This window comes from Methanobrevibacter sp. (assembly GCF_045646205.1).
Taxonomy (GTDB): Archaea; Methanobacteriota; Methanobacteria; order Methanobacteriales; family Methanobacteriaceae; genus Methanocatella.
In genome coordinates, this window is record NZ_JAZRKF010000019.1 from 57,672 (window position 1) to 151,698 (window position 94,027).

At 31.9% G+C, this 94,027-nt stretch carries 86 protein-coding genes (1 of these 86 running past the window's edge); 53 read left to right on the forward strand and 33 right to left on the reverse strand.

Translation table 11 applies throughout. From position 1 onward, the window contains the following. Window positions 1–176: the end of a toxic anion resistance protein gene (locus tag ACKI44_RS03900; protein ID WP_407421731.1), read on the forward strand. Its footprint begins 967 nt before the window's first position; the window shows 176 of its 1,143 coding nt (coding positions 968–1,143); the start codon falls outside the window, past its left edge; it ends in the stop codon at window positions 174–176. 2 nt (window positions 177–178) lie between these two features. Further along, window positions 179–583, forward strand: coding sequence for a hypothetical protein (locus tag ACKI44_RS03905; protein ID WP_407421733.1), 405 nt, complete (start codon window positions 179–181; stop codon window positions 581–583). Here ACKI44_RS03905 and ACKI44_RS03910 read toward each other — a convergent pair. After that, a complete protein-coding gene (locus ACKI44_RS03910; RefSeq protein ID WP_407421735.1) occupies window positions 580–1,050 on the reverse strand; it encodes a pyridoxamine 5'-phosphate oxidase family protein in 471 nt (156 codons plus the stop codon). The two genes, ACKI44_RS03905 and ACKI44_RS03910, sit on opposite strands and share 4 nt — an antisense overlap. A 4-nt stretch (window positions 1,051–1,054) precedes the next feature. Further along, window positions 1,055–1,624 (reverse strand): hypothetical protein, encoded by a 570-nt coding sequence (locus ACKI44_RS03915; RefSeq protein ID WP_407421737.1) that lies wholly within the window; start codon window positions 1,622–1,624, stop codon window positions 1,055–1,057. Between the two features lie 191 nt (window positions 1,625–1,815). Between ACKI44_RS03915 and ACKI44_RS03920 the strand changes: the two genes are divergently transcribed. Genes ACKI44_RS03920 through ACKI44_RS03935 form a run of 4 tightly spaced genes read left to right on the forward strand, consistent with a single transcriptional unit; the run spans window position 1,816 to window position 6,872 of the window. Further along, on the forward strand, window positions 1,816–2,616 hold the full coding sequence (locus ACKI44_RS03920; RefSeq protein ID WP_407421739.1) for a DUF169 domain-containing protein: 801 nt from the start codon (window positions 1,816–1,818) through the stop codon (window positions 2,614–2,616). A 46-nt stretch (window positions 2,617–2,662) separates the two neighbouring features. Then, window positions 2,663–3,595 (forward strand): glycosyltransferase family 2 protein, encoded by a 933-nt coding sequence (locus ACKI44_RS03925; RefSeq protein ID WP_407421741.1) that lies wholly within the window; start codon window positions 2,663–2,665, stop codon window positions 3,593–3,595. Between the two features lie 21 nt (window positions 3,596–3,616). Further along, window positions 3,617–5,212, forward strand: coding sequence for a DUF2142 domain-containing protein (locus ACKI44_RS03930; protein ID WP_407421743.1), 1,596 nt, complete (start codon window positions 3,617–3,619; stop codon window positions 5,210–5,212). A gap of 37 nt (window positions 5,213–5,249) precedes the next feature. Beyond that, complete coding sequence (locus tag ACKI44_RS03935) at window positions 5,250–6,872, forward strand: DUF2142 domain-containing protein (RefSeq protein WP_407421745.1); 1,623 nt, start codon at window positions 5,250–5,252, stop codon at window positions 6,870–6,872. Here the strand turns inward: ACKI44_RS03935 and ACKI44_RS03940 are convergent. Then, window positions 6,869–8,158: a TIGR02710 family CRISPR-associated CARF protein gene (locus tag ACKI44_RS03940; protein WP_407421747.1), complete on the reverse strand. Its 1,290-nt coding sequence runs from the start codon at window positions 8,156–8,158 to the stop codon at window positions 6,869–6,871. The two genes, ACKI44_RS03935 and ACKI44_RS03940, sit on opposite strands and share 4 nt — an antisense overlap. A gap of 321 nt (window positions 8,159–8,479) precedes the next feature. On the opposite strand from ACKI44_RS03940, the gene ACKI44_RS03945 reads away from it, so the two are divergent. Both ACKI44_RS03945 and ACKI44_RS03950 read left to right on the forward strand, forming a co-directional pair. Beyond that, window positions 8,480–9,472 (forward strand): UDP-N-acetylglucosamine 4,6-dehydratase family protein, encoded by a 993-nt coding sequence (locus ACKI44_RS03945; protein WP_407421749.1) that lies wholly within the window; start codon window positions 8,480–8,482, stop codon window positions 9,470–9,472. Then, window positions 9,473–10,669: a DegT/DnrJ/EryC1/StrS family aminotransferase gene (locus tag ACKI44_RS03950; RefSeq protein WP_407421751.1), complete on the forward strand. Its 1,197-nt coding sequence runs from the start codon at window positions 9,473–9,475 to the stop codon at window positions 10,667–10,669. It begins immediately after the preceding gene. Window positions 10,670–10,816: 147 nt separating this feature from the next. Here the strand turns inward: ACKI44_RS03950 and ACKI44_RS03955 are convergent, their stop codons facing one another. Next, on the reverse strand, window positions 10,817–11,134 hold the full coding sequence (locus tag ACKI44_RS03955) for a hypothetical protein (RefSeq protein WP_407421753.1): 318 nt from the start codon (window positions 11,132–11,134) through the stop codon (window positions 10,817–10,819). A gap of 126 nt (window positions 11,135–11,260) precedes the next feature. Between ACKI44_RS03955 and ACKI44_RS03960 the strand changes: the two genes are divergently transcribed. Next, window positions 11,261–11,902 carry a DUF11 domain-containing protein gene (locus tag ACKI44_RS03960; RefSeq protein ID WP_407421755.1) on the forward strand — a complete coding sequence of 214 codons (642 nt, stop codon included), beginning with the start codon at window positions 11,261–11,263 and terminating at the stop codon, window positions 11,900–11,902. On the opposite strand, the gene ACKI44_RS03965 is transcribed toward ACKI44_RS03960, so the two are convergent. Further along, window positions 11,897–12,721 (reverse strand): hypothetical protein, encoded by an 825-nt coding sequence (locus tag ACKI44_RS03965; RefSeq protein WP_407421757.1) that lies wholly within the window; start codon window positions 12,719–12,721, stop codon window positions 11,897–11,899. The genes ACKI44_RS03960 and ACKI44_RS03965 overlap by 6 nt on opposite strands. A 72-nt stretch (window positions 12,722–12,793) precedes the next feature. Here ACKI44_RS03965 and ACKI44_RS03970 point away from each other — a divergent pair, with 72 nt between their 5' ends. Genes ACKI44_RS03970 through ACKI44_RS03995 form a run of 6 tightly spaced genes read left to right on the forward strand, consistent with a single transcriptional unit; the run spans window position 12,794 to window position 18,636 of the window. Next, window positions 12,794–14,248, forward strand: a complete 1,455-nt coding sequence (locus ACKI44_RS03970) for a dihydrolipoyl dehydrogenase family protein (protein ID WP_407421759.1) — start codon at window positions 12,794–12,796, stop codon at window positions 14,246–14,248. A gap of 8 nt (window positions 14,249–14,256) precedes the next feature. Next, the gene (locus tag ACKI44_RS03975) at window positions 14,257–14,532 is read left to right on the forward strand and encodes a zinc ribbon domain-containing protein (RefSeq protein ID WP_407421761.1); all 276 of its coding nucleotides are present in this window, start codon (window positions 14,257–14,259) and stop codon (window positions 14,530–14,532) included. Window positions 14,533–14,537: 5 nt separating this feature from the next. Next, window positions 14,538–15,047 carry a GNAT family N-acetyltransferase gene (locus ACKI44_RS03980; protein WP_407421763.1) on the forward strand — a complete coding sequence of 170 codons (510 nt, stop codon included), beginning with the start codon at window positions 14,538–14,540 and terminating at the stop codon, window positions 15,045–15,047. 49 nt (window positions 15,048–15,096) lie between these two features. Next, the gene (locus ACKI44_RS03985) at window positions 15,097–16,791 is read left to right on the forward strand and encodes an ATP-grasp domain-containing protein (RefSeq protein WP_407421766.1); all 1,695 of its coding nucleotides are present in this window, start codon (window positions 15,097–15,099) and stop codon (window positions 16,789–16,791) included. Between the two features lie 43 nt (window positions 16,792–16,834). Beyond that, the gene (locus tag ACKI44_RS03990; RefSeq protein ID WP_407421768.1) at window positions 16,835–17,173 is read left to right on the forward strand and encodes a hypothetical protein; all 339 of its coding nucleotides are present in this window, start codon (window positions 16,835–16,837) and stop codon (window positions 17,171–17,173) included. Window positions 17,174–17,217: 44 nt separating this feature from the next. Next, window positions 17,218–18,636, forward strand: a complete 1,419-nt coding sequence (locus tag ACKI44_RS03995; RefSeq protein ID WP_407421770.1) for an MFS transporter — start codon at window positions 17,218–17,220, stop codon at window positions 18,634–18,636. A 351-nt stretch (window positions 18,637–18,987) separates the two neighbouring features. On the opposite strand, the gene hmdC is transcribed toward ACKI44_RS03995, so the two are convergent. Next, entirely contained in the window at window positions 18,988–20,487 is a 1,500-nt protein-coding gene (gene hmdC, locus ACKI44_RS04000) for a 5,10-methenyltetrahydromethanopterin hydrogenase cofactor biosynthesis protein HmdC (protein WP_407421772.1), read from the reverse strand. 439 nt (window positions 20,488–20,926) lie between these two features. On the opposite strand from hmdC, the gene hmd reads away from it, so the two are divergent. The 11 genes from hmd (at window position 20,927) to ACKI44_RS04055 (ending at window position 29,807) form a co-directional block, all read left to right on the forward strand. Continuing rightward, entirely contained in the window at window positions 20,927–21,940 is a 1,014-nt protein-coding gene (gene hmd / locus ACKI44_RS04005) for a 5,10-methenyltetrahydromethanopterin hydrogenase (RefSeq protein WP_407421774.1), read from the forward strand. Between the two features lie 121 nt (window positions 21,941–22,061). Next, window positions 22,062–23,060 (forward strand): 5,10-methenyltetrahydromethanopterin hydrogenase cofactor biosynthesis protein HmdB, encoded by a 999-nt coding sequence (gene hmdB, locus ACKI44_RS04010; protein WP_407421776.1) that lies wholly within the window; start codon window positions 22,062–22,064, stop codon window positions 23,058–23,060. A gap of 24 nt (window positions 23,061–23,084) precedes the next feature. Next, window positions 23,085–23,564 (forward strand): DUF3236 domain-containing protein, encoded by a 480-nt coding sequence (locus ACKI44_RS04015; RefSeq protein WP_407421778.1) that lies wholly within the window; start codon window positions 23,085–23,087, stop codon window positions 23,562–23,564. Next, window positions 23,565–24,350, forward strand: coding sequence for an SAM-dependent methyltransferase HcgC family protein (locus ACKI44_RS04020; RefSeq protein WP_407421780.1), 786 nt, complete (start codon window positions 23,565–23,567; stop codon window positions 24,348–24,350). After that, window positions 24,351–25,052: a Nif3-like dinuclear metal center hexameric protein gene (locus ACKI44_RS04025; protein WP_407421782.1), complete on the forward strand. Its 702-nt coding sequence runs from the start codon at window positions 24,351–24,353 to the stop codon at window positions 25,050–25,052. Further along, window positions 25,049–25,702, forward strand: a complete 654-nt coding sequence (locus tag ACKI44_RS04030) for a hypothetical protein (protein ID WP_407421784.1) — start codon at window positions 25,049–25,051, stop codon at window positions 25,700–25,702. Before ACKI44_RS04025 ends, ACKI44_RS04030 begins: the two co-directional genes overlap by 4 nt. Next, window positions 25,695–26,255: a UPF0254 family protein gene (locus ACKI44_RS04035; protein ID WP_407421786.1), complete on the forward strand. Its 561-nt coding sequence runs from the start codon at window positions 25,695–25,697 to the stop codon at window positions 26,253–26,255. The genes ACKI44_RS04030 and ACKI44_RS04035 overlap by 8 nt, the downstream gene beginning before the upstream one ends. Before the next feature lie 564 nt (window positions 26,256–26,819). Beyond that, a complete protein-coding gene (locus ACKI44_RS04040) occupies window positions 26,820–27,179 on the forward strand; it encodes a hypothetical protein (RefSeq protein WP_407421788.1) in 360 nt (119 codons plus the stop codon). A gap of 17 nt (window positions 27,180–27,196) precedes the next feature. Next, window positions 27,197–28,240 carry a molybdopterin-dependent oxidoreductase gene (locus tag ACKI44_RS04045; RefSeq protein ID WP_407421790.1) on the forward strand — a complete coding sequence of 348 codons (1,044 nt, stop codon included), beginning with the start codon at window positions 27,197–27,199 and terminating at the stop codon, window positions 28,238–28,240. Between the two features lie 3 nt (window positions 28,241–28,243). Then, window positions 28,244–29,389: a Coenzyme F420 hydrogenase/dehydrogenase, beta subunit C-terminal domain gene (locus ACKI44_RS04050; RefSeq protein WP_407421792.1), complete on the forward strand. Its 1,146-nt coding sequence runs from the start codon at window positions 28,244–28,246 to the stop codon at window positions 29,387–29,389. Between the two features lie 13 nt (window positions 29,390–29,402). After that, a complete protein-coding gene (locus tag ACKI44_RS04055) occupies window positions 29,403–29,807 on the forward strand; it encodes a hydrogenase iron-sulfur subunit (RefSeq protein WP_407421794.1) in 405 nt (134 codons plus the stop codon). 476 nt (window positions 29,808–30,283) lie between these two features. Here the strand turns inward: ACKI44_RS04055 and ACKI44_RS04060 are convergent, their stop codons facing one another. Then, window positions 30,284–31,246, reverse strand: coding sequence for a PLP-dependent cysteine synthase family protein (locus ACKI44_RS04060; RefSeq protein WP_407421796.1), 963 nt, complete (start codon window positions 31,244–31,246; stop codon window positions 30,284–30,286). A 106-nt stretch (window positions 31,247–31,352) separates the two neighbouring features. Between ACKI44_RS04060 and ACKI44_RS04065 the strand changes: the two genes are divergently transcribed. From ACKI44_RS04065 to surE, 7 genes are all read left to right on the forward strand, one after another. Further along, on the forward strand, window positions 31,353–32,096 hold the full coding sequence (locus tag ACKI44_RS04065; protein WP_407421798.1) for a hypothetical protein: 744 nt from the start codon (window positions 31,353–31,355) through the stop codon (window positions 32,094–32,096). Between the two features lie 13 nt (window positions 32,097–32,109). Continuing rightward, complete coding sequence (locus ACKI44_RS04070; RefSeq protein ID WP_407421800.1) at window positions 32,110–33,795, forward strand: ATP-grasp domain-containing protein; 1,686 nt, start codon at window positions 32,110–32,112, stop codon at window positions 33,793–33,795. Window positions 33,796–33,807: 12 nt separating this feature from the next. Next, on the forward strand, window positions 33,808–35,487 hold the full coding sequence (locus ACKI44_RS04075; RefSeq protein ID WP_407421802.1) for an MATE family efflux transporter: 1,680 nt from the start codon (window positions 33,808–33,810) through the stop codon (window positions 35,485–35,487). 124 nt (window positions 35,488–35,611) lie between these two features. Further along, on the forward strand, window positions 35,612–36,457 hold the full coding sequence (locus ACKI44_RS04080) for a pyridoxamine kinase (RefSeq protein ID WP_407421804.1): 846 nt from the start codon (window positions 35,612–35,614) through the stop codon (window positions 36,455–36,457). Window positions 36,458–36,543: 86 nt separating this feature from the next. Next, on the forward strand, window positions 36,544–37,671 hold the full coding sequence (locus ACKI44_RS04085; protein WP_407421806.1) for an MFS transporter: 1,128 nt from the start codon (window positions 36,544–36,546) through the stop codon (window positions 37,669–37,671). 39 nt (window positions 37,672–37,710) lie between these two features. Further along, window positions 37,711–38,694: an SAP domain-containing protein gene (locus ACKI44_RS04090; RefSeq protein WP_407421808.1), complete on the forward strand. Its 984-nt coding sequence runs from the start codon at window positions 37,711–37,713 to the stop codon at window positions 38,692–38,694. Window positions 38,695–38,706: 12 nt separating this feature from the next. After that, a complete protein-coding gene (gene surE / locus ACKI44_RS04095) occupies window positions 38,707–39,522 on the forward strand; it encodes a 5'/3'-nucleotidase SurE (RefSeq protein WP_407421810.1) in 816 nt (271 codons plus the stop codon). 13 nt (window positions 39,523–39,535) lie between these two features. On the opposite strand, the gene ACKI44_RS04100 is transcribed toward surE, so the two are convergent. Further along, window positions 39,536–40,573, reverse strand: coding sequence for an acyltransferase (locus ACKI44_RS04100; RefSeq protein WP_407421812.1), 1,038 nt, complete (start codon window positions 40,571–40,573; stop codon window positions 39,536–39,538). Window positions 40,574–40,879: 306 nt separating this feature from the next. On the opposite strand from ACKI44_RS04100, the gene ACKI44_RS04105 reads away from it, so the two are divergent. Both ACKI44_RS04105 and ACKI44_RS04110 read left to right on the forward strand, forming a co-directional pair. Then, the gene (locus tag ACKI44_RS04105) at window positions 40,880–44,062 is read left to right on the forward strand and encodes a right-handed parallel beta-helix repeat-containing protein (protein ID WP_407421814.1); all 3,183 of its coding nucleotides are present in this window, start codon (window positions 40,880–40,882) and stop codon (window positions 44,060–44,062) included. 230 nt (window positions 44,063–44,292) lie between these two features. Continuing rightward, window positions 44,293–46,161, forward strand: coding sequence for a histidine kinase dimerization/phosphoacceptor domain -containing protein (locus tag ACKI44_RS04110; protein WP_407421816.1), 1,869 nt, complete (start codon window positions 44,293–44,295; stop codon window positions 46,159–46,161). On the opposite strand, the gene ACKI44_RS04115 is transcribed toward ACKI44_RS04110, so the two are convergent. From ACKI44_RS04115 to ACKI44_RS04125, 3 genes are all read right to left on the reverse strand, one after another. Beyond that, complete coding sequence (locus tag ACKI44_RS04115) at window positions 46,162–46,521, reverse strand: flagellar protein, FliL (RefSeq protein WP_407421818.1); 360 nt, start codon at window positions 46,519–46,521, stop codon at window positions 46,162–46,164. 254 nt (window positions 46,522–46,775) lie between these two features. Continuing rightward, entirely contained in the window at window positions 46,776–47,006 is a 231-nt protein-coding gene (locus ACKI44_RS04120; protein ID WP_407421820.1) for a hypothetical protein, read from the reverse strand. Between the two features lie 354 nt (window positions 47,007–47,360). After that, a complete protein-coding gene (locus tag ACKI44_RS04125; RefSeq protein ID WP_407421822.1) occupies window positions 47,361–48,164 on the reverse strand; it encodes a DUF4013 domain-containing protein in 804 nt (267 codons plus the stop codon). Between the two features lie 268 nt (window positions 48,165–48,432). On the opposite strand from ACKI44_RS04125, the gene ACKI44_RS04130 reads away from it, so the two are divergent. The 4 genes from ACKI44_RS04130 to ACKI44_RS04145 are packed head-to-tail and all read left to right on the forward strand — an operon-like array spanning window position 48,433 to window position 55,607. Continuing rightward, window positions 48,433–50,817, forward strand: a complete 2,385-nt coding sequence (locus ACKI44_RS04130) for a RyR domain-containing protein (RefSeq protein ID WP_407421824.1) — start codon at window positions 48,433–48,435, stop codon at window positions 50,815–50,817. Between the two features lie 22 nt (window positions 50,818–50,839). Next, window positions 50,840–52,717 carry a DUF4062 domain-containing protein gene (locus tag ACKI44_RS04135; protein ID WP_407421826.1) on the forward strand — a complete coding sequence of 626 codons (1,878 nt, stop codon included), beginning with the start codon at window positions 50,840–50,842 and terminating at the stop codon, window positions 52,715–52,717. A 39-nt stretch (window positions 52,718–52,756) separates the two neighbouring features. After that, window positions 52,757–53,527 carry a hypothetical protein gene (locus ACKI44_RS04140; RefSeq protein WP_407421828.1) on the forward strand — a complete coding sequence of 257 codons (771 nt, stop codon included), beginning with the start codon at window positions 52,757–52,759 and terminating at the stop codon, window positions 53,525–53,527. A 25-nt stretch (window positions 53,528–53,552) separates the two neighbouring features. After that, window positions 53,553–55,607: a P-loop NTPase fold protein gene (locus ACKI44_RS04145; RefSeq protein WP_407421830.1), complete on the forward strand. Its 2,055-nt coding sequence runs from the start codon at window positions 53,553–53,555 to the stop codon at window positions 55,605–55,607. Here ACKI44_RS04145 and ACKI44_RS04150 read toward each other — a convergent pair. Continuing rightward, complete coding sequence (locus tag ACKI44_RS04150) at window positions 55,601–56,320, reverse strand: hypothetical protein (protein ID WP_407421832.1); 720 nt, start codon at window positions 56,318–56,320, stop codon at window positions 55,601–55,603. The genes ACKI44_RS04145 and ACKI44_RS04150 overlap by 7 nt on opposite strands. Before the next feature lie 685 nt (window positions 56,321–57,005). On the opposite strand from ACKI44_RS04150, the gene ACKI44_RS04155 reads away from it, so the two are divergent. The 13 genes from ACKI44_RS04155 to ACKI44_RS04215 all read left to right on the forward strand — a co-directional run bounded on the left by ACKI44_RS04155 (window position 57,006) and on the right by ACKI44_RS04215 (window position 72,079). Beyond that, window positions 57,006–58,505 carry a DUF2828 family protein gene (locus ACKI44_RS04155; RefSeq protein ID WP_407421834.1) on the forward strand — a complete coding sequence of 500 codons (1,500 nt, stop codon included), beginning with the start codon at window positions 57,006–57,008 and terminating at the stop codon, window positions 58,503–58,505. Between the two features lie 48 nt (window positions 58,506–58,553). Further along, on the forward strand, window positions 58,554–59,522 hold the full coding sequence (locus ACKI44_RS04160) for a hypothetical protein (protein WP_407421836.1): 969 nt from the start codon (window positions 58,554–58,556) through the stop codon (window positions 59,520–59,522). Window positions 59,523–59,530: 8 nt separating this feature from the next. Continuing rightward, window positions 59,531–59,731 (forward strand): hypothetical protein, encoded by a 201-nt coding sequence (locus ACKI44_RS04165; RefSeq protein WP_407421838.1) that lies wholly within the window; start codon window positions 59,531–59,533, stop codon window positions 59,729–59,731. A gap of 26 nt (window positions 59,732–59,757) precedes the next feature. Continuing rightward, window positions 59,758–60,240, forward strand: a complete 483-nt coding sequence (locus ACKI44_RS04170; RefSeq protein ID WP_407421840.1) for an HNH endonuclease signature motif containing protein — start codon at window positions 59,758–59,760, stop codon at window positions 60,238–60,240. Next, window positions 60,241–60,447 carry a hypothetical protein gene (locus ACKI44_RS04175; RefSeq protein ID WP_407421842.1) on the forward strand — a complete coding sequence of 69 codons (207 nt, stop codon included), beginning with the start codon at window positions 60,241–60,243 and terminating at the stop codon, window positions 60,445–60,447. A 283-nt stretch (window positions 60,448–60,730) separates the two neighbouring features. Next, on the forward strand, window positions 60,731–61,048 hold the full coding sequence (locus ACKI44_RS04180; protein WP_407421844.1) for a hypothetical protein: 318 nt from the start codon (window positions 60,731–60,733) through the stop codon (window positions 61,046–61,048). Then, the gene (locus tag ACKI44_RS04185; RefSeq protein ID WP_407421846.1) at window positions 61,048–61,239 is read left to right on the forward strand and encodes a hypothetical protein; all 192 of its coding nucleotides are present in this window, start codon (window positions 61,048–61,050) and stop codon (window positions 61,237–61,239) included. Before ACKI44_RS04180 ends, ACKI44_RS04185 begins: the two co-directional genes overlap by 1 nt. 92 nt (window positions 61,240–61,331) lie before the next feature. After that, window positions 61,332–61,691, forward strand: coding sequence for a hypothetical protein (locus tag ACKI44_RS04190; RefSeq protein ID WP_407421848.1), 360 nt, complete (start codon window positions 61,332–61,334; stop codon window positions 61,689–61,691). A 156-nt stretch (window positions 61,692–61,847) separates the two neighbouring features. Next, a complete protein-coding gene (locus ACKI44_RS04195) occupies window positions 61,848–63,053 on the forward strand; it encodes an ATP-binding protein (protein WP_407421850.1) in 1,206 nt (401 codons plus the stop codon). A gap of 462 nt (window positions 63,054–63,515) precedes the next feature. Then, window positions 63,516–64,862, forward strand: coding sequence for a hypothetical protein (locus ACKI44_RS04200; protein ID WP_407421852.1), 1,347 nt, complete (start codon window positions 63,516–63,518; stop codon window positions 64,860–64,862). A gap of 364 nt (window positions 64,863–65,226) precedes the next feature. After that, window positions 65,227–66,309: a tyrosine-type recombinase/integrase gene (locus tag ACKI44_RS04205; protein WP_407421854.1), complete on the forward strand. Its 1,083-nt coding sequence runs from the start codon at window positions 65,227–65,229 to the stop codon at window positions 66,307–66,309. A gap of 662 nt (window positions 66,310–66,971) precedes the next feature. Further along, window positions 66,972–70,460 carry a hypothetical protein gene (locus ACKI44_RS04210; RefSeq protein ID WP_407421856.1) on the forward strand — a complete coding sequence of 1,163 codons (3,489 nt, stop codon included), beginning with the start codon at window positions 66,972–66,974 and terminating at the stop codon, window positions 70,458–70,460. Between the two features lie 554 nt (window positions 70,461–71,014). Beyond that, complete coding sequence (locus ACKI44_RS04215) at window positions 71,015–72,079, forward strand: hypothetical protein (RefSeq protein WP_407421858.1); 1,065 nt, start codon at window positions 71,015–71,017, stop codon at window positions 72,077–72,079. A 48-nt stretch (window positions 72,080–72,127) separates the two neighbouring features. Here ACKI44_RS04215 and ACKI44_RS04220 read toward each other — a convergent pair whose 3' ends face one another. Together ACKI44_RS04220 and ACKI44_RS04225 are read right to left on the reverse strand one after the other, a co-directional pair. Further along, the gene (locus tag ACKI44_RS04220) at window positions 72,128–72,352 is read right to left on the reverse strand and encodes a hypothetical protein (protein ID WP_407421860.1); all 225 of its coding nucleotides are present in this window, start codon (window positions 72,350–72,352) and stop codon (window positions 72,128–72,130) included. Between the two features lie 351 nt (window positions 72,353–72,703). Next, window positions 72,704–73,690 (reverse strand): HisA/HisF-related TIM barrel protein, encoded by a 987-nt coding sequence (locus ACKI44_RS04225; protein WP_407421862.1) that lies wholly within the window; start codon window positions 73,688–73,690, stop codon window positions 72,704–72,706. 90 nt (window positions 73,691–73,780) lie between these two features. Between ACKI44_RS04225 and ACKI44_RS04230 the strand changes: the two genes are divergently transcribed. Then, complete coding sequence (locus tag ACKI44_RS04230) at window positions 73,781–74,182, forward strand: hypothetical protein (protein WP_407421864.1); 402 nt, start codon at window positions 73,781–73,783, stop codon at window positions 74,180–74,182. A 65-nt stretch (window positions 74,183–74,247) separates the two neighbouring features. On the opposite strand, the gene ACKI44_RS04235 is transcribed toward ACKI44_RS04230, so the two are convergent. The 19 genes from ACKI44_RS04235 to ACKI44_RS04325 form a co-directional block, all read right to left on the reverse strand. Then, window positions 74,248–74,940, reverse strand: a complete 693-nt coding sequence (locus ACKI44_RS04235; protein ID WP_407421866.1) for a class I SAM-dependent methyltransferase — start codon at window positions 74,938–74,940, stop codon at window positions 74,248–74,250. A 157-nt stretch (window positions 74,941–75,097) separates the two neighbouring features. Continuing rightward, window positions 75,098–75,652: a hypothetical protein gene (locus tag ACKI44_RS04240; RefSeq protein ID WP_407421868.1), complete on the reverse strand. Its 555-nt coding sequence runs from the start codon at window positions 75,650–75,652 to the stop codon at window positions 75,098–75,100. Window positions 75,653–75,832: 180 nt separating this feature from the next. After that, window positions 75,833–76,327 (reverse strand): hypothetical protein, encoded by a 495-nt coding sequence (locus ACKI44_RS04245; protein ID WP_407421870.1) that lies wholly within the window; start codon window positions 76,325–76,327, stop codon window positions 75,833–75,835. Window positions 76,328–76,515: 188 nt separating this feature from the next. Then, complete coding sequence (locus ACKI44_RS04250) at window positions 76,516–77,016, reverse strand: hypothetical protein (RefSeq protein ID WP_407421872.1); 501 nt, start codon at window positions 77,014–77,016, stop codon at window positions 76,516–76,518. A 485-nt stretch (window positions 77,017–77,501) separates the two neighbouring features. After that, window positions 77,502–78,965, reverse strand: coding sequence for an ATP-binding protein (locus tag ACKI44_RS04255; RefSeq protein ID WP_407421874.1), 1,464 nt, complete (start codon window positions 78,963–78,965; stop codon window positions 77,502–77,504). A 385-nt stretch (window positions 78,966–79,350) separates the two neighbouring features. After that, on the reverse strand, window positions 79,351–79,836 hold the full coding sequence (locus ACKI44_RS04260) for a hypothetical protein (protein WP_407421876.1): 486 nt from the start codon (window positions 79,834–79,836) through the stop codon (window positions 79,351–79,353). Window positions 79,837–79,952: 116 nt separating this feature from the next. Beyond that, window positions 79,953–80,333 (reverse strand): hypothetical protein, encoded by a 381-nt coding sequence (locus ACKI44_RS04265; protein ID WP_407421878.1) that lies wholly within the window; start codon window positions 80,331–80,333, stop codon window positions 79,953–79,955. A 733-nt stretch (window positions 80,334–81,066) separates the two neighbouring features. Further along, on the reverse strand, window positions 81,067–81,567 hold the full coding sequence (locus ACKI44_RS04270) for a hypothetical protein (RefSeq protein ID WP_407421880.1): 501 nt from the start codon (window positions 81,565–81,567) through the stop codon (window positions 81,067–81,069). A gap of 142 nt (window positions 81,568–81,709) precedes the next feature. Next, the gene (locus ACKI44_RS04275) at window positions 81,710–82,300 is read right to left on the reverse strand and encodes a hypothetical protein (protein ID WP_407421882.1); all 591 of its coding nucleotides are present in this window, start codon (window positions 82,298–82,300) and stop codon (window positions 81,710–81,712) included. A gap of 352 nt (window positions 82,301–82,652) precedes the next feature. Beyond that, window positions 82,653–83,060, reverse strand: coding sequence for a hypothetical protein (locus tag ACKI44_RS04280; protein ID WP_407421884.1), 408 nt, complete (start codon window positions 83,058–83,060; stop codon window positions 82,653–82,655). A 156-nt stretch (window positions 83,061–83,216) separates the two neighbouring features. Beyond that, on the reverse strand, window positions 83,217–83,774 hold the full coding sequence (locus ACKI44_RS04285) for a hypothetical protein (RefSeq protein ID WP_407421886.1): 558 nt from the start codon (window positions 83,772–83,774) through the stop codon (window positions 83,217–83,219). A gap of 27 nt (window positions 83,775–83,801) precedes the next feature. Next, window positions 83,802–84,422 (reverse strand): hypothetical protein, encoded by a 621-nt coding sequence (locus ACKI44_RS04290; RefSeq protein ID WP_407421888.1) that lies wholly within the window; start codon window positions 84,420–84,422, stop codon window positions 83,802–83,804. A gap of 80 nt (window positions 84,423–84,502) precedes the next feature. Then, entirely contained in the window at window positions 84,503–85,249 is a 747-nt protein-coding gene (locus ACKI44_RS04295) for a hypothetical protein (protein ID WP_407421890.1), read from the reverse strand. Window positions 85,250–85,396: 147 nt separating this feature from the next. Next, complete coding sequence (locus tag ACKI44_RS04300) at window positions 85,397–86,050, reverse strand: hypothetical protein (protein WP_407421892.1); 654 nt, start codon at window positions 86,048–86,050, stop codon at window positions 85,397–85,399. Window positions 86,051–86,063: 13 nt separating this feature from the next. Then, window positions 86,064–86,522: a zinc-ribbon domain-containing protein gene (locus ACKI44_RS04305; RefSeq protein WP_407421894.1), complete on the reverse strand. Its 459-nt coding sequence runs from the start codon at window positions 86,520–86,522 to the stop codon at window positions 86,064–86,066. A gap of 47 nt (window positions 86,523–86,569) precedes the next feature. Continuing rightward, on the reverse strand, window positions 86,570–88,057 hold the full coding sequence (locus tag ACKI44_RS04310) for an MrcB family domain-containing protein (protein WP_407421896.1): 1,488 nt from the start codon (window positions 88,055–88,057) through the stop codon (window positions 86,570–86,572). A 251-nt stretch (window positions 88,058–88,308) separates the two neighbouring features. After that, on the reverse strand, window positions 88,309–90,282 hold the full coding sequence (locus tag ACKI44_RS04315; RefSeq protein WP_407421898.1) for a carboxypeptidase-like regulatory domain-containing protein: 1,974 nt from the start codon (window positions 90,280–90,282) through the stop codon (window positions 88,309–88,311). 133 nt (window positions 90,283–90,415) lie between these two features. Further along, on the reverse strand, window positions 90,416–91,351 hold the full coding sequence (locus ACKI44_RS04320) for a hypothetical protein (protein ID WP_407421900.1): 936 nt from the start codon (window positions 91,349–91,351) through the stop codon (window positions 90,416–90,418). A 263-nt stretch (window positions 91,352–91,614) separates the two neighbouring features. Further along, on the reverse strand, window positions 91,615–94,027 hold a 2,413-nt coding region (locus ACKI44_RS04325), incomplete at its 5' end, for an Ig-like domain repeat protein (protein ID WP_407421902.1).

The following is a 94,027-nucleotide window of genomic DNA, read 5'->3' on the forward strand; positions in this document are numbered from 1 at the left end:
AAATTCTTCAAAATTCATTCAATGAAGCTATTCAGGCAATTGAAGAAGTAAGTACCTATAAACAGGAATCACTCCCTAGAATGAAAGAAACTATCATGATGTTCAGCAATATGGCTGATGAAGGTGAAAAGGTAGTCAAAAAACTCGAAACCGGAAATAAAGATTTGATTGAATAGACATGAAATGCTATAGCTGCGGCTTTGAAAACGATGATGATACATCATACTGCCATCAATGCGGTGTCAATCTAAAAGATGATGATGTTAAAACTTTCAAGAGGAATGCCGATATTTTAAATGATGAGTTTAAGGTTGGTAAACCTACACCTCCGGCGAATTCCCTACAGACAAAGCTGCTTTATAAAGAGGACAAATATACCGGCCAGTTAAGAATAGCTAAAACGAAATGCGCTACGATAGTGGTGTTTTCGGCCTTTTTCTTTTTTGCACTGGCGGTATCGTTGTTTGCAGGTAATATTTTTCTCTCAATTGTAGTGTCCCTTGCGTTCGGTTTGGTGTTTGCAATTCCTGTTGCAATAATCGGTACGGTTATTGGATATGCCATAGATAGGATTACTCATTAGCGTTCAACTACAGTTTTGCCGCTCATATGTTCTATGGTCAGTTCAAAGACTTCTGTTTTATCCAATAATCTTTTAATTTCTTTTTCAGTATCTTCTTCTGTTGGGAAGAACTTATTTCCCAAATACCTTAATTTTTCTATTTTTTCATCGTTTTCTGTTATTATCCTGATTTTTCCAAAAACGATGACGCTTTTAAATGTATACCACCATTCACCATCATTTTTAACTCCTTTGTCCATCACGCAGTATGAGGCTTTTGGATGTTTTTCAACGGCATCCTTTTTGTGGCCTGTTTTTGCTCCGTGAAAATAGATTTTACCATCAGCATAGACATGGCTCATCGGAAGTGAATAGGGATAGTCGTCATCTCCAAGAAGTGCCAGCACTCCTCTAGGCTCATTAATCAATATGTTTATGCATTCTTCAGCTGATAACTCCTGCTTATGGCGTCTCATTTTTCTAAACATCTTTTCACCTTATTATTCTATATTTGATTTTGCTGTTTTCTCTTTTTCTTGAATCCATATCCACCAGATCATATACAAGTCTGTTTTTTAAAAGAAATCGCCATACCTTATATGTTTCGTTAATGAATTCCTCATTTAATGGAATATTTTCTTTAATTAAGGGACATTCATAAGGGTACTCGCTTTCATCAAAGATTAAGTAAAAATGATTATTCCTGTCGATATGGGGTATTAATGGAAATGTTCGGCATTGAATCGGCCTTATTTCACGTTCACACTTAGGCGGATTTAAGCATTTCACCGTATAAACGCCTTCCTTCCATGAATGGGGATAGTTTATCTCTTTTAAGTCAAAATGCTTCACTTCAAAGCTTTTGCTTGATTCAAACATTTTTTCCTCACCCGGAAGAAGATAAATTATCAAATCATCATTTGAATAGTCTTCATCGTCGTATGTGCAGCAGGTCTCGTTGCATAGCTTTCCGCAGTCATAGTCAACTGGGGAGACCCGATTCAGTATTCCATATATTTTTTCAATTGTTTCTTTTTCCATAGCTGGTGATATTTTTGTCATTCAAACAATTAAAAATTATTGCTCAAAAATAGCTGCCATTATATTGAAAACATAATTAATTAAATTGAAATATTCTACTTGATACAAAAAATTTTCATAGCTCTTTTCAATTAAATGAATTTTACTTGGATATCAGATAATTTTTTAATGTCTCATCTACATATCTTTAATCAATTAGGGGGTTTTTTTAAATGGAAAGTTATATTTCTAATGAATTGGGATTAAGGTTTCCGCCAATAGTCCTTTTAAAGTCAGATGAAAAACCTGATGATGCAAAAGGACCAAAAGCGGGAAAAGGTGGATGTGTAATGAGTTTTGTGGCACAGACTATAGCAAAAAGGGTTACAACATGCTTTGGACGTGAAAACATTTCCTGCGGAGGCATTTCTTCAGGTTTCGGCTGGGGATCAGGCCTTCCCACAGAAGAAGACATTGATTTTCAGGCCACTTTTCTGTCATGCGGATTGGAATCCGCTCCGGATAAGGAAGCATATCAAAAAAGGCTTGATAAAATGCCAAGAGTCAGAGAAATGTTTCGTGAAGGTGAGAGAATATTTGCAGACTTTGAAACCGCAAAGGCAAATATCAAAAATAGACCAATATATGATGAGGGAAATTATGTAATCTTTAAGGCTTTGGAAAACCTGGAAGAGGGAGAAATTCCAAAGTCAGTTATATTTACCTTAAATCCTCTGGAATTGACTGTTCTAATCCAGTTAAACACTTCATTCAGAACGGATAATGTCTGTCTTTTGACTCCGCAGGCATCATCATGCCAGTCAATAGGATGCTTTGTATTCAATCAGGATGAAAAAGATGACCCTGTTCCTGTTTTAGGACCAATCGATTTGGCAGGAAGGTCAAAAACAAAACACTTCATACCAAATGATTACCTGACATTGTCAATGCCATGGAAACTGTATCTGAAACTGGAGGAAGTCAGTAAGAAAAGCGTTCTTCAAACGGAATTATTGGAAAACTATTTAAAATAATATCTATAAATTTAAATAGTAATAATAAAAACTTTTTTGTGTAAATATGAAAACTGCAATATTAATACCTTGTTATAATGAGTCTGCAACAATTAAAAAAGTTGTATGTGATTTTAAAGAAGCAATGCCTCATGCGGATATATATGTCTATGACAACAATTCCACAGATGGTACAGACGTAATAGCTCGTGACAACGGTGCTATTGTAAGATATGAATATAAACAAGGTAAAGGAAATGTTGTTCGCTCAATGTTTAGGGATATTGACGCTGATTGTTATATCATGGTAGATGGTGATGACACATACCCTGCCGAATCCGCATTGGAATTTGAAAAGCTTGTTCTTGAAAAAAATGTGGATATGGTCATCGGTGACAGATTGTCATCAACCTATTTTGAAGAAAATGACCGTCCGTTCCACAATACAGGAAACAAAATGGTCAGATGGCTAATTAATCTCTTCTTTTCCAGTGATTTACAGGATATCATGACCGGAATGAGAGCGTTCAGTTTTGATTTTGTAAAATCATTTCCAATTATATCTAAAGAGTTTGAAATAGAAACAGAAATGAGTGTTTTTGCATTGATGAATAATTTTACCATAGAAGAAATTCCTATCGAATACCGTGACCGTGTTGAAGGAAGCGAATCCAAACTCAATACATATAGGGACGGATATAAGGTAATCAGAATGATTTATACGTTGGTGCGTGATAAAAGACCTTTCTTTTTCTTTACTACAGTATCCTTGATTTTACTGATTATTGCAGGAATTCACTTTTTCCCGATTTTATTCAGGTTTTTCAGTTCAGGTTATGTTTTAAAAATACCTTCATTAATTGTTATTTCAACAGTTGTCATTGTGGCTACAATAACCTTTTTCACCGGTGTAGTTTTACATGTTATTAAAAAACAGAATAACGCACAGCTTGAAAACCATTTGACATTAATCAGACTGATGAAAAAAGATGATGATTAGATTTCATTTTGGGTTTTTTAAATGAATAATATTAACTTTCAAGACATTAAGGAAGCTTTTTTAAAGTCAAAAAAGTATTGGCTTATCTATCTGCTTTTAATTACTATAATGGGTTTGTCAACAATTTCTAAAAGAAATTTTACAGATCCGAGCTTTGAAATATTGATTTTTGTTATTGTAGCTATTTTCGGAATTCTATCAATAACATTCTATTTTTCAAATAACAATAAAAATGAGCTCCATAAGGTGGCCTTTGTCATAATCATAATATTCGGGATAACTGCAGCATTAATTGTACCTATCTGTGATGTCAGTGATGAATGGGAACATTTAACAAGAGCCGAAATCACGTCTCAGGGTGTTTTAATACCTCACTGGACAGGAGATGAAGTTGGAATAGACAGAATGTATAACGAGAGTAATGAAGGTAAATACAGTTCTCTTTTAAATCCTAATGTCGGATTTGAAACAATTCAAAGCCTTACATTTTTCACTCAGAATCGAGAAAAGACTGTTTTTGATATAGATGGAGATACGGATAAGATTGATCACACCAAATTTGTTGACGGCTCAGCATTTGAGCAGAATCCATTTTTCGGATACCTTCCCCAGGCTATAGGCATATTCATAGCCAAATTATTGGATTTGAATGTAATATGGATATTATGGCTTGGAAGAATCGGTAATCTCATATGTTACGCTACATTAATTTCGCTTGCCGTTAGAAAAACTCCTGTCTTAAAGATGCCTCTTCTGGCGGTGGCATGCATTCCAATCACGATTTATCAGGCTGCATCGGTAAGTATTGATTCCATGATTATCGGTTTGGGCATATTGGCCATAGCCTACTTTATTTACATGATTAAGGCAGATGAAAAGTCGATAGAACTTAAAGATGTTGCAGTTTTTACTGTAATATGTCTTTTATTGGGTCTTTGCAAGCTGACATATCTGGCATTCATATTCATGCTTCTCATTGTACCTAGAAATAATTTTGCCTTTGAAAAGGCCCTGCCTGTCTCTTTAGGCTCAATTTCAATAGTAGCCATAATAGGAATTTTATGGAGCAGATATTCAACCCCTACGTTAATGCATTCATGGAGATCAAAGCTAAACTGGGTCAGCTCATCTGATCAACTTTCATATCTTGTTCACAATCCCATGTTTGCATGGAAATTCATAACGCAGATATTCACCACGGACTTGGCCTGGATGATTTATGGAGTATTCAATTTCTTCAGTGCAGGAAGTAAATATCACTATGCAAATACCTATTATTTGATTACGGGAATGTTGCTGCTATTTTTATTGGTAATTCTAGTATTATATCCTGAAAATAACAGATTCAGCAAAAAGACAAGACTGGGTTCCTTACTTGTTTTACTGATTGTTTATGTTGGAACATGCTTTGTCCAGTTATTGACATGGTCCAGTGTCGGATATCTTCAGTTAGGTATCAATACTCGATATTTTGTCCCATTAATTGCACTGATTCCGATTATTGCAGCTTTCAAATATTTTGATTGGGACAAGTCCAGATTTGACAATTATTCAATAGTTTTCATCCTTGCATTCATGGCAGCATTAATATTGGCCTTTACAACCAAATACTATTAAATATTTAAAGAGATAAATCATAAATTGAGGGAATTATATGGGAATTTTGGCAGATTTTGATTTTAAGTCTACTTTATGTGAGTATAAGGATATGTTTTTTCAATCGAAAAAATATTGGTTAATCTATCTTGTTTTAATTTTGGTGCTTGGTCTATCAACGGCTACGCAAAAAAACATCTCAAATCCAAACTTTGAGATATTGACATTTGCTGTGGTTGCCGTTTTAGGCATATTTGCTATTGTTTTTTATTTTCTTCATGACAGTGATGAAGAACTTTATAAAGTTGCTTTTGTAATAATTCTTATTTTTGGAATAACTACTGCACTGATACTTCCAATATGTGATGTCAGTGATGAAATAGAGCATCTTACAAGAGCTGAATTAACGTCACAGGGTGTAATCATTCCTCACTGGACAGGTGAGGATATGGGCGTTGAAGGATTGTATAATCATACTGAAGGGGAAAAAATCAGCAGTGTGCGTAATTACGGTGCTGGATATAATTCAATCAGGGCAATGAACTTTTTTTCAGGAAGTTTGGGTGAAACGGTTTTTCACACGGACCATGATACTGATAAGATTAACACTTCAACTTTAATTGTAGATTCTGCCTTTGAGCAAAACCCATTTTTCGGATATCTTCCTCAGGCTATCGGTATTTTTCTTGCAAAGATTTTGGATTTGAATGTAATATGGATATTGTGGCTTGCAAGAATCTGTAATCTCCTGGTTTATGCGACTGTGGTTTCAATAGCTATTCGAAAAACTCCTGTTTTAAAGATACCTTTGCTTGCCGTTGCTTGTATTCCAATTACCCTTTATCAGGCGTCATCTGCAAGTATTGATTCAATGATTATGGGATTGAGTATTCTTTCGGTGGCATATTTCATTTATATGTGCAGGGCAGAGGAGAATTCACTGACGACGAAAAATATCGTGATTTTTTCTGCAATCTGTCTTTTACTGGGTCTTTGTAAGCTGCCTTATTTGGCATTCAGCATATTAATGTTATTTGTTCCATCCAAAAACTTTGAAAATGACAAAAAGAAGAATTTAGTGATTATGTTTGCCGGTATTTTAATCGTTGCCGGAATCGGTCTTTTGTGGAGTCGGTATTCGGCCCCTACATTAATGCATTCATGGAGATCTTCTCATAATTTAATAAATTCGACTGCACAGCTCAATTATCAGATAAAGCATCCGAGAAGCATTACAAAATTTTTATACAATATATTTGTCTTTGATTTGAAGGATATGATAACCGGAGTATTCAGTTTCTTTGGTGCAAAACAGTATCATCACTATATTGATAATTATTATTTGGTTACTGGAGCTTTACTGGTTTATCTGGCAGCTACCTTACTCGCCTATCCGAGAAATGTGGTATTTAGACTAAAAACAAGATTGGGTTCAGCTTTTATTATATTGATGATATATATCGGAACCTGCTTTATTCAGCTGTTGACATGGGCAAGTGTCGGATATTATAATTTGGGTATCAGTACAAGGTACTTTGTTCCGTTAATGGCGCTTCTTCCGGTAGCTATATGGATAAAACGGATTCCTTTCAATAAAGATAAATTTGATAAATATGCGATGATATGTATGATTGCTTTTATGGCTACATTAATAGTCTCATTTGCAACCAAATATTATTAAAACGCATTTATCTTTAATTTTATTTCAAATTTGGCGAATTTTGTTTCTTTAATGAATTTGTTCATGTCCTTATCAAGTTTGCGGGCCAATGTAAGAACAATTTCCAGGAACTGGTCAAAGTCTTCTTTGGTCTGGGACTCAAGGCCGTGTGCCAAAATTGAATTATTTCTTTTCTGTGTCATGTTTTTAATAGGGCTTTCGTTTTCAATGTAATATTTTCCCAGGTCATTTTCAAGTTCATTTAAAAGCTGGAAGTCCTTTGAAAGGCCTATTCTTATTTTTCCATCTTCTATTGTTTTTTCCAACTCTTCAATGAATTCATCAGATACATTATTTTCTTTAAGTACTGAAACGTCGATGTCTGAGCTTTTGATGTTATATTTGGTGAGTTCTATTTGTGCAATAAGTTCAAATGATCTGTAGAGTCTGGCGATTGCATCGTCATACTTGTACTCTTCGGCTTTTCTCATTGAATTGTTGATTAAACTTGCAAGAATATAGCAGTTTTGGAGATTGACTGATTTTGATTTGACGATATTTCCCAAAGCGTTTAAGTTTTTCTTAATGTCTGATCTGATTTCTGTGAATTCAATTTGTTTGGTGTCCACCTTAATCAGGTGTTCGTATGCCTTTTCAAAATCCATATTGTCCCAGGAATAATATGCTTTACAAAGGTTCAAAAGAGAATCCTTGTGAATGCTTAAATCCACGATGTGATTTAGAATGTCGATACATGGCATGAAACGGTTTGAATTGAAATTGTTTCTGATTCTCATCAGGGCGAATTTGTCATAGATTTTGTAGAGGTTCTGGTAGTTAATGATTTCTGTTCCCGCTGAAACTTCTCCTGTTGAGCGGTCTCCTCCTATGGATATCAAATCCTTGCTGTAAAACATTCCGCAGCAGGCCATTGCGGCAGACATGGTTTTTGTCCCGGAGGTATAGTCCATTATGATTTCATAATTTTTCTCTGCAAAGTAATCCAATTCCCATATTTTAGATTCGAAAGCTTCAAAGCATGAATTGAAATCATCTATTGCTTCAATTGAAATGATTTCGTAATCTTCATTGATTATAAATTCATCATTGTCTTTTTTAAATAGCTCTTCTATATAGTTGATGGTGTGTTTTGACCTTTGTGATGCAAAAAATACCACATAATTCGGATATATTTTATTTATTGTTGAATATAATTTCTGTGCAAGTAATTTAAAGCCTTCTTCTTTGGTATTTGCATTAATGCCTGTACCTACAGTCATGAACAATACAATTTCTTTTCGTTTCATAGTATCACTATTTTTTAATTTTGTTTAAATTCTAATTAAATATTTTCTCAATTTGTTTCAATATTATAAGTTATAACATATAATCATAAAATTATTACATTTTCAATACATAGGTATTATGGTTATACAAAATTATATTTTTATTAAAATTTATTATAAATTAATATAAATATCATATATAAATTTAAATGGTTTTAATAAAAAATTTTAAATTTTTTCAATAAATTTATATATTGTTAATTCAAAAATATATTATAATAATTTTTTTAGATAATTTGTTGGCTATTTGTTATAATGTTGTTAAGTTATTGGGAGATGAATATGTTCAGTGAGTATTATAAGGGCAAAAAAATTCTTGTAACCGGTGGAGCCGGATCGATCGGCAGAAAAATTGTAAAAGAACTAATTAAATATGATGTAGATGTTATAAGGGTTTTCGATAACAATGAAACTGAACTTTTTGATTTGGAAAACGATTTAAAATCCTCAAAAGTAAAGATTTTTGTTGGAGACATTAAGGACATTCAAAGATTGAAATATGTATTCAAAGACATAGACATTATCTTCCATGCTGCAGCTTACAAACATGTTCCATTATGTGAATACAATCCTCTCGATGCAGTAAAAACCAATATCTTAGGAACTCAAAATATAATTGACATGTCTCTTTACTGTGATGTTGATAAAGTAGTTCTCATAAGTACCGACAAGGCCGTAAACCCTGCAAACGTTATGGGTGCCACCAAATTCCTAGCGGAAAAATTAATGATGGCTGCAAGTGCAAACGGCGATGAGGATTCCACCAAATTCTCATGTGTAAGATTTGGTAATGTATTGAATTCCAGAGGTTCTGTCATACCTTTATTTAAAAAGCAACTGAAACATGGCGGACCGATTACACTAACCGATGAGGACATGACACGATTTATAATGAATATATATCAGGCTGCTGAACTTATATTGGAAGCCGGAAGCATATCACAGGGCGGAGAAATATTCATATTAAAAATGCCGGCATTCAAGGTATCAGACCTTGCTGATGCAATGATTGAACATTATGCTCCTCAGTATGGATATGAAAAGGATGAAATTGAAGTTCAAATCATCGGCAAAAGGGCTGGAGAAAAGTTATATGAAGAATTGATGACTCCAGATGAAATGTTAACTTCCTGCGATAACGGCAACCTGTTCATTATTCGTGATGAAATCAATAAAAACCATAAAGATTTTGTTTATAATTCTAATGAAATTGTACACTTATCCAAAGAAGAAATTATAGATATATTGGAAAGAATGGATAATTTGGGGTATTAGATGAATATACCTTTTTCACCGCCGGATATCAGTGAAAGTGAAATTGATGAAGTAATTGATACACTAAAATCCGGATGGATTACAACAGGACCTAAAACCAAAGCCTTTGAAAATGAAATTACTGCTTATTGCGGCAGTGCCAAAACGGTCTGTTTAAGTGCGGCAACTACTTCTTTAGAAATGACTTTACGTATTTTAGGTATCGGAAAAGGAGATGAAGTCATCCTTCCTGCTTATACTTATACTGCAACATGCAGTGTCGTTTGCCATGTGGGAGCAACTCCTGTTCTTATTGACAGTCAAAAGGACAGTGTGGAAATGGACTATGAACTTATGGCCGATGCCATTAACGAAAAGACCAAAGCCATAATCCCTGTTGATCTTGCAGGTATTTTATGCGATTATGAAAAGATTTATGAAATAATCGATGATAAAAAAGATTTATTCAATCCTGAATCAGATTTGCAGGAGATATTTGACAGAATCATTGTTGTTGCAGACTGCGCCCACGGTTTCGGAGCTGTAAAAAATAATAAAAAGGCCGGAACATTGGCTGATTTTACATGCTTTTCATTTCATGCAGTTAAAAACCTGACGACTGCTGAAGGCGGTGCTGTAACATGGAAACATCATGAAGGGCTTGACGATGAAAGTTTATATAAGCAATATCAGATTTACTCACTTCACGGACAAACCAAAGATGCCCTTGCAAAAACTACAGGATCATGGGAATATGACATATTAATTCCGGGATATAAATGTAACATGACAGATATCCAGGCAAGTATAGGTCTTGTACAGTTAAAAAGATATGATAACCTTTTAAAAAGAAGACATGAAATAATTGCCCGATATAATGAGGCATTTGACAGTCATCCGTTCATTACCCCGCCCCACAAAACTGAGAATTCCACATCTTCCGGTCATCTCTATCTCTTGAGAATTGATGGAATTGGTCCGGATGAAAGAAATGACATTATAACTAAAATGGGTGAGCGTGGAGTAAGCACCAATGTTCACTACAAGCCTCTGCCGTTACTTACCGCTTATAAGAACTTGGGATTCGACATTGCAGATTATCCTAATGCATATAATTTATTCGAAAATGAAATTTCACTTCCTCTTTATTCAACATTGACAGACGATGAAGTGGACTATATTATAGAAAATCTTTTGGATTTATTATCTTTAAAATAGCTAGGATAATTTTTCACTTTGATAAAATATGTGTATTTTAATAAGTCTGTTTTTCAATTAAATTGATTGATATAAATTGATTTCAAAATAAGATAAGGTTTATGCAGATAAAAAAATAAAAAAAGTTAAAGAAAATTAATTCTTTAATTAAAATTGGATTCTGTCTCCAGTCCAGTCTTCATCACTGAAAGAGTCGAACTCATCTTTTTCTTCACTTTTGGAAGTTTTGGATAAGACGATGCTGGATATTTTATCATAATTCAAATAAAATATTTCTCCTTCATCATCAGTTTCTTTCAGGTAAGTTTCTTTAAATTCGACTGTACTTTCAGTTTCATTGTAAAAACTGTGAATTTCATTTTCACAGGATAATTGGAAGTATGTAAACTCATTTTTAGATAATTCATCAATGAAGTCTTCAATCATACTTGGATATTTGATTCTTTTATTTTGTTTGATGCGCATTTTTACTTCCTCATTAATTTCTAACAATTTCGAATTTAAAATTCTTAATGTTAATATTAATTATACTTTCATTCTTTAAATAATATTTGGAAAAGTATTTATTTAAATTGATTCCAATTTATATATATGAGAAAAGTTTTTATATTATTGATTTGTATTGTTCTATTTTCTTCTGTCTCTTTTGTCAGTGCAGAAGACATTAACGCAACACTTGATACAAATCCTGCACCTGCCGATTCTGTGCCCGGAAGTGTTGCAGAAGATACAAACATTTCAAAATCCGCTTATCTTGTGTTGGATAATGATGCGGATAAGGAAAACATCCATATCGGAGATTATGTCACATGGATAGTCACGGTTCAGAATTTAGGTCCTGACATGTCTCAAAACACACAGGTTCGTGATGAACTTCCTGACGGATTAAAATATTGCTACCACACCTTAACGAAAGGATCATTCAATCCTCAAACAGGAATATGGAATATCGGTGATTTGAAAGTTGGGGATGGTGAAGTTGCATTATATATAACGTGCATTGCATTAACGGCAGGTGAAAAAATCAATAAGGCATGGGTAACGTCAGATACATTCAATCCAAACAACGAAACATTCGAAGAAGAGGAAATTGACGTATTTGACCATGATGATGATAAGGATGTAAAAAAAGAAATCAGTAATGTCCATAAAACAGGAAATCCGATATTTTTAATATTAATATCTCTCTTTGGATTTGCAGGATTCCCTTTCCTATTCAAAAAGCAGTTATAATACTTTTGCGATAATGTATTGGTCCAGATAAACAAAGAGTATTTTTGCCTGTGCATTATCATTCAAGCTATTTTTAATCTTTGAAGCGCTTTTAACTTCATCAATAAGGGTATAATCGCTGTTTGCAACATAACCTATTTTTTCATTCTTATAATAAACTGCAATGGCGTCAGGGTCATGTTCATTGTCATCTTCCTTAACCAGATCCACAATCATGCTGTCGCTTGGAGTGAAATTATAAAAATAGCTGCCTGAAATGCTTATCAGAGTATCTTCTGTTGTATTTAAGTATTCGACCTGATTTTCAAATTCCTCAAGCTTATCAAATTCCTTGTATGCAATGAGATATGCTTTTCTGGCTTCAACAGGTTCTCTTAAAGCTTCAAGAATCTCACCTTTTAGGAAGTAAAATTCAGAGGGGTCTTCACTTTCAGGAAGAATCTCCAAAGCATTTTCAACAAATTCCAAAGCCTTTTCATATTCAAGTTCAGGAAAATAACTTACCTTCGCCCATTTATATAATGTATTGGCCTTACTGGTCTTGATTTCATCGGATTCATCAATGTTTAATGCATGATTAATGGAATCTATTGACTTTTCATACTCATTTTGCCTGTCATATATTTCTGATTTTAAAAGCCAGTAATTGACATCATCCTTTTTAAGTGTTTTTTCAATCTCTGATAAGGCTTCAGAGTAGTTTTCTTCACCAATCAGATAATCTATCTTATTGGTTTTTGGAATCACAAACCTTGACTGGCGGGTTTTATCAACCTTATCCTCAGAAGAATCAATGTAGAGATAATTTTTATTTTCCATTCAAATCAACTGTCATAGCTTTTTCAAGTTTATATATGATTTTAAATATATATTAAGTTTAGAGGTTAAAACATGGATTATGATATAATTTATATTGGAAGCGGAAATGCTTCATGGCAAGGTGCCCGATTTTTAAGAAAGGAAGGCTTAAAAATACTAATTGTTGAAGAAAGTTTATATGGTGGAGTATGTGCAAACAGAGGCTGTAACTCAAAGGCACTCCTGGATGCGCCATATGAAATAAAGGCATTGGCCGATAATTTTGAAGGGGTTGGAAAATCAGGCAACTTTGAAGTTGACTGGCCGGCACTGATGAAATTCAAGCAAAAGCGCATTGCAAACATGTCCCTATTTTTGGACGGCAAGTTTGATGAGTATGATTTGGATGTTGCCCACGGAAAGGGAATCATTCTTGATGAACACACAGTACAGGTCGGGGATGATAAATTCACAACAGAAAAAATAGTCATCGCAACAGGCCTGAAGCCAATGATTCCGGACATTAAGGGTAAGGAATATCTCCATGACAGCACTGACTTTCTGGACATTTCAGAGCTTCCAAAACACACTATCATCATGGGCGCAGGATTTGTGGGTATGGAATTCGCGTCAATACTTGCAGAAGCAGGTCTTGAGGCTGAAGTTATTGTAAGGGGAGACATGGCACTGAAATATTTCCACCAGCCATATGTGCAAAGAGTCATTGAAATTTTAAAAGAGAATAATATACGCTTCCATTTTAACCAGACTGTAAAAGAAATCATTAAAAGTGATGATGTAGTTATCGATAATCCTGAAGCGAAAGTTTCAAATGTTACCGAAGGCCTGAATGTTGACATTGATTTGAGAGATCCTGATGCTAAACTTGACAACAGGGCATATGAAAACGGGTTTACGGTCAACTGTGAAAGCGGATTGAGCCTAACGGGAGACTATGTAATATCAGCTATTGGAAGAACTGCCAATGTTGACGGAATCGGCCTTGAAAATGTGGGACTTACAAGCACCAAAAATGGAATAAAGGTCAACGGACACCTCCAGACTGAAGTGCCTAATATCTACGCCTCAGGAGATGTTGCAGATACAGGAATTGCAAAGCTTGTAACCGTTGCTATACATCACTCCAAATATCTTATTAATGAATTGCTTGGCCAGGCCGATGAAATAACCTATCCTGTTGTTCCTGCAGTTGCATATACCATTCCAAGAATAGCTACTGTCGGTGTTCCTGCATATATTGCTGAAGAATCTGATGAATATGATGTTCATACCATTAGATACGGCAATTCATATTCACTTGAGCTTAAAAACGACACCACAGCTGAGGCAAAGGTTATTGTAGATAAGGACCTGCAGATTGTAGGTGCAGAGATATATGCTGCAGATGCTGAAAACGTTGCCAACATGTTCGCATTTATCATAAACAAGAAAATAACCTTGGAAGAGCTTGATTACATGATTTATGCATTCCCGTCAAGCAGTTCAGTATGTTTATATAAACTTCACAACATTCATTATGATTTATAGGTGATATTATGGAAAACTATGAAAACCAGAAATTCTGCCAGTCCTGTGCAATGCCTATGGGGAGCAGCGAAATATATGGGACAAATGCCGATGGAAGCAAAAATGACGAATATTGCATATATTGCTTCAAGGATGGAGAATTCACTTCGGACATTTCAATGGAGGAAATGATGAACTTCTGCATTGAAAAGATGGTTGAAGTTCACCCTGAGATGGATAATGCTGAGGCCGCATCCATGATGAATGAGGTATTTCCAAAATTGAAAAGATGGGCCAACGATTAATTAAAATGATTTTTAAAACTCCCAATCTGATTTTAAGGCCCTGGAAAGAATCCGATGCAGAATGCCTTTATCACTTTGCAAAAAATCCCAATGTCGGACCTATTGCAGGATGGCCACCTCATAAAAGTGTTGAAGACAGTTTAAATATTATCAGGACTGTTTTTTCCAAAAGGGAAACTTATGCCGTTGTAAAGGATGACATTCCTATTGGATGTACTGGACTGCTCTTTCATCCGGACACCAATCACTGGTGGGGTGAAAACTCAGCCGAACTGGGATACTGGATAGCCCAGGAGTACTGGGGAAAGGGATTTGCCGTTGAGGCATCTGAAGTTATAGTCAAAAGGGCATTTGATGATTTGGGAGTTGAACGTATTTTCGCATCGTTTAAAAATGAAAACACCAGGTCAATGAGGGTTTTGGAAAAATTGGGCTTCAAATACTATTCTCAATTAAACAATATGGACTATGAGAATAATGTTTTTCGTGAAATTGCGATGATTTGTGAAAAATAAGTATATATTGTATTATAAATAAATTCTTAAATAATATAAGGTGAAATTTATGAAGGATATTATTATTGTTGATTGTATATCATCTGGTGTAAATTTTATAAGGGATATTCTTAATATGGGTTACAATCCGGTAATTTTGGAGTTAAAACCTGATTCTGATGACGTTAAGGCATATAAACAAAAAATGGAATTGGAATATGATGAAATTGACTGTTTATATGAATTGATTTATGAAAGGGAAACATATGAAGAAACCCTTGAATTCGTAAAAAAAATGGATCCGTTACTTGTTATTCCAGGCAGTGAACGTGGGGTAGTACTTGCAAACAAACTTGCCTATGATTTGGATTTGGTAGGAAATCCTGTTGCCAATCTTGATGCAATGACATTGAAACATAAAATGCAGAAAAAAATTGCAAAGGCAGGCCTTAGAAATATCAGGGGAAAACGCATTTCATCAGCTGAAGACGGTGTTGAATATTTTGAAAACAAACCCTTTGAGAAAGTTGTTTTAAAGCCTGTACATGATTCTGAACCTGCAAATGTCCGTATATGTTCCACTGAAGAGGAAATAATCGAAAATGTCAATGATTTATTCACCAGAAAGGACATATTCGGCAAAGACATTGAAGACCTTATAATTCAGGAATTCATTGACGGTGAGGAATATATTATAAATACAGCTTCAAACAACGGTATTCATCGCATAACCACCATCTGGAAGTATAAAAAGGTAAAAACATCTGACGGCAGTTATGTTTATGATGCTCTTGAATCCGTTAATGACTTAAGTCTCGGTGAAGCTGAAATGATTGAATATGCATATGACGTTAATGATGCTATCGGAATCAAATACGGTGCTGTCAGCGGTGAATATATCATCGATGAAAAGGGACCTGTTCTTGTTGAGGTAAACTGTCACCCTATGGGCGGTCATTTGCCTGTTGAGTTTTTAGATAAGGTTTCAGGACAGCATGAAACAGATTCCATATTGGATTCATACCTTAAGCCGGAACGCTTTTTAGAAAAAAGAAAGGAAAAATACAATATGAAGGCTTACGGCGCATTAAAAATGTTCATAGCTCCAAAGGACCTGATGGCAAGATCCGCTCCAATCATCAATATTGCTCCACAGTTAAGAAGTCATTATGGTACTGTTTTCGAGGATTTAATTGCTAACGAAAGGTTCTTTTCAAAAACCGAAGACATTAATAACAGCTGCGGTCTGATATTTTTGGCCCATGAGGATGCAAGCGTAGTTAGTGAGGACGTCAAATTCTTAAGAAGCGTTGAGAAAAACGCATTTAATTTGGTTTTAAGTGAAGAAAGTGATGAAATACAAACCATAAATAAAAACGTGATCATTGAAAAGCTTAAACTTGTAATTGACATTACTGAAAAGTACGGAACCGGATTATTAATTACAGACCAGCATGTATATGACGTCGGCATACTGCAGGTAGGCCTTAGTGATATGGATGATGTAAAGGGCACATTTGATTTTGTTTTACTCAATTTGAATGAAAGCTTTATTAGAAGAAGTGATGAGATTACTGTAGACATAATATTTGATATATTTTCATATATTAAAGTCGGAGGAGTGATTTTCATTCCGGATACAACTTATAAATATGTTCCTGGCGGAAGAAAAGGTGTTGAGGCTCTTGTTAAATCACTGAACCTCAAGATTGAAGTTCCACCATACGGCATGAAAAATGCAGTGATTGCATCCAGAATTAAATAATAAGATAATTTAACAATTATCTTTCTTTTTTTTCAAAGATAGTATGAGCGAAGAAAAAATTACATATGCTGACGTTGAGGAATACCAAAGCCTATTCACTCTGGCCCCATCATTTCTGCTTGAGACATTTGCCAGAAGAAATACCAATCTTGTTTTGAAGTTTAAATCTATTATAGGGTCATATATGGACAGTCTTACAGATATTCAAAAAGAAAAGCTTTACATTATTCTTTCAACAGACATTGATGAACTTCAGGGCCTAATGAATGAGGCATATCAGAGAACCCAAATTAAACAGTATGAAGTTTTGTCCAATCCCAATTATAAACAGTTCATTAATGATAATCTGGACGAAATAAGGTCATTACTAAAATATAAATAGTTTTATAAAACATAATAATATTCATTATGGGGATTTCTTTTACTTTGGAAGATAAAAAAATAGTAATTGTTGCGGCATTAACCCAGCTTATCGAACAGTTAATATGTAATATGACTGTTGTTGCACTTCCACAGATAGCTATAGATTTAAATTTCAATATAGATATGATGATGTGGGTTAATATGATATATCTATGTTCTTTAGTTGCTTTCTGTATTCCCGGTGCTAAAATCATTTCCCAGTATGGGGTTAAAAAATCTACCCTTTATTGCTTTATCCTATTGTTCATTTCAGTTTTGATTTCCATATTTGCCGTTAATCCATACCTCTTCCTTCTTTCAAGAGGAATTCAGGGTTTATCATGTGCATTGTTATCCGTTAGTATTTACATGCTGATTGTAAATGATTTGGATGAAGAGGAAGTAGGTCCCGCTTTGGGTATTGTAGGATCTGCCGGATATATCGGAATGCTGATTGCCCCTTCATTTATGGGATTTACTATGTTTTTTACCAGCTGGAGAATTGCATTTTTAATATTCATTCCAATTATTCTGATTTTATTCGTGCTCTTAAGGGGAGTTAAGAAAGAATGGACTACGGAAAAACAAAAAATTGATAATTTAGGGTCTTTGATTTATGTTGTCACTATGGCTCTATTGGCTTATGGAATCACCATTCTTGATGAGTGGGGAATAGTTCTTGTTGTAGCCAGTTTAATTCTATTAATTCTTTTTGTCAAGGTTGAAAAACGTGTTGAAAATCCAATTTACAATCTGAAGCTCTTAAAAGATGCAAGGTATGTAATTGGCAATTATGCTGCAATGGCCGCTTATTTCACTACAACAATTGCATTTAGTGCAATTACATTCTATCTGCTTTACATTCACCAATATAGCGAATTCTTTATAGGTTTGATATTGCTTATTGCACCGATTATCATGGTCGGTTTATCTGGTTTTTCCGGAAGACTTACAAAAAGAATCGATCCAAGAATCATTTCCGGAGTTGCAATGGCATTCATTTTCGCTTCAATGCTATTATATTCATTCATGCATCACTTTACATTGGATTATGTGATTTTTGCATCTGTTTTGCAGGGAATAGGTGCCGGTTTATTCTCAGCTCCAAATAATAAGTATGTATTGACATTGGTTGATGTTGAAGACTTGCCTGATGCAAGTTCACTATTATCCACAAGTAAGGAATTCGGTAAGATTTTAAGCGGAGGAATATATACATTAATTTTCTCCATTTTCATAGTGGGCGGACAATTGGGTGATTCTTCTGTTAATCACTTGCTGATGTTATCTACACATATCATGATGATGCTTAATGCAGTTGTTGCTTTTTCTGCTATGGCACTGCTCTTTTACAGTTATACGAAATACGAATTGGAATATAATCTGAGAACTGTTGCCTATATCAAAAGAGTATTTTCAACATGGGTTAAGGACATGTTCTAATCAATTATTTTTTTTCAAAATATTAAAGTTTAGGCATACCTAAAAATTTATATACTCATTAGAATAAAATAATATTAAATAGTAACACGGGAGGTATACTATGATAATAGGTATTGAAAACCTAAAAGAAAAGCAAAAAGAAAAAGAAGAATCTGAATAATGGCTTACATTATTCTTTTTCTAAACTATTTTTTTACAATATTTTCAACATGAAATCCTTTTAAGCATATTGGATAGAGCTTTCATTATTCTTAATGCATGCTTAAAAGATAGCAAATTTCAAATCATTTCTTCAATATTTCAAAGCTATTAGAAAAAAAATTTTAATATTGGTGATGGCATACATAACATTTAGACAATAGTCAATGCATTTGGAACTTTCTTTAAGATATTGTTTTTTATAGATATCATGGTTGATGATGCAATAGAAAAGTCTGCTTCTTTTGATGCAGAAACATCATCTTCAGCAGGAATGATTGTAGCATTCAATTCTTCCTGTAAATTGTTTACACTAATATTTTGTACCCAAGGGTCAATATCTGATATAATTATTTCATCAACCTTCTTATCCAGTTCCTTAGCTATTACCCAGGATATGAACCTTCCTCCGTGCAATGCTATTGTATTTCCTTCAGACAGATTTACAATTTCATCCAATGTATGTTTGAGTTCAATCTTTTTATACATGTTGGAACTTACTAATGTGGCCCAGTGTGCATCACCAATGGCATATGACCCGATTTTTCCTGGATAAATGTAATCCGGTCCGGCAATTTTTACTGCAGTAGTTAATGCAAGAAGGTCATGTTTTTGGACAGGCAAGCCTCTATTAGGAAATTCTTCATTAATAATTTGAATAACTCTTGGAAGACCGAATTTATTTCTTCTTGCTGTTCCTGGCTCAAATCCGCACATGTATCCATGATGATTTTTTGGAAATCCTGTAATTACCATATTAAGACCGCTTCTCAATCCTGCGCGAACTTCATTTTCATAGGCACCGTTAGTTGCAACTACTTTTCCGGGAGCCAATATTCTGGCGGCTGCAATGGTTTTGGCAAATGCTTCTGTTGTATTTTCGCATCTGTTAAATGGTCCTCCTTCGACTACTAAAACATCTGCGCCAAGTTCAATTGATTTTTCAAAACCTGTTATTGCTTCATCATATCCGTCACCAACAAACATGATTGACTCTAAACCTCTGCCATATTTTTTTGCCAAATCGGCAATATCTTTAGCCTCTTTTAAAGGGGCGGCATGTCCGTCACTGGTCTGTTCTGATGTAACATTAACGGCAACGGAAGATGATAGTTTTACCCACTCTTCCTTATCGGATTTTTGTTCCAGTTCCTTGTCAATCAATCTCTCATGAATTCTGCCTCTAGGACATTCGGTATATGCAGGGCCTTTGGTATAGCATTCCCCGCCGCATCCACTAATGTTTTTTGGAAATCTCATTGCCCCGTTTTCTCCAAAATGATCCAAATCAAGAGGTACGTCAACGATGTCATGAACCATCTGCATCACTTCAACCCCTCTCATTCCGAATTTTTCTGCGATGTCTGAAAATGCATATGCGCAGATGTGAATAGGAGCACCAATCATATTGGATAATCTGCAGTTTCCAAGCAGGTCCATTAATTCCAAATCAGACGCACAGGTTCCGGCTACAACTTCTGTTAAATCACATCCTAGTGGGAATCTTTTGAATTGCATACCTAATTTCATAGTTTCATCTATAGACAATTGGGAAATTGCATCAACAACTGCAACTACATCTTTATTTTCCATTTTTGATATTTCAATTGCCGCTTCATCATCAGTAACTGCCTTTTTTATTAAATCATACATGGGTTAAACTCCTTAATATTTTTTTGATAATAATTATTATTACGTAAAATATTAAATAAAAACCTTTCGTTTTTTGGAATACCTAAAATAAATTATTAATGAATTATAGTAATTTTTAAAAGTAATACTTTTTTTAGTTTTTAAATAAAATAAGTAATACTGGTATTACTAAAAAACAAATATTTTAAAATAAGTAATAACAATTTAAAGGTCAATATAAAGATTTAAATAGTAGTACTAATTTAATAATAAATATTACTACATGTTTAACTACCTATCTAAATATGTCCAGAAGATTATATATCTAATAGCATTGTAGTAAGATCCTTTCAAATTAAATTTGTTGAAAGAATAAAAAAATTCTAATGGAGAAAAGAACATGGTTCTTTCCAAGTTAAAACAAAAATTAGAAGGAAAAAAAGATAAAGGAGATAAAAAAATGAAAGTAGCAATTTTAGGTGCAGGATGTTACAGAACTCATGCTGCAAGTGGAATTACCAACTTCTCAAGAGCTTGTGAAGTTGCAGAAGCAACCGGTAAAGAAAATATTGCAATGACTCACTCAACCATTGAAATGGGTGCAGAATTATTAGAATTAGCTGGTGTAGATGAAGTAGTTGTATCCGACCCAATTTTTGACGGAGACTTTACCGTAGTAGATGACTTCGACTATGCAGAAGTAATCGCAGCTCACAAAGCAGGTAACCCTGAAGAAGTAATGCCTGCAATCAGAGAAAAAGTAGGTAAATTAGCTGAAACCGTACCAAAACCATCTAAAGGTGCTATTCACTTTACTCACCCTGAAGACTTAGGTATGAAATGTATGAATGATGATTCTGAAGCTGTAGCTGACGCTGACTGGGTAATGACCTGGTTACCTGAAGGAGGTATGCAACCTGACATCATCAAAAACTTCGCTGATGATATCAAAGACGGTGCAATCGTAACTCACGCATGTACTATCCCAACTCCTGGATTAAACAAAATCTTTGAAGACTTAGGTAAAAACGTAAATGTAGCTTCTTACCACCCAGGTGCTGTACCTGAAATGAAAGGTCAAGTTTACATTGCAGAAGGATTTGCTGACCAAGCAGCTATCGACACTTTAATGGACTTAGGTACAAAAGCAAGAGGATCCGCATTCACATTACCAGCAAACATGGTTGGTCCTGTATGTGATATGTGTTCAGCTGTAACCGCAATTACCTATGCAGGTATTTTAGCTTACAGAGACACCGTAACTCAAATCTTAGGTGCTCCTGCAGGATTTGCACAAAGTATGGCTTACGAAGCATTATCCAACGTAACTGCTTTAATGCAAGATGAAGGTATCGACAAAATGGACGATGCTTTAAACCCAGCAGCATTATTAGGTACTGCTGACTCAATGAACTTCGGTTCATTAGCTGAAATTGTTCCTACTGTATTAGATTACTTAGGTAAAGATGAATAAACACATAAGTTAATTGTTGGTTTTACCAACAATTTTTAACTTATTTTTTAATCGTTGGGTCAGCTAGCTATTAAAAAATAAGTTACTCATTTTAACAAGTATCATTGTGAGATGGATATTAATGATTGATGAAATTTTAAATAAAGCAAAACAAGGAAAAGAATTAACGGACGGGGAATTTTTAGAATTGTTGAATATTGATGATGATGAAAATTTAGAAAAATTATTCAAAATAGCTTGTGATATAAGAGATCATCAGTCTAAAGTAATCAAATTGACATCCACTGTACATCTAACAAATAAATGTCAGATTCAACCTAGATGTGAATATTGTGGATTTGCTGAAGAAACTTCTGAAAAGGGATATTTCAATGCATTTTATAAATCTAACGATGAAATATTAACTGCAGTCAAATCTATTCAGGAAGCACACATCCCTCGTGTAAGCTGTTCTGGAGGATATGGCTATAAAGGCAAACAGGCAGTAAATGCCTGTAAGATTGTAAAGGAAAACTCAAATTTAGAAATTCTAGTAAATGTTGGAGGAGATCTGACAGAAAAATCAGTAAAAGAATTGGCAGATTTAGGTGCCGATACAATTTGCTGTAACTTAGAAACCATTAACGAAGATGTTTTTTATCAAAGAAAACCTGGAGATTCATTGGACCAAAGAATTTTGACCTGCAAACGGGTGAGTGATGCCGGAGTTGGCCTCTCTTCAGGTCTGCTTTTAGGTCTTGGCGAAAGCAAGGAAGACAGAATAAAACACTTGCGTTATTTATCAAACTTCAAAACTTTAGAAGAAATTCCAATAATGGGTTTCAATCCTTATGAAGGTACTCCAATGGCAGATTATCCTCCATTCCCATTAATAGAACAGTTAAAAATGGTTGCTGTAACAAGGATAATGTATCCGGAAATTACAATCACAATGCCAACCCCAACTGTTGGACCTGAAAACGTGGAATTTTCACTTAAAGCAGGTGCAAACAATTTGGCAACAGTAATAGCCAGCAATTATCCTCATGAGGTTAAAGGGGTGGGCTCTCCGGAATATGGTAATTATTCAGAAGTTGTGAATGTCATTGAAAAATTAGATTTGATACCTCAAACTATTTAATCTCTATTTTTTAGATATGATATTATGGCATTTGAAAAGATGATTAGGAATGCATTTGAAGAATCCAGAAATAACTGCAGATTCGGAGATACGATTGAAGAAATAACTGAGATTCAAAATTACATTAAAAATGCAGAAAGGATATGTATTCCTAACAAGAATGGAATTAAAGTTGAAGTTTTAAATCAGGTTTTAAGTGAATATGGATTGCCTCAAGCAGACATTTTACAGATTAATACAAATACTGCAGATACAAGCAGAATTCCTGCTCTTGCAAAAGCGTATATGGCACTTGACCAAAGTGATGCAGATTTGATAATAGCCAGAGGCCGTCTGGGAATACCTGGCTCAGGTTCATTGCTGATTTTCATTGACAATAAAGGAAGAATATTGACCTGCGGAACATCACCTTCCCATTTGATTCACCAAAAATCTATTGAAGAAGCAGTTTACAGTGAAGCATGTGAAGCTCTTGAAAAAATCGGTTTTGAAAAAGTGATTTAAATGGATATTGATACAGGAATTACCTCAGAAGTCTTAACGATAAAATCCGAAATTAAATTAATGGATATTTTCAATAAGATAATTGAAAAGAAATCTCAGGCCTGCTTTGATTACATTGAGAGTTTAAACCTTGAACAGGATAGCAAAATCATCGTTATCGGTACATATTTTACAGGTGTGGGAATTGTTAAAAAATTAAGTGAAAAATATACAAACATCATGTTAATTGATATTTATCCCCATCTTGAAGAATTGTTATACACTCCTCTCGGAGGCGAGATGATAATTCCTGTTGAATTTTCATCAGACCTTGATTTGATTTATGACGGGGATGTTGTCATTGATACAACAGGTTTCGGTGGAATAAATGTGGAACAATCATCAAAATTCAATGTTGAGGCATTTATAATAGAAGATCCCGTAGCCGAAGATAATGATAAATTATTAAAAAATAAGAATAATATTCATGAGAGATTAAAAGCCGTAAACTCTCCAAACAAATCAATTTTAAAAACAAAAGGAATTGATACAAAAACATCAGGAACGATGACATTAACTATCGGTGTTTTAACTAATGTAATGAATATGATTTCAAAAAAAGAGGGTTTGCTTTACAGTGCATGTGAAATGGGCTTTTTTGAAGAAGTCATCTTTAAAGAAAAGAATGTTGACAAATTCATTGAACTAACCGATAGAAAAGCTTTTAAAATTTCCACCATCAATCCCTTTGAAATTGATGAAATTATTCTTGATGAATTGGATAAAATAGAGTCAAAAATGATTTAAATGAAGCTTAATGATATAATTGAATTTTTAAATAAAAAAATACCCCAAAATTTGGCTTTGGATGGTGACAATGTTGGGTTGATGGGAGATTATGACCTGACGCTGGATATAAATAAGATTAAAATTCTGATGGATTTATATCCCGAAGATGATGTATTTGATGAAAACACTTTAATCGTTACGCATCATCCTCCATTGTTCAGTCCGAAAAGTCCCACATTCACTATACATTCAAACTGGGACATTATTGAAGGCGGAGCAAATGATGCTCTTGCAGACAGTCTTAATTTAAAAGTTATTGAAAATTTTGATAAAACAACAAATATTGGAAGGATATGTAAATCCAATATAACCTTTAAAGAATTGGAGAATTTAATTTTAACTGAATTCGACTATTTCAATGTTGTAAATAAGCCTGATGATGATATGATGATAAATGATATAGGCATTATTTCAGGTTTCGGTTTGAAAAATCCCGAATACATTAAACTGGCAAAAGAATATGGGTTGGATATGTTGATATCCGGAGATTTAACTCAGGAAACCTCCATCCTTGCCATTAACCTGGAATTGACGTTGATTGATCTGGGCCATCATAACAGTGAAGTGCCTGGTCTTTATTATTTAAAAGATATCATTGATGATTTGAATATAGATTGTGAAGTGATAAATAGAATTCCTATGGAGAGTAAAAGAAAATGACAGCTGATGAGATACAGTTAATGGAAGATAAACAGGTTCCGAAAGGAAAAATAGATTTGATTGGTGTTGGAAGATTGGGCTTGAGAATAGGCATTAACTTAATGCAGGTACACCGGGGAGGACCTAAAGTAATCGGTGCCTTTGACGGACAGGAAATATCTGGAGGGGATGTCATATTCACGCTTCTTGGAGCAGAAATCGGAGAGGCAAAACCTGATTTTTTAAAAAGATTATGCACACATGATGAAGACTTCAGAAAAATAGAAAGCAACTGCCAATACATAACTGACGATAATATTGATTTGATAGATGGTGATGTTGTAATTATTGTCATTGCCGGTGGAAATACGATATCCACAGCTTCAAAAATCATTAAACATGCACATGAAAGAGGTGCTAAGACAATCGGAACTGCAGGAATATTTGGTTTTGGCAATGAAGATATTGAAATTAAGGACATTTCAGAATATGATGATTCCAATCCTGCCATTGAGGAGTTAAGAGCACAGGGTATCACAGAAAATCATCTTATTTTAACGACTCATAAATTAATCAGGGACAATGAACCTGTAACTCCATATACTCTGGATGAGGTTGCAAATATCATAACCATGAATGCATTAAAGCTTTTAAGGGATCAAAATGATTAGGATAGCTACAGCAGAATGTTTTACTCATGGAAAAATTGGCCTGGAACTTCATGCCCTTGCACAAAATTATGAAGGCAATTTTGGAAGCAAATATATTGAAAATTTAAGTGACTATGGCGATTTTGATTATAGTGAGTTAGGCGTTTTATGCAGTTTATTTATTCCAACCATTGACTCTTTAAAAGATATTTTGAATGTTGAAAACCCTCCAGAGCCAGATTATCTTATTAAAAGAATTAAGGTTTATGATGAGGAAGGAGACAAAAAGGCCAGTAAGGTCATGGCCGAAGCCGTTATGAAACTCACATCTTGTGACATAGCTATTGGAACGACAGCCGGAATTGGCCATGGTGCCATTACAATCATCACTCCTGATTATGAAATAACTGCAATGAGTGATGTTTACACAGATTTACGCAAAAACAATAGTGAAGAGCTATATCAAAGACAGTTAAGCGGTATAAAAAAATCCATTAAAATTCTTTTACTTTTCTTAAACAATAAAATCGATGAAATATGTTCTTTGGATAATGTTTGGGTTATGAAAAAATAGCATTATTTTTTTCTGATTCAAATCTTTGAATCCATTTTTTCAATTGAAAAAATACTGATTTTCTATTTCTTTTTTTTATTGAAAATTGTGAATTTAGTAATACTTTTTTTAATTTTATTATGTTTTCAAGTAGTAATAATTTATATTAAAGTATTACTTTTCTATTTTAATTTAAAATGAGTTATTTTACAAAATACTTGTAATATTAAGGTAAAATTTGAAATTAAAATTTATATAAAAATATTTCACTGAATAAAAAGTTAACTAATAATAATATTAATTTTAAAAAACATATGTCTATTTTTAAAATTTTTAAAGAAGTATTACTTTTTTAAATCAAAGGAATCTCAATTTAAAGCATTTAATTTAAAAAATTCAGATTTTTTCTTTTCAATAAAAAACTAATATAAATGCTTTATTTTTTAATTCAAGCATAAAAATCAATTGGAATAATTTAATAAATTATATATGGTTATTACTACTAAGTATAATTAGATTATTTAATTAAATTTTTTAATTAAGTAATTTTAATGAAAGTTATTAATTAGTAGTTAGGGAGTAAGTATGAAAATATATATGCAAAGAATTGGAATGATTAGACGAGAAATAAACTCAAAAAATTCAACTCTAAATTTGGATATTGATTGGTCTGTTGAATATGTTCATAAAGATCAAAAAAATATGGATTTCAATATTATACTTAAATCAATGCAGGATTTCAGTGTGAAAATTGATGGATATTTGAAATTAAATTCTGATGAAGATTTTAATCAAGAAGAAATTTCCAAGCTAATATTTCAAAAGGCATGTGGCGTTTTCATGGATATGATTTCTATAACTCGTGAATCAACACATAATTTATCTAATTGCGAGGATTCATATGGTTTTGACAGTGCCCATATTCAAAGTACTCTTATCAACTAAATATTTGGAGATGTATTATGTTAGAAATTAAGCACACGTTATGCCCTTCATGTAGTGTTGGTTGTGGTATAAATGTGGTTTTAAAAGAAGGTGAAGTTGTCGGGTCTTTTCCGTATAAAAGACACCCTGTCAACGAAGGAAAAAATTGTTTAAATGGAAGAAACTCCATTGAAGAATATAAAAATAAACTAAAAAAAGCCACTATTTCTAATTCAGAAACTGATATTAATAAGGCTATTGATGAAATAAAAAAAGAATTGTCTTCAGCAGATGCTTCAACTGTTACAGTAATCTGTTCCGGAAACAATAGTGTTGAAGAAATTGAAGCGATAAAAGATTTTGCCGAATCCAATGATTATACTGTCGGATTTTATGCAGACAATTTAAAAAACATAGAAAACATTGCTTCTTATGAGGATATTGAAAATGCCAAAAAAATTGCTGTAATTGGAGATATATTGTATGAAAATCCATTAATTGGAAGAAGAATTGTTCATGCAAAACAAAATGGTGCAGCAATCTGTGCTTTCGGAGCAGAAAAATCTGTTACTAAAAATATTGCAGATGATTATGCAACTGATTCAATTCAGGAATTTTTAGATGCAAATAAAGATAATCTTGATGAGACTGCTTTAATAATATTCAATGAAATTGACACTCAGGAAAACCTGGATAAAATAAATTCAATTGTTGAAGAGTCAAATTGTAAAGTTTTACCTGTTTACAGTAAATCCAATACAAAAGGAACATTCAATTTCTTGGATTCAAAATCAGCTGAAGAAATGATTGAAATTTTGGACAATACTAAAATCTTACTTGTTTTTAATGATGATATTGTTGATGAAATAGACTATGACTATTCAAGAATATCCAAGATAATTAGTTTTGCATGTTGTGAAAATGATACAACTGAAATCTCAGATATTGTCGTACCTATTAAAGCATGGCTTGAAAAAGACGGATCATTCATAAATGCCATGGGGGAAACTCAAAACTTTAAAGCCGTTGTCGAATCTGATGTTTTAAGTGAAATCGAGATAATTGAAAAATTAAAAGAATAGGTGATGATAATGAGTTACGTTTTAGCAAAATCACAAAATGATGAAATACTTAAAGCCGGAGAATGTGGTGGAGCAGTAACAAGTATTTTTAAATATTTGCTTGATGAAGGTATTGTTGACGGGGTTTTAGCCCTAAAACCTGTTGATGATGTATATGATGGAATACCAACTTTTATCACAAAATCCGAAGATTTAATTGAAACTGCAGGGTCCTATCACTGTGCACCAACAATGGTCGGTGACCTGATTCAGAAATACCTCTTTGATAAAAAAGTTGCGGTTGCAGTAAAGCCATGTGATATCAGATCAATTCAGGAACTGATTAAAAGACATAAAATAAATGAAGACAATATTATCACAATAGGTTTAAACTGTGGAGGAACTGTTTCACCCGTATCTGGTAGAAAAATGATTGATTTGTTTTATGAAGCAAATCCTGACGATGTTGTTTCAGAAGAAATAGATAAAGGTCAATTTATTATAGAACTTGCAGACGGAACAGAAGAAGCCGTAAAAATCCATGATTTGGAAGAAAAAGGATATGGTCGCCGTGACAACTGTCAAAGATGTGATGTAAAAATTCCTAGAAAAGCAAATATCGCATGTGGAAACTGGGGAGCCGAAGACGGATGGACCTTCATTGAAATCAATGACGAAAAAGGACAGGAATTAATTGACGGTGCTAAAAAAGCAGGAATTCTGGATACTAAAAATCCTTCTGAAGCAGCTATTGAAGGAAGGTCAAAAGTTGAAGGAATCATGAAGAAAATGGCTAAAAAAGCACAGGATGCAATGTATCCTAAAGTAAGTGAAATGGATGAATGGAAGCGTTGCATAAGCTGCTATGCTTGCCGTGATGTCTGCCCAATATGCTGGTGCTTTACCAACTGTGAATTGAATAAACCGTACTTCAAGGATGAAGCGAATATTCCACCAAGTCCGATAGCATTTCAGGGTGTAAGATTATCCCACATGAGTTTTAGTTGCATAGATTGCGGACAATGTGACGATGTATGTCCAATGGATATACCTGTTTCACTGATTTTTGACAAATTGCAGAAAAAATATTATGATAGAACTGGCTATGTAGCAGGAGTTTCAGATGATATTAAACCTCCATTATACAGTCCAGATAAAGTAGAATTATAAGAGGTGTTTATTTATGTCTGATGATTTAAAAATTGTGGGCCTATTATGTAACTGGTGTTGTTACGGGGGTGCAGATACTGCAGGAACAGCACGTATGCAATACCCACCAAACGTAAGAATTATTCGTGTAATGTGTTCAGGAAGAATCAATCCTTCAATGATATTTAAAGCATTCGAAGAAGGAGCAGATGGAGTATTTGTAGGAGGTTGCCATATTGGTGACTGCCACTATGATGCAGGTAACTACAAATGGTCTAGAAGATCAAAAATTGTTGAAGATATTCTCGAAGAGTTTGGAATAGAAAAAGAAAGATTCCGTCATGAATGGATTTCTGCATCTGAAGGAGAAAAATTCCAAACCACAATGGAAGAGTTCCATAAAACATTAACAAAACTCGGACCATTGGAGTTAGAATAAATGATTACAGCCATGTTGTAAATAGTTATTAATTTAATAACTATTTACTCCCCCTCTTAATTGCCTTTCTAAGATTAGTGATGAGTTACTAATGTTAGAAAGATAATTAAATAGAGAATATTTAATTTGTCTTTCAAATAATTATCTATTTATTGATAAATTCATCATCGGCCTGTAATAATGGTCTGAGCATAACCAGACTATTGTTATAATTTTTTTCCATCAATATTTGGATAATTATAAAAAAAGATAATACATTTCAAAGGTTATCTTTCACTGTCTAGAATAGCTATTGAAGCAATCTCACACTTACTTTAATAGCTATACTATTTTCAAAAAAATTCTTTTTAATAATCCTATATTTTTGCTTATTTTAAAATGATAGTTATGCAATTATCATGCCATATAATTCAACATTACTTTCAGATTAATGATGCTTAATTAAAAAATTAATGTGGGGAAGTGATTCATACACACTAAATTACTTCAAAATCGATTAGTCTGATTTTATTGGAAATCAATTTTGAATTGTTTTTGTCTATTTCTTCGGAAAGTTTTGTGGTGATGTATTTTTTATTGTCGTCTGCAAAAACGGTAGCAATGTTATATTCATCACAATCCATCAAAACGCTTGCCAAAAAGTTTGCACCGCTTGAAATACCAATGCCCAGACCGAATTCCTTAGCTATTCTTTTTGACATGTTTATAGCATCGCAGTCTTCAATCAAAACAATATCATCAATTAACTCCTGTTGAACAATTCCAGGAATAAAGTCATCACCGATTCCTTCAATCATATGGCTTCCTTCCTCCATTCCCATTTTAAGAATGGATAATGTGGACGGTTCAAGAGCAAATATCTTGGAATCTGGATTGTTTTCCTTTAATCTTTTTCCTATTCCCATTAATGTTCCGCCGGTACCGATACCGGATACAAATGCATTGACGTCTGGAAATGAATCAATTATTTCCTGACCGGTAGTATTGTATTGAGCTTCAACATTCAGTATATTATCGAATTGGAGTGGTCTGAAAGCATTATTTTCTTGGGCAAAATCTTTAGCAAGTTCCAAAGCCTTTTTAAATCCGCCTTCCTCTTTAGATACAAGGTGAACGTGGGCCCCATACATTTCAATAAGATTTCTTCTTTCAATGGATACCCAGTCAGGCATGAAAATATGAACCTCATGGCCGAAGAGCGCACCGATGGCACTGAAGGAAATTCCAGTGTTTCCGCTTGTAACTTCAACAATGGCCTGCCCTTCTTTCAAGGTGCCGTTTTTTCTTTCTTTTTTGATAATATAATATGCAATTCTGTCTTTAAGGCTTCCGGTATAATTGTAGTATTCGAGTTTAGCATAAATACTGCTTTGTTTTCCTTCGTATTCATAATTGATTTTTATCATCGGCGTATTGCCTATTAACTTTTCGATATTCATAATTTCAGTCCAATTCAATAATGTAATGTTATAATTTTTGTGTTTCAATTATAAAATACTTTTTTGTAGACAAATATATTAGTTTTGGAATTCAAATATCTGATTAATGATAAGGAAAAATACTTTAAGAAATCTGATATTTTTAATAGTCATTCTGATTTTTTTAATTGTGATTGTAAGTCAGATTATGCCTGGCAGTGATAATAACGGACTAAATAATTCATTTGGAATAACCCGGGAGGTTATTGCCAACAATACTGCTCAGGATGGCGGGTCTGTTGAAGTAATCAGAAATATGGGAAACCATGATGCCAAAAAGATTGCTTGTGTTGTAGGAGTTCATCCTCTTGAAAACGATACTCACAAGACATTTCTAAAGATTCTTCCGACGCTGAAGGATTTGAACTACTGCTATGACGTTTACATTATCAATGTGACGGAAGACTTTTCAGCTTACGGGGAGCTTCACCCTGATGATGAGCCCGGAAGAGCGACAGGTCAGGATCTGGCCCTGAAATATGTATATCCGCAAATCGTTAACGGAAGCTATGAAATGGCAGTTGACGTACATGCCCACGGCGGGGCATACGGAGAACACAATACATTCGTTTTCAGTCCCGTAGACGGTTCAGTTGGTGAAAGTTATGGAAGAAATGTTTCTGCAGGCACTCAAAACATTTCATATTATAATCCCCAACACACTACAAGCGGTCCTTACCTTACTGTTCCTTTAAATCAGAATGGTGTTCCTGCATTTTACTTTGAAGAAAACAGCTTCATTTCACAAAACATCAAGGACGCCCACATGCTGGAACTTATAAGAGCTATTGACAATCTGAAATTCAATTAAAGGAGGTACTTTCATGAGAAACATTATAATTGTTCAGTGCATGTCCACAGGTAAAAATTATGTTCAGGACATTACTAATCGAAAATGCAATCCTATTGTATTGGAGTTAAAGGCTAAGAATGATTCAAAAGAAGCGATGGAATATCAAAAGCAAATAAGGGAAGGCTATGAATCAATGGGAGATTTTGATTTAATCTATGAACAGGATACTTATGAAGAGACTCTTGAAATGGTTAAACAATATGATCCCTTATTAATAATTCCCGGCACTGAAGAGGGGGTTATACTGGCCACCAAATTATCCAATGATTTAAATTTGCCAGGTAATCCTATTGAAAACCTCGATGCTATGACTTTGAAAAATGAAATGCAAAAGAGATTGGCTGAAAATAATCTCAGATACATTAAAGGCAAGACCGTAAGCACGATTGATGAGGCAATAGATTTCTATGAGCGTGAAGGCTTAAATGAGGTTGTAATAAAACCTGTATACAGTGCAGCATCAGTCGGTGTACGAATCTGTTTAAATAAGGATGAAATGATTAAAGCCGTTGAAGAGGTATTGAAGCAAAGGGGATGCTATGGGAATGAATTTGATGAAGTTTTGATTCAGGAACGCATTGACGGTATGGAATATGTGGTAAATACTGTGTCATGCGATGGAGTTCATAGGATAACTACAATATGGAAATATCATAAGGCTAAAACTGAAGAGGGTGGTGTCATCTACGATTATGATGAAATAATTGCTGATTTAGGGCTTGGTGAATCACAGCTTGTTGAATATGCTTTTGATGTTGCAGATGCCATTGGCATTAAATACGGACCTGTACATGGGGAGTATATGGTGGATGAAAACGGACCTGTTTTAATTGAAGTAAACTGCCGACCTATGGGAGGTTCTTTTGACTCTGAATTTTTAGACAGGATTTCTGCCCAGCACGAAACGGACAGTTCCCTTGATTCTTATTTAAATCCCGAAAAGTTTCACAAAAAACTTAATGAAGGTTATAAATTATTTTCATATGGTGTAATCAAATCATTAATTGTTCCTAAAGACCTGATTGCCGAATCTTCACCTATAAAATATATCAGCAGCAAATTAAAAAGCTTTTATAAGATATCACTACATGATTATGGGGATTATCAGCCATTTTTAAAAACGCAGGACCTTGAAAGCAGTGCAGGGGATATCTATCTTGTCCATGAAGACCCAAACCAGGTGAAAAAAGACGTTGACTACATACGCACCCTCGAAAAACAGGCTTTCCAGCTGGTTTTAAGTGAAGGATTAAATAAAAATAAGCTAATCCGCAATGATAATGATGATTTAAGATTATTGCTGGAAAATATTAAAAGTTATGAATCTATCCTTTTAGTTACAGATGAGGAAATTGATGAATTAGACATATTGCAGGTCGCTCCAGATAAGTTGGATGAAATTAAAGGCCAGTTTGACTATATTATAATCAATATCAATAAAAGCATAATTAATAAAAAGGATGATTATGTTGCGGAGTTGTTTTTAAACATATTCAATAAAATAAGAACTGGGGGATATACATTCATATTAAAAAATACCTATGATTATCTTCCTAATGGCAGATTGGGTGCAGAAGCTCTTGTAAAAATTTTTGACCTGAAAATACAAATACCAAAACATAATCTTAAAAAAATAGTGATAGCATCAAATGTCTAAAATGAGGCCAACATGACTTATGAAAGGAATTATAATTTATTGAATAATAAATTTAAGGAATTATTCGTCCCAACGTTGCTTGCTTCAATAGCGGGTAATTTTGCAGTTCTGGTTGATGCATTATTAATCAGTATGTTTATGGGTCCTTTAAATTTGTTTGTTATTCAAAGTGTCCAGCCCTTAATTGCATTTGTTAATGTAATTTACTGGTTAATAGGTTTTGGAGGTTCCATCCTTTGTACTCATGCCCGGGCGGAATTTGATAGTGAAAAAGGCAATTACTTATTCACGGTTTCATTGATTAGTGTAATTTTAATTGGATTGGCGATAAGCCTTTTGGGATTTTTATTCCCTGATTTTTTCATGCAGTTATTGTGTGCATCAGATCAACTGAAGCCTCTTGTTAGCCAATATTTTAATTTGTATCTTATTGGAATACCATTCCTTTGTTATTTTGTTGTTTTGGCCTATTTCATAAAGACTGATGACTTTATTAAACTGCAGTTTAGAGCATTTCTTTTATGCAATGCCATGAATGTGATTTTGGATGTTGTCTTTTTAAAATTCCTTAATTTTGGCATTGCCGGAGCGGGTTTGGCTACTACAATCGGCAATATTATTGCAGCAATTTATATTACTACTTATTTTTTTAATTCAAAAGCAACTTTAAAATTAGTAAAAGTCAGATTTTTTAAATCAATGAGATACCTGGTTGATATTTCCAAAGTGGGATTTTCCAGTGCATCAATTCCATTGTATGAATCACTTAAACTCCTGTTTATTAATATTCTGATTGGTGGAATCCTGGGGGAAGTTGGATTGGCAGCATTTAACATGTGTTTCAATGCTTTATATGTCGTTGGGATTTTCATATTGGGTACGGCACAGTCAATATTGCCTATTGTGGCCGTTTATTATGCCGAAGGAGATTTTCAGGGCATAGACTACGTTACAAAAATCTCATTAAAGATAGTCCTTCTATTCGGGATTTTCTTCACGCTTCTTTTTGTAATTTTCCCGCAATCAATATTGTTCATATTTTCAGTTACAAATCCTTTACAGATACCTATTGTATTGAATGCGGTTAGAATATTTTCTTTATGCTTTTTAGCTTATTCAATAAGCTTTTTATACATGTTTTACGCTCCGTCAGTTGAATATTATAAACTGGCCAATATTATCACAATCCTTGAGGGTTTGATTCTTCCAATTATTTTTGCATATCTCTTCGGATATTTATGGGGTGTTGACGGAATTTGGATTTCATTTACAATAACTGAAATTGTCACTGTTTTATTCATTTATATATATTCAAAATATGTTTCTAAAAAAACTGATGGCCTATACTCAGGATTTTTTATTAATAAACGGGCTAGTGATGAAAGAAGAATGGAATATAGTGTTAAAGGAAATAAGGATGATGTGCTCATTCTTTCAAAAGAAATTAAGAGCTACTTTGATGATTCAAATCTCTCTCGCGTAATGGAGCAAATGCTTTTGTATATCATTGATATTAATGATGAATTGGATTGGATTGATATTATTGTTCGTGAAAAAGATGATTCATTTTTAATTTCAATTAAGGATAATGGAGTTAATTTTAATCCGGAAAATATCAATATCTCTGCTGACAATATTGATTATTCTCAAATAATGGGTTTTAACAATACTCTTTTAACTGTTCAAAAATGATTATCTCTTTTGAAAAAAGATTTAATATATTAAAAACTTATTTATATTAACAAAATTAAATATAAAATAGTGATTAAATAACTATTGTTATATTTTCATATTAATAAAAAATTTGGTTGAAAAAATGAATGATACGACAAAGATTTTAACTATTCAGGACATTTCCTGTTTTGGTCAGTGCTCAATAACAGTGGCATTGCCTGTTGTTTCTGCTTTTGGAATAGAAACTGCAATTCTTCCTTCTGCAGTATTGTCAACACATACTTCAGGATTTACAGGTTATACCGTTAGAGATTTAACAGAAGACCTTCCACTAATCCAAAAACATTGGGAAAGTGAAGGAATAGATTTTGATGCAATATACACAGGTTTCATTGCATCAATTGAACAGCTGGACTATATTAAAGACATAATTGATTCCAGACTTAAATCCGAAGGCCTTACATTTGTAGACCCTGCAATGGCAGACCATGGTGAATTTTACAACGGCTTTGATCAGGAATTTGCAGATGAAATGGGTAAACTATGTAAATTAGGAGATTATATCCTTCCAAATACCACAGAAGCCTGCTTCATACTGCACAGAGAGTGGAAAGAACATTTCACAAAAGAAGAAATGATTGAAATGGCAAAAGAGCTATCCGAATTCACTAAAAGATACGTTATCCTCAAGGGATATGAAAACGAAAACAATGAAATGGGAATGATAGTTCTGGATAAAAAAGAAGATACTATAGAAATCGTTTACAATGATAAAATAGACTATGTATCCCACGGAACCGGAGACGTTTTCGCTTCATCATTTGTCGGATCAACCATGGTGGGCAAATCACCTACTTCCGCTGCAAAAATAGCAGGAGAATTTACTAAAAAAGCTATTGAAAAGACAATCGGTGATGAAAATCATAAATATGGAGTCAAGTTTGAACAGGCGATTCCGGAATTGTATGATTTGTTGGATACATTATAATCAGGTGCAACTGCACCTCTTTTTTTTAATTTTTTGTATGGTTTAAAAGTAAGATATATATTTAATTCATAACTAAAATTATATTGATGGTAAAAAAAACTGTATGGTCACTATCAGTGGTATGTTTTGCAATGTCAACATTGCTGAGTTTAGTGGGCTTAATTTCTGTAATTCAACTTTATTTCAATGTTTCTATATATTATGCAAGTTTATATGCCAGTGTATTTGCAGGAGCATTGGGATTTTCCAGCTTAATTACGCCGGCTCTTTTTTCAAGGTTTGAAAAAAAGAAGATGATAATGGCTATTTTGATAGTGACGGCCTTATGTAATTTCATTCAGTTTTTTATTTCTCAATATTATATAGCGCTGATTTTCAGGATAATACCTGCAATACTCTATCCGATAATTGTAAGTGCCGCATTAACAATTGTAGGCAAAATCAGTCCAAATGACACGAACAAGGTAGTTTTAGGTATTTCAGCAGGAAGTATCGTCGGTCTGTCAGTAACTTCCTTTTTGGGATTGAGCTACGGATATCAAGCGGCAATGCTTTGGTACTGTCTTATTGATGTCATTGCATTTGTGCTTACTTTCATGTTTATCCCTAACTTTGAAGGAAATAAGGAACCTGTAGTTTTACAGTTAAGTCATGCTAAGTCCAAATTGTTTTTAATATCTCTATTGTATGTTTTCTGTATGGTTGTGGGAATAAGTATTACATACAACTATATTCCAACATATCTTGACCAGGTAACCCGTATGGATGCTCAAATGCTCTTTTTCACATTGCTGCTGATGGGATTAATATCAATGGTGGGAACTACACTTTTCGGATATCTGATTAGAAAGAACGGTAATTGGACCATTCTTTTTTATCCGATAGGTTTTGTTATGGTAATGTTTGCAGTAGGAAGCTTAGTACATCTTCCATTTTATCAATTTTGCATTTTGATGGTATTTGCAATATTTGACGGATCCGCATATACGGTTTCACAGTATTGCGTTACATCAGCCGTCCGTGGTGCTCCTGAATTTGCAAACGGTATTTTCCTGTTGATGTCCAATTTAGGCATATTCATCGGAACTATGCTGGGTGGAGTAATAATTGATGTCATCGACATTTTATACATTTTCTACGGCTCAATGATATTTATGCTTTTGGCAATTCCATTCGTTTTAATCCGAATCAAATATTATCCGAAAGCCCATTAACTATAAAACTTATAATCTATAAAATTACTATTAATTATGATGGCCTATAATAATGATTTGGAAAAGTTTTCTTTAAAATATGGGGATAGAATACCTAGGGATTATGATTTGTCCGAAATACAGTTTACTTTTGATTGCATATATCTGGTTTTAAAGAGTAATGCCGAAATAGATGATGCCGTTAAAGAGGTTTCCTATAATTATGGTATTTCCGATGTTTATTTAAAGGATTATCTGATTGAAAACAAATATATCATTAACAGAACAAATAAAAACGAGTTTTCAAAGCAGCTTAAAAAGTACAATACCAAATCATTGAAAAAGATGCTTAAAAAACAGGGTCTTAAAACTTCAGGAAAAAGAGAAAAAATAGAAAAAAGAATATTTGAACACAATATATTAAAAAACAGCTATTATTTATCTTCAAATTCCAAAACATTCTATAAAAACAAGAAAAGAAGAATAAAGATTTTCAATGATTACCTTTCAGATAAGTATTATTTTGATGAATTCAATGAGTTCTATATGGATAACTACAGGAAAAAGCTCGATAAGATACCTGTGGCATTCATTAATCTGCATATAAATAAGGCTTCAGAAGATGAAAGTCATGAGAGATTCATTTTAAACAATCAGATAATGGCCAATCACTTCAATAAAAAAGAGAAATATAAGAAAATGCTTGAATATGAACTAAGGCTTTTCTGCATGAACCTGAATCCTATATGGAAAACAGATGATTTATCGAATCATATGGGAGTCAATAAAGATTCATATAAGAATTTGAATTTCATTAAAAGTAAATTAAGTAAAAATATTGTAATATCTGCATTTTACGTGATTTGGGATTCATTTGATTTCAATACAATCATTGTATCTAAATATGATGCATACAGATGTTTAAAAGATATTCTAAATAATAAGAATTTAAATAAAATTAACTCAAAATTAGATGAGAAGTTCTATTCAAACGAGGATTTAAAGATTAAAAAGATTACTCAAAAGACATTGTTCGATTTTTAAGGTTCTGATAAGATGAAAATTTTAATATCCAATGATGACGGTGTTTTTGCACCGGGAATACTGGCTGCAAAGCAGGCTGTTGAAGATTTGGGTGAAGTTTATGTTGTAGCGCCTGACGTGAATAACAGCAGTGTAGGCCGCCGTTTAACATTGTTTAAGCATCTGGAACTTAATTCATGTAAACTCGACGATGGAAGTCAGGCATACTCCGTATCCGGAAGTCCTGCAGATTCAGTTGTTGTCGGAGCTGATTATGTAATGGATGGTGAGCCTGATTTGGTTATAACAGGCATTAATCAGGGCGTTAATATAAGCTGTGACATTACCTCTTCAGGAACCGTTTGCGCTGCTTTAGAAGCGGTCAGCTTAGGAATTCCTGCAATTGCAGTTTCTTTATTCGTTGATCCAAGAACCGCATACAAACAGGATGAAAACGGAGAATGGTATGTGGACTATGATTTTTCTCTGGCTAAAAAGGTTTTACATGACTTGGTACTTAAAATAAAGAATAAAGGATTTCCCGAAGGCGTTGATTTATTCAATCTCAACGTTCCGTCAAACTATGAAAACGAGGAAGTAAAAATTACCCATCTTTCACATAAAATGCTTTTAAAAAAGGTTATTGACAATACTGATGAGGAAAGACGTGAGATATTTGACTATTCGTTGGAGGAAAATCAGGAAAGCGACAACCTAATCATGATTGTGTCTGACTTGGTTAAGGATTATGATGAGGAAAGTGACGGATATGCATTGATGGTTGAGAAAAGACCAAGCCTAACACCATTAAATGCAAACATGACTTTTAGGGAATTGAAAGACTGGTGAATCCTCACAATTTTCAAGGTACGAGCTTTTGTACATAAGGTATTTTTTTCAAAATCATTATTACAAGTATTGTCAAAGGAATAACGGCAATAGGCATTCCAACCGTGAATAACATGGACTGTTTGTTTAATTTAAGATAATGGAATATGATTTCAATCAGATAAAAGTGAACCAGATATATACCAAAGGTATATGGTTTTACAAAGCTCACAATCTTATTGATGGAGTTAAATGAATATTTGCTGTATAACTGTTTTACTAAAATCCAGATAGCTATTGCATAAAGCGCTGTTGTTGGAAAGATATATGATTTGTACATTTGGCTGAACTGGCCTGTGGTGTCATAAACTGACTGTGTAGGTAAAAACATTCCCAATAAGCCTAAAATACCCAGTACATAAAATATATACCTGTATTTTTTGTCCAGATCAACTTCATTCAGCACATAACCTAAGAGAGGATACATTAAAAATCCGCTGAATAGATAAAACTCCGGACGGATAACCAGATTGATTGTAAAGACTTGAATTAAAAACGGCACTACAGAGGAAAATATGAATATTAATGCGATTAAATAGCTGAATAATTTGATTCTATTTTCCTTAGGAATATTTGAAAAGAGTGGCATTATAAGGTAAATTCCGAATAAGGGTATGAAAAACCAGTAAATGCTGTCATTTATGCAGTGATTATAAAGATATAGTAAAATGTTTTCAGTCGGTCCCTCATGCATAAAGTAAGTGTTGAATACAGCATAAAAGATCACCCAAAAGATAAATGGAAGTAAAACTTTATTCAAACGTTTCTTAAAGAAAACTTTCGTATCATATCTATTTTTATAATCTATCAGATTGGCTCCTGAAATCATATAAAAAATAGGGACTGCCGGAAAGAAAACGCACATTATCAGATTTGATATAAACCAGTATTTTGAAGGGTTTGCAGCTGAATAACGAAAGATAGCGCAATGTAGGATTACAACAGCAAAGGCTGACAGGATTGACAGAAGTGATATATATTTAATTTCTTTGTTATTTGAATTTAAATTCATTAATACACTAACCTTTATATTTATTTTTAATTAATAATAGATTATTCAACATTATATTTAAATATTATTATGATTTTCTTTTTATTTTCAATTATATTGAATATAATAAACATTTAAAATATTATAAATAAACACTCTCCAATATCGTAATTAATAACTAATATTTATTATTTTTAAATATAACTCCAATTTATATTTTATTTTTAGATTTTAAGATGAAAGTAAGCACTTGCATTCGAAAATCTTTATATATGGTCTTTTTTAAATTATAATATAAGTTTAATAAAAATTATGGGGGATAAAAACTTGAAAATTAAACTAATTCTATTTACATGTTTTATAATTTTAACAGCCAGTATCGGCTGTGTTTGTGCATCTAGTGATATGAACGCTACAAGTAATGACGTATCTTTAATTCATGTTGAAGATACCAATCATACGAATATTCAAAGCAATGCAAATGCTGTTGCAAATCTCGCTAATTCTCAAAATTCAGTAGAGTTACCTGATGATGATTATGAAGGCGATATACTCTATGATTCCACTTTCACCGGATTGAATGGAATAATAAAATTGCATGAGTATCTTACCGATGAAATTGTATTAGATCATGATTATTCTTTCACCGGTTCTACTTCTGATTTAAAATATAAAAACGGTATTGAAATCACCAAGGATAATTTTGTAATTGATGGAAACGGCCACATCATAGACGCAAAAAATGTCGCAAGATTGTTCAATATTAAAGCGAACAATGTTGTTATAAAAAATCTTAATTTTATTAACGCAAACGGACTTAAAAATGTTGATTTGGATAACGGTATCATTCACTTCTTCAATCCTGGAACTGTAGTGGGCTGTACATTCAAAAATTGTATTTTAAGACAGCACGGAACTGTATACTTTGAAAAAGGCGGAAAAATAAGTAATTCTAATTTTATTGAATGCAGATGCGGAGATTATGGCGGAGCATTATATATTAATGGCGGAACAATTGAAAACTGTACTTTCATCAAAAATAAACTTGGTAACTGTTATGGTGCTGCAGTATATGCAAAAGGTGATGTTTTAATAAACAATTCAGAATTCACTCAAAACTTCGGCGGTTTGGATAGTGCAATACACTATGATGGCCATTTAACCTTAGAAAACTGTAATTTCACTGATAATAAATGTGTTTATTCATATAAAGGAGACAAATTTAATTTTGTCGGATCTGAAAACTCAACCGTTACAACCAAAAACATCAGACCTTTATTCATTTTCACTGATGATTTCGCTGATTTAATCAATGAAATTAAAAATTCAAAAAATTACTTGAAATTAGATAAAGATTATGTTTTAAACCCTCAAAAGGGTGAATCTACCATTAAAATAGATAAAGATAATTTTGTAATTGACGGAGCAAATCATGCAATATCCGGATCAAATATAAATAGAATATTTGATATTACAGGTAAAAATGTTACAATTAAAAATTTAGTTTTAGTTAATGGAAAAACCCCATTCAATGGTGGAGCTATTTATTTCCATGAATTCGGAAGTTTGATTAACTGTATCCTTGAAAAAAATCAGGCTGTTCACGGTGGTGCGGTCTATTTTGAAAAAGACGGTTATTTAGAAAACTGTATCATTAAAAACAATATAATTAGTTATAACGCTTCAGTTTATTTCAATAAATTTGGAAAAGTTGTTAACTGTAACTTTGACCATAATTCTGCACAGGGTCCTGTTTCACTTTACTTCAACATGGATGCAGTAATTGAAAACAGTACATTTTCCAATGAGGATACAATTGATTTCGGATCTGTTTTTGTCAAAAATAACGGAAAAGTTATTGGATGTAATTTCACAAACAATTATTGTCGCAGCAATGCTGCAGGACTATACATCAATACAGGAACTGTTGAAAATTCAAACTTCGTTAATAATCATTTAAAAAATGGTAATGGAGGAGCATTATACATCAATAACGGTAATGTAAACAACTGTAATTTTACAGGCAACATTGCAAATAAAGGTGGAGCATTATACATTAAGGCAGGTAACGTAAACGGCTGTAATTTTATAGGAAATAGTGCAAATAATGGTGGAGCAATAAACTTTGTCAATAAAGGAATCATAACCAACAGCAATTTCAAAAACAATAAAGCTAGTGAAACTGGCGGAGCTGTTCTTTTCAATGATGACTGTGAAATACTTTCATCCACATTTACAGATAACTCTGCAAGCCAGGACGGAAACTCAATAAAAATCAACGGCATGACATATGTTGAAGATACCCAATTCGAAAACAAAAATCCACAAGAAAACGTTTCAGACATTGCTTTTGGAAAAGCTTCCAGACTCATATCAAATAATGTAACATCCAATTCATTATTGTCTGCAAATTTAAATGATTATTACACTTTATATTATTTGATTAAAAACTGTAAAGACAACATTTTCAAATTGGAAAGCGATTATGTTTTCAACCCTGAATTGAATTCAGCATTGAAAAACGGAGTAAACGTCAATAAAAATAATTTTGTAATAGATGGAAACGGTCACAGCATCAACGCTTTGAATGCAGCAAGAATATTCAATATCTTAGGAAATAATGTAACCTTAAGAAATATCAATTTATTAAACGGTTTTGCTGCAGGTAACGGTGGAGCTGCATTATTCAATAAAGACGGATCAATTGAAAACTGTAATTTCATAAACAATACTGCAAAATCAACCGGTGGAGCAGCTTACATCAACGGAAAAGGATCAATTGTTAACTCAACATTTACAAACACCAGCGCCAGAAGCTCCGGTGTAGCTTATATCGCAGATGATGGAAACGTTGAAAATTCCACCTTTGAAAACAGCACTTCATTCAGTCACACAGCTACAATAGAATTCCATAAAAACGGAATAATCAGAAATTCAGTATTCAAAAACAATCATGCAGGATTAAACGGAGTAGTATATGCTAATATGAATGTTGTTGTAGAAGGATCAATTTTTGACAACAACACTGCAGATGCTGACGGAATAATATTTGCAAACGGTAATGTCAGTGCAGTTAACTCCAAATTCTCAAACAACCATGCAAAATATGGTGCTGGAATATACTCCAAATATGCAAACTTAGACAACTGTGTATTCTTCAACAATACTGCAGAAAATGGTGGTGGAGCAGTATACACTGACATGGCTTCAATCAACAATTCACAATTTGATTCCAACTCAGCATTATACGGTGGAGCAGTCTTCATAGCATCAGGCAAAACTATGAACACTGTTAACAACAGCACTTTCACCAACAATGCTGCAACTGAAGGTGGAGCAATTACCTCCAATGGTAAATTAACTGTAGACAATTCAAATTTTGAAAACAACACTGCAAAATACGGTGGAGCAATGCAAGTTCACAATGCTGGAAAAAGCACTAACTGTAATTTCTCCAACAACACTGCAAAAAACGGTGTTGAAGTATTCTTTGAAAAAGATTTGGAGTAAATAACTCCAGATTTTCTCTTTTTTTAGATTCATCGACAAATTGTCGACAATTGAAAAAATGTTGCACTTAAAAAGCAATATTTAAATATTAATGCATTTTTTTCAAAGAAAATGTATTAATTGATATATAATCATTATATTCAGGGCTTTAATATCATTATTTAAACAAATTTAAATATTATATAATTAATATATATTATTATATTTTCTTTTTATTTTCTGGTGTTATTATGAGGGTAGAAAAACAGTATATGCAATTGGAGGGCATTAGTGAAATCCGTATTTATGATGCCGGTAAAAATGACTTTTTTAAACCAACACCCAAGGAGTTTGACATTAAGGATCTCCCTTTTAAGGGACTTATAGACAGTATTCCTGTTGAAATTCATTGTCTGATCCCTTATGAGCACGGCAAGGATTTCATTATCCAAAGTATGGGTAAGTTTATTCTAGATATTTTTAACTTCAACCCTGATGATGTAAACGGCAGATTATTCAGTAAACTGTCCCCATTATTCTTTAAAGTCCTTTATGATGAGTTACTTGATGTATATAAAAACCATGAGACAAAGGAAGTCAGATTTGTCTATTACCATGAGAACAAAGTGTCAAAACTCAGCAATGTCAAAATACTTTTTGATATGGGGAGGCTTTTTATAACTAGCCATAATGTTGACGCTAAAACAAAAACACGTATTGACTTGGAATATAGGGATTTTGATGAAGACAAAAATGATATACTGGAAAATTTTTCACAGACAGGTAGCTATTATCTTGTAAATGGAAAATATATGTGGTCACAGGGTATATATAACATCATAAATCGTGCAAAGGAAGAATCGGATGATTATTTCAATATAGTATATGATTTGGTGATTCCGAAAGACAAGCATATTGTCGATAAGATTTTTGACTCTACAAATGAGGATACTATCAGTTGTAATGAGATTATTCGTATCAAAACCAAAGATGGTGTATTAAAAACTGTAGAAGTTAACGTTAACTCATATTTGGATGAAAATGGTGTTGTCATTCGTCAGGGAATGATAAGTGATATAACACAATATTCCGGTGATGAACTAACAAAACCTGTTGATTTTCTTTTGGACGGTTTTAAAGACAGTACCAAACTGGCTTTGTTAATTGAACCTTTGAATAAAAAACAATTTAAATTCTCCAAAGGATTTTATTATCTTATAGAAAAGGATTATGAAGAATATAATCATTCCCGAGAAATTTTTGACAATATTGTTGAAGAGGATGTGCGTCACCGCTTGAATAAGTTAGTCGACGGCGAAATAGACAAGATTGATGAAACATTCAATTATTATGTTGATGGAAATCCCGAAAAGAAAAAGGTCGTTGATTTGTATATTGAACGCTTTGAATATGGAAACGCCACCCACAGTCTCGGTTTTCTAACAGACATTACGGAAGAAAGGCTAAAGCAGGAAGAACTGATTAATTCCAATGAAAACAGACTTATTTTAATTAAAGAAATTCATCACAGGGTTAAAAATAACCTGCAGGTTTTAAGCAGTTTTTTAAACCTTGAAAAAAGAGCTTATAAGGATAATCCTGATTTAATCATTGAACATATGCAGACACGTCTCAATTCCCTGGCGCTGCTTCATGAAAAGACTTATCAGTCAAAGGACTTTAAAAATATCAACTTAAAAAATTATATGCTTGACCATGATGAACAGACTATGGCTGTAGTTGATTTTCCAAATAATATCAAGTTTGAAACCCATGTCGATGAGGATATAGAGTTAACCTTGGAGGTCATCACTCCTCTGCTTTTAATAATTGATGAAATAACCATGAACGCCATTAAACATGCATTTCCAGACAAGACATCTAAAGACAATAAGATTATTAAAAGGATTAGCAATCTTGGAAACAATACTGCCGAGCTTATAATTAAGGATAATGGTGTTGGTTTTGATGATTTTGAAAGCGTCACTAAAAATCTGGGATGTGAAATAATCAAAAGCCTGACCAAACAGCTTAGAGGCCATATCAGTCTTCTTAACGAAGAAAAAGGTACCGGATATAAACTTGTTTTCCCGACTGAAATTGAACATACTTCTGATTAGCTATTCCATACTTGGCAGTTTGGAGCTGTCGGATTTGTATGATGAACCTATTAATTTTCCGGTTTCCAAATCAAACTGTCTGAATCCGCCATCCTTATAGGTTACTTCCCTGTAATAACCTCCGCCTGCCTGATAATTATATTTGACTTTTTCTGAAACAATACCGTCATCATTATTATCATTAGCTGGTGCGGGATCGCTTGATAATCTGTCTGCAGTTACATCATTGGATGTATTTGAAATGTTTGCCGGATTTTCTTTAACGTCTTTATTTGCATTCATTACTGCCATAGCGCACCCTATTATTAAGGCAACAACAATTAGAGTTAAACAGATTATTATAATTTCTTTCGTATCCATATTATTCTCCTAATCTCTTATATTCGATGTGTATAATATGGGTGTAAATAATATTTATATGTTCTTTTTTGATTGGTGGTAATGATTCTTTAACATTACAATGTATACTTACTGTAAAAAATCTACTAACTGAATTATGATGTCTCAAAATATTAAAGTTATGCCAATTTAAATGACCACAGATTTGAACATCAGTTATTTAGATGAGTCATTATTTAAAGTAAAATTAATTGAATGTAAAGGCAATCCATTAGCTATATAACATTCAACATTTTCCTTAATTGAACACAGTCGATATCTTCAACAGATTTGTATTTTCCCACCATATTCTCTAAATCAACATTTTTAATAAATTCCAATTCAACAGTTCCTCTATTATTGATTTTCCATAGAATTTTATCTGATTTATCTAAATCTAATTCTTTTATAATTTCTACAGGAATATTTGTTTCAAATTTTTCATTCAAAGTTGTAAAAATAACCATTAAAAACACCTATGTGTTATATGATTAAATTAATATATATAAATATATTTCATGAAAAAATAAATTAATCATATTTTCTTTCTTTTTTATTTTTTTCCTTAATATGCTTTAAATTTAATATTCCTTTCATAAGATCTTATTCATGATATATAAATAAATTATAATCTTTTAAAAAATCAAATCGATTATTTTATTTAAATATCTAAATTGGAAAATATAATATTTTTTTCAAATATCATTGTTTCAATCATGAGATAAGTATAAATACTATGTTTCACTCAAAACAATTTTTATGAGTCAGAACAATTCAAAGTGTGACAAATTGTCACATGTTAATGCCATTGTGATGAAAATTCAATTAATTTTATCATATTCAGGGGATTTTATTTCTTTTTCAAAGCCGTTATGATTCAAATCATCATAATTCCTGGCTATATTTGAATACAACAAACCTAGAGAATAATTAGCTATGCTTTCTATTATTGGAATCACAATACAGATATATATTAAAAACCCAACATAAGGGATTGAATTAACAAATGATGTGGCAAAGGTAATTACATTAAGAAGTATTGCCATTACTACGAGCCATTTGATGATGTTAACGATGCCTATTCTCCTAATGTCTTTTATCACTTCATTGATCTTTAAAGCTTCACGCAGGCTGTTGAAGTAAGCCAGTCTTGCCTTTGCAAAAAACAAAAAGAATTCGAATATAAAGTAGATTATAAAAATCAGCACAAGAACAAAACCGACAGTTGCTAAAAACTCGAATATCTTATAGTTATTAAGCATGCTTCTGCTTGTTGGACCAAATACGAGCAATGCAATGACAAATACCGTAACAGGAACAATCATATAGACGATTCTTAATAATGTCATTCTGATTGAATCGTATATGTTATTCACTATATTGAATGAAGGAAGCATTGCTGACTGATTAGCTCCGATTCTAACAACAGATACGAAATATCCCGGAACAATAAGTATGAATAAGAAAAAAGCTATTACTCCAATGGTTATCAGGTACTTGTTATCGGATACCATACCAATTGGGATGATGGCAATTAAAACAAAGAGAATACAGATTATTGGCAATTTTGCAATGTTTCTGAATGGATATTTTAAGGAACTTGAAACTAATTTAGATAAATCCATAATGCACCTGATACTTGATTTTTTTGATTAGAATTTTTGAAAGGTAATTTGAATCAGTTTTTGAAATATTCTATTATAAAATATTCTCTCAAACATCAAAACTCATAATTTGCCTTAATACTTATTTAATGATAGTATTTTTTTGAATATATAATTTCCTAAAAATATATATAAAATAAATCTCAAATCCTTAATTGTAAGACAACTAATTTTATGGGCTTATTAGTTGAATTATAATAAAATTATTATTTTTCTATGAGGGTTTATCATGAACAAAACTAGTGACAATTTCAATAAATACATTGATGAATTTTTCAACAACATTGAATTATATGATGATATTCATAATGAACATAAATATAAGAAACGTTTAAAGACATATGTCGATAATTTCTTAAGTAATCAAACAACAGAGAATGCAAAGGAGATATATAAGTATTTTTTCATGATATACCAAATCAAATATGAAGATAAATCCGAAGGTTCAAGTTCATCAGAAGACGGGTCAAACACTCTCCTGAATCTTGTTGAGATAATGGGAAAATATGAAGAAAATACTGGAGATTTGATTGATAAGCAGAGAGATCATTTTCTTCACTCAGTAAATGTATTCTTATTGGGTTTGGCAATATATTCAAAAAATAAAAAATACAGGGATTATTTCAAAAAATATGTTCGTGAAAGTCCTTATGAGAAATATTATCGGATTGAAAATGAGAACAGTAAAAAAGAAAACTTAAAAAAAGATATTAAAAATAAACCTGAAGTTTCTAATGAAGAATTTTTATATCGCTGGGGAATCGCATCACTTTTCCATGACATTGGTTATCCTGTTGAAATTATTGGAAAACAGATGAAAAAATTCATTAATGACGGGGTTAGATCAATTGATAACTCATACAATGTTGACACCGCTATTGACTTTAAGGATTTCAGCCGTTTCAACACAATTGTGAAAAGAAAGTCTGATTTTACTGATAAGTTTAGAAATGATTATCCTGAATCTAAATTTTTAAATTTATTCAAACCTACTCATTTAATGGCCTATAAAATTTATGAAGATTTAAAACCTGAAGAAGGATATTTGATTGAAGAAAATAAAAAATTACAAAAAATCGAAGAATCAAATAAAAATAAAAAGGATTGTGAAAAAGAAAAATATGTCATAAAAGATAATATTGAATTAACTCCTTTAGTAAATAATCTGGACAATTTTGTTACAATTATGAAAAACAGTGGATTCATTGACCATGGATTTTTCAGTTCAATATTGGTTTTAAACTCATATGGTTATTTAATTCAAAAATATAAAAGGACTTATGATTTCTTTTTTTATCCGATTGTGGACAGTGCATCTGCAATATTATTGCATAATTTCTTCCGCAATGTATTATTTAAAGATCCGTATAACGCTTCCAGTTTATCACCCGAAAAAAGTCCTATTGCATTTTTATTAATATTGTGCGATGAACTTCAGGAATGGAACCGTAAGCCTCTGGGTGTTGTAGACAAGGAAAGAAACCATGTCGCTGATATAATCACAGACATTACCGAAGATTCATTATATGTCAAATATATAGTTAAAAGCGGACCTATGGGGTCTTCATTTTTAATTGAAAAAAAGGATTTGTTAGATAAAGTTTTAGATTTGCAAAAGGTATTTAAAGATGGTTTAACCATTAAAACGAATGTTGAAGATGACAATATAACAATGAAAGATATAACATATAGGGAAGCTAGAACTCCAAATATTTTAATGACAACGATAGATAAGTTACCTGCTCAAATTTATGCATATTATTCAGAAATAACTGGCGATGACAAAGAACTTGAAAAGATATTTGAATCATTGACTCCTTCGGAACAATATTCCAATATGAGGCAGGCAAAATCCATTTCTAAAAATTTATCAATGATCGGTTGTGAAATTGCATTTAAATCAGATAAAAGAGATGAATATATATTGTCGGATAATGAGATAAATGATTTGGCAATGTTTGAACACAAGGATTGGTGTAGTGAAAAAATAGAAGCCGGTTGGAGTCCGGGTAAGGATAAAGATGATAAAAAATTAATTCATCCATTGTTAGATGATTGGGAAAATTTAGATTCATCTGTTCAGGAGGATAATAAGAAAACCATTGAAAACCTTGTTAAAATTTTATCAAATGTGGATTTAAAAGTTGTATTTAATAAAACACGTTTATTAAGCATTGAATTGCATAATTATTATAATGAGGTTTTTAATTCGGATATTCCATTTGATTCATTAAGTGATGAGCAGAAATATTTTAATTATAAACAGGCAGATTTCATTATAAATTTCCTTAAAGAACATGGATACAACATAGTTTTTGAAAAAGATGAGGGAATTCACATCACTGAATTCAACCCAAAAGAAATTGAATGTCTTGCTAAAAAAGAACATGAAAAATGGTGTGATTATAAACGTAACCTTGGTTGGGAAGAAGGGGAGAAATCCGAAGAAGATAAAACCAATCCAAACATTTGCGAATGGAAAGACCTTGATGAGTCAACACGTGAATTTAATAAGAACACCATTAAAAAACTTCCAGATTTATGCTCAAATCAGGATGCTGGATTAAAAATCATAAAAGAAAATCCAGACTATCCTTTCCCATGTGCAGATTAATTATTTGGGGATGTGTATTTTAGTGGAATGGCAAAAGGCTACAGTTTTTATTAGCAGCACCTTTGATGATATGCATGCTGAAAGGGATTATCTTATAAAGGAAGTTTTTCCCGAGCTTAAATTTTGGGCTGAAAAACGAAAAATCCATTTAACAGATATTGATTTAAGATGGGGCATTACAGAAGAGGAAAGTGAAAACAAGGGTACTGTAGGTACCTGTCTTCGTCATATTGACAAATGCCGTCCATTTTTTATTTGTTTTATAGGTCAAAGAAGAGGATGGATTCCAAATTTTAAACATGATATCAATGAGGAAACAAAAAACAGGTATCCTTCAATCCAGAAACTCGTAAACAATAAATCACTCACTGAAATTGAAATTGAACATGCAATATTCTCCCCATTGTATCAAAAAATAAATGATGGTAAAATAGAATATTGTCCTCCAACAAAATTTAATCTTTTTTTCTTTAGACAGGATAATTTTATTGATAAGCTCAATGATGCACAGAAAAGCGTCTATGGCAACAATACCAAAGATGATGAAAAATTAGAAATAATCAAAAATAAAATCTTAAATAAGGAAGAGGAAATAAATAATGATGATTCTAAAGATAAACTTCACATTAAAGTTAACAGATATTGTGGGCAATGGAATGAAGATTTAACTCTTAGGGAACTTTCCCATTACGGAAATTCAGTTGATAAAGGAAGATTAACAAATTTCAAATGTGGAAATAAACCTCTCAAAGATGTTATTATCGAACAGTTAAAAGAGCAAATCACGCAGGCTTTTCCGGACAATAAAGAGATTGATTATGACTCCAGAATAGATAAAGAATTGGACAAGCAGAACATATTTATTTATAAAAATAATGAGAATTTCATTGAAAGATTTAATTATATGACATCACTTAAAAAATATGTGGAAAGTGAGGAAAGGACTACATATGCAGTAATCTCTAAACCAGGTTACGGCAAAACAATGCTTCTGTCTAAATTCACCAATAACTTTGGAAGTCTTTATCCCAATAAAAAATTATATAAACGGTTTTGTGGAACATCAAATTTAAGTTTGGATAATTATTTATTATGGAAATCAATTATTGATGAGGCAGGAATAGATAAAAGTAAAAACATTTATCCTAATGACTACGATGAATTAAAAAATAATGCCTGTGAAATACTCGAAGAAATTTCCAGAAAAGGCGATTCCGTAATAGTCATTGATGCGCTTAATCAGATGGAAAACGGATTGGATATGCTTGAATGGATTCCAAAACTTCCAGACAATTTAAAAATTATTATTAGCTTTACCGATAATTCAGATGATGAGAATTTATCACTGCACATTAAAAATGAAAATATTTCCAGTGATTATCTCGTAATAGATGAGTTAAATGATGATGAGAAACGTGATTTAATTAAAAGTTATCTAAAAAATTACTTAAAAGAATTGGATAATGAGGAAATCGATAAGATTTGTCATTTAAAGGGCTCCGGAAACCCATTGTATTTAAAAATTTTACTCACGGAACTGTGTCTTTTAGGGTCACATAATCAGCTGGAATCAAAGATTGAGCAATTTGGGGACACTCCCGAAACTGCTTTTGATCATGTTCTTGAAAGATTGGAAGAAGATGAAAAGTTAAAAGGTAAAACAAGAATTGTTCCTTTAATTTTTTACCATTTATCAAAGGTTAAATTAGGTTTATCCGAACAGGAACTTGTATCTATAATAAAAATTAAAACCAAATTGGATGATAAATATATTAAAGACATAATAAGGATATCTTTAAGGCAGGTTAGGCCATTTATGGTTCAAAAAGAAGGAAAACATGATTTCTATTATGGAAGCTTTAAAGATGCTGCATTAAAAAGATATGCAAATCTGACTTAAAGAAGATATAAATAGATAAAAAATAAATAAATATAAAATATGTACCTGAAAAATAGCGAAATATATCTAATTGTTGGAACAATAGCAATAATTGTTGTATTTTTGGCTTTTTGTCCTATACAAATAATAACAGTCAATGACCAAATATTCTTTAACACATTTTTTAATCTGAAATTTGAAGACGGTGGTGTGTTTGCAGCTATTGTTGTTGGAATTATTACAATTTTAGTCAGCAGCTATTATAATAATAAAACTTACAAATCTACTAAGTTAGCTTCCATACCAACAAATTCCGCTAATTTATTAATCGATTTAGAGTATATATTCAATGAATATGAAATATATAAGAAAAATAACGATGATGATGTTTTACTATTACTTCTTCAGGTATTAAGTTACTGGAAGCAACATCAAAAAGTATTCAGACTATTAACACCTAATTTTTATAAAAAATTTTTAAAATTATGGTCTAAAGCCGAAAGTTTCAATGAAAATGACAGTATTCATGTAAAAAACAGTAAATACATATTTAATTCAATAATAATTCAGCTTTCCGATATTGCTTTGAGGGATGAAAATCATTCTTTTTCATTTGTTAAGCCAAAATTAGTTAACGATGACGAAGATATTGAAAGTGTAAAAAGAGAATATATTGAATTTAATATTAGTAAAAAGAATATTTTGTATTTTATTAATAAAATTTCCGGTCCTAAAACTAGAAAGGAGACTGAAAATAAATTTTTAAAATTTTATAAAGATTTGGATACTTTATTCAACGATTTAAAAAAAGAAATTCAGGAATATGATTAATTTTAACATTTGAAGTAGTGATTGAATGTTTGATGTAGATATTGCAATAAAAAATGAAAATGAGGATGTTTTAAATCGTGGAGATTTTGCCAAAAAATTGGCAAAAAGCATAATGGATTATTCCGAACCATATCCATTAACCATTGGCCTAAATGGAAATTGGGGATCTGGAAAAACATCCCTGATTAATCTAACATTAAATTACATTGAAAGTGAAAATGATGAAGATAATTTCATCATTGTGCATTTTAATCCATGGTTTTTTTCAAACCAAAAAAATCTATTCTTAGAATTTTTCAAATTAATAATTGATTCATTGAAAACTAAAGAAACAGAAAAAGAGTCTTTTATAGAAAGAACAATGTCTCCACAAAGGACTATCTTTAGAAAAACAGAAATTGAAGTGTTGGAAGATTATTCTAATTATATTAAACTTAATTTAGATGATACTCATGAAGTTAATGATATTTATTCACATTCAGTAGACGCTACCGATTCATTGAGTTTTTATAAAAATCAATGCAATGAATATTTCGAAAGATTAAATTTTAAGGTTATTGTGGTTATAGACGATATTGAACGCTTGATTGATGCTGAAATTAATCAGATATTTACATTAGTCAAATCCCTAGCTAATTTTAACAATTTTATTTATCTTCTTAGTTTTGATAAAAATATCATAGAAAAATCATTGGATAAGATTAACTCCGAAGAGGGAGATAAGTTTATTGATAAAATCATACAGATTCCAATTATCATTCCACCAGTAAGCGAATCAAAGTTAAACGAATTGATTCAGAAAAATTTAGAACCTATTTATTCAGATTACATGGGAAAAGACTTTATAAATCATTATCATGAATTTATCAAAGTTTCAAATTTTTTAAACCTTTTTATTAAGGATATACGTGACTTAAAGAAATTCACTAACCTGTTAAATTTCTATTGGCAGATATTTGTCAAAGAACTGAATATCAATGATTTCATATTGATGCTGGCCATACAGCTATTTGATTATGACTTATTTTTAAAAATAAAAAATCATAAGGATTTGTTAACGGCCAATAATCGATTATTCAAGACAAATGATGTTGATATTGATCAGGAAATATCTGATGTACTCAATGATTTTGAAGAAAATGAAAATCTAATAGAATTATTGAGCTTCATTTTTCCTATACTTGGAGGTAAAACGAATATTGATTATGAAAAATGGGATAAAAATCATAATGCATGCAGCGATAAGCATATTGACAAATATTTCCTATTATCTCTTGAAAATAACGAAGTCAGTACCTTACTATTGGATAAATTAGTTAAAATGGACAATGAAATTGAAATATATGAAGTTTTCACACAAAAAACTAACTTGGATTACAATCATTCTTTATTATATCACTTTTTAAAATTACTTCCTCAAATACCAAAGGAAAACAGTGAATTCTTTATTAAAGCATTATTGAGATGTGGGGATGAGATGAATTTATATCCTGATTCAAGAAGACTGTTAAAAATTATTTTGGATAACTTATTTGAAAAAATAGACGATAAAAACAAATGTCATGCTATTTTAAAAGAAAGCTGTGGCTATGAAAATAACTTGCTTACCCATACACAACATATCTATTCAATTTCATCTGATTCAAATATAAGTGAAAATATCAACTTTGGTGAATCTTACAGCTTCAAGCAACTTGATGAACTTAAAAAACTGACAATAAGCAAATTATGTGATTGCTGTCAATGCAATAATTTAATAAACAAAGCATTTTTAGCGGATATCTTATGTTATTGGAAATTGATTGATGATGAAGAAAATGTTAATGAACACATAAGAAATAGCGTTAAAACAGATGAGGAAATATTAACTTTATTAAACAATTTCCAAACAACAAACAATAATGAATGGAATTTTGATTTTGAGGAATTGGATAAATATCATGGATTGGATGCTTATGAAAATACCTTGTCCAGAATAAAATCTAATGAAATCCTCCCAATTGAAACAAAGAAATTCTGTGAAACATTTATTGACCAATCACAAGAATTTAAGAATAAAAATAACATTAACCCTCAGTAAACAGGCATATTGTCAATTGTCCTGATCAGATTTATTGCAGTTAATGTTTTATTGAACTGTGTGTCGGCCTGGGCGGTTTCAAATAGAATTACATTATGATTATGTTTGGCAATAGGTATAGTTACCCATTCAGGTGATGTTCCTGCATTGATTGTTTTAACCGGATAACTTAAGTTTTGACCAATTCTGTAAGCATACTCCATTGTTGTGCTTGATTTGTTGTCAATAACGCCAACATATCTCTGCAAATCCCAATAATTCTCCATTTCATGAACGTCAACGACAACATAGGGATCATATTTTTCAATATCCGGAAGCACATATTCATGGGCTAAGAGTTCTCCCATGTGTCTGTTTGTATCATAATCACTAATATTTTGGCCGCTGTCTTTTAAATTAAGTTTGATGAAATAGACAATGAACTTTTTGTTAAGGCTATTTTCTTTGGTAAAATTAATTATTGACTCGTTAGTGGCTATGTGAGTACCGTTTTCAAGGCTGTGAACGCCCAATATTACGACTGCAGTATCATCAGATGAGTTGTTGCCACATGTTATTTTATAAACCGTACCGTTGGAGTTACTTCCGATAATTGATGTGTATTCGTCTAAAGTTTCAGTATTATGTACTTCAGGCAGCATATAAGCGGATATTCCCGCAAAAGCAATAAGAAAAATCAATATGGCCAATAGTATTTTTATAATTTTTTTCATTACAATCTATATTATATTTATCATCGACGATATATAATTTTTAAGTAATATAAACAATATCAATCATGTAGATGTTAACGAATCTTATTTTCTAAAACAGTTAACTTTAAATACTATGTTTCACTCAGAACAATTTTTACGAGTGGGAACAATTTTTATGAGTGAGGACAATTAGATAAACTATAAATATAAGAAAAACAATACTTACTATTAACAAAAAAGGAATTAACATTCAGTAAATCAAAATTAAAGAAAAAATATATTTAAGAAAATTACTGGATAATTCCAAACCATGGGATATTTCATTAACCTTACCGTTTAATTTGAGTCTCCCCACTAGAGATACGAACAGCAAAATTTTTATTGAACTGAACTTGGACATTTAATGTATCTCGTTTTAAGGTGTTAACCGCCGATACACCCCCCATAATATGGATTTACTGTTTAAAGCAGACTTTCAAATCATTTCGTAAAGATACTTTACAGCAACTAACATTGAAGAAATAGCTGATTACTATTTGTATAAGTATCTTGGCCTGTTAAAAGATGCTGACAGCAAAAATTTCAATATTGAAGATTATGGATAGATATGCAGCATCTTGAATTAATTAAAAAGTACCAACAGCAATCAAATGTGCCAGAAAACACTAGAGTACTTTGAAAAAAAAACAAAAGAGGTATGTAAATGTTTAACCTAGTAGAAAAAGAGTTAAAAAAGAGGGAAAATATTTCTATCACCGAAAATGGTGCAGTAGGATATAAAACTAGTAATTCTGCATTGCTTGATTTAAACTATGCAGTAAGCAGTCTTCGCCAATGCGATGAAGAAGAGATAACACTTTTATTTGATAATGCTTTTTATGAGGATAAAAAATATGCATTAAAATGGTTATTCTTTGCTAGGGACATACTTGAAGGTCTTGGAGAAAGACGCTTATTTAGAATTTGCTTTAAAAGATTGGCAGATTTGGATATTAATTTATTTTTAAAAAATTTAAGATACATACCGGAATACGGCCGATGGGATGATCTTATCTCATTAATAGGCATTAGTGACGTTATCGATGAAAATATTATGGATATTATTAAAAAGCAGCTGGATGCTGATTTAACTGGAATGGATAATAATCAGCCAATTTCATTATTGGGCAAATGGTTACCCAGCGAAAATGCAAGTAGTAAAAACACAAAAGCATTGGCTAAAAGAGTCAGAAAACTGTTGGACATGACTCCCAGACGATACCGTCTATTATTGTCCAAATTACGAAAATATCTAAAAGTTACTGAAGTATATGCATGCGCCAATCAATGGGGAGCTATTAATTACGAAAATGTCCCATCCCTAGCCAATTTAAAATACAAAAACGCTTTTCTAAAGCATGATGAAAAAAGAAGATTGAAATACTTGGAATCTGTTGAAAAAGGCTATAAAAAAATAAATATGAAAGTAGCTACTCCCGTTGACGTTGTTTCAAAGTATTGCACCAGTTGGATGAGAGTTGGAGAATATGACCAAACTCTGGAGCTGGCCTGGGATAATCTTAAAGATTTAACTTTGAGTGAAACTTTAGTCGTTGCTGACGGCAGCGGAAGCATGATGATGCCAGTCAGCGGAAACACAAAAGCTATTGACGTTGCCAATGCCCTTGCAATATATACTTCCGAACACAACATTGGTGTTTACAAAGACAAATATATCACCTTTTCAGCTAACCCTCAATTTGTAGATTTAAGTAAAGCTGATAACCTGCAGGAAAAACTGAAAATAGCCTTTAAACATGATGAAATCGCCAATACAAATATTGAAGCAGTTTTCGATTTAATACTGGGTGTAGCTGTTGAAAATAATATTCAAAAAGATTACATGATTAAAAACATTCTGATAATATCCGACATGGAATTTGATCTTGCTCGGGGATACAATCGCCATGAGTTAACAAAGCCATTGTTCGATGAAATAAGGGAAAGATATAACAAATCAGGCTATGATTTGCCAAGATTAATCTTTTGGAATGTAAATTCCCGTACTAAAACAATACCTCTTAGAGAAAATAAATTGGGAGTTACATTGCTTTCCGGATTTAGCCAAAACGTATTGAAAATGGTTATGAGCAATAAATATGACCCTTATGAGGTATTAATTGAAACTTTAGATGGTGAAAGGTATAATCAAATTAAAATTTAGTTTAAATAAAAGAACTGTTTAAAAAAGTCATAATCAAAGGAGTATTATATGTTAGAACGAGAAAAACTGCTGAAAGATAAATATAAAGTCAATGAAAAGGAATACTTGCGGCTAATGGGGGAGGAACACGGGTCAGCATATGATTTTGAAGAATGGAAAATTTTCTATAAATTTGTCGGAATTAACAAAAAATTAAATAATCTGTTTAAAAGAGACCCATTCATATCCAAATTACTTTTCAGTTCAGATTATAAGAATTTTATAATCGGTAAAAATGAGTATGGTTATATTGGAGAGTTAAATCCATTTTCATTTGATCATTCTTCTTCAATTAAAGTATGTCCGGATGTAAGTAAAATTAGATATGCAGATACCATAAGAGGAACTATTACTTTCCCCTATTTCCACAACTGGGAGGAAATAAAAGCTTGGATCGATAAAGTTCCTGAAGATAATTATAGCGTTTATATTATTAATCCTATTTTGCTTTTTTATGGCTTGGGAACTGTAGGGCTGTTTTTAACTCCCAAATTTTACAATGGTATGGCAATTGAACTATGTAATCACTACATCATTGGTTTAACTGGTTATCCTTTATTTTTAACATTTTCCATGGATGATGAAGTTGAAAAAATTAAATATGTTGATTTAAACTTGTCTAAAGAAAGTTTTATTAATGAAATGTATGAATTAAGTGATAAAAACAAGACTTTATTTAAAGCGTTAAATTTTTGGAAAGACAATGATGACTTCTCTATTCCAAGTATAGAAAGTGAATATGAACTTTATATGGATGTACAAGCTTATAGGCCATATGATGAAATAAATTTCATCAAAATGATTTCAAAAAAACCTTTCATGCTGGTTCATGAAGATACAAATCAAATTCTAGGACCGTTTAAAGAATTTGAATTGGATAAGGCATTTAAAGTAATTGACACTGATAAGGGCGATATTGGATTATCTGATGAAGAATTGGATGATATATTGAAAGGAAAATATGATTTTACATTTTAGGGGGAAAAATGCCACAATACATTGATTTCTATCTCTCTGAGAATAGATATAACAAAACCATTGAATGTTTAGAGGAATATTGCGAAAAATCAAACGATTTTTTCGAAATAGAAGAGGTCTTTTATATCATTAAAGATTTGGAGGATCAGAAAAGGAATTTTTTTGAAAAGCTTCTCATAGACTATAAAAATTCAACAACGACAGAATAGAAGCTATTTTATAATTGGATGATAAAATGGTAACTAATCCTAATTACTGGAAATTTCTGGGAACAATTAAAAAACTAAAAGAAAAGGAAAATAGATGTTTTGTTTGTGGTACAACTGAAAATATTGTTCCTCATCATATAAGAAAGGCGAAACAAAGCAATGATGATTATTATAACGAAAATAATATCGTATTGCTGTGCAACAAACATCATATTCAATATCACAAAGAAAACTCCAGCGTCAATCCAAAAACATTCGCCGAATTTTTAAAGAAAAATCACTTTAAAAAACATAACAATAAAAAAGGTGTTTTGATGAATTTTAGATTAGAAAATGAATTAAAAATATCTAAATTAAAAAAAATTATAAAATTACTCAATAAAACCCAAACGAAGGTTGTAAAGCTATCAGTTAATGGAAAATTATATGATATTTCAAAAATTATTGAAAAAGAAAAATATGTCGTTTTTGAATTAGGTGACTTTGAATTAATTAAAAAGGGTGATTGAATGATTATAGATTTGGATGATGTTTTAAGACTTTCAAAATTTAGAAAAATTGTTGCTTTAATTAATAGAAGTAAAATAATTAAAGTCGAAATTAATGGGAGATATTATGATATTTCTCAAATAATTGATGAAAGAGACAGAACCATTTTTGAAGTATCAGGTGTTGATAAATCAGAAATCATTAAAACAAATTCGCTCTCCCATTAGTTAAAATGAAATTTTTTTTAAACAGGTGATGAATTGCGCAGTAGACGGTATAAACAGCATCATGTTGCTGATTCTCTAATTATTCATAAATCTGGAGACCATATCCTGTGTGAATATACATTTAAAGGACCATATAAACCTTTAGAATTTTATAAATTAAAAAATTTTCATTGGTGGCATTCTGTTAATCGCTGGATTAATTCACAAAACAATAAACCACGTAAAATTAGATGTGTAGAAAAATATGACTTTAATAATTTAAATCACGATTATTGAAGGTGGTATGATTAAACAAAAATGGAAAAAGATGCAATTTGTTGAAATCTCAATGCATGAGATTTTTTGCTTGCAAGACAGATTAGATCGAGTTAAAGATACTCCTGAAAAAGTTTGGGATATTTTCGATGATTTTTTAATGGAGTGTGAAAATCAATTAGAACTTGACCCGGGGTTTATCAAAGAATTACAAGAGATTGATTTAGAAAATGATTTAATTCCTTTAAATAATTTCGATGATTTTAAAGAGCTATTTGAAGAAGATAACCCAAATTATATTGCTGCAAGAGATTATGTAAACTATATTTTTTCAAAAGGGCATTGATGATTAATATGTTATTATTAAGTGATTTTATTATTATCTTGTTAAGAGAATTAAAGATTGACGATTTACCTATTAATGTCCTTATTGGAGAGGAATATTTTGATATTGAAGACTTTTTCTTCGACGAAGAAATTCAGGAATATATATTGAAACTTTCAAAAGGATGTGATTACAAAACTCGTGCAAAATAAAATTAGTAAAAAAGTAAAATTTGAGAGTATTGATTAAAAAATTGATAATTATATGATGTTTATTTAAAATTAATGTAGGAAAAGTGATAATAATGGCAGATAATGTTAATTTGGAAATGACTTATACAACTTATTTAAATTTGTGTGATGCTGTTGAAAATGCCGCCACTCATTGCGAAAAGTTTGATGAAATTCAGGAGCTTGTTCATCTGGTTGAATATTTGGAAGATGAGTATAATAGAGATAGTGTTAAAAAAAATAGGGATTTAAATACTTGGCTATTGCATGAGGAATTATTCAAAAACAAAAAATTATATCATCATAAGTATTTTTATAATGTTGAAGAGGTTTTTGATGATTATGAGGATAAAACGTTATTAAAATGGGATATATCAGAATCTGACAAATTTCATTTGATTTGTGAGCTGATTGATGTGTTTATAAATGAATAGTCATAATATCAGTAAATTTTTAGAAGGTAGTAACTTACAAGTTACAATATCAGTAAATTTTTAGAATGTAGTAACTTACAAGTTACAATAACAGTAAATTTATATATTATATGAACTTATAAGTTACAATATAGTTTAAAAAATAAAGGGGATAATATGGTAAAAAGAGAAATTTATATGAAAAAAATATCAAAATTAATAGATAATGAATTGATTAAAGTGATTACTGGTGTTAGACGATGTGGTAAATCTTATATGTTAAAATTGATAAGAGAAGAATTAATTAAAAGAGGAATAAATAAAAATAATATAATTTTAATCAATTTTGAAGACCCTTCATTTAATAATGTAGAAAATACTCGTGAATTGGATTTACTTGTCAAAGAGTTGGTGCATGATTTGGAGGGTAAAATATATTTATTTTTTGATGAAATACAAAATGTTGATCAATGGGAAAAATCAATTAATGGATATAAAATAATTTATGATTGTGATATATACATAACAGGGTCTAATTCTAATTTGTTATCTGGTGAATTGGCTACACATTTGACTGGAAGATATATTGAAATCAAAATGAAACCCTTTTCATTTAACGAATATTTGGAATTTAATGAAGAAAATAATATTCCAACTTCTTCATTTGAAGAATATTTAAAATTTGGGGGAATGCCAATTGTATTATCCTTGGATGAAGATTATAAATTGGAATATTTAAAAGATTTATTTAATTCAATTTTCACTAAAGATATTGTAAACCGCCATAATATTCGTGACTTCGGTCTTTTAAGTAGATTGGTGACATTTATTTTAGATAATGTAGGAAAAACCTTTTCAGCCCAAAGTATTGTTGAATATTTGGAGCAATATAATATAACAATTTGTCGTAAAACAATCTATAATTATCTTAAATATTTAGAAGAAGCTTGTTTCATTTATAAACTTCAGAGAATGGATTTAGAAGGAAAGAATATATTAAAACTCGAAGAAAAATATTATGTTGTTGATCATGGTTTTTGTCAAGCTATGGTGGGAAGAAATGAAAAAAACATTGGAATAATTTTGGAAAATATAGTTTTCATTGAACTTTTAAGAAGAGATTGGGATGTTAAAATTGGAAAAATTGATAATTTTGAAATAGATTTTGCTTGTCGAAAATTTGATAAAACTATATATATTCAAGTTACTTATTCTTTAAGTCATGAAGAAACACGTGAAAGAGAATTTAGGCCTTTATTAAAGGTTCAAGATAATTTTCCAAAATATGTAATTTCCTATTATGATAATGTTGATTTTTCTCGTGATGGAATAATCCATTTGAATTTAGTGGATTTTCTAAAAGATTATTCTTTAATTGAATAGTTGATAAAATTTTCAAAGTAAGAAATAAATCTATTTTCACTGATAAATCATTAGGCTGGAAATTGAATAACTAGTATGATGTGACTGTCAATTTGTCTGTTGGTGAAACAACTAGAAATTAAATTTTTTATATTTTTCTTTTGTTTATTCTTTAATGATTAAATAATGATTAATTTAAATAATTAACAATTAATTATTATTTTTTCATGGATTAATCTTTTTTTGTTTGTTTTTTTATTTTTTTATTTATTTTTCATCGAAAGGTTTATATTGTACTGGGATTTTTGATAATTTTTTTCTTTTTATTTTTGTTATTTTCTTTATTAGGTGATGGTATTTTTGTTATTTTTTTGATTTATATATGATATTTTTATTTATTTTATTTTTTATATATATTTATTATTTATTTTTTGAAAAAAAGAATGGTTAGGTTTATATATTTGGAAAGACTCATTTAATATTATGCTACTGAAAAAACAAGCCTTTCCTATTAAAGGTATATCTGAACAACAATTAATATTTTGTGGTTTTGGTGATCCAGAACCTATGTGTGATGAAATGCTGGATGATGAAATATCATCAAAGTCATCTGATATTCAGTTAAAATTGGATTTGGATGATTATACTTATTCTGAGGTGATTAATAATCCTCCTTTAAATGAGGAATTTGTTATTAATGAAAAAGGTATAATTGGGTATGTTAAACCTTTTTGTAAACATTGTTATTCTCGTAATGTTGTTAAATGGAATTACACGACTCGTGATTGGATAAACGATGATTTTAGAGGCACTGTTAAAGTACAAAGATATAAATGTAAAAAATGTGGCAGGACATCCCAAACAGAATTTAAAGGACAATATGAACCGTACTGCAATATTTCTGAAGATTTAAAGGATAAAGCAATTAAAACTAAAGAATTAAACTGGTCTTCACTCAGAGACATTACAGAATACTATCATATCTTTAATAACCTTAAATTATCCCATGAAACAGTTCGAAAATCATTAATAGTGATTAAAGACAATTATATTCGCTACGATACTCCCAAATTAAGCAGATATTACGGATATGATGCGCAATGGATAAAAATAGAAAAAACATGGTATTATAGGCATGTTCTATTTGATATATATCACCATATGCCAATTGCAGAATTATTAACAGATGAAGAGACTATGCCCATTGTTCGTGAGTTTATCAAACAAAATACCGAACAAAAAGACAGAATGGCAATCGTTACAGACCTAAAAATAGGTTACGAAGAAGTAATGGACGAATTAGAATTTAAAAGACATCAATTATGCATATTTCATCTTAAATTAAATATTAACAAACTTATTAAAACAGAAATCAGAAAATTAAAAGCAGAATACACTCAAAAACTAACAAAAATCTATGAAAATGAATCTTCAGAATTTATAGAAAATGAAGTAGAAACACTACTAAAAAAGGATAAAAAAGAAATAGGATATTATCAACAATTATTTTACTATTTATTTAAAGAAAGAACATACTATAAAGCATTATCCTACATAAAACTATTAAAAATGAATATTAATACTTTTCCCGAATTTTTTAAAGAATATCTTTTAAAAAATTTTTTCCCAAGATATAAAAAATTTTTATATTATCTTGAATTTCCATATAACCATCGATTAGATAGTACTAATAATCAAACTGAAAATTATATTGGAGGAACAATGCCAAAAGCATATAAAAGAAAATATAGAACTAAAGAAGGAATAATTAATCAAATCTATCATAAAGGAAATGGTTGGATTAAAAACGAAAAAAATCAACAAACATGATGACAGTCCCTATATATTACATGTAATTAAATTTAATTAGATAATATAAAAAAATTATATATTATACGTAATCGAGATATATTATAAAATATTTTTTTGAAAATTTCAAGAAATCAAAAATTTTTCATCAAAAATTCAAAAATTAACGAAATCACCATTTTTCAACCACTTGATGTATATGTCTTACTATACTTTCAGGACTTCCCCAAGAATCGGAAAATTCTTCCAATTTTATATATAAAAGAAACGTATATTTTATGTAATAATATACGTTAAAAAAGAAAAGATACGAAGTCTTTATATACTAAAAAATCCAATAGTATAACAAGGGTTTGAGTAAAATATAGTGAAGGTGAAAAAGCTTATGATAGCTACCGATGAGCTAAATGATTACTTAGAAGAGTACTTGGAGGAAAAACAAGAAGTAAAAAACTTAACTGAAGAAACCATCCGAAAACAGACATTTAACATTTCCAAGTTTATTAATTTTCTGGAAGAGAGAGGCATAGATGAATTAACTGACTCCAATGTCAAAAAGCAATTGCGTCAGTATCGTAGACACTGCCTTAAAAATCGTGAAAACAAAAGGACCACTGTAAAAACATATATGATGAACATTCTGGAATTCATCAACTCCGAAGATGTTCAGGAAGAAATCCAGCACGATACAATCAAAATGAAGGACATTATTGAGGTCAAGGCTGAAGATCCAGAAACTGCCAAAAAAAGAATTGAAAAAATCAGCCTGACACGTCCGCAAAGCAATTATCTTTTGGAAACAATCGAATTGGAAGGAAATAAACGGGATTATGCAATTTGCGCCACTTTTCTTGACTCAGGTATCAGGCTCAAGGAACTGGTACTCCTCAATAAGACTGACATTCAGGTTCCCTTGGATGAGAAGGGTTTTTATGAGCTTCCAATGGACACCAATGAATTCATTGAAGTATATCTAAGAGCAGAAACTACAAAAGGTGAACTGAAAGACCGTACAACATTCATTACCTATGACACACTGGTCAGTATCAATGATATGATCTATGATAGAATCACCAAGCTTAGAAAAAACACTCATGATGTCTACAGACCTGTAATTCAAAGGAAAAAAGCTGCTGAGGAAGTTGAGCGTGAAGAACTCTTCCTAAATCAGAAAGGTAAACGTATCGGTAAACGTGCAGTCCAGGATATCATCAAGAAGTATGCAAAGCTTACTGATGAGAGAGTTTTATCCGATAATATTGACTGTCCTGTAGATTACGCAAAAAATGTCAGCGTTCACATATTAAGACACACTGCACTGTCTCATTATGCCGAAATTTTGACTGTTGCTGAAGTTCAAACGATTGCAGGGCATTCCAACTCACAGACAACCGACAAATATATTCATGTTGACCGTGAGCAGATGAAACAGAAATTAAAAGTTAATAGTATGAGATTCAATCATTAAATTTATTAATTTTTAATTTTAAATATTATATTGAGTGATGAAATTTATTAAATTTCATGAATTTTAATAAAAAAGAGCATATTTTGAAGAAAATAGTGTTTTTCAACAGCTTGATATATATGGAGCAGTTGATTTATACCTATTTCTTCGTATTATTTGAGTATTAGTGGTAAAATATGTATAATATATACTTTCTGTAAATATGGAAATATGTATCAATACATAAATTAGTATAATACTATTATACTGAAATATATACTAATACTTATAATATATATTTACTAATAATACATACATTACTAATTATACCATTACTACTATCATACCTATAATAAGCATTAATACCACTATACCTATAATAATATATTTATATTATATAGACGGAAATACTATGCCGACTAATCTATTTTTACACTAACGGAATTTATTAATAAAAAAAGCTCAAATTAGCCTTTATTTAAAAAATAACTCTTTATAAATACATATTTATTTTAAAAAGAATTTTTAAAAGCAATTAATTAAAAAAATACGCTTAATTTATTTTATATAATCCCTATAAAAATAGGATTATGCTCCGATTTATGAAATTTAATAAAATTTATAAAAATTAATAAAATTTAATAAAAAATATCTATAAAAATATATCTAATGGGAGGTTTTAGATGAAATATAAAATAATTATCCTTTTAATATTAATTATTTTTTCATTTTCTGTAAGTTCTGTCAGTGCAATGGATAATACTAATGATACAGTTGTCAGTGAAGATAATCTGCTATCAGTTAACGATTTAGAGCTCCAGAGCAATGATACGTATTCGGTTAGTGAAGAAAATAATGATAATGTAATATGTGAAGATTCATCTTCAGACGATTTAAATTCAACCCATTATGGATATTGGGCAATAGCATCCGATGTTAAGGATTTGAATTTCACTGATTTATCCGAACATGGCGTAACAGATATTTTATTGAATTATCGCGTTTACGAACAGTATAATCAGTCATTTGTAGAATCCCTGGCATTAACGGCCAAGGAATATGGAATCAACATCCACATTTGGGCTCAAATTTTCTATTATGGGGGTAGCTGGATAAAACCGGTTGACTGGAGAGGAAACGTCAACTACAAATATTTTGACAGTAAAATAGCAGAACTTGAAACTTATGCCCGCACTAAAGGAATTGCAGGTATACATTATGATTATTTAAGATTTTCAGGATCTGAATATTCTTACAATTCCGCATGGCAAAATCCTGGCGGTAAAGAAGCCATTACATATTTTGTAAAGGAATCTTGTGAGGCAATTCGAAAAATTAATCCGGATATAATCATATCAGCAACATTAATGCCTGAAATAAACATGCTTGAACCGGTCTATGGTATTGAATATTCAGAAATTTCCAAATATTTTGATGTAGTAATGCCTTTGGCATACAGAGGCAATTTCAACAAGGATTCAGACTGGGTTAAATATATCACAGAATACTTTGTAAATAATTCCCATGGAAGTGAGGTCTGGACAGGCATTCAGGGTTATGTCAATGATAACGATAAAAATAATCTTTTGCCTATTGTTGAGCTTAATAATGACACCCTAAGCGCTTTAAATGGAGGAGCAAAGGGCGTTATCATGTCTAAAATCAACAACTGTCCAGATATGGATTTCAATAATCTGACCGTTGATGAAAATAAGCTCACATCATTTGAATATTTATATTATAAAATTTCTTCAGCTTCAGAAACGCTTGATCTTGAAAATGATTTTATATTTAATGAAACAACAGACAGTGCTTTTGTTAATGGAGTAAAAATTAACCACAGTATATTAATTAACGGAAATAATCATACGATTGACGGTAAAAATCTTGCAAGAATATTCAATATCACTGGAAACAGTATTACTTTAGCCAACATTAATTTTAAAGACGCTTTCACAGACAATAATGGTGGTGCAGCATATATTACCGGAAACTGGGTTATGTACGCCAACTGTACATTCACAGGCAGTTTTGCTCAAAATCTTGGTGGGGCAGTATATACCCGAGGAGATTACGGATTATTTGAAAACTGTACCTTTATCAATTCATTTACCAACGATACTGGTGCAGGTTTATTTGTCGACGGATATAACGTCAGAATATTCAATTCATCTTTTATAGACAATTTTGCAAAAGTTGAGGCTGCTGCAGTATATATAAAAGACAATCGTGCAGTCATTGAAGGCTGTAAGTTTATCAACAATTCCGCCAAATATACCGGTGCGGTTCTTCTCTTGAGTCAGAACGCCCGTATTTATGATTCATACTTTGAAAACAATACTGCTGAGGTCAGTGCAGCGGCTGTCGGTATGGGAAGTAGAAGCAATATGGGTATTATAAACTGCGTATTTGTTAATAATGGTGCATATAACGAAGGAGGAGCTGCCATATTTATCAATAAGGCATTGAATACAAAAATCATTAATTCCACATTTATCGATAACTTTGCCCATTACAACGGCGGAGCAATATTCTGGAGCTATGGAGACAACGGAATCATAGTAAACTCCACATTCATAAATAACACCGCAACAGAGAAAGGCGGAGCGATATATCATATTGGAGATAACATTACATTAGCTGACAATGTTTTCGTGAATAATTCATGTGTCAACGGCTCTGCATTATATCTAAATAACGGAGACAATAATGTCATCACAAAAAACGTTTTTCTTTCAAATGACATTTATATGAATAATATTGACAATTCACAGATTTTAAATTCAGTAATATTGGATGAAACCACCTTAAATAACTCAATTGTTCTATTTATAAATAACTGGTTTGGAAACACGCAAGATAATATTAATGAATCATTAAACGATTATGCTAATAACTGGCTTTATTTAAATGCAATGGCCGATAAAACCATGATTGGTGAAGATGCATCTGTTAAATTCTATTTTGACCAGTTCAATACTTTTAAATCATTTGATATGCCTGAAATTACCTTAAAGTTAAGCGGGGAAAATGTTATTCTTGAAAATGACTCTGTTTTAGCAGGCGAATCATTCAATTGCCGCATCACAGATTACGGAGCTTATGTAAACGCAAGCTTTGATGACGTTATTTTAAGATATGACCTTCCAATAGCTGACGTTAACGTGATTGCAGACAATCTAACCAAATATTACGGCGGCTCTCAAAGATTCATCGTTAATGTTTTAGACTCCCAATCCAATCCGATATCAAATAAAAGCGTTAATATTACAATTAACGGCGCTCAATATGAAAGAGTGACCAATGAAAACGGATCTGCAAGTGTCGGCATCAATCTAAACCCTGGAGAGTATAACGCAACCATTAATGCTGATAATATTACAGTTTATTCTACAGTTGATGTACTCTCTACAGTTGATGCAAAGGATTTGATTAAGGTATTTAAAAACGAATCTCAGTTTTACGCAAGCTTTAAGGATTCTGATGGTAGTGCATTGGTCAATTCAAAGGTTTCATTTAACATCAACGGAGTGATATATGAGAGAACAACTGACGTTAACGGAAGTGCAAAGCTGAACATCAATCTGATGGCCGGTGAATATGTCATAACCTCCTATAATTCAGTTACCGGTGAAATGCATGCAAATAACATCACGGTACTCTCCAGATTCAGTGAAAACTCCGATCTGGTGAAATACTATAGAAATGATTCACAATATGTCGTAAGAGTCATCGGGGAAGATGGAAATCCTCTAGGTGCCGGTGAAAACGTAACATTCAATATCAACGGCGTTTTATACACAAGAAGCACCAATGAATCAGGATATGCAAAATTAAACATTAATCTCGCTCCTGGAGACTATATTATCACCGCCGAATATAAGACATGTATGGTGTCTAATAATATCACTGTAAAGTCTGTTTTATCTGCAAGTGACTTGAACATGACTTATGGTGATAAATCCAAGTTTACAGCCCATCTTTTGGATGGTGAAGGCAATCCTTATCAAAACCAGACCATTGACTTCAACATCAACGGTATTTTCTATAAAAGAACAACAGACGTTAACGGTGACGGCAAACTCGACATTAATTTAATGCCTGGTGAATATATAATTACTTCCAGCTATAATGGGTACAATATCTCCAATAAAATAACTGTAAACAGTTGAATTGTACCTATTTTTTTATTTTTTTAAAATAATATATGAATAGAAAAGCGTCTTTTACTTTATCCAATTTGAACACCTTCTTTTAGTACATTGCTTAAAAATGGATAATCTTTTGTCTTTTTGAAATGTTCTTCAGTCATGAGTCTTGGAGATATAACTTCATCTTTTTCAAAGATTATATCTAGGCGATTTTATGAATTTTCGGTTTGATTTTATCTGCATAGGAGATACGATTAGAATATCAATGTCTGATTATTCATTGTCGTCACCTCTGGCAACGGAACCAAACAGCATGATTTATATGTAATACTTTTAAAATGCTAATTTTTATTAAACATATTCTATTTTTTTCTTCTGCAGCAATAATAATTTCTAAAAATTATGTCAATATTAAAATTATCATGCATTTTTAAAAAATTATTATCAAGTAAATCTGAGATTAAAAAATAATTCTAATTATACTAAACTATTCATTTAAGCAATTTAAAACAAACCTTTTTATACTTTGTTCAATAGATATTAATACATATTAAAAATTTATAAAGAGTGTGTATATGGATAATAAAAAATTTTTCTTGATTTTAGGTATTTTAATAATTTTTATTTCCGTTATAGGTGCATATGCTTCAGAATATAAGCCCGAATATGGAGATTTAAATTTTCTTTTGGATGAGACGAACGAGTCAGAATTAACTGGATGCTGTTCCATTGTGTGTCAGCTTGATGGAAATGACAGTATCATGGCATTTAGAAGAGATTCTCCTAGTGGTGCTGATATTTATATTGAAAATATTACATGGCATGGAAAAGATGCAATCAAACAGTATAAGACAGATGGAAAATACTTCTGTCAGGTTATCGTAACCAATGACGGATGGACCGTAGGTTTTGGTGGTCTTGACGATGGTGTAGACAATGAAAAAATCGAAAACATTACTGGTGAAATGATTGCAAACAATACCATTGATAACGCTACCTTACAAAAGATTCAGGACATAAAAAATCCATATGGTAGAGGACACGCTCTTATTAAAGCTCCTGACGGCAGATATGGGGTTGCAATGGCAACTACACATTTCACAGGTAAATTGAATCCCGGAGACTATATATCCGTTCCTAACAAGCCTTCCTATGTAAGAACAGGCGACATTCAGATGAATGCAACAGACAAGGAACAGACTATGCACAAACTTGAAATTACAGACGCTTACGGTTTGGTTAGAAGAGACATTACCACATTCTACTTCCAGCAAATCGATAACTCTACATTTAAAGGTAATATTACAAACATTACACTCTCCAATGATGACGGATCCACATTCGGAATGAGTACCAGAGGAGCAGCAGATAATGTAATATTCAATGGAACAACATTTAAAAGTGGAGATATTCCTATAGCTCCTAAGTATCAAAGGTTAGGTACTGTAGAGTTTCCTCAGGAAGATGATGGCGGCATTTTAGGTGCTATCTTCAACGCTTTATATTATATTGTTGTAATTGCATTGCTGATTATTATAATCTGTCTTGGAATCAGGTTATTCAATAAAATAAGATATGCAAGAAGAAGACAAAAAAGACAAGGTCCTAAAAGCCTATATAGAAACGATAGATATCGATAGAATCAGCTATTGATATTTATTTTTACTTTTTTTAATTTTTGTATTCTCTCAATAGGAGTCATCTCTAACGCCCAGTATCCCTTCTTCAATTAATTCATTTATAATATTATAAACATCTCCTAAATCCAATTTTAAGTCGTATGCAATTTCAGACAAGAAAACTCTTTTCTTTTTCCTGCAGTATTCAATTATCTCTTCTTTTTGCTGTGCATATGGAATATCTCTTAATGTAATTTCTTCAATCACAGGAATATCAAAACTGTCATTTTTCATGTTTTACCCTATGCTAATGTTATAGCTTAAATATTTTGGTGATTTTGAGCCAAATATTGCTTTAATTTAAAAAAATTCTTAAAGCTTTAAGTTTGAGTGAAGACAATTTTTATCACTCAGGACAATTTTTATGAGTCAGAACAATTTAATGGAGCTTCTGCTTAATAGATAAGATTAAATATTATTAATATCTTATACTAAATTAGTTCTGTCACAGAATTATTTATAAAATAGTTAGAATCACCAGATCTATTCACCACATTAATGTATGGCATCATGTTCATTGTATCTCGCACATGAAAAAAGTTAGAATCCCTGATTCTAACTTATTTAATCTTTTTTTAGCATGAATTATTCTTCTTCAGCTATTATATGGCACGTACTGGTCTTTTTCCAGTAGCAGTTATTGCATGTCCTGCATAATGATTCAACTTCACTGCCGTTTTTCCATTCACTCAAAAATGTAGGATTGAAGACAAATGGCCTCTGCATGGATACAAATTCAATGTCTGTGGTGTTAATCAAATCATTGATTGAATTCATATCAGATAATCCTCCGCCTAAAATTACAGGAATATTCACTCTTCTTGCTATTTCATCAGTAATGTCAAACAGGATATTTTTATCGCCGGAATCCTTTCTGAAGTGCTGCGGAGAGGACAGTTTTGTAATCTGAAGGCTGTCTGCACCGTACTTTTCAAGCAATTCGGCAATCTCTAAGACGTCATCCTGAGCATTCAAACGGCAATTCACATGCAAACCGGTAGTGTCCTTGATTACTTTAATGATTTCCAGAACCATTTTAAGTCTTTTAAAGGTATTTCCACCATAATCATCATGCCTTCTGTTTTCTTTTGAGTCAATTACCTTTGAAAGATAGTAGCTGTTTCCCATAGCTATTTGAATACCGTTAAAGCCTGCAAAGGATATCTTTTTTGCGGCTACAATATGGTCTGACTGGATTTGTCTTATGTCTTCAATTGTCAAATCGTTAACGTCAACGTTCTGCTTTCCGTTGACGTTGCAGTTTACAAAGCCCAGTTGTGCTAAAATCGGCACGTCATTTTCATGGGTGATTTCTGTAAGGTATCTGAACTCCTTGATGAACTTTGGATTGTTAATGGAGTGTGAGTAGTCGCTGAAGCGGTCATGGGCATACATTGAAATCAGTTCCGTTACAATGAGCCCCACATGGTTTTTGGCAAGTCTTTCATACCTTAAAAATATTTCCGGGGAGAGATTTCCCATTTCCTTTTGTGATTCCCACAGACCGGTTCTTACAATTCTGCTTTTAAGTGTCAAATCACCGAATCTGCACTCATCGAATATGTCTTTCATATATTATCATATGTTTTCAAGTCTCTTAAATGTAGTTATTATTTAGGCATAACTAAAATTTTAAATAATTCTAAAAATAAATAATTATTCATGAAAAAGATTGCTGTTGACATATTAATGGGCGTGACAATAATACTGGAATTCGTATCCCTTCCGATTTTACTTCATGAAATTTTAGGAATAGGACTGATATTTTTAGTGATTTTACACATCAATTTCAATAAAAAGTATTTCAAATCAATTTTTAAGGGAAAATACGATCTTAAAAGAACAGTTGATCTTTTCATTCACTTCGGCCTTCTATTTTCTTTGGCCGCAACAATTATTACCGGGATATGTTCCAGCCGCAAATCATTGAAAAACACTACAATTTTTGGATATAAGATGTCACATATCCACAAGGGCTCTTCTGTCATAAGTCTTGTATTTTTAGGCCTTCACCTGTTTACCACCCGGAAAAAACTATTCAGGGCACTTAAAAAACTTAACTAGTTGATATTACAAAGGCTAATTATGAATAGAAAATGGAATGTTTATGGTATTTAAACGGAAGATAATCATTTCTGTGCGGTTACAGTAACCCACTGGACGAAACGGTCTGAAAATGAAATGTGGTCATAGTCATCATCAACCCTTTTTTCACTGCCGTCGCTTTTAATTATTTCTTTTTTGTTTTTAGCGTCCCTTAAATAAACTGTAATTTGTGAATAATCATTGTTTTTAAGGAAATTTCTTATTTCTCCGTCATCATACATTTCCATATCTATGAAATGTTTCCAGAATTTCATGATGAAATTATCAGATCCGTTTGTTTCCATTCCAATTAAAAAGATTCCGCCGGGTTTCAAGACCCTTTTTACTTCCCCAAAGCATTTTTCAATGTCCGGCCAGAAATAAACAGTTTCAAAAGCAGTTACAATGTCAAAGCTATTGTCTTCAAATGGCAGGTCTTTGACGTTTCCTTTCATGATTTCAACCTTTCCATCATCAATCAGTTTTTCATTGACTTTCCTTGACAGTTTCACACTTTCTATACTGTAATCAATCCCGTAGACCTTTTTGGCATCCTGAACCATTCTTTTAATGTTTATTCCGCCACCGCAGCCAACATCCAAAATAATATCGCCTGATTTGATATCCAAGTGCTTCAATCCCCATAGTGAAACGGGCGTGTGTTCCTTGTTCATTGATTTCAGCTGTATGTTTCCCAGTTTTCCCTGCGGTTTACGCATATTGTCAAAAAATCCCATGATTATATATTATATTGAAGTTAATATATAAATTTTTAGGTATACCTAAATTTATTAATTGCTTTTAAAAAAAGATATTGGATTCTGGAAATAATTAATCAAAAAAAATAAGATTTTAGGAAAAATTCTAAATCTTTCCTATGCATTTGGATTAGGTTTAAAATTTTTCATTACCTGGAGGATGAGGAAAATCCGGTTCAAATATAGGTCTTAAACGAGGATCAATCTTTTTATTGTCCTTTTTAGGTTCAGGATACCAGATATCATACCAGCTTTCTATCATTGTATGCATTATAAATTTAGTTATACTAGTTGGGTTTTCAAATTCAGCATGACAAAATATATCTGTCAATAAATTAATTGTGCTGGCTTTATCATAGTATTTGATTAGCATGCCACTAACCATCTGTAGGGCGTCATATGTTGGCATGCTGTAGCGATATTGAGACATTTCTTTTTTGAAATCCTTATAGTAAGCAGAATAGTAATCCACAGGATCTTCAATCACAGTGTCGTTTTCAGCATCTTCGCTTGTCTCATTGATTGAATCTGCTTCGGTGCTGTTTTCCATATCACATATTGGTGATATGCTTTCATAGATGTCAGGGTTATTTTCAACTGAAGTGTCATTAAAATCAGAGCTTGCACCGGCACATGACACGCCTGCTAGTGCAATCATTATAAATATCAAACTTAAGATAATTTTTTTCATATTTTCTCCCTATTAATAATATCTGAAATAGAACCTATATAAAGATTTTCGAATGCAAGTGCTTGCTTACATCTCTGAATTATAAAAAAAGAAAATATGAACGATTAAATTATAAACAAAGGATATTATAAGGAAATATAACTAAAAAAATAAGATTTTAGGAAAATTCATTGAATATTCCTAACCAAGTGGTTTACGCCTATCATTAGGGTCAGTATGATGATTATTGTTATGCTTTTGACTATTACCGCCATGAGGGTACCAATCCCAGACCAAATTGTCTAAAAAATCATGTGCAACACTTTTAATAAAATTACTTGGGTTGTTCAATTCAACAAGACAAAATACCTCTGTAATTATATCGATTGTTTGTAAAAAACAATATTTATGAGAGAGCATAGTACAAAGCTCATGTAAAGCACTATATACAGGTACACTGTACCAGATTTGGGAATATTTTTCTTTTAAATCCTTATATTGAGCAGAATAGTACTCTACTGGATCTATAGTATTATTTTCAACAGCTTTGTCTGTGTCATTGATTGAGTCTGTTTGAGTGTCGTTTACTTCTACTTCATTAATATCATCTATTACATTGATGTCCGGGTCAATTTCAACTGCTGTGTCATTAAAATCAGATGCACTGGCACATGTCACGCCTGCTAGTGCAATCATTATAAATATTAAACTAAAAATAATTCTTTTCATGTTCTCACTGTTAATATATATAAAAAAAGAACATATATAAGGATTTTCGAATGCAAGTGCTTGCTTACATCTCTAAATTATAAAAAAAGAAGATATTTAGAATTAAATCTAAAATGTGGATTATTTATGAATATTTAAAAAAAAGAAAGGAAAGATTATTTGTTAGCAAATAACTTTTCCAAAACTGACTGATCATTTACTGAAATGGATACGTATTTGTCCCCATCCAGATAGACAAACTGATATGGTACTCTATTTTGAAGATGCTGAACTCCAAACATTCCCTTATGTCCGGAGATTTCTTTTTCTTCCCAAGTGATATTATCTATAATGTTTCCGGAACTTATATCTGAAGATATTGCTCCTCCCAACACCAGGACATTTCCTTTATCAGGGAGTTTCTTTGAATTGTTCGTATTGTTATAGACATCAATGTTTATATGGCTGCCGTTGTTACTTAAGCGCTTGGAAACATAGCCGTCATGAATTCCATTAATATCTGTATTGTTTTCAGAATATCCTTCAGGTATTTTAAATACCACTCCATTAACCTCAGTAATGCCAAATAAAGAATTTAAAAATCCTGTACTAAACATATATACACCGCCAACTATCAATACTGCCAGTATTAATATGGCGATAAGTTTCTTATTCAATGAAATCACCTTATTTATATATCTTATTACTGTGATATATAAAGTTTAATACTTTTCTTTTGAAAAATCCTTTTTTTCAATTGGTGAAGTTAATTTAAAAAAAGCAGGAGTTAAAACCCCTAGAATACAACTGGGCTGACGTTTTTGTTTTGTTGAACTCAGAATTCCTTCAGATATCAAAAACATGCTGATTTTAAGTGAAAGAATATAGGCTTATTCATTGCAAGTATTATTTAAATCAGTTAAAACATATTATTTACTATTTTTAAAAAGTAATATCATAAAAAAAATAAATTTAAATAATTAATTTAAAATTTAAACTGATTTAATCACGAGTCCATTTGGAGTCCATTTTTTGAAAAAATAGGATAAGTTGTTGAATAAACGATTTAACGGTTGAAATAATTAAAAATTAAAAGTCAAGTATTAAAATAATAAATCATGAAATTAATTAAAATGCTATGGCTCAGGAGTCCAAAAATGGGCTACCCGAGTCCATTGGATGTAAACGTTTTAAAATTATCAACATCATATTTATTAACTAATTCCTTGTCAAGCAAACTTTGCAAATCCCTTTTACTTGTAGTTAAAGATACTTCAAAGTGTTTTGCATAACTTTTATATGTAAATTTAACACCTTCATTATACATTAATGTTACTGCATCTAATTGACGTTTATTTAAATCATATGAGGTTAAATCAACACCTTCATCTTTTAAGTGTTTATCAGTGACAATTAATTTGCCACAAGGTCCTCTTAATATAACTTTGAAATAATTACCATCATAAAACTCTGGTTCCGGCAATCCGCTGTCAAGCATTTCTCCCCTCATACGAGTTATACCTGTTCCAAAATGTTCCATGAATTTTGTATATTTAAATATTCTGCAAATATTTTTGTTTCTGTGCTTTGGATTAACTTCTATTTTCAAATCTTCAACTGTTAACGGTTCTGGAAGACCCCCAGGACTTGAAAGCAAAATACGATCATCATATATATAAAATGTTATGCAATCCCCATTTAGTGAATAATCTCTATGGGCGATAGCATTAACAAATGCTTCTCTGACTGCTTCGATTGGATATTCGGGTATACTATAACTTTTAAGTCCTTGAACATATGTTCCTTTTTTAGTATTTCTGGTAAAAAATGATTCAAATTGATTTAAAAGAATAAAAATGGATGAAGAAATTGTCATCTGGTCAATAATAACACGCCTGTCAACACCATTAAATCTAACCATTTTTACTTCATAGTCAAAACCAAATTTAGTGATGTCTTTTGCAAAAAATAATGCCCCTGCATTATTTAAATGAAATACTCCTTTTGGATCAATCTTACCAGCACCAATACATTCCAAAATTTGCTCATCACTTCTTTCACTAAATAATTCTTTGATAGTCTGATTTTTAAGAAATTTTTTAAATAAATTGATTGCTTGCTCATCAACATCATCATATGTTGAATCTTCAATGATTGTTGAATCAAAAACATTCATTTTTGAATTAGCAATCATACATTCCCTTAATGATTTTTTAACTTCAATTATCAACTCTTCGTTTGTTGTAAATCGTTTATATCTTTTAGAATTCTTTATTCTATTAAAGAATTTTTTGGATTTCAAATCAGCACTATCATCCATTTTAACAAAAAAATAGGAATTTGAGTTTTTAGCATTGAATTTATTGAATTCAAATTCTGTAGCCGAAATACCTTCGGAATAATCAAATCCATAATTATTTCCAATCAAACCTATATAAATATCTGCTTGTTCAACATGGGAGGTAAATACTTTATCTGAAGGTTGAGAGTTTGCACTATCCTCTTCAAAAATATAAACATTAAAATAATTATCAAATAATGGATCATTTCTAATATTATCCACTATGTATTTACGCTCTTCACCAAATTCGCTTTGATTGCTGCTAATAAAAACTTCAACTTTCATAATCTTTTCCTAAAATTTAAATTATATACTAATATTTAATAATTTCATCACATATAAATGTATCTAAAATACCAAAAAACCTTTAATTAATAAGCTAAAATTAATATTAAGTTTAAAATATTAGTTAATATTAGATTAATTAAAAATTAATTATTTAATAATGAATTAAACTAATTTAATCACGAGTCCATTTGGAGTCCATTTTTTGAAAAAATAGGGCAAGTGGTCGAATACATAATTTAACGGTTAAAATAATTAAAAATTTTAAGTCAACTATTAAAATAATAAATCATGAAATTAATTAAAATGCCATGGCTCAGGAGTCCAAAAATGGGGTAGTCGAGTCCATAATTAAAAATTAAAAAAAAGCAGGAGTTAAAACTCCCTAAAATGCAATTGGGCTGACGTTATTGTTTTTGTTGAATTCAGTTAATGAAGCCATTAATTTGGCGTTGTCCATATTGGATGAGTCTTTTGCCCAAAAGACCACAACATAATCCTGACCGTTAAGTTTTACTACTTCGCTGACACCGTGAGTCTGATGATCCATGTCAGTGAAATTTGCAGTGTTGTCAGGGTTTTTAGCTATTTTCATGTCGTCATCAACAACAATGTATTCCCTTCCGTCATGATGAATTGTTCCTTCTAAGATGTCATCATTAGTTTTTCCGTCATATACATCGTCATCGACATTTTTGTAGATGTTGATTCCGGAATTTGTATCATTGGCTGCAAATACTCCGTAATAGTCATCGGAATATATGCTTTTAAATGAATCATTGACCTTGAAGTCAGTGACTCCTGCAGCAAATACGCTTCCCATCAACAGGCTGGATACTAAAACCAAGAATAAGATTCCTTTTAAATTCATGCTTATCACCACGCATTAAGTTTTATGTAATTAAATATATGGTACTCAGTTTATATTTAAATCTTTTCGTAAGTCATCGCTTGCATTATTACATTTAAGGCATCCATATATAAGTTTTAGCCCTTTAAAGTAATGTTACGTTCAAATGTGCAGGCGTGAAATGCCCCTTCCCCAGCAAATGAGAAATCACCGTAGTAGTTGTTTGAACCGCTTTCGGGAACGTTTTTCACGTTTTCAATCTTGAATATTCCGTTCGGACCTGTCATGACGCTAACCCTTTGGGACTGGTTGTCACCTGCCTGATGGTAGGTTATGGTCATGTTTTCAACCCCCCTTGCATAAGCGTCCATCAGATATCCGGTAATGGTTCCGTTTTCTGAAACTTGAGTTTCATTTATTACAATGAATGTGTCCACGCTTGATGTAAACTGATATGCAAATATTGCAAAGCATATAATCATTGCAACACCTAAAATGATTAGATATTTTGTCTTCATGTAAATATTTATGGTGAATATTCTATTTATAATGAATAGTTTTAAAAAAACATTTAATAATTTATCTCTTATTCATTATTTTATTAAATTATGTTATTTTATCGATAATAAAATAATACCCGTTAAAATCAATATTGACTAAAATGAGAAAATTAATCTTAAAAATTCATAATTTAAAAAGTTTTATATTTAAAAATTTAATACAGAAATAAATTATATCCGGAATAAAAATATTTTTTAGAAATTTTTAAAAGACTTAACTTATTAGTAGAGGATTGAATAAAAATTTTCAATCTGGAATTGGAGGATAACTGCATGATAAAGTATATATTATTACTTTTGAGTGTACTCACACTTGTGTTGAGCATAATTGAATTATGGTATTAATATTCCATAATTCATAAGTTGTTAAATTCGAAAAAAGGTTCTTGATGCTTTTATAAGGTTCGCACTGGAAGTCAGCTATAATTCTCCCTTTTTTCATTAAAATATAAAATTAGAAAACTATATATTGATGGATAATTAAAACAATTACTATGAATATGTGTATTCATATTCTGAATTATGAAGGTTAAAACCTCCAGATTCCAACTTTATTAATAAGTTTTGTCTAAAATTGCGATGGTTTAGGAGAATTATGCTTCTAAACTATTTAGACATTATTAATCTATTTTTTACTAAAGTTTTTTAAAAAAAAGTAGAAAAGTTGTTGGCTAACAGCTTATTTTTTGGTTTATTTGAAAGTGTCAGAAACTTTTTTCAATTCAGCTAAGTCAGGACCGCCCAATACGACAAAACTTGAATTGGTCTTTTTGACAAATGCGTATTTCATAGCATCTTTAAACTGTTGGGATTCAAGAGTGCTCATGTCAATGATTGACCATCCGCTGTAGTTTCCTCCATCTTTTGCGCCCAGTGAAATCCAGTTGTTTTTATATGTATCTTCTGAATTTATCATTCCGGTTCCATTTGCTAAAAGAACAAACAAGAAGGTATCGTTGCCGTTGTTATACTCGACTCCGTATTCTTTAAAGTTTATACCGTTTTGAACTGTTGTATTATTAACCATCTTTGCATTATCAGGTACTGATAATGTAAATCCATCAAATGTGAGTGTGGTATTTTTAGCATCTCCTCCACCTAAAAAGTCAAAAAGTCCTGCGCTTGCAACGCTCAGGCAGCTGAATACTGCCAGTACAATTATGGTCAAAGCCAATATTTTTTTAATATTCATTTTATAATCCCCTTATTTTAAAAAATCTCTTTTGAATAAGAGCATATAATAATCTATAAACGTTTATTTTTATAATATACTGAAAGTTTGAGTCGGGCAATCGGAAATTGTGGGAAAAAAAGAAAAAGAAAAAATGATAATATTATTTTTTTACCACAATACTGTTAACAATATTATCAATATATGCAGAATGCAAGTCTGTATTGGTATTATTGGTTGATATTAATAGTGTTGTGGTCTTATTATCATTGTTGTTTGTATACTCTACATATCTGAATTTTTGAACAGTGTTTACGTCATCTAAGAGAACGGTTACCATATCAGGTGGGAATTCCATCCATCCTACTGTATCGCCAATAACTAACTGATCTGTTGAAATGTTTTTAAGTTCTTTTGGATTAGCGCAAAATTCGAAATATGAAAAGTTGCCTATAGTTCCGTTTTTGTAATCATTATATCCTGCTTCGTTACCTTTAGTAGCGACTGCTTTTTTAAATTGTTTTACTGCATCTGAAGTATCTTTACTGCTTATAATTTGTATTTTTACATCACCTGCTGTTGCTATTCCTTTATCACTTACAGTGAAATTGCTTGGAAGTGTTACAGCTGCATCTGTTGATTCAAAAGTCACTTCTCCCTTTAAAAAGTCAAAGAGGCCTGCACTTGCTACACTTAAGCAGCTGAATACGGCCAGTACAATTATTGCAAATACTAATATTTTTTTAATATCCATTTAAAATCCCTCTATATTTCAGTTTAAAAAAAGAGTTTTTATTTGACGTGACGGTTATTCCTGGTGCATATGCGGGGGTTTCAGCATGAAAAATAAGATTGCAATTTTTAATGTCAAAATTGACCTTTCGTCTCATTTTTGGCAAGAGAATTTGCAATGCCTTATACAATTTTTCCAAGGAATTGAATAAAAGCATAATATTTATCCTATTCATAAATGGAACCTCACAAACATATAATTAATTATTTATGAACGTTTATTTATATAATTTTCTAAAAAAATTGTTAATTTTTAGCAATTATCGACTTATCTAAATGTCATATCGACTTTTTGATAAAAAGCATAAGTTTATTCAATTTGAATGTAGTGAATATTTTTCATTTGAGTATAAAATCAGCAGTTCCCTTATCTCTTCTGAAAGCTTGTTTTGAAACTGCCTTTTGTCGGGACAAATGTTCCTGTAAAACTCATCCTCCACGGCAATGACTTTAGGTTCAATCTTATGGTAAAGTGCATCTCCCAAAATGTCACTTATGGTCTGATAGGCATCTTTAATGAGTGGTGTATACATTTTAATTAATTGTGCATCAGACAACAGATAATTGATAATGATACTTATAGATAGGATGTCCACCAATTCCTCTTTCGGAAACTTCAACTCTTTAAGTTCAGCTATCAAATTGGCAAGTATGATTTTTTGGTGTGGTGATGGCTTTGAATCAAGCAACTGATTCAGGTAGAAATCAATAATTTTTAACACGTCCTTCATATAAAAGAGCGGTTAAAACACAGTCTGTTTCGATTAATGGCCATACTGGCCTTTCTTCACATTCCTTTAAAAAGTCTTCGATTGTCATGAATGATGATATGTCAAAGACTATATAAATTAAAAGTCCTAGAGAGCAGTTGAAGAGTATTAAAAGCGGAAAAAGAAAAACCGGTTTGTCGGCTTGTTCTGTCTGTAGAACTCTTCTGATTCAATGCTTGCCTTTTCCTGTGAAAGCTGATCTTCATAATCACCTAATGCATTGTTGAGTGCAGTTGAAAAGTCATCATGGCTCATGTTCTGTGCCGGAAGCTTTGACATCATCTGGGATATGTCATCATTAACGTAGCTGTCGTTAAAGCAAATCAGAAAAATCTTATCACCGATTGGAGTGTAGACCGTGGTGTAGTTTTTTCCGCTGTAGCTTCTGTGGATTACAACAGCGTCATGGCCTGCAATCTGGGTTTCCTCATGTGCTAAAGCCTCGGTAAAATCGTCACCGAAATTAATCCTTAAGTTTTTTGCATCTTCAAGGCTTAAGATACGGAATGTTAACCCTGATTGATATACATATGAGGTGTCCTTTAGGGTTCCGCCGTCATACTGGCTTGGTATTTCAAAATCAATTCCCTTAATCGTGACGTTACCTGCTGTGCATGCTGGAATAAAAAGCATAATGATGATTATGACCAAAAGTATTCTTTTCATGATAATCCTATATTTCAGATATTATATCTACTTTTCCAATACGTCTTCCACAGTGTAGCATCCGTCGTCTTCAAGTCTTGATTTTTCTATCTGAAAGTCCTTAATCAGGTTTAGAATATCTTCGCTGTAAGTTTTCCTTTCATATTCCTCAATCACCTGGGCGAAATGACGTGATCTTCTTAGGATATCGGCCTTTTGAATTTCCAAGGTTTCATCAATATCAATATTTTTGATAATGTCGAGACATTTCTCCCTTAGGAGTCTTGCGTTTTCGCTATCTTCACTGTCGTCACATGCCCACGCTGCGTGAAGAAGTGCATGGAATTTTTCAAGGTCATGTGCTTCGATGAGGTGCTGGCGGTAGAATATTCTGGATAATGGATTTTTGAATTCAAATCCGTCACAGCCCTGATAGAATTCGCTTTCAATGAACTCTCCTGTAACTGCAGGTTTATCTTCAAAATCAGATGCAACATATCCACATCCCGGACATTCATATGCCCATGTGTTCATGGTGCTTCGCTGCATTTCCGGAGGTCTCAAATCCAGGTCCGGTGAGCCCCACGTATTTGTAGACATTAAAAGACTTATTTCAAAATTCGTTTTGCATATTGGACATTCAACTTCAATCTGGCTAATGGTTGTCATAGTTTTTCACCTTGCATATACTGTTGTTTTTCACATATATAAACCTATCTTATACACAAGGTGATAATAATGGTGAAGAGCTATTCACCATCATCTTCAACAAATTCAATTTCCTTCTCGTTACAGTACTTCTTGATTTCGGCAAGTACCTTAACGGTATCCTCTTCGCTCATCTTGTATGAGAAGTAGTAAACTACCGGAATGACGTCGTTTAAAGCGACAATCTGGATTGTTTCACAGTCATTCAGGATGACCTTTTGGGTATTGTAAAGCTCTATATCGGAAATCAAATCCTCAGTTTTGATTATCTCTTTTATTTCGGATCCTTCAAATTCCTCACTTAAAGATGAAAGGATTTCGTCGTCTGATTTTTTGTTCACTTTAACGTTCAGGTTGTTGAGCTTGTCTTTGAATAGTTTGGCATTGTGCAGTTTTTCCTGGATTTCTGAAAGTTCCTGTTCCAAGTTCTTTTCATCTTCCAATAGGGAATTTATGAATGCTTCAGATCCGTTGTTGAAATTTTCATATAACTCTAATACTTCACGTGCACTTAAAATAGAATTGTTTTTAAAGAATTCCTTAGTGTGTGCTTTTACACGGATGCTTAAAGGTCTTAACTTTTCTCTTTTGCTTTTTGTTTCTTCATCGTCAAAGGGCATGAATTCACGTCCGAGTTTGTGAAGTGATTCAATACGTTCCTTAAACATTTCTTCAAATTCTTCACGGGAAAGTTCATCAGGGAATTTTAATTCAAAATCTCCCGGTCTGTATGATCCTCCGAATTTTTCGTTTCCAAATCTGAATTCTTTACTATTTCTATCAGTCATGTATAACTCTCCTAAAAGTTTACAATTTTCAAATTTGTGTACACAATTAATAGTAGGATGTTATAGTATATAAATGTTTGTATTCAAAATTAAAAAAAGTATACGGTGATGAAAAAAAGTATGTAAAAATAAAAAAAGTATACAGGATTAGTATAACTTCATTTCTTCTTCGAGAGCCTTAGCTTCCTGACGGTTTTTCTCCTGCTCCTCTTCGGGAGTCAAATCCAAAGGCCTTGTAAAGTAAAGGTCAGTTTCATTAACCACCTTACATATGGACATGTGGAAAAGCTCTTTAAAGAAAAGGGACTTTTGAATGTCAGTTAAAGACTCCTGTGAATATATCTCATCATGGTCATCCTTATACTCCTGACGGATCGTATTTTCATCCAATGTGACTTCAAGCTCCTCTCTTGAGTATTTCTCGTCGCTTTCAACCAGAAAGTTAATGAGTGATTCCTTATCCTCTGTGAAATCCTCATCTGGATTGGCAACGACGTTTCTGAAGTAGAGATTGACTGACTGGAAAACGTCTCTTGCACCACGTCCTTCAAGAAGGTCAGCTGAAATAATGTCAAAACCTGAAGAGATGTAGTATTTGCCGTCACTGTAATCAGTGCTGAAGGTAAGTTCTATTTCCTCATCGCCAACAGTCTGAATTAAAGTGATATCTTCTGAATTTTCAAAAGTTTCCTTATTGAACTTGGAATCCTTAAGTTTATAATTTCTAAACTCCAAATTCAGTGCATTTTCAACGTCTTCAATTACATCCGCATCGATTTCTGTAAAATTCTTATCAACCATTAAAAAATCTCCTTTATTTGACAATAATATCTGATGAGTGAGCCTCATTATATGAGCTGTCCCCCTTGTAATATGCCTTGACCTCATGGGAACCTTCCTTAACCGTCAGGTTAATGCTTGCAATACCGTCACTGTCGGTCTGAAGGGTATATGTGTCATTGTTGAACTCAACAGTAATGAACTTATGAGCCAGAGGATTATTAGCCGAATCCTTAAGCTCAACGCTGTACCCGTTAGTTGAATCCAGATTTGAATTGGACACCAGAGCGAGGGAAGTGTCAATCTTTGAATTATGGTCCAAAAAGTAAAATCCTGCAACTGCAACAATTGCAATACAGACTAAAGCTACTGCAATCCATTTTAGAGGATATTTATTTTTTTCCTTAATTTCCAAAGTATAACTTCCGCATTCGGGACAGAACAGTGAATCATCTTCAGTGACTTCACCGCACTTACTGCATTTTCGTGCCATGTACAATACTTTGGATTTTTTAAAGTAAATGTTTTTTGGAAAAATTCTTACAAAAAGAGATTCTCATATTTTGCCATATACCTTTCAAGCTTGTCCATCTGGGAAGCGGAGTCACGAAATCCTCCGGTCAGTATGAATTTGACCTCTTCCATCAGGTCTTTATCAACAAGTCTTGTCTCTATTTCAAAGTCAAGCTCATCATAATCAGGATCATCTGATATGTCTGAGAATTCCTCCTTGATTTCGGCTCTTAAATCCTCGTTTAAAAAGTCCTCCAATATATCCTTGATGTCATATGCAAAGCTGTTTGCAACAATAAGCGTATAGTCAATGTCATCCTTTGAATATAAATGGGAAATTTCATCAAGCTTGTATTTGAATGAGGAATAGTCCTGATATCCGTAAAGCGCGAATCTGCCTTCAACGGTATGTGCGCAGAACTCATCCATAATGTAGTTGAGCTCATTGTCCTCAAGCATGATTTTAATGAATGCTGAGATTAACGGCGTGTCATTTGTCTTTAATATTTTCATGAAAAGTTCCTTTAAGATTTTTTCTAAAAGGAAATGAGAAAGCTCGTGAATTATTGATGTTATGATTAATGCATCCGAAGGCCTGTCATCGACTCTGATTTCATCAAAGGAATAGTTGCCCAATTGCCTTCCAACGGACTTGTATCCGGTTTTTACAAATGATTTTGAAAGCAAAAGTACCTTTTCCTTGATTGTCAAGTGGCTTAATCTTAAGTCATGGTCTTCAAGGATTTTATCAAGGTTTTTTCTGTAGTCGTCCCTGATTTTGGCTAAAATCTCTGAATAGTCATCATAGGTTATTTTGGAATGCTGGATAAATCTGATTGTCTTATCCGTAAAAAGAGTTTGAGGGTCATTAATGGAGTCGATATACGGTGTTTTCTTTGTATAATCTGCTCTGATATCACTGACGCTCAGCTTTAATGATTTGGAACACTCCATATCATACAATACGCCACAGGATAAGATATCCACATCATAAGTTTCTTCTTTAAGAAATGCTGAAAAATAGGGAACCAGCTTTTCATGGATGTTAATCATATACTCCAAATCGCTTACAAGGGCGAAGTTACCCAAATCGTCATAGACATACTTTTTGGTGAGTATTGAAAATGATTCCTCATCCGGAACTTCAAAGGAATAAACGTCAAGCTTTTTTAAAATATTTCTTAACTTTTCCTTGACTGATACATATTGGGAATAGTCTTCAAGGCGTGGAACGAGTGAAAGATGAACTTCGGAGTTTTCGCTGTCAAATCTGTACTCGATAACTAATGCTTCATGGTGATTGTCATAGCGCCTGTGGATAATATTGATCCATGGCCGGTCAGCCCATGCATTATGCCCACAGGATGCCCTAACGGTAAATGAATCTTCAATATTATTAACAACAACAGCCGGAACTTCGTCCTGAAACTTCAAAACAAAAGGATTGCCCTTAAATTCCTTGGTTTTTTGAGTTTCATAGACATCCAATATTTCTCTAAAAACTCTACTTATCATTATGTATATTTATTAAAAACCCATTTTATTAAATGTTTTGCATTTTTGACTGATTTTCATTCGTTTAGATGCAAACGGTTATTATGATTTATGCCCTGAAAAAAAGTTTTCATAAATTGATTTTAGCTATTATGATTTTATGGCTTTGAAGAATTAATGTGGAAAATATTTAATGAATTTTTGTTTTAATGAAATTATGTAGTAAAATTAAATGTTTTGATTTGGGATAGCTACATGAAAAAAGAAAAAGATTAGGAATAGTATTGATCTATTCCTTCACCATTTATCCAATGGCCACGAGCAATTATATTATTGTACTGATCATAAAGAATATACTGCTCACCATAATCACGAGCAATAGTCCAGCTAATAACTTCACCATCACTATTTAAAGCGATTTCTTTAAGTGTACTTGCCTCATAACATATATATTTAGTACCATACCTTACATTTTGAAGTTCCATACCCATATTACCATAAATATCATAGATTGTTTTGACATTGGAGTCATACTGGTCAATATAATACCAATCTAATGAAAATTTATTGTATTCATTCATATAGTAATTATAATCTAATGGATTGGAACCAATTGTATAATACATTGGGTCTGGAGTAATTCTAATGGTATTAGCAATATTCAAACCATTATAACTGGATGTGATAATATAATCACCAGGATTTAGATTAATGTTTAAACGAGCAATACCATTAACATCAGTTGTTCTATCGTAGAAAACACCATTGATATTAAATGTTATTTTTTGACCAGAGTAGGAATTTCCTTCACCATCAAGCAACTTTGCTTCAAACTTGGACCCGTCACAGAATTTCATGCTTAAATCATTAGCTTCAAGAATTGGTTTAACTGTAATTGTATTTGATGCCATGAATCCTTTATAAAGGGCCGTTATAATGTAAGTTCCTGGATTAAGGTTGATGTTCATTTTAACATGACCTGTTGCATTACTTGTCCTTGTGTAAAATACTCCATTAATGTTGAAATCAACACTTTGACCAGATACTGGATTACCTTGATCATCTAAAACCTTAATGACGTACTGTGAAGCGTTTTTATAGTATTTTGTCAAATCATGATTTTCTATAATGTTAGGCAATACTGTAATAGTTGTTGCATGATTTTCTCCATTAACTGGGTTAGTAGCAGTTAAAATATAAGTACCTGGATTTAGGTTAATATTCAACTTTGCAACACCATTATCATTGGTTGTTCTTTCATAAAACACACCATTGATGTTGAATATGACTTTAGTGTTTTTAAGTAAATTGCCCTGTGAATCAACAAATGTACCATAATATTGAGTTGCATTTCTGAATATTTTAGTAAAATCATTTGCAGATATTGTGGATTTAACAGTAACGGTTGAATAAACTTTTAGTCCACCATAGTCCGTTGTTACATTGTAAACTCCACTATCTAAGTTAATAGCCATAGATGCTTTACCATTATTGTCTGTAGTTCTTGTGTATGGTTGGCCATTAATTAATATTTTAATTTTAGCATTATCAATAGGGGTTTTATCATTTTTAAATATTTCAATATTAAATTTTTCATTTCCTCCAAAATATTTCACAACATTATTGGCCAGAATGATTGTTTTATTAAAAATTTGAATATAATTAGCCTTTTTTTCTAGAGTAAAAGTATTTTTACATTCAATAAGGTATTTTCCTTCTGGAAGATAAAAATTAATTTCAATATTTCCATTATCATCAGTTATTCCACTAGTGTAATAATTACCATCAACATAAAAATTTATACCCACATTAGTTAAATTATTTCCAAAACTATCTAAAAGTTTTACAGAAAATTTAGTGTCATTATAAACATCACTTGATATAATAGTACTTTTAATTAAAACTGTAGAATTCACAATACAATCCTCATATTCAGCACTATTCTGCAAATATGTTGTAACATTATAAAATCCTGCATCCAATTTAATACTAAACAATGCATGGCCTGTTTTATTAGTTGATCTAGAATATGTAACATTATTAATTTCAAGTTTAATTGTCTCATAGGATAAAGGATTTAAATCATCATCAGTTAATTTAGCAATTATTTTTATATTCTCATAATCATAATATTTTTCGATATTATCCACATTTAATTTAACAGGTAAACCTATTTCAGTTAAATTAATTAATTTTACATCATTTCTAGTGTAAATTGTTTTCTTTTTATTAAAAAAAGAGTTCATTATAGTTCCATTCCCGCCAGACCAATAAATAGATTTTCCAGATTCTGATGCCATATTGTTTTCAAAATATGAATTGTTGATAATACCATTAATACCATACCACCAAAAAGCACCACCATATCTGGAGACTGAATTATCTTATAAATTTTGATGAGTTAACTAAACAATTTGGAGAATCTAAAGAAATAGCTCCCGCAAGTTCACCAGTATTATTAATAAAGTCTGAATTTAAAATTTTACTATTATAACCTCTGCAATGAATTGCACCACCGCGCTCCCATGCAAAATTTTTATAAAATGTTGAATTGGCTATAGTTAGTTGTGTATCATACCAATATAATGCTCCACCAGTATCAGCTAAATTATTTCTAAAAGTTGAATTAACAATATTAGATATACCATCTCTATATCCAATTGCTCCACCATCACTTAATACAGAATTACTCTCAAAATAAGAATTAGATATGTTTAAATTAGTAAAATATGAATATACTGCCCCACCATCATAGGCTTTATTATTAGTGAAATTACAAAATTGGATTTTTAAAAAATTTGTATTAATATAAACTGCACCACCCTCTTTTAAAGCATTATTATTGTAAAATTTTACAGTTTTAATAGTTCCATTACTACCATACCAAGATATTCCGCCACCATAATTACCTTGTCCATTTATCAAAGTTAAATTTTTTAAAACAACATTCGAACCCCTAATATAGAATATACTTGATTTTCCATTCCCATCAATAGTATGTCCTTGCCCATCAATTGTTATATGTTTATTAATCCATATTCCATCAGTTGAACCATTAACATACTTATAATTTCTAGTTAAATTTAAAGTTCCACCAACATCTAAAGAATTTATTTCATTCTGTAATTCCTGAAATGTACCATAAGAATCATTTTGATTATCAGATTCGGCTATTAAACCTGAATCATAATCATTTGATATAATGCTTGCATTGTTACCTATCTCTTCTGCACTTACGGCAGAAATAGCAAATAACGAAACAATTAAAATCAAAAGTAAATATCGTTTTTTAAGCAAATTAATTTCCCCAGACAAATTATTAATATATACTTATAAGTTGTGTTTATCTGCTTAATAAATTATGTGATTTGATTTTAAAATAAGCATCCGAAATGGTGTGAGATTCGTCTGCATTATCTATGCATATTGATTTTAGCTATTGTGATTTGATGCTTTCTAAAATTTAGTGTGAAAAATATTGATTGAAGTTTTGTTTTAATTGAATTAAGTGATGAAATAATATGTTTTGATTTGGTGTAGCTATCTTAAAAAATAAAAAAAGGGTTGAGAAATTAATCTCAACGAGAAACAGTTACTTTGTTTGATATGGTTGCTCCATTTTCACTCATTGATGTGATAATGTATTGACCAGGCATCAAGTTGATGTTTAAACTAGCAACACCCATGTAGTCAGTTATTCTTTCGTAAAAAATACCGTTTATATTAAAGGTTATTTTTTTACCAGAATCAGGACTTCCCTGACCGTCAACTAATGTTGCTTTAAACTTGGATCCGTCCATATATTTCATGGTTAAATCATCTGCTTCAAGAACAGGCAAGACATCAATATTATTTGACACCATTAAACCTTTATAAATGGCAGTTATGATGTAAGTACCAGGTTCCAGGTTGATGTTCATTTTAACATAACCTGTTGCGTTACTGGTTCTGTTGTAGAACACACCATTAATGTTGAATGTAACATTCTGTCCGGCAGCAGGTCTTCCCTGATCATCTAAAACCTTAATGACATACTGTGAAGCGTTTTTATAGTATTTTACCAAATCATGGTTTTCAACAATATTCGGCAATACAGTGATGACATTTGAATACATTTCTCCTGAAACAGGATTTGTAGCAGTGATAATATATTCACCAGGGTTTAAATTGATATTCAATTTAGCGCCGCCCTTACCATCAGTAACTTTATTGTATAAGACACCGTTAATGTTGAATGAAACATCGGCATATGTTAAAATGTTGCCCTGGCTGTCATAGAATGTTGCATAGTATTGTGTAGCGTTTCTGTAGATTTTGGTAATGTCTGATCCTTCAACAGTTGATTTGACAGTTACTGTTGAGTTAATTACAATATCATCAACTTCAGTGGTTACCTCATAAGTTCCGCTGTTTAAGTTTAAAGCGATTGAAGCGGTACCGTTCGCATCAGTAGTTCTTTCGTAAGTTATTCCGTTAACAGTGATTTTAACTGTTTCGCCGGCTAAACCTTTATCATTTAAGAACACATATACTTTAAATCTTTCAGGTCCGTTGTAGTATTTAACGACATCCGGAGCAGATACTTCAAAGACATACATGACTTCAATGTTCACGGTTCTGTTTACAGCTGCGTATTTGTCGTCACCGGAGTATGTTACTGCAGCAGTGTGATTGCCGGAAGGTAAATCGGAAATAGTTGCGGTTGCTTTACCATTTATTACAGGAACGGAGTAGGTTTCACCGTCAACAGTGACAGTGACTTCACCTAAAGCATCTTCAGGTAAGGTGACTTCAACAACAGCATCCTCACCAAAGTCGATTGGATCGGATTCCACTTCAATCTCATAGGTATCATTGGCGGATACTTTGAAATTAGCTAATCCAATATTGGTGTAGTATTTGTCGTCACCGCCATAAGTGGAAAATACAGTGTAATTGCCAACTGCCAAACCGGATAATATTAAAGTGGATTTGCCATCTTTAACTGGAGCATAGTAGTTTTTATTATCAACAGTGAAGTATACGAAACCTTTTGCATCACCAGGAAGAGTTACAGTAACGGTAACATCATTGCAGACGACAGCATCAGCGACATTTACTGAAATTTCAGGATATACTTTGCTTACAGTTAAAGTAGCATTAGCATAACCGCCGTACCAAGCATCATCACCGCCATAAATTACAAGGATTTCATAGGTGCCTGCAGCCAAATCACTGAACTCAGCAACAGCAGTACCATTTGCATCAATGTCTGCAACTTTAAGGCCTATCTCGTCAACATTAATAATTACGGTTTCACCTGCAACGCCATAAGGAAGGCTTGCTTTAATAACAGCAATATCGCCAACGTTGATTTCAACATCATCGACATTTATGGTTATTTCATCCTTAGGATTGACAGTAATTGTAGCGGCATTTTCAAAGATTGCTTTAGAGTACATGTCGTCTTCGATGTAGGTAATTTCTACAGTGTAGGTGCCTACATGTAAATCTGATACGTCCAAGGTAGCATTACCGCTTTCATCGATGACAAGAATGTAATCAATGTCATCAATATAAACAATAAGATTACCGTATGCAGGACCTGTGATTTCTAGGATACCTTCATTGTCAACAACGAAGCTTAAATCACGAGCATTGACAACAGGAATGAGTTTAGCTATATCAACCGTTTCTGCAATGACTGCATCATTGTAGTTGCTATCGTCTGTTATGGCTAAAATGACTGTGTGAGGACCGGCAGCATAAGTGTCTGAAATGATGATTTTGCCATCTTCAATAATATATCCGACAAACTCTTCACCGTCAACAATTACAGTTAAATTGCCGTCAATGTCTTCCGGTACAGTAAAAGTAATGTTAACTTCACTGTCTACAATCATATCACCAATTATTTCAAATTCAATTGCCACAGCAGCTTTCAATACTTTGAATTGAGCAAAACTCATGGAAAAACTGTGGTTATCATCTCCGTTATTGGTAATACGAAGG

Bases quoted from the DNA above. Each gene is read 5' to 3' on its own strand.
- ACKI44_RS03965 (WP_407421757.1), bottom strand. From the start codon at position 12,721: ATGGAAAATAAAAATTATCTCTACATTGATTCTTCTGAGGATAAGGTT.
- ACKI44_RS04315 (WP_407421898.1), bottom strand. From the start codon at position 90,282: ATGAACTCTTTTTTTAATAAAAAGAAAACAATTTACACTAGAAATGAT.
- ACKI44_RS04035 (WP_407421786.1), top strand. From the start codon at position 25,695: ATGATTAGGATAGCTACAGCAGAATGTTTTACTCATGGAAAAATTGGC.
- ACKI44_RS04200 (WP_407421852.1), top strand. From the start codon at position 63,516: ATGCTACTGAAAAAACAAGCCTTTCCTATTAAAGGTATATCTGAACAA.
- ACKI44_RS03925 (WP_407421741.1), top strand. From the start codon at position 2,663: ATGAAAACTGCAATATTAATACCTTGTTATAATGAGTCTGCAACAATT.
- ACKI44_RS04150 (WP_407421832.1), bottom strand. From the start codon at position 56,320: ATGAAAAAAATTATAAAAATACTATTGGCCATATTGATTTTTCTTATT.
- ACKI44_RS03990 (WP_407421768.1), top strand. From the start codon at position 16,835: ATGAGCGAAGAAAAAATTACATATGCTGACGTTGAGGAATACCAAAGC.
- ACKI44_RS04210 (WP_407421856.1), top strand. From the start codon at position 66,972: ATGAAATATAAAATAATTATCCTTTTAATATTAATTATTTTTTCATTT.
- ACKI44_RS04065 (WP_407421798.1), top strand. From the start codon at position 31,353: ATGATAAGGAAAAATACTTTAAGAAATCTGATATTTTTAATAGTCATT.
- ACKI44_RS03975 (WP_407421761.1), top strand. From the start codon at position 14,257: ATGGAAAACTATGAAAACCAGAAATTCTGCCAGTCCTGTGCAATGCCT.
- ACKI44_RS04220 (WP_407421860.1), bottom strand. From the start codon at position 72,352: ATGAAAAATGACAGTTTTGATATTCCTGTGATTGAAGAAATTACATTA.
- ACKI44_RS04255 (WP_407421874.1), bottom strand. From the start codon at position 78,965: ATGAAAGTTGAAGTTTTTATTAGCAGCAATCAAAGCGAATTTGGTGAA.
- hmd (WP_407421774.1), top strand. From the start codon at position 20,927: ATGAAAGTAGCAATTTTAGGTGCAGGATGTTACAGAACTCATGCTGCA.
- ACKI44_RS04235 (WP_407421866.1), bottom strand. From the start codon at position 74,940: ATGGGATTTTTTGACAATATGCGTAAACCGCAGGGAAAACTGGGAAAC.
- ACKI44_RS04190 (WP_407421848.1), top strand. From the start codon at position 61,332: ATGGCAGATAATGTTAATTTGGAAATGACTTATACAACTTATTTAAAT.
- ACKI44_RS04045 (WP_407421790.1), top strand. From the start codon at position 27,197: ATGTTAGAAATTAAGCACACGTTATGCCCTTCATGTAGTGTTGGTTGT.
- ACKI44_RS03945 (WP_407421749.1), top strand. From the start codon at position 8,480: ATGTTCAGTGAGTATTATAAGGGCAAAAAAATTCTTGTAACCGGTGGA.
- ACKI44_RS03930 (WP_407421743.1), top strand. From the start codon at position 3,617: ATGAATAATATTAACTTTCAAGACATTAAGGAAGCTTTTTTAAAGTCA.
- ACKI44_RS04025 (WP_407421782.1), top strand. From the start codon at position 24,351: ATGAAGCTTAATGATATAATTGAATTTTTAAATAAAAAAATACCCCAA.
- ACKI44_RS04015 (WP_407421778.1), top strand. From the start codon at position 23,085: ATGGCATTTGAAAAGATGATTAGGAATGCATTTGAAGAATCCAGAAAT.
- ACKI44_RS04130 (WP_407421824.1), top strand. From the start codon at position 48,433: ATGAACAAAACTAGTGACAATTTCAATAAATACATTGATGAATTTTTC.
- ACKI44_RS04225 (WP_407421862.1), bottom strand. From the start codon at position 73,690: ATGAAAGACATATTCGATGAGTGCAGATTCGGTGATTTGACACTTAAA.
- ACKI44_RS04290 (WP_407421888.1), bottom strand. From the start codon at position 84,422: ATGACAACCATTAGCCAGATTGAAGTTGAATGTCCAATATGCAAAACG.
- ACKI44_RS04275 (WP_407421882.1), bottom strand. From the start codon at position 82,300: ATGGATATTAAAAAAATATTAGTATTTGCAATAATTGTACTGGCCGTA.
- ACKI44_RS03905 (WP_407421733.1), top strand. From the start codon at position 179: ATGAAATGCTATAGCTGCGGCTTTGAAAACGATGATGATACATCATAC.
- ACKI44_RS03935 (WP_407421745.1), top strand. From the start codon at position 5,250: ATGGGAATTTTGGCAGATTTTGATTTTAAGTCTACTTTATGTGAGTAT.
- ACKI44_RS04040 (WP_407421788.1), top strand. From the start codon at position 26,820: ATGAAAATATATATGCAAAGAATTGGAATGATTAGACGAGAAATAAAC.
- ACKI44_RS04140 (WP_407421828.1), top strand. From the start codon at position 52,757: ATGTACCTGAAAAATAGCGAAATATATCTAATTGTTGGAACAATAGCA.
- ACKI44_RS04245 (WP_407421870.1), bottom strand. From the start codon at position 76,327: ATGATTGCACTAGCAGGCGTGACATGTGCCAGTGCATCTGATTTTAAT.
- ACKI44_RS03950 (WP_407421751.1), top strand. From the start codon at position 9,473: ATGAATATACCTTTTTCACCGCCGGATATCAGTGAAAGTGAAATTGAT.
- ACKI44_RS04270 (WP_407421880.1), bottom strand. From the start codon at position 81,567: ATGAATATTAAAAAAATATTGGCTTTGACCATAATTGTACTGGCAGTA.
- ACKI44_RS04060 (WP_407421796.1), bottom strand. From the start codon at position 31,246: ATGAATATCGAAAAGTTAATAGGCAATACGCCGATGATAAAAATCAAT.
- ACKI44_RS04145 (WP_407421830.1), top strand. From the start codon at position 53,553: ATGTTTGATGTAGATATTGCAATAAAAAATGAAAATGAGGATGTTTTA.
- ACKI44_RS04260 (WP_407421876.1), bottom strand. From the start codon at position 79,836: ATGAATTTAAAAGGAATCTTATTCTTGGTTTTAGTATCCAGCCTGTTG.
- ACKI44_RS03985 (WP_407421766.1), top strand. From the start codon at position 15,097: ATGAAGGATATTATTATTGTTGATTGTATATCATCTGGTGTAAATTTT.
- ACKI44_RS03915 (WP_407421737.1), bottom strand. From the start codon at position 1,624: ATGACAAAAATATCACCAGCTATGGAAAAAGAAACAATTGAAAAAATA.
- ACKI44_RS03955 (WP_407421753.1), bottom strand. From the start codon at position 11,134: ATGCGCATCAAACAAAATAAAAGAATCAAATATCCAAGTATGATTGAA.
- ACKI44_RS04240 (WP_407421868.1), bottom strand. From the start codon at position 75,652: ATGAAAAAAATTATCTTAAGTTTGATATTTATAATGATTGCACTAGCA.
- ACKI44_RS04125 (WP_407421822.1), bottom strand. From the start codon at position 48,164: ATGGATTTATCTAAATTAGTTTCAAGTTCCTTAAAATATCCATTCAGA.
- ACKI44_RS03940 (WP_407421747.1), bottom strand. From the start codon at position 8,158: ATGAAACGAAAAGAAATTGTATTGTTCATGACTGTAGGTACAGGCATT.
- ACKI44_RS04120 (WP_407421820.1), bottom strand. From the start codon at position 47,006: ATGGTTATTTTTACAACTTTGAATGAAAAATTTGAAACAAATATTCCT.
- ACKI44_RS04165 (WP_407421838.1), top strand. From the start codon at position 59,531: ATGCCACAATACATTGATTTCTATCTCTCTGAGAATAGATATAACAAA.
- surE (WP_407421810.1), top strand. From the start codon at position 38,707: ATGAAAATTTTAATATCCAATGATGACGGTGTTTTTGCACCGGGAATA.
- hmdB (WP_407421776.1), top strand. From the start codon at position 22,062: ATGATTGATGAAATTTTAAATAAAGCAAAACAAGGAAAAGAATTAACG.
- hmdC (WP_407421772.1), bottom strand. From the start codon at position 20,487: ATGTATGATTTAATAAAAAAGGCAGTTACTGATGATGAAGCGGCAATT.
- ACKI44_RS04170 (WP_407421840.1), top strand. From the start codon at position 59,758: ATGGTAACTAATCCTAATTACTGGAAATTTCTGGGAACAATTAAAAAA.
- ACKI44_RS04175 (WP_407421842.1), top strand. From the start codon at position 60,241: ATGATTATAGATTTGGATGATGTTTTAAGACTTTCAAAATTTAGAAAA.
- ACKI44_RS04295 (WP_407421890.1), bottom strand. From the start codon at position 85,249: ATGACTGATAGAAATAGTAAAGAATTCAGATTTGGAAACGAAAAATTC.
- ACKI44_RS03970 (WP_407421759.1), top strand. From the start codon at position 12,794: ATGGATTATGATATAATTTATATTGGAAGCGGAAATGCTTCATGGCAA.
- ACKI44_RS03920 (WP_407421739.1), top strand. From the start codon at position 1,816: ATGGAAAGTTATATTTCTAATGAATTGGGATTAAGGTTTCCGCCAATA.
- ACKI44_RS04205 (WP_407421854.1), top strand. From the start codon at position 65,227: ATGATAGCTACCGATGAGCTAAATGATTACTTAGAAGAGTACTTGGAG.
- ACKI44_RS04055 (WP_407421794.1), top strand. From the start codon at position 29,403: ATGTCTGATGATTTAAAAATTGTGGGCCTATTATGTAACTGGTGTTGT.
- ACKI44_RS04030 (WP_407421784.1), top strand. From the start codon at position 25,049: ATGACAGCTGATGAGATACAGTTAATGGAAGATAAACAGGTTCCGAAA.
- ACKI44_RS04100 (WP_407421812.1), bottom strand. From the start codon at position 40,573: ATGAATTTAAATTCAAATAACAAAGAAATTAAATATATATCACTTCTG.
- ACKI44_RS04195 (WP_407421850.1), top strand. From the start codon at position 61,848: ATGGTAAAAAGAGAAATTTATATGAAAAAAATATCAAAATTAATAGAT.
- ACKI44_RS04020 (WP_407421780.1), top strand. From the start codon at position 23,565: ATGGATATTGATACAGGAATTACCTCAGAAGTCTTAACGATAAAATCC.
- ACKI44_RS04110 (WP_407421816.1), top strand. From the start codon at position 44,293: ATGAGGGTAGAAAAACAGTATATGCAATTGGAGGGCATTAGTGAAATC.
- ACKI44_RS04075 (WP_407421802.1), top strand. From the start codon at position 33,808: ATGACTTATGAAAGGAATTATAATTTATTGAATAATAAATTTAAGGAA.
- ACKI44_RS04230 (WP_407421864.1), top strand. From the start codon at position 73,781: ATGAAAAAGATTGCTGTTGACATATTAATGGGCGTGACAATAATACTG.
- ACKI44_RS04160 (WP_407421836.1), top strand. From the start codon at position 58,554: ATGTTAGAACGAGAAAAACTGCTGAAAGATAAATATAAAGTCAATGAA.
- ACKI44_RS04050 (WP_407421792.1), top strand. From the start codon at position 28,244: ATGATAATGAGTTACGTTTTAGCAAAATCACAAAATGATGAAATACTT.
- ACKI44_RS04305 (WP_407421894.1), bottom strand. From the start codon at position 86,522: ATGGCACGAAAATGCAGTAAGTGCGGTGAAGTCACTGAAGATGATTCA.
- ACKI44_RS03980 (WP_407421763.1), top strand. From the start codon at position 14,538: ATGATTTTTAAAACTCCCAATCTGATTTTAAGGCCCTGGAAAGAATCC.
- ACKI44_RS04285 (WP_407421886.1), bottom strand. From the start codon at position 83,774: ATGAAAAGAATACTTTTGGTCATAATCATCATTATGCTTTTTATTCCA.
- ACKI44_RS03960 (WP_407421755.1), top strand. From the start codon at position 11,261: ATGAGAAAAGTTTTTATATTATTGATTTGTATTGTTCTATTTTCTTCT.
- ACKI44_RS04090 (WP_407421808.1), top strand. From the start codon at position 37,711: ATGGCCTATAATAATGATTTGGAAAAGTTTTCTTTAAAATATGGGGAT.
- ACKI44_RS04185 (WP_407421846.1), top strand. From the start codon at position 61,048: ATGATTAATATGTTATTATTAAGTGATTTTATTATTATCTTGTTAAGA.
- ACKI44_RS04085 (WP_407421806.1), top strand. From the start codon at position 36,544: ATGGTAAAAAAAACTGTATGGTCACTATCAGTGGTATGTTTTGCAATG.
- ACKI44_RS04180 (WP_407421844.1), top strand. From the start codon at position 60,731: ATGATTAAACAAAAATGGAAAAAGATGCAATTTGTTGAAATCTCAATG.
- ACKI44_RS04115 (WP_407421818.1), bottom strand. From the start codon at position 46,521: ATGGATACGAAAGAAATTATAATAATCTGTTTAACTCTAATTGTTGTT.
- ACKI44_RS04310 (WP_407421896.1), bottom strand. From the start codon at position 88,057: ATGATAAGTAGAGTTTTTAGAGAAATATTGGATGTCTATGAAACTCAA.
- ACKI44_RS04300 (WP_407421892.1), bottom strand. From the start codon at position 86,050: ATGGTTGATAAGAATTTTACAGAAATCGATGCGGATGTAATTGAAGAC.
- ACKI44_RS04080 (WP_407421804.1), top strand. From the start codon at position 35,612: ATGAATGATACGACAAAGATTTTAACTATTCAGGACATTTCCTGTTTT.
- ACKI44_RS04265 (WP_407421878.1), bottom strand. From the start codon at position 80,333: ATGAAGACAAAATATCTAATCATTTTAGGTGTTGCAATGATTATATGC.
- ACKI44_RS04070 (WP_407421800.1), top strand. From the start codon at position 32,110: ATGAGAAACATTATAATTGTTCAGTGCATGTCCACAGGTAAAAATTAT.
- ACKI44_RS04215 (WP_407421858.1), top strand. From the start codon at position 71,015: ATGGATAATAAAAAATTTTTCTTGATTTTAGGTATTTTAATAATTTTT.
- ACKI44_RS04155 (WP_407421834.1), top strand. From the start codon at position 57,006: ATGTTTAACCTAGTAGAAAAAGAGTTAAAAAAGAGGGAAAATATTTCT.
- ACKI44_RS03910 (WP_407421735.1), bottom strand. From the start codon at position 1,050: ATGTTTAGAAAAATGAGACGCCATAAGCAGGAGTTATCAGCTGAAGAA.